The 113481-nt window shown below is 69.2% G+C and carries 110 protein-coding genes and 1 riboswitch (2 of these 111 running past the window's edge); of the genes, 60 read left to right on the top strand and 50 right to left on the bottom strand.

The annotated features are described in order from the left end of the window. Both guaB and AB0H76_RS36575 read left to right on the top strand, forming a co-directional pair. Positions 1-4 carry the final stretch of an IMP dehydrogenase gene (gene guaB, locus AB0H76_RS36580; protein WP_357331862.1) on the top strand. The gene continues 1541 nt to the left of window position 1, outside the view, so the window shows 4 of its 1545 coding nt (coding positions 1542-1545); its start codon lies beyond the left edge, outside the window; its stop codon occupies positions 2-4. 233 nt (positions 5-237) lie between these two features. Further along, on the top strand, positions 238-1434 hold the full coding sequence (locus tag AB0H76_RS36575; RefSeq protein WP_357331860.1) for a GuaB3 family IMP dehydrogenase-related protein: 1197 nt from the start codon (positions 238-240) through the stop codon (positions 1432-1434). Between the two features lie 5 nt (positions 1435-1439). On the opposite strand, the gene AB0H76_RS36570 is transcribed toward AB0H76_RS36575, so the two are convergent. Continuing rightward, positions 1440-2234, bottom strand: coding sequence for an alpha/beta hydrolase (locus AB0H76_RS36570; RefSeq protein WP_357331858.1), 795 nt, complete (start codon positions 2232-2234; stop codon positions 1440-1442). A 142-nt stretch (positions 2235-2376) separates the two neighbouring features. Between AB0H76_RS36570 and guaA the strand changes: the two genes are divergently transcribed. Then, positions 2377-3954 (top strand): glutamine-hydrolyzing GMP synthase, encoded by a 1578-nt coding sequence (gene guaA, locus AB0H76_RS36565; RefSeq protein ID WP_357331856.1) that lies wholly within the window; start codon positions 2377-2379, stop codon positions 3952-3954. 63 nt (positions 3955-4017) lie between these two features. Here guaA and AB0H76_RS36560 read toward each other — a convergent pair whose 3' ends face one another. The 4 genes from AB0H76_RS36560 to AB0H76_RS36545 form a co-directional block, all read right to left on the bottom strand. Next, positions 4018-4224 (bottom strand): hypothetical protein, encoded by a 207-nt coding sequence (locus tag AB0H76_RS36560; protein WP_357331855.1) that lies wholly within the window; start codon positions 4222-4224, stop codon positions 4018-4020. Then, positions 4217-5674, bottom strand: a complete 1458-nt coding sequence (locus AB0H76_RS36555; RefSeq protein WP_357331853.1) for a PspC domain-containing protein — start codon at positions 5672-5674, stop codon at positions 4217-4219. Before AB0H76_RS36555 ends, AB0H76_RS36560 begins: the two co-directional genes overlap by 8 nt. A gap of 266 nt (positions 5675-5940) precedes the next feature. Further along, positions 5941-6582, bottom strand: coding sequence for an MspA family porin (locus tag AB0H76_RS36550; RefSeq protein ID WP_357331851.1), 642 nt, complete (start codon positions 6580-6582; stop codon positions 5941-5943). 215 nt (positions 6583-6797) lie between these two features. Then, positions 6798-7337 (bottom strand): phosphoribosyltransferase family protein, encoded by a 540-nt coding sequence (locus AB0H76_RS36545; protein ID WP_357331850.1) that lies wholly within the window; start codon positions 7335-7337, stop codon positions 6798-6800. 147 nt (positions 7338-7484) lie between these two features. Between AB0H76_RS36545 and AB0H76_RS36540 the strand changes: the two genes are divergently transcribed. Together AB0H76_RS36540 and AB0H76_RS36535 are read left to right on the top strand one after the other, a co-directional pair. Beyond that, entirely contained in the window at positions 7485-8873 is a 1389-nt protein-coding gene (locus AB0H76_RS36540) for a PspC domain-containing protein (protein WP_357331848.1), read from the top strand. A 98-nt stretch (positions 8874-8971) separates the two neighbouring features. Next, entirely contained in the window at positions 8972-9607 is a 636-nt protein-coding gene (locus AB0H76_RS36535) for a response regulator transcription factor (RefSeq protein ID WP_357332216.1), read from the top strand. A 7-nt stretch (positions 9608-9614) separates the two neighbouring features. Here AB0H76_RS36535 and AB0H76_RS36530 read toward each other — a convergent pair whose 3' ends face one another. Beyond that, the gene (locus tag AB0H76_RS36530) at positions 9615-10766 is read right to left on the bottom strand and encodes a serine/threonine-protein kinase (RefSeq protein ID WP_357331846.1); all 1152 of its coding nucleotides are present in this window, start codon (positions 10764-10766) and stop codon (positions 9615-9617) included. A gap of 342 nt (positions 10767-11108) precedes the next feature. Here AB0H76_RS36530 and AB0H76_RS36525 point away from each other — a divergent pair, with 342 nt between their 5' ends. Further along, positions 11109-11861 carry a hypothetical protein gene (locus AB0H76_RS36525; RefSeq protein ID WP_357331844.1) on the top strand — a complete coding sequence of 251 codons (753 nt, stop codon included), beginning with the start codon at positions 11109-11111 and terminating at the stop codon, positions 11859-11861. An 88-nt stretch (positions 11862-11949) separates the two neighbouring features. Further along, the gene (locus AB0H76_RS36520; RefSeq protein WP_357331842.1) at positions 11950-13542 is read left to right on the top strand and encodes a DNA polymerase Y family protein; all 1593 of its coding nucleotides are present in this window, start codon (positions 11950-11952) and stop codon (positions 13540-13542) included. Here the strand turns inward: AB0H76_RS36520 and AB0H76_RS36515 are convergent. After that, positions 13533-14234, bottom strand: coding sequence for a class I SAM-dependent methyltransferase (locus tag AB0H76_RS36515; protein WP_357331840.1), 702 nt, complete (start codon positions 14232-14234; stop codon positions 13533-13535). The two genes, AB0H76_RS36520 and AB0H76_RS36515, sit on opposite strands and share 10 nt — an antisense overlap. A gap of 129 nt (positions 14235-14363) precedes the next feature. On the opposite strand from AB0H76_RS36515, the gene AB0H76_RS36510 reads away from it, so the two are divergent. Further along, positions 14364-15152, top strand: coding sequence for an alpha/beta hydrolase (locus tag AB0H76_RS36510; RefSeq protein ID WP_357331838.1), 789 nt, complete (start codon positions 14364-14366; stop codon positions 15150-15152). A gap of 20 nt (positions 15153-15172) precedes the next feature. Next, positions 15173-16072: a sucrase ferredoxin gene (locus AB0H76_RS36505; protein ID WP_357331836.1), complete on the top strand. Its 900-nt coding sequence runs from the start codon at positions 15173-15175 to the stop codon at positions 16070-16072. A gap of 176 nt (positions 16073-16248) precedes the next feature. Here the strand turns inward: AB0H76_RS36505 and AB0H76_RS36500 are convergent, their stop codons facing one another. Further along, positions 16249-17220, bottom strand: a complete 972-nt coding sequence (locus AB0H76_RS36500) for an SDR family NAD(P)-dependent oxidoreductase (RefSeq protein WP_357331835.1) — start codon at positions 17218-17220, stop codon at positions 16249-16251. Between the two features lie 156 nt (positions 17221-17376). On the opposite strand from AB0H76_RS36500, the gene AB0H76_RS36495 reads away from it, so the two are divergent. The 5 genes from AB0H76_RS36495 to AB0H76_RS36475 all read left to right on the top strand — a co-directional run bounded on the left by AB0H76_RS36495 (position 17377) and on the right by AB0H76_RS36475 (position 24070). Continuing rightward, complete coding sequence (locus AB0H76_RS36495) at positions 17377-17838, top strand: hypothetical protein (RefSeq protein WP_357331833.1); 462 nt, start codon at positions 17377-17379, stop codon at positions 17836-17838. Positions 17839-17893: 55 nt separating this feature from the next. Then, positions 17894-21271 (top strand): error-prone DNA polymerase, encoded by a 3378-nt coding sequence (locus tag AB0H76_RS36490; RefSeq protein WP_357332214.1) that lies wholly within the window; start codon positions 17894-17896, stop codon positions 21269-21271. 76 nt (positions 21272-21347) lie between these two features. After that, positions 21348-22424 carry a M48 family metalloprotease gene (locus tag AB0H76_RS36485; protein ID WP_357331832.1) on the top strand — a complete coding sequence of 359 codons (1077 nt, stop codon included), beginning with the start codon at positions 21348-21350 and terminating at the stop codon, positions 22422-22424. A gap of 70 nt (positions 22425-22494) precedes the next feature. Then, positions 22495-23055: a TIGR03086 family metal-binding protein gene (locus AB0H76_RS36480; protein WP_357331830.1), complete on the top strand. Its 561-nt coding sequence runs from the start codon at positions 22495-22497 to the stop codon at positions 23053-23055. Between the two features lie 31 nt (positions 23056-23086). Beyond that, a complete protein-coding gene (locus tag AB0H76_RS36475; RefSeq protein WP_357331828.1) occupies positions 23087-24070 on the top strand; it encodes a DUF4349 domain-containing protein in 984 nt (327 codons plus the stop codon). Between the two features lie 58 nt (positions 24071-24128). Here AB0H76_RS36475 and AB0H76_RS36470 read toward each other — a convergent pair whose 3' ends face one another. Next, positions 24129-25103, bottom strand: coding sequence for an AraC family transcriptional regulator ligand-binding domain-containing protein (locus AB0H76_RS36470; RefSeq protein WP_357331826.1), 975 nt, complete (start codon positions 25101-25103; stop codon positions 24129-24131). Between the two features lie 171 nt (positions 25104-25274). On the opposite strand from AB0H76_RS36470, the gene AB0H76_RS36465 reads away from it, so the two are divergent. Beyond that, on the top strand, positions 25275-25955 hold the full coding sequence (locus AB0H76_RS36465) for a response regulator transcription factor (RefSeq protein WP_357331824.1): 681 nt from the start codon (positions 25275-25277) through the stop codon (positions 25953-25955). Here the strand turns inward: AB0H76_RS36465 and AB0H76_RS36460 are convergent, their stop codons facing one another. From AB0H76_RS36460 to AB0H76_RS36450, 3 genes are all read right to left on the bottom strand, one after another. Further along, on the bottom strand, positions 25956-27296 hold the full coding sequence (locus AB0H76_RS36460; RefSeq protein ID WP_357331823.1) for a cytochrome P450: 1341 nt from the start codon (positions 27294-27296) through the stop codon (positions 25956-25958). It lies immediately after the preceding gene. Between the two features lie 233 nt (positions 27297-27529). After that, on the bottom strand, positions 27530-28753 hold the full coding sequence (locus AB0H76_RS36455; RefSeq protein ID WP_357331821.1) for an NADP-dependent isocitrate dehydrogenase: 1224 nt from the start codon (positions 28751-28753) through the stop codon (positions 27530-27532). A 287-nt stretch (positions 28754-29040) separates the two neighbouring features. After that, positions 29041-30543 carry an MFS transporter gene (locus tag AB0H76_RS36450; RefSeq protein ID WP_357331819.1) on the bottom strand — a complete coding sequence of 501 codons (1503 nt, stop codon included), beginning with the start codon at positions 30541-30543 and terminating at the stop codon, positions 29041-29043. Between the two features lie 148 nt (positions 30544-30691). Between AB0H76_RS36450 and AB0H76_RS36445 the strand changes: the two genes are divergently transcribed. Together AB0H76_RS36445 and AB0H76_RS36440 are read left to right on the top strand one after the other, a co-directional pair. Further along, entirely contained in the window at positions 30692-31399 is a 708-nt protein-coding gene (locus tag AB0H76_RS36445; RefSeq protein ID WP_357331817.1) for a TetR/AcrR family transcriptional regulator, read from the top strand. Positions 31400-31499: 100 nt separating this feature from the next. Continuing rightward, positions 31500-31610: riboswitch (SAM riboswitch) on the top strand. Positions 31611-31685: 75 nt separating this feature from the next. Beyond that, on the top strand, positions 31686-32822 hold the full coding sequence (locus AB0H76_RS36440) for a homoserine O-acetyltransferase (protein ID WP_357331815.1): 1137 nt from the start codon (positions 31686-31688) through the stop codon (positions 32820-32822). Between the two features lies 1 nt (position 32823). On the opposite strand, the gene AB0H76_RS36435 is transcribed toward AB0H76_RS36440, so the two are convergent. The 3 genes from AB0H76_RS36435 to AB0H76_RS36425 form a co-directional block, all read right to left on the bottom strand. Continuing rightward, complete coding sequence (locus tag AB0H76_RS36435) at positions 32824-33138, bottom strand: hypothetical protein (protein ID WP_357331813.1); 315 nt, start codon at positions 33136-33138, stop codon at positions 32824-32826. Between the two features lie 431 nt (positions 33139-33569). Continuing rightward, complete coding sequence (locus AB0H76_RS36430) at positions 33570-33815, bottom strand: DUF3017 domain-containing protein (RefSeq protein ID WP_357332212.1); 246 nt, start codon at positions 33813-33815, stop codon at positions 33570-33572. Positions 33816-33909: 94 nt separating this feature from the next. Next, entirely contained in the window at positions 33910-34314 is a 405-nt protein-coding gene (locus AB0H76_RS36425) for a RidA family protein (protein ID WP_357331811.1), read from the bottom strand. A gap of 94 nt (positions 34315-34408) precedes the next feature. Between AB0H76_RS36425 and AB0H76_RS36420 the strand changes: the two genes are divergently transcribed. The 4 genes from AB0H76_RS36420 to AB0H76_RS36405 all read left to right on the top strand — a co-directional run bounded on the left by AB0H76_RS36420 (position 34409) and on the right by AB0H76_RS36405 (position 37419). Further along, on the top strand, positions 34409-34954 hold the full coding sequence (locus AB0H76_RS36420; RefSeq protein ID WP_357331809.1) for a carboxymuconolactone decarboxylase family protein: 546 nt from the start codon (positions 34409-34411) through the stop codon (positions 34952-34954). Positions 34955-34984: 30 nt separating this feature from the next. Then, a complete protein-coding gene (locus AB0H76_RS36415; RefSeq protein ID WP_357331807.1) occupies positions 34985-35449 on the top strand; it encodes a tRNA (cytidine(34)-2'-O)-methyltransferase in 465 nt (154 codons plus the stop codon). A 144-nt stretch (positions 35450-35593) separates the two neighbouring features. Further along, entirely contained in the window at positions 35594-36733 is a 1140-nt protein-coding gene (locus AB0H76_RS36410) for an MFS transporter (protein WP_357332210.1), read from the top strand. A 38-nt stretch (positions 36734-36771) separates the two neighbouring features. Continuing rightward, positions 36772-37419: a TetR/AcrR family transcriptional regulator gene (locus tag AB0H76_RS36405; protein WP_357331806.1), complete on the top strand. Its 648-nt coding sequence runs from the start codon at positions 36772-36774 to the stop codon at positions 37417-37419. Between the two features lie 62 nt (positions 37420-37481). Here the strand turns inward: AB0H76_RS36405 and AB0H76_RS36400 are convergent, their stop codons facing one another. Further along, positions 37482-39131: a hypothetical protein gene (locus AB0H76_RS36400; RefSeq protein WP_357331804.1), complete on the bottom strand. Its 1650-nt coding sequence runs from the start codon at positions 39129-39131 to the stop codon at positions 37482-37484. Positions 39132-39505: 374 nt separating this feature from the next. Here AB0H76_RS36400 and AB0H76_RS36395 point away from each other — a divergent pair, with 374 nt between their 5' ends. The 6 genes from AB0H76_RS36395 to AB0H76_RS36370 all read left to right on the top strand — a co-directional run bounded on the left by AB0H76_RS36395 (position 39506) and on the right by AB0H76_RS36370 (position 45253). After that, positions 39506-40711: a lipid-transfer protein gene (locus AB0H76_RS36395; RefSeq protein WP_357331802.1), complete on the top strand. Its 1206-nt coding sequence runs from the start codon at positions 39506-39508 to the stop codon at positions 40709-40711. Positions 40712-40752: 41 nt separating this feature from the next. Next, on the top strand, positions 40753-41196 hold the full coding sequence (locus tag AB0H76_RS36390; RefSeq protein WP_357331800.1) for an SRPBCC family protein: 444 nt from the start codon (positions 40753-40755) through the stop codon (positions 41194-41196). A gap of 11 nt (positions 41197-41207) precedes the next feature. Further along, on the top strand, positions 41208-42080 hold the full coding sequence (locus tag AB0H76_RS36385) for a MaoC/PaaZ C-terminal domain-containing protein (RefSeq protein ID WP_357331799.1): 873 nt from the start codon (positions 41208-41210) through the stop codon (positions 42078-42080). Positions 42081-42139: 59 nt separating this feature from the next. Continuing rightward, complete coding sequence (locus AB0H76_RS36380; RefSeq protein ID WP_357331797.1) at positions 42140-43009, top strand: SDR family oxidoreductase; 870 nt, start codon at positions 42140-42142, stop codon at positions 43007-43009. Positions 43010-43036: 27 nt separating this feature from the next. Then, entirely contained in the window at positions 43037-44299 is a 1263-nt protein-coding gene (locus tag AB0H76_RS36375; protein ID WP_357331795.1) for an acyl-CoA dehydrogenase family protein, read from the top strand. 99 nt (positions 44300-44398) lie between these two features. Beyond that, the gene (locus AB0H76_RS36370) at positions 44399-45253 is read left to right on the top strand and encodes an alpha/beta hydrolase (protein WP_357331793.1); all 855 of its coding nucleotides are present in this window, start codon (positions 44399-44401) and stop codon (positions 45251-45253) included. A 26-nt stretch (positions 45254-45279) separates the two neighbouring features. Here the strand turns inward: AB0H76_RS36370 and AB0H76_RS36365 are convergent, their stop codons facing one another. After that, positions 45280-46131 carry an alpha/beta hydrolase gene (locus AB0H76_RS36365; protein ID WP_357331791.1) on the bottom strand — a complete coding sequence of 284 codons (852 nt, stop codon included), beginning with the start codon at positions 46129-46131 and terminating at the stop codon, positions 45280-45282. A gap of 151 nt (positions 46132-46282) precedes the next feature. Between AB0H76_RS36365 and AB0H76_RS36360 the strand changes: the two genes are divergently transcribed. The 3 genes from AB0H76_RS36360 to AB0H76_RS36350 are packed head-to-tail and all read left to right on the top strand — an operon-like array spanning position 46283 to position 48020. Beyond that, positions 46283-47062 carry an exodeoxyribonuclease III gene (locus tag AB0H76_RS36360; protein ID WP_357331789.1) on the top strand — a complete coding sequence of 260 codons (780 nt, stop codon included), beginning with the start codon at positions 46283-46285 and terminating at the stop codon, positions 47060-47062. Continuing rightward, positions 47059-47526: a ribonuclease domain-containing protein gene (locus tag AB0H76_RS36355; protein WP_357331787.1), complete on the top strand. Its 468-nt coding sequence runs from the start codon at positions 47059-47061 to the stop codon at positions 47524-47526. The genes AB0H76_RS36360 and AB0H76_RS36355 overlap by 4 nt, the downstream gene beginning before the upstream one ends. Next, positions 47526-48020 (top strand): barstar family protein, encoded by a 495-nt coding sequence (locus tag AB0H76_RS36350; protein ID WP_357331785.1) that lies wholly within the window; start codon positions 47526-47528, stop codon positions 48018-48020. The genes AB0H76_RS36355 and AB0H76_RS36350 overlap by 1 nt, the downstream gene beginning before the upstream one ends. A gap of 4 nt (positions 48021-48024) precedes the next feature. On the opposite strand, the gene AB0H76_RS36345 is transcribed toward AB0H76_RS36350, so the two are convergent. Next, complete coding sequence (locus AB0H76_RS36345) at positions 48025-48705, bottom strand: TetR/AcrR family transcriptional regulator (RefSeq protein ID WP_357331783.1); 681 nt, start codon at positions 48703-48705, stop codon at positions 48025-48027. Positions 48706-48835: 130 nt separating this feature from the next. On the opposite strand from AB0H76_RS36345, the gene AB0H76_RS36340 reads away from it, so the two are divergent. The 6 genes from AB0H76_RS36340 to AB0H76_RS36315 all read left to right on the top strand — a co-directional run bounded on the left by AB0H76_RS36340 (position 48836) and on the right by AB0H76_RS36315 (position 53790). Further along, positions 48836-49783, top strand: coding sequence for an oxygenase MpaB family protein (locus tag AB0H76_RS36340; RefSeq protein ID WP_357331781.1), 948 nt, complete (start codon positions 48836-48838; stop codon positions 49781-49783). Between the two features lie 21 nt (positions 49784-49804). Further along, positions 49805-50836, top strand: coding sequence for a tryptophan--tRNA ligase (gene trpS, locus AB0H76_RS36335; protein ID WP_357331779.1), 1032 nt, complete (start codon positions 49805-49807; stop codon positions 50834-50836). A gap of 45 nt (positions 50837-50881) precedes the next feature. After that, positions 50882-51901: an inner membrane protein YhjD gene (gene yhjD / locus AB0H76_RS36330; protein ID WP_357331777.1), complete on the top strand. Its 1020-nt coding sequence runs from the start codon at positions 50882-50884 to the stop codon at positions 51899-51901. Between the two features lie 158 nt (positions 51902-52059). After that, positions 52060-52512 (top strand): YbaB/EbfC family nucleoid-associated protein, encoded by a 453-nt coding sequence (locus AB0H76_RS36325; protein ID WP_357331775.1) that lies wholly within the window; start codon positions 52060-52062, stop codon positions 52510-52512. Next, positions 52502-52843, top strand: coding sequence for a hypothetical protein (locus AB0H76_RS36320; protein WP_357331773.1), 342 nt, complete (start codon positions 52502-52504; stop codon positions 52841-52843). The genes AB0H76_RS36325 and AB0H76_RS36320 overlap by 11 nt, the downstream gene beginning before the upstream one ends. A gap of 5 nt (positions 52844-52848) precedes the next feature. Beyond that, positions 52849-53790, top strand: a complete 942-nt coding sequence (locus AB0H76_RS36315) for a hypothetical protein (RefSeq protein WP_357331771.1) — start codon at positions 52849-52851, stop codon at positions 53788-53790. Here the strand turns inward: AB0H76_RS36315 and AB0H76_RS36310 are convergent. Next, positions 53784-54515, bottom strand: a complete 732-nt coding sequence (locus AB0H76_RS36310; protein ID WP_357331769.1) for a hypothetical protein — start codon at positions 54513-54515, stop codon at positions 53784-53786. The genes AB0H76_RS36315 and AB0H76_RS36310 overlap by 7 nt on opposite strands. A gap of 172 nt (positions 54516-54687) precedes the next feature. Beyond that, the gene (locus AB0H76_RS36305; RefSeq protein WP_357331767.1) at positions 54688-55965 is read right to left on the bottom strand and encodes a D-alanyl-D-alanine carboxypeptidase family protein; all 1278 of its coding nucleotides are present in this window, start codon (positions 55963-55965) and stop codon (positions 54688-54690) included. Positions 55966-56112: 147 nt separating this feature from the next. Here AB0H76_RS36305 and AB0H76_RS36300 point away from each other — a divergent pair, with 147 nt between their 5' ends. Both AB0H76_RS36300 and AB0H76_RS36295 read left to right on the top strand, forming a co-directional pair. Then, entirely contained in the window at positions 56113-57633 is a 1521-nt protein-coding gene (locus AB0H76_RS36300; RefSeq protein WP_357331765.1) for an MFS transporter, read from the top strand. Continuing rightward, positions 57623-58222, top strand: coding sequence for a TetR family transcriptional regulator (locus AB0H76_RS36295; RefSeq protein WP_357331763.1), 600 nt, complete (start codon positions 57623-57625; stop codon positions 58220-58222). The genes AB0H76_RS36300 and AB0H76_RS36295 overlap by 11 nt, the downstream gene beginning before the upstream one ends. A 9-nt stretch (positions 58223-58231) precedes the next feature. Here AB0H76_RS36295 and AB0H76_RS36290 read toward each other — a convergent pair whose 3' ends face one another. Beyond that, positions 58232-59152 (bottom strand): alpha/beta hydrolase, encoded by a 921-nt coding sequence (locus tag AB0H76_RS36290; protein ID WP_357331761.1) that lies wholly within the window; start codon positions 59150-59152, stop codon positions 58232-58234. Between the two features lie 50 nt (positions 59153-59202). Further along, the gene (radC, locus tag AB0H76_RS36285; RefSeq protein WP_357331759.1) at positions 59203-59886 is read right to left on the bottom strand and encodes a DNA repair protein RadC; all 684 of its coding nucleotides are present in this window, start codon (positions 59884-59886) and stop codon (positions 59203-59205) included. Positions 59887-60037: 151 nt separating this feature from the next. Between radC and AB0H76_RS36280 the strand changes: the two genes are divergently transcribed. Continuing rightward, a complete protein-coding gene (locus tag AB0H76_RS36280) occupies positions 60038-61648 on the top strand; it encodes an alpha/beta hydrolase (RefSeq protein ID WP_357331757.1) in 1611 nt (536 codons plus the stop codon). A gap of 5 nt (positions 61649-61653) precedes the next feature. Here AB0H76_RS36280 and AB0H76_RS36275 read toward each other — a convergent pair whose 3' ends face one another. Further along, positions 61654-61860 carry a type II toxin-antitoxin system VapB family antitoxin gene (locus AB0H76_RS36275; RefSeq protein WP_357331755.1) on the bottom strand — a complete coding sequence of 69 codons (207 nt, stop codon included), beginning with the start codon at positions 61858-61860 and terminating at the stop codon, positions 61654-61656. Positions 61861-62150: 290 nt separating this feature from the next. Between AB0H76_RS36275 and AB0H76_RS36270 the strand changes: the two genes are divergently transcribed. Beyond that, positions 62151-63056: a phenylalanine 4-monooxygenase gene (locus AB0H76_RS36270; protein ID WP_357331753.1), complete on the top strand. Its 906-nt coding sequence runs from the start codon at positions 62151-62153 to the stop codon at positions 63054-63056. Positions 63057-63118: 62 nt separating this feature from the next. On the opposite strand, the gene AB0H76_RS36265 is transcribed toward AB0H76_RS36270, so the two are convergent. From AB0H76_RS36265 to sdhC, 4 genes are read right to left on the bottom strand one after another with little or no spacing between them, the layout of a single operon-like run. After that, complete coding sequence (locus tag AB0H76_RS36265) at positions 63119-63886, bottom strand: succinate dehydrogenase iron-sulfur subunit (RefSeq protein WP_357331751.1); 768 nt, start codon at positions 63884-63886, stop codon at positions 63119-63121. Further along, positions 63886-65637 (bottom strand): succinate dehydrogenase flavoprotein subunit, encoded by a 1752-nt coding sequence (sdhA, locus tag AB0H76_RS36260; protein ID WP_357332208.1) that lies wholly within the window; start codon positions 65635-65637, stop codon positions 63886-63888. The genes AB0H76_RS36265 and sdhA overlap by 1 nt, the downstream gene beginning before the upstream one ends. A gap of 30 nt (positions 65638-65667) precedes the next feature. Further along, the gene (locus AB0H76_RS36255) at positions 65668-66099 is read right to left on the bottom strand and encodes a succinate dehydrogenase hydrophobic membrane anchor subunit (protein WP_357331749.1); all 432 of its coding nucleotides are present in this window, start codon (positions 66097-66099) and stop codon (positions 65668-65670) included. A gap of 1 nt (position 66100) precedes the next feature. Continuing rightward, entirely contained in the window at positions 66101-66502 is a 402-nt protein-coding gene (sdhC, locus tag AB0H76_RS36250; RefSeq protein WP_357331747.1) for a succinate dehydrogenase, cytochrome b556 subunit, read from the bottom strand. A gap of 292 nt (positions 66503-66794) precedes the next feature. On the opposite strand from sdhC, the gene AB0H76_RS36245 reads away from it, so the two are divergent. Further along, on the top strand, positions 66795-67196 hold the full coding sequence (locus tag AB0H76_RS36245) for a cytidine deaminase (protein WP_357331745.1): 402 nt from the start codon (positions 66795-66797) through the stop codon (positions 67194-67196). A gap of 4 nt (positions 67197-67200) precedes the next feature. On the opposite strand, the gene AB0H76_RS36240 is transcribed toward AB0H76_RS36245, so the two are convergent. Continuing rightward, a complete protein-coding gene (locus AB0H76_RS36240; RefSeq protein WP_357331743.1) occupies positions 67201-67470 on the bottom strand; it encodes a hypothetical protein in 270 nt (89 codons plus the stop codon). Positions 67471-67570: 100 nt separating this feature from the next. Here AB0H76_RS36240 and AB0H76_RS36235 point away from each other — a divergent pair, with 100 nt between their 5' ends. The 3 genes from AB0H76_RS36235 to AB0H76_RS36225 all read left to right on the top strand — a co-directional run bounded on the left by AB0H76_RS36235 (position 67571) and on the right by AB0H76_RS36225 (position 70812). Beyond that, positions 67571-68860, top strand: coding sequence for a thymidine phosphorylase (locus AB0H76_RS36235; RefSeq protein ID WP_357331741.1), 1290 nt, complete (start codon positions 67571-67573; stop codon positions 68858-68860). An 85-nt stretch (positions 68861-68945) separates the two neighbouring features. Further along, positions 68946-70043 carry an adenosine deaminase gene (locus AB0H76_RS36230; RefSeq protein WP_357331739.1) on the top strand — a complete coding sequence of 366 codons (1098 nt, stop codon included), beginning with the start codon at positions 68946-68948 and terminating at the stop codon, positions 70041-70043. Positions 70044-70152: 109 nt separating this feature from the next. Further along, positions 70153-70812, top strand: coding sequence for a hypothetical protein (locus AB0H76_RS36225; protein WP_357331737.1), 660 nt, complete (start codon positions 70153-70155; stop codon positions 70810-70812). Between the two features lie 46 nt (positions 70813-70858). On the opposite strand, the gene AB0H76_RS36220 is transcribed toward AB0H76_RS36225, so the two are convergent. From AB0H76_RS36220 to AB0H76_RS36200, 5 genes are read right to left on the bottom strand one after another with little or no spacing between them, the layout of a single operon-like run. Further along, positions 70859-72118: a primosomal protein gene (locus AB0H76_RS36220; RefSeq protein WP_357331735.1), complete on the bottom strand. Its 1260-nt coding sequence runs from the start codon at positions 72116-72118 to the stop codon at positions 70859-70861. 26 nt (positions 72119-72144) lie between these two features. Next, the gene (locus AB0H76_RS36215) at positions 72145-72492 is read right to left on the bottom strand and encodes a YbaB/EbfC family nucleoid-associated protein (protein WP_357331733.1); all 348 of its coding nucleotides are present in this window, start codon (positions 72490-72492) and stop codon (positions 72145-72147) included. Between the two features lie 3 nt (positions 72493-72495). After that, complete coding sequence (locus tag AB0H76_RS36210; RefSeq protein ID WP_357331731.1) at positions 72496-72840, bottom strand: hypothetical protein; 345 nt, start codon at positions 72838-72840, stop codon at positions 72496-72498. Beyond that, positions 72837-73973: an NlpC/P60 family protein gene (locus AB0H76_RS36205; protein ID WP_357331729.1), complete on the bottom strand. Its 1137-nt coding sequence runs from the start codon at positions 73971-73973 to the stop codon at positions 72837-72839. Before AB0H76_RS36205 ends, AB0H76_RS36210 begins: the two co-directional genes overlap by 4 nt. A gap of 4 nt (positions 73974-73977) precedes the next feature. Next, complete coding sequence (locus tag AB0H76_RS36200) at positions 73978-74298, bottom strand: hypothetical protein (protein ID WP_357331727.1); 321 nt, start codon at positions 74296-74298, stop codon at positions 73978-73980. Positions 74299-74459: 161 nt separating this feature from the next. Here AB0H76_RS36200 and upp point away from each other — a divergent pair, with 161 nt between their 5' ends. Beyond that, complete coding sequence (gene upp / locus AB0H76_RS36195) at positions 74460-75083, top strand: uracil phosphoribosyltransferase (protein WP_357331725.1); 624 nt, start codon at positions 74460-74462, stop codon at positions 75081-75083. Between the two features lie 3 nt (positions 75084-75086). Here the strand turns inward: upp and AB0H76_RS36190 are convergent, their stop codons facing one another. Both AB0H76_RS36190 and AB0H76_RS36185 read right to left on the bottom strand, forming a co-directional pair. Continuing rightward, on the bottom strand, positions 75087-76580 hold the full coding sequence (locus tag AB0H76_RS36190; RefSeq protein WP_357331723.1) for a phospho-sugar mutase: 1494 nt from the start codon (positions 76578-76580) through the stop codon (positions 75087-75089). Beyond that, positions 76581-77360 (bottom strand): purine-nucleoside phosphorylase, encoded by a 780-nt coding sequence (locus AB0H76_RS36185; protein WP_357331721.1) that lies wholly within the window; start codon positions 77358-77360, stop codon positions 76581-76583. It lies immediately after the preceding gene. Between the two features lie 114 nt (positions 77361-77474). Here AB0H76_RS36185 and AB0H76_RS36180 point away from each other — a divergent pair, with 114 nt between their 5' ends. The 3 genes from AB0H76_RS36180 to AB0H76_RS36170 all read left to right on the top strand — a co-directional run bounded on the left by AB0H76_RS36180 (position 77475) and on the right by AB0H76_RS36170 (position 80772). After that, the gene (locus AB0H76_RS36180) at positions 77475-78179 is read left to right on the top strand and encodes an enoyl-CoA hydratase-related protein (RefSeq protein ID WP_357331719.1); all 705 of its coding nucleotides are present in this window, start codon (positions 77475-77477) and stop codon (positions 78177-78179) included. 69 nt (positions 78180-78248) lie between these two features. Continuing rightward, a complete protein-coding gene (locus AB0H76_RS36175; protein ID WP_357331718.1) occupies positions 78249-79490 on the top strand; it encodes a M20 family metallopeptidase in 1242 nt (413 codons plus the stop codon). After that, positions 79483-80772, top strand: a complete 1290-nt coding sequence (locus AB0H76_RS36170) for a M20 family metallopeptidase (RefSeq protein ID WP_357331716.1) — start codon at positions 79483-79485, stop codon at positions 80770-80772. Before AB0H76_RS36175 ends, AB0H76_RS36170 begins: the two co-directional genes overlap by 8 nt. A 71-nt stretch (positions 80773-80843) precedes the next feature. Here AB0H76_RS36170 and AB0H76_RS36165 read toward each other — a convergent pair whose 3' ends face one another. After that, positions 80844-81320, bottom strand: a complete 477-nt coding sequence (locus AB0H76_RS36165; protein WP_356973981.1) for a gamma-glutamylcyclotransferase — start codon at positions 81318-81320, stop codon at positions 80844-80846. Between the two features lie 173 nt (positions 81321-81493). Between AB0H76_RS36165 and AB0H76_RS36160 the strand changes: the two genes are divergently transcribed. The 4 genes from AB0H76_RS36160 (at position 81494) to AB0H76_RS36145 (ending at position 86738) form a co-directional block, all read left to right on the top strand. Beyond that, positions 81494-82897, top strand: a complete 1404-nt coding sequence (locus AB0H76_RS36160) for an NAD(P)H-quinone dehydrogenase (protein WP_357331714.1) — start codon at positions 81494-81496, stop codon at positions 82895-82897. Positions 82898-83114: 217 nt separating this feature from the next. Continuing rightward, positions 83115-84164 carry a hypothetical protein gene (locus tag AB0H76_RS36155; protein WP_357331713.1) on the top strand — a complete coding sequence of 350 codons (1050 nt, stop codon included), beginning with the start codon at positions 83115-83117 and terminating at the stop codon, positions 84162-84164. 220 nt (positions 84165-84384) lie between these two features. After that, entirely contained in the window at positions 84385-85452 is a 1068-nt protein-coding gene (locus tag AB0H76_RS36150; RefSeq protein ID WP_357331711.1) for a hypothetical protein, read from the top strand. A gap of 92 nt (positions 85453-85544) precedes the next feature. Further along, on the top strand, positions 85545-86738 hold the full coding sequence (locus AB0H76_RS36145; RefSeq protein ID WP_357331710.1) for a PLP-dependent aminotransferase family protein: 1194 nt from the start codon (positions 85545-85547) through the stop codon (positions 86736-86738). Here AB0H76_RS36145 and glpK read toward each other — a convergent pair. Continuing rightward, a complete protein-coding gene (gene glpK, locus AB0H76_RS36140) occupies positions 86720-88219 on the bottom strand; it encodes a glycerol kinase GlpK (protein ID WP_357331708.1) in 1500 nt (499 codons plus the stop codon). The genes AB0H76_RS36145 and glpK overlap by 19 nt on opposite strands. Positions 88220-88338: 119 nt before the next feature. Here glpK and AB0H76_RS36135 point away from each other — a divergent pair, with 119 nt between their 5' ends. From AB0H76_RS36135 to AB0H76_RS36125, 3 genes are read left to right on the top strand one after another with little or no spacing between them, the layout of a single operon-like run. Beyond that, positions 88339-90072 (top strand): glycerol-3-phosphate dehydrogenase/oxidase, encoded by a 1734-nt coding sequence (locus AB0H76_RS36135; RefSeq protein ID WP_357331707.1) that lies wholly within the window; start codon positions 88339-88341, stop codon positions 90070-90072. Between the two features lie 39 nt (positions 90073-90111). Then, a complete protein-coding gene (locus AB0H76_RS36130) occupies positions 90112-90393 on the top strand; it encodes a metalloregulator ArsR/SmtB family transcription factor (RefSeq protein ID WP_357331706.1) in 282 nt (93 codons plus the stop codon). A gap of 1 nt (position 90394) precedes the next feature. After that, the gene (locus tag AB0H76_RS36125) at positions 90395-90775 is read left to right on the top strand and encodes a VOC family protein (protein ID WP_357331705.1); all 381 of its coding nucleotides are present in this window, start codon (positions 90395-90397) and stop codon (positions 90773-90775) included. Here the strand turns inward: AB0H76_RS36125 and AB0H76_RS36120 are convergent. The 5 genes from AB0H76_RS36120 to AB0H76_RS36100 all read right to left on the bottom strand — a co-directional run bounded on the left by AB0H76_RS36120 (position 90756) and on the right by AB0H76_RS36100 (position 98649). Further along, positions 90756-91394: a helix-turn-helix domain-containing protein gene (locus AB0H76_RS36120; RefSeq protein ID WP_357331703.1), complete on the bottom strand. Its 639-nt coding sequence runs from the start codon at positions 91392-91394 to the stop codon at positions 90756-90758. The genes AB0H76_RS36125 and AB0H76_RS36120 overlap by 20 nt on opposite strands. Then, a complete protein-coding gene (gene hpnE, locus AB0H76_RS36115; protein ID WP_357331702.1) occupies positions 91391-92752 on the bottom strand; it encodes a hydroxysqualene dehydroxylase HpnE in 1362 nt (453 codons plus the stop codon). Before hpnE ends, AB0H76_RS36120 begins: the two co-directional genes overlap by 4 nt. A gap of 67 nt (positions 92753-92819) precedes the next feature. Continuing rightward, positions 92820-93002 (bottom strand): hypothetical protein, encoded by a 183-nt coding sequence (locus AB0H76_RS36110; protein WP_357331700.1) that lies wholly within the window; start codon positions 93000-93002, stop codon positions 92820-92822. Between the two features lie 115 nt (positions 93003-93117). Then, the gene (locus AB0H76_RS36105; RefSeq protein ID WP_357331699.1) at positions 93118-93897 is read right to left on the bottom strand and encodes a DNA-formamidopyrimidine glycosylase family protein; all 780 of its coding nucleotides are present in this window, start codon (positions 93895-93897) and stop codon (positions 93118-93120) included. A 24-nt stretch (positions 93898-93921) separates the two neighbouring features. Next, on the bottom strand, positions 93922-98649 hold the full coding sequence (locus AB0H76_RS36100) for an ATP-dependent helicase (RefSeq protein ID WP_357331697.1): 4728 nt from the start codon (positions 98647-98649) through the stop codon (positions 93922-93924). 57 nt (positions 98650-98706) lie between these two features. On the opposite strand from AB0H76_RS36100, the gene AB0H76_RS36095 reads away from it, so the two are divergent. Then, a complete protein-coding gene (locus tag AB0H76_RS36095; RefSeq protein WP_357331696.1) occupies positions 98707-99252 on the top strand; it encodes a histidine phosphatase family protein in 546 nt (181 codons plus the stop codon). Here the strand turns inward: AB0H76_RS36095 and AB0H76_RS36090 are convergent. After that, entirely contained in the window at positions 99240-99857 is a 618-nt protein-coding gene (locus AB0H76_RS36090; RefSeq protein WP_357331694.1) for a TetR/AcrR family transcriptional regulator, read from the bottom strand. The two genes, AB0H76_RS36095 and AB0H76_RS36090, sit on opposite strands and share 13 nt — an antisense overlap. Positions 99858-99924: 67 nt before the next feature. Here AB0H76_RS36090 and AB0H76_RS36085 point away from each other — a divergent pair, with 67 nt between their 5' ends. The 3 genes from AB0H76_RS36085 to AB0H76_RS36075 all read left to right on the top strand — a co-directional run bounded on the left by AB0H76_RS36085 (position 99925) and on the right by AB0H76_RS36075 (position 103788). Further along, positions 99925-100869 carry a patatin-like phospholipase family protein gene (locus AB0H76_RS36085; protein WP_357331693.1) on the top strand — a complete coding sequence of 315 codons (945 nt, stop codon included), beginning with the start codon at positions 99925-99927 and terminating at the stop codon, positions 100867-100869. Then, positions 100866-101708: an SDR family oxidoreductase gene (locus tag AB0H76_RS36080; protein ID WP_357331691.1), complete on the top strand. Its 843-nt coding sequence runs from the start codon at positions 100866-100868 to the stop codon at positions 101706-101708. The genes AB0H76_RS36085 and AB0H76_RS36080 overlap by 4 nt, the downstream gene beginning before the upstream one ends. A 124-nt stretch (positions 101709-101832) precedes the next feature. Continuing rightward, positions 101833-103788: a GMC family oxidoreductase N-terminal domain-containing protein gene (locus tag AB0H76_RS36075; RefSeq protein ID WP_357331689.1), complete on the top strand. Its 1956-nt coding sequence runs from the start codon at positions 101833-101835 to the stop codon at positions 103786-103788. A gap of 36 nt (positions 103789-103824) precedes the next feature. On the opposite strand, the gene AB0H76_RS36070 is transcribed toward AB0H76_RS36075, so the two are convergent. The 7 genes from AB0H76_RS36070 to AB0H76_RS36040 form a co-directional block, all read right to left on the bottom strand. Beyond that, positions 103825-104208 (bottom strand): DUF742 domain-containing protein, encoded by a 384-nt coding sequence (locus tag AB0H76_RS36070; RefSeq protein ID WP_357331687.1) that lies wholly within the window; start codon positions 104206-104208, stop codon positions 103825-103827. Next, positions 104205-106319, bottom strand: a complete 2115-nt coding sequence (locus AB0H76_RS36065; protein WP_357331685.1) for a nitrate- and nitrite sensing domain-containing protein — start codon at positions 106317-106319, stop codon at positions 104205-104207. Before AB0H76_RS36065 ends, AB0H76_RS36070 begins: the two co-directional genes overlap by 4 nt. Before the next feature lie 220 nt (positions 106320-106539). Beyond that, on the bottom strand, positions 106540-106920 hold the full coding sequence (locus AB0H76_RS36060; protein WP_357331683.1) for a DUF742 domain-containing protein: 381 nt from the start codon (positions 106918-106920) through the stop codon (positions 106540-106542). After that, a complete protein-coding gene (locus AB0H76_RS36055) occupies positions 106917-107342 on the bottom strand; it encodes a roadblock/LC7 domain-containing protein (protein WP_357331681.1) in 426 nt (141 codons plus the stop codon). Before AB0H76_RS36055 ends, AB0H76_RS36060 begins: the two co-directional genes overlap by 4 nt. Continuing rightward, the gene (locus AB0H76_RS36050; RefSeq protein WP_357331679.1) at positions 107339-109999 is read right to left on the bottom strand and encodes a nitrate- and nitrite sensing domain-containing protein; all 2661 of its coding nucleotides are present in this window, start codon (positions 109997-109999) and stop codon (positions 107339-107341) included. The genes AB0H76_RS36055 and AB0H76_RS36050 overlap by 4 nt, the downstream gene beginning before the upstream one ends. A 73-nt stretch (positions 110000-110072) precedes the next feature. After that, positions 110073-110585 carry a helix-turn-helix domain-containing protein gene (locus AB0H76_RS36045; protein WP_357331677.1) on the bottom strand — a complete coding sequence of 171 codons (513 nt, stop codon included), beginning with the start codon at positions 110583-110585 and terminating at the stop codon, positions 110073-110075. Beyond that, positions 110582-112831: a molybdopterin-dependent oxidoreductase gene (locus AB0H76_RS36040; RefSeq protein WP_357331675.1), complete on the bottom strand. Its 2250-nt coding sequence runs from the start codon at positions 112829-112831 to the stop codon at positions 110582-110584. The genes AB0H76_RS36045 and AB0H76_RS36040 overlap by 4 nt, the downstream gene beginning before the upstream one ends. 158 nt (positions 112832-112989) lie before the next feature. Here AB0H76_RS36040 and AB0H76_RS36035 point away from each other — a divergent pair, with 158 nt between their 5' ends. Continuing rightward, positions 112990-113481 carry the 5' portion of an NPCBM/NEW2 domain-containing protein gene (locus AB0H76_RS36035; protein ID WP_357331673.1) on the top strand. Its footprint extends 318 nt past the window's final position, so only the first 492 of its 810 coding nucleotides appear in the window; its start codon is at positions 112990-112992; the stop codon falls past the right edge of the window.

Raw genomic sequence — 113481 nt, 5'->3', positions numbered from 1 at the left:
CTAGACGGCTTGACAGTCGCGCGTCCGCGCGCGACTACCCTGTTCGCGGGAGTCGGGGCGCCCAGGTCGTTGATCACGGCCTGGGCGGCTCCGTCCGCGGGAGTGGCCCGAACTCGGGCCGCCCCGCCCGCGACAGCCGACGCACCCAGATGGCGGGCGAGCTCACACGCTTCGTGCCGACGGCACAACGCAGTCGTGCCTGGGCGCGGCAATCACACACAAGCAAGGAGTACAGACGTGCGCGACATGGTCGAGATCGGCATGGGCCGGACCGCCCGGCGTACCTACGAGCTGGACGATGTCGACATCGTGCCCTCGCGGCGGACCCGCTCGTCCAAGCAGGTCTCGCTGGCCTGGCAGCTCGACGCCTACCGGTTCGAGATCCCGTGCCTGGCGCATCCGACCGACGCGCTGGTCTCGCCGAAGTTCGCCATCGAACTCGGCCGCCTCGGCGGCCTGGGCGTCATCAACGGTGAGGGGCTGTGGGCCCGGCACGCCGACGTCGAGGCCAAGATCGATCAGCTGGTCGAGCTGGTTGCCAAGGGCGGTTACGAGCGGGCCATCGCGCTGCTGCAGGAGCTGCACGCCGCGCCGATGCAGCCGGATCTGCTCGCCGCCGCCGTGGCGCAGGTGCGGGCCGCCGGCGTGACCGTCGCGGTGCGGGTCAGCCCGCAGAACGCGCGGGCGCTGACCCCGGCGCTGGTGCAGGCCGGCGTCGACCTGCTGGTCGTGCACGGCACCATCATCTCCGCCGAGCACGTCGGCGGTGTTGTTTCGAGCGACCCGCAAGCAGTCGCAAGCGATGGTGAGCCGCTGAACCTGAAGACCTTCATCTCCGAACTGGATGTGCCGGTGGTCGCGGGCGGGGTGAGCGATCACAAGACCGCGCTGCACCTGATGCGCACCGGCGCTGCCGGCGTCATCGTCGGCTACGGCTCCTACCCGGGCGCCACCACCACCGGCGAGGTGCTCGGCATCGGCGTGCCGATGGCCACCGCGATCGCCGACGCCGCCGCCGCGCGGCGCGACTATCTCGACGAGACCGGCGGCCGCTACGTGCACGTCATCGCCGACGGTGACATCGCCACCTCCGGTCAGCTGGCCAAGGCCATCGCCTGTGGCGCCGACGCCGCGATGCTGGGCGTGCCGCTGGCGATGGCCGCCGAGGCGCCGGGCCGCGGCTGGTACTGGCCCTCCTCGGCCGCGCACCCGTCGGTGCCGCGCGGCTCGATGCTGCACGTGGACGATCCGTGGGATCTGGGTGGCGAGTCCACCGAGCCGGACCGCCCGCCGCTGGAGCGCGTCCTCTACGGCCCGTCCGATGATCCGTTCGGTTCGCTGAATCTGGTCGGTGGCCTGCGTCGTTCGATGGCCAAGGCGGGATACTCCGACCTCAAGGAATTCCAGAAGGTCGGACTGTCCGTTCGCGCCTGAGCGGTTCAGCGCGAATGCACGCGGTGTTCGCGCAGGAATTGCCGGATGGCGTGGTTCACCGGGGCCGGATGGGTCATGGTGACCGCGAGCCGCGCCCCGGTGATCTCCACATAGGTCGAACGGGCGATACCGCGCACCAGGTGCCGGGCCCGTTCGTGCGCGATGCCGCTGGCAGTGGCGTGGATAACCAAAGCGGGACAGGCGATTTCGGTCAGCCGATCGAGGACCGACTCGCGGGCGAGCAGGCAGCCGGCGGCGACCTCGATCCCGCGGCGGTCGCGGGTCAGCCAGCGTTTGGTCCAGATCTCGCGGTACCAGTCGTCGTCGCCGATCAGCCAGTGCGCCAATTGATTCACCGCCTGCTGACGGGAATCGTCGTCGTACCACTGGTCCAGGAACTTCTGGGTGGCCGTGGACTGTTCGGGCGTCGGCCCGTGCGCCTCGGTGCTGATCAGGATGAGCGCGGAAACTCGTTCCGGCGCGATGAGGGCCGCGCGTAGCGCGGTGAACCCGCCCTGCGCGGTGCCGCCGATGACGGCGCGCTCGGCGCCGAGCTGGTCCAGCACCGTGAGGGCGTCGCGGGCGGCGGTCCAGTAGGTGAAGGGCAGTCCTTGATCGGTGGTGCGGCCGTGCCCACGCGCGTCCCAGGACACGATGCGGAATTCCGGTGCCAGCGCGGCCATTTGGGACGCGAACATGGTGCGGTCCATGAAGAACTCGTGGGCGAGCAGCACCACCGGACCGTCACCGCCACTGTCCTCGTAGTGGATGTCGGCGTCTATCGCACGGGCGAATGGCACGAGCAGAGGATAACGTTGAGCGGTCGGGCGTCACCTCGCTTCGCTCGGTAACGCCCGCCCGCGAAGCTGGCGGGTAGAACCGGAGCGTCCGCACCGAGTGCCCGTTGATCACGGCGCGATCCCTGCTCACTAGACTGTCGGGGTGGCAGATTCCCAGAGACCGGTCCTCGTCGTCGACTTCGGTGCACAGTACGCCCAGCTGATCGCTCGTCGAGTCCGCGAATCGAGCGTCTACTCCGAGGTGATCCCGCACACCATGTCGGTGGCCGAGATCGCGGAGAAGCAGCCGCTCGCGGTGATCCTGTCCGGCGGCCCGTCCAGTGTGTACGCCGATGGCGCGCCGCAGCTGGACGCGAAGCTGTTCGAGCTCGACATCCCCGTCTTCGGTATCTGCTACGGCTTCCAGGCCATGGCCCAGGCGCTCGGCGGCACCGTCGCGCACACCGGCACCCGGGAGTACGGCCGGACCGAATTCAAGGTCGAGGGCGGTTTGCTGCACGACGGCCTGCCCGCCACCCAGCCGGTGTGGATGAGCCACGGTGACGCGGTCACCGCGGCCCCGGCCGGTTTCGAGGTCACCGGCACCAGCTCGGGCGCACCCGTGGCCGCGTTCGAGGACCGGGCCCGCCGCCTGGCCGGTGTGCAGTACCACCCGGAGGTGCTGCATTCGCCGCACGGGCAGCAGGTGCTCAGCCGCTTCCTGCACGAGATCGCCGGGATCAAGGCCACCTGGACACCCGCCAATATCGCCGACGCGCTGGTCACACAAGTGCGCGAGCAGATCGGGGACGGGCACGCCATCTGCGGCCTGTCCGGCGGCGTGGACAGCGCCGTCGCCGCCGCGCTGGTGCAGCGCGCCATCGGTGACCGCCTGACCTGTGTGTTCGTCGACCACGGCCTGTTGCGGGCGGGGGAGCGCGAGCAGGTGCAGCAGGATTTCGTCGCCTCCACCGGCGCCAAGCTGGTGACCGTGGACGCGGTCGAGAAGTTCCTCGGTGAGCTGAAGGGCGTCACCGATCCGGAGGAGAAGCGCAAGACCATCGGCCGGGAGTTCATCCGGTCCTTCGAGGAGGCCGTCGCCGGCGTCGTCGCCGAGCAGGGTGCGGCCGCGGGCGGGACGACGCCGAAGGTCGAATTCCTGGTCCAGGGCACGCTGTACCCCGATGTCGTGGAATCCGGTGGCGGCACCGGCACCGCGAACATCAAGTCGCACCACAATGTCGGCGGCCTGCCCGACGACCTCGAATTCGATCTGGTCGAACCGCTGCGGCTGCTGTTCAAGGACGAGGTCCGCGCGGTCGGCCGCGAGCTCGGCCTGCCCGAGGAAATCGTTGCGCGCCAGCCCTTCCCGGGCCCCGGCCTGGGCATCCGCATCATCGGCGAGGTCACCCTCGAGCGGCTCGAACTGCTGCGGCACGCCGATGCCATCGCGCGCGAGGAACTCACCGCGGCCGGCCTGGACAAGTCCATCTGGCAGTGCCCGGTCGTGCTGCTGGCCGACGTCCGCAGCGTCGGGGTGCAGGGCGACGGCCGCACCTACGGTCATCCGATCGTGCTGCGCCCGGTGTCCAGCGAGGACGCCATGACCGCCGACTGGACGCGCCTGCCCTACGACGTGCTGGAACGCATTTCGACCCGGATCACCAACGAGGTGCCGGACGTGAACCGCGTGGTGCTCGACGTGACGAGCAAGCCGCCGGGCACCATCGAGTGGGAGTGATGCTCCCGTAGCCGACACGAAAGGCCCGCCTCCCGGGGCGGGCCTTTCGCTATTCGGGTGGTACTAGCGGCGTTTGCGCGGTGAGATCACCAGCATGACGCCGATCACGATGGCGGTGATCACCATGATCCAGCCGAACGAGATCGCGCCGCCGACCGACATCGTGCCGGGGCCGACCAGGGCCCAGGCGCTGACCGCGAGGGCGAGCAGGCCGACGATCAGCAGGGGCACGGCCGGGCCGCGCTTCTTGGTTACCGGTTGCTCAGCCACGGGACACCTTCGCCTCTCCGATCCGCACATCCACGTTCAGGTGGAGCACCGGTGCGTTCGGGGTGTTCGGGCCGGTGATGCCCGTGGGGCAGGTCGTGACCTCGCCGATGTTGACGGTGCACGCGGTGTCGACGGTCATGTTCTGGGGGAGCAGGACGTTCGCTTCGCCGGTCCCCACTTTCACCTCGACGGTGCGGCTTTCGGTCAGGTTCAGCGAGCGCAGGTCCAAGGTGGCCGTGCCAGCGGTCAGCGCGTATTCGGGCTGTAGTTCGCTCACCGTTCTCGGCGTCCACTCCCGGTCGCCGATGGCGGCGCCGTCGAACGGGCCGACCAGCGAGGCCAGCACGACGAAACCGGCGAGCGGTGCGGTCACCACCAGCAGCCCGGCGCCGCGGCGCAGGAAGGCGCCGGCCACCAGGCCCAGGCCGACCACGGCGAGTGCGACGGCGGCGATGCGCCCGGGAGTCATCCATTCGACGCCGGAGGCGGCGGCCGCACCCGCGCCGGCGGCGGCCAGGATGGCCAGGCCGAGCACGGTCGGCGTCAGCCGGGAGCGGGGCCGCTTCTGCGGTGTCACGGCGATCGGCCGGGCCGGGCCGGGCTCGGGTAGATCCCAGGCGAGCGGGGCGACGCCGAGCGGATCCCAGGACGGCGGCGTGACACCGCCGAAGACGTTGGGGCGCTCCGGATCCGGAGCCCGCGTCGGGAGTTGCTGCTTGATCAACGAGGGGGGAGCGGCTTCGCGCTCCGGCGAAACATCCACCGCCGCTGCCGGTTCGGCGGTCGCGTCGTTCTTGTCCAGCAGCACGGCCGGCTCCGTATCCGTTGCGGGCAGGGGATTTTCGACCGGCGGGTCCGGTACGTAGGCGTCCGGCAGTTTGGTGTACGGCGAGTACACCGGCATGACGTCGGAGTAGTAGTTCCCGGTGGTGGGGAACGCGGTGCCCGGATATCCGGTCGCGGTCAGGCCGCCGGGGGCACCGAAGTCGGTCTCGTGGTCGAGCACGCTGGTGCCGGGCGGCGGGTGCGGCAGCCGCATGTGCAGCATCCACCAGCCCGCCAGCATCAGCGCCAGGCTGATCACCCCGGAGCCGGCCAGGCCCGAACTGAACGGGCCCATCGAACTCACCGCGATGCACAGCGCCACGATCAGCACGATGGTCTTGGTGTGCGACTGTGAGCCCTGGCCGCCGCGACCGAAAAGCCCTTCCGCACGCGATGTTTCGCCGCCCGGCGAGCTCAGCAGCAGCCAGCCCAGCAGGTACAGCACGATCCCGGTGCCGCCGAACATCGTCGACACCACGAACGCGACCCGGACCAGCACCGGGTCGATGTTGTACCGCTGGCCGAACCCGGCCGCGACACCGGCGACCGGACCCTGCCGCGGCAGCCGGACGGGGCGGGTCTGCCACATCTGCCGGAGCTGATCGCCGAAGCTCGATTTCGTCATGCCATCCATGGTGGCCGCGACCATAGCCCCGGCGCATCGGGGTGAACCCTGAATCCTCGCCTGATCTCGGATTGCAACCTTCGGTGAACCGGCGGGACGGGTTGCGGGATCGGTTTTGTACTACTCGATGTAGTGTGACCTACTACACTCTGTAGTCTTCAAGCATGGCTCTATGGCTCATCCCCCTCTCCTCTGTCATCAGCTGCGTCGTCATCGCGGGGCTGTTCTCCATCGGATTCCCGAAGGAGTGACCCGGGCGGGGCCGATCAGAAGACGATCGGATCCCCGTACACCGCGCCGTTGGTCGTCGCCTCGGGTGAGTCCACGTCGATCGTCGTGAACGGGCGGATGGTCAAGGGCCCGCCGCAGCCCTGCACCACCAGGTGGAAATCGCGGCTCATCACGTAACCGGTCCGGCCGGCGGGCAATTGCTTCGCACCGGTCTCGATCCGTTCGATGACACCGGGCGTGATCTCCAGATCCAGGTCCACCGAGGCCGAGATCTCCGGGCCGATACCGGCATCCAGGCTCGGCTCCAGTGCGTCCGGACTGCCCCCGACCCCGAGCGTCACCCCGGCGTCGAAACCTGCCCCGGCATGCACCCCGAAGGTCAGGTCGATCCCGACCATGCAGCTGACGAGGTAACCCGACTTCAACGTGCCCGCACCCGGGCTGTCGATGCGACCGTAGGACGTGTTGTTCAAGAACACTTCCCGCGTGGTCGGCAACCCGTTCTGCGGAGCCACCGGATGCGCCGCCATATCGGTATGACCGACGGTGAACCCGAACCCGGTCGGCGTGGCGTAGTTGTTCTCGTGCGCCGCGTAGACGAACGCCTGTGCCGGCGCGGCCTCGACGGCCCCGATGCCCAGCGCGAGCGCGACGACGGCTGTGGACTTGATGAACATGGTTACCTCCCCTGCCTGTGCTCCCGTATCGGGAGCCGGGCCGAATGCTGTGGCCCGTAAGAAACGTATGAGCCAGGCCGGGAGGGAAGCGCGTGCCGATGTCGTCTACCTGGGCCGCAGTGGCAGGTAGGGGCGGTGTTCGCGAGTAATCCGGACCGGAGGTGGCCGGTGCGCCCGCTGTCCGGTCCGGACTGGGTGCGGCCCGCTCGGCGATCTCAGGTCAGCTCCAGCAGATTCAGCAACTCCACCCCGTGGGCAGCCAGGTTGGCGCGCCCGCTGCGACCCCGGTCCACGACGCAGAGGGTGTGGGTGACGGTGGCGCCCAGCCCGCGGAGGTCGGCGGCGGCCAGCGCGATCTGGCCGCCGGTGTTCACGACGGCCTCGACGACCAGGACGCGCTTGCCGGTGATGTCGGCGCCCTCGGCCAGCCGGCGGGTCCCGTGGACCTTGGCCTTCTTGCGGATGTAGGCGACCGGCAGCCCGGTGCGCAGGGAGAGAGCGGTCACTACGGGCACGCCGCCGAGTTCGAGGCCGCCCAGGACCTCGGTGTCCGAGGGGATGAGCGGAACCATGGCGCGGGCGGCGGCGTCGAGCAGGACGGGGTCGGCCGCGAAGCGGTACTCGTCCAGGAACTGGGTGGCGGTCTCGCCGGACCGCAGCAGGAATTCACCGGTCAGATGGGCTGCCTGACGGATTCGGGCCGCCAGGTCACCGTTGTCGGCGGGGTGCGGGAGAGAAGCGTGGAGATCGCGCATCCTCAGAGGGTAGGGACCGTTTTTTGCGCCTGTGTCACCACGATTCGGCGGTGGACGAGTGCCCGGGCCCGGAGTCGTCTTTCCGCACCCGAAGATCAGGGTGATTCCTGATGCTGGCTGTCGGTGTGACGTGCCAGTATCGAAGGCATGTACCCGTCCATGCCCGCGTTCGACGCTGCCCGCAGCGGTGGTGATCCGCGGGGTAAGCCGACGCTGGTGTTCCATGCCGGGGCGGCGCAGCCGAAGTTGGAGCGGCGCTCGGGCGGGCGGATCGTCGGCGGGGTGGCGGGCGGTATCGCCGATCATCTCGGGCTCGACGCGTTCAAGGTGCGGATGGCGTTCGTGCTGCTGTCCGCGCTGGCCGGTGCGGGCATCGTCGCCTACGGGCTGCTGTGGATCTTCACGCCGGGCGGCGCCGACGAGGCGAAACCCTCCGGCACCGAACGGCGGCGGTCGATCGGGCTGGCGCTGCTCGGGCTCGGGTTGACGATCGCGGTGTCCTGGCTGATGAACGGGACCGTGGCGGCGAAGGTGATCGTGCCGATCGTCGTGGTCGCGGTCGGCGCGGCCCTGGTGTGGCGGGAGTACGACACCGACGGCCCGCGCTCACTACTCGGGCTGCCCGCCCGTTCCTCGGTGGTGACCTGGGCCCGCATCGTCGCGGGCGCCACCATGATCGTGGCCGGGCTCGGCGTGGTGGTGCTGGCCCGGATCGATCTGAGCTCGCTCGGCTCGGCGCTGGTCGCCGTCGCGGTGACACTGGTCGGCGCGGGCCTGCTGACGGTGCCGCTGTGGCTGCGCATGATGCGCGCGCTGAATACCGAACGCGCCGCGCGGATTCGCAACGAGGAGCGCGAGGAGATCGCCTCGCACCTGCACGATTCGGTGTTGCAGACGCTGGCGCTGATCCAGCGCCAAGCCGGTGACCAGCAGGAAGTGACCAGGCTGGCCCGCAGTCAGGAACGCGAACTCCGCAAGTGGCTGTTCGAGGACACGGGCCCGGCGGAGTCCAGCCTGGCGGCCGCCCTGCGCACCATCTCCGGTGAGGTGGAGGACCAGCACGGCGTGAAGGTCACCCCGGTGACCGTCGGCGATGTCTCGATGGACACCGACGAGAGCGGAAACGGCCTGCCCAAGGAACATTTCACGGCACTACTCGGCGCCAGCCGGGAAGCGCTGGTGAACGCGGCCAAGCACGCGGGCGTGCCGGAGATCGACCTGTTCGCCGAGGCCGAACCGCACCAGGTCAGCGTCTTCGTGCGCGACCGCGGCACCGGGTTCGACGTGCACGCGGTGGCGCAGGACCGGCAGGGCGTGGCGAAATCGATTCGCGGGCGGATCGAACGGCGCGGCGGCCAGGTGGAGATCCTGTCCACGCCGGGCCGCGGCACCGAGGTGCGAATCTTCATGCCGCGCACCGACTCCGGCGTGGCCGAAACAGCCGAGGAGCCGAGCGCCGAAGGGGTGCCGGAGTTCTCGCCGATCTCCGCCGACGCCCCGACCGCGCGGATCGCCCGTCCGGTGCCCGGTGAGTAGCGCCGCGACGGCGCGGGTGTGATACCGATGGAAGGCCGGCCGGGCTCGGCCGGGGTAGTCCGGTGGGTTGGTCCCCGGGTGAGGAGAAGTAGGTGACCGTGCGGGTTTTTCTCGTCGATGATCACGCCGTGTTCCGGTCCGGCGTGCGGGCGGAGCTGAGCCGCGAGGTCGATATGGAAGTGGTCGGCGAGGCCGGTGGGGTGGCCGAGGCGATCGCGGGCATCAAGGCGACCACCCCGGATGTGGTGCTGCTCGACGTGCACATGCCCGACGGCGGCGGAGTCGCGGTGCTGCAAGGCATCGAGACCGGCCCGGTGTGCTTGGCGCTCAGCGTGTCCGACGCGGCCGAGGACGTGATCGCGGTGATCCGCGCGGGTGCGCGCGGCTATGTCACCAAGACCATCTCGGGCGCCGAACTGGCCGACGGCGTGCGCCGGGTGGCCGGCGGGGACGCGGTGTTCAGCCCGCGGCTGGCGGGTTTCGTGCTCGACTCGTTCACCGGTAAGTCTCCGGTGCCCGAGCCGCCGCTGGACCCCGAGCTGGATTCGCTGACCCCGCGCGAACTCGAGGTGCTGCGCCTGCTGGCTCGCGGCTACACCTATCGCGAAATCGCCGAGAACCTGTTCATTTCGGTGAAAACCGTGGAGACCCACGCCTCCAACGTGCTGCGCAAGACCCAGCAGTCCAACCGCAACGCGCTCACGCGCTGGGCGCACCGCCGCCGCATCGACTAGCGGCGGCTCACAGCAGCGCGATGATGACCGCGATGATCAGGATCAGGCCGATCAGCAGGCCGACGGCGATGGCCAGCGGCGCGTTGCTGGTCTGCGGCGGCCGCTGCCCGAGGGTGTTGCGCTGGCCGACGGCGCGCTGCGGCTGCGCCTGCGGCGCGCCCGTCTGCTGCTGCGGGCGGTGCGGGCGCGGCAGCGGCGCCGAGTGCGGGCTGCGCAGCCCGGACGCGGAATTGCGGGTGGCCCAGGCCGGGATGGTGCCGTCCTCGGTGCGCACCGGCGCGCCGAGGATGTAGTCCCCGGTGCCGGGGCCGAAAGCGGCGGTGAGGATTTCGTCGCGGGCCTCGGCCATGGTCGGGCGGCGCTGCGGCGCCGGCTCCAGCATGTGCAGCAGCGCGTTGGTGAGCACCCCGCAGCGCTGCGGCGGGATGATCTGTGCCATCGCGGCTCGCTCGACCAGAACGTCGGCGTTGTCGTCCAGGCCGAACGGCGGCTGGCCCTCGATCGCGGTGTACAGCGTCGCGCCGAGGGAGAACACATCGCTGGCCTCGGTCGGCTGGGCGCCGCGCGCCACCTCGGGCGGCAGGTAGGCGGGGGTGCCGGTGATCATGCCCTCGGGCTCGTCGGACAGCTCGCCCGCGCCCCGGGAGATACCGAAGTCGCTGAGCTTGGCCATGCCCACGCCCGGGCCGCGGTCGGCCACCAGGATATTGCCGGGCTTGATGTCGCGGTGCGTGATGCCGACGGCGTGCGCGGCGGCCAGCGCGTCGGCGACCTGCGCGCCCATCTGCGCCACCTCGATCACCGGCAGGGTCTCGAACACCGCCATCGCCTTGGCCACGCTGCGGGAGGGCAGGTGCTCCATCACGAGCCAGGGTTCGCCGGCCTCCAGCACCACGTCGTAGACGGCGATGGCGTGCTCGTGCGACAGCTTCGCCGCGACCCGGCCCTCGTGCATGATCTGGTTGCGGACCTCGGTGGCCTGGCGCTCGTCCAGCCCGGCCGTGGTGAGGACCTGTTTGATGGCGACGTCGCGGTCGAGCAGCCGGTCGCGCGCCAGCCAGACCGCGCCCATGCCGCCGCCGCCGACTTTCGACTGCAGGCGATAGCGGCCGGCGACCAGATAGTCCGGGCCGACGATGGGTCGGGGGCGCTCGATCATGGGTTGCAGGGTATCCGACGCAGCGAGATCCGTACCGGCCGAACCGTGATAAGGCAAAACGTGCCAAGTGATTTCGTACAGAACCGTCCAGTCTGGTGACGTGCGCCGCACCCTTGCGGCCCCGATCTCGCTCGCCGGTTGCTGAGGCTTTTCCGGGCGCGCGGCCCCTGATCTCGGACAACGGCGCTGAGTAACCCGCCCGCGCGGCACGCTTGACGGATCTCGGGGGTGGGTTTCTACTGGAGAGGTGTCGAACGTATATTCGATACGAATCGATAGCTGGATCGGTGCTGGCTGGTCCGCTCGCTTCGCCCAGTCCATCGTGGGAAGTAGGTGGTTGTGATGGGTTCGGACGCGCGCGTGGGGGAGACACAACAACAGAAGCTGGCCGAGCTCCGCAGGAAGATGGCCGCCATACCCGGTCGTGGGGAATCCGCCGTCGAGCGGGCGCCGCACGCCGCCGAATCGCGCCGGCCCGCGCTGCCCGTCCCCGCCGCGCTTGCGGAATTGTTGCCGGATGGCGGCCTGGTGCAGGGTTCGGTGGTGTCCTACGCGGGCGCCCGCTCGCTGCTCGCCGGGTTGCTCGCCGCGGTCACCGAGGGCGGCGGTCATGCCGCCGTGGTGGGCGTGCCCCGATTCGGTCTGCTCGCCGCCGCGGAGATGGGCGCCGACCTGGAGCGGCTCGCCGTGGTCGCCGACCCCGGCCCGGATCCGATGGAAGTTGCCTCTGTGTTGCTGGATGGCTTGGATCTGGTCGTCCTCGGTCTCGACGGCGCATCCGTCGCCCCCGCTCGCGCCCGTGTTCTCGCCGCCCGCGCCCGGAACAAGGGCGCCACCCTCGTGGTCACCGACGGCGCCTGGCCCAACCCGGCCCTGCGCATAGACGCCCGCATCGCCGGTTACGTCGGCCTCGGCACCGGCCACGGCCGCCTGCACTCCCTGACCCTGGAGGTCGAGGTGCGCGGCAAGGCGGGTGCGCCGCGCACCGGCCATCTCGACCTGCGGCCCAGCGCGGGCCGCGTGCGCTGGTTCCCACAGCAAGCCGATTCCGTCGGCGCCGACCTCCCACTTCGTGCGCAGGGCGCGGCCTCGTGACGCCGCACGCAGGCCGCATGGCGGCCATCGCTCCGCCCGGACATCGGTTCCTTGCGCCGCAGGCCGATTCCGCCGGGCCATCGACAGCGTGACGGAGTCCACGCGGGTGGTGGCGGTGTGGTGCCTGGATTGGCCCGCGGTGGCCGCCGCGGCGCTGGCGGAACTGCCGGCGACGCGGCCGGTCGCGGTGCTGCACGGGAATCGGGTGGTCGCGTGTTCGGCGGTGGCGCGGGCCGAAGGGGTGCGGCGCGGGCTGCGGCGGCGCGAGGCGCAGGCGCGGTGCCCGGAACTGTTTCTGGTGCAGGCCGATCCGGATCGGGACGCGCGGCTGTTCGAGCCGGTGGTGGCCGCCGTGGACGAGACGGTGCCCGGCGTCGAGGTGCTGCGGCCGGGGCTGCTGGTGCTCGGGGCGCGCGGCGCCGCACGGTTTTTCGGCTCCGAGGCGGCGGCGGCCGAACGACTGGTCGACGCGGTGGCGGCGGTCGGGGTGGAGGCGCAGATCGGGATCGCCGACGAGTTGTCCACCGCGGTGCTCGCGGCCAAGCGCGCCGCGATCGTGGCGCCCGGTGCGGGCGCGGGCTTCCTGGCGCCGCTGCTCATCGGTGAACTCGCCGTCGAGCCGAGCCTGGCCGCGCCGGAGCGCGGCGAACTGGTCGACCTGTTGCACCGCTTGGGATTACGCCGGATCGGCGATTTCGCGGCGCTGACCCCGGCCGAGGTCGCCTCGCGCTTCGGCAACGACGCGGTGCTGGCGCATCGCAGTGCTCGCGCCGAACCGGAGCGCCCGCCGTCCGCGCGTCGCCCGCCCCCGGAATTGACCGTCGAGATGCGCTGCGATCCGCCGATCGATCGCGTCGACGCCGCCGCGTTCGCCGGTCGCATGCTCGCCGCCCGGTTGCACGCCGTGCTGGCGGCCGCGTCGGTGTCCTGCACGCGGCTGTCGGTGTTCGCCGAAACCGAAGCGGGCGAGCAGTTCTCCCGGACCTGGCGCTGTGCGGAGCCGCTGACCCCCGAGGGCACCGCCGACCGGGTGCGCTGGCAACTCGACGGCTGGCTGAACGCACCCGCCGCGCGGTCCGCCGGGCCCCGGCGCGGCCGCCCGACCGCCCCGATCACCCTGCTGCGCCTGGAACCCGTGGAGATCGCCCGGGCCGGAACCCTGCAACTGGGCCTGTGGGGCGGCGTCGGCGAGGAAACCGAGCGCGCGCGCCGCGCCCTGGTCCGGGTGCAGGGTCTGCTCGGCGGCGAGGCGGTGCGATTCGGCGTGCTCAGCGGCGGCCGCGGTCCGGCCGAGCGCATCACCATGGTCGTGCTCGGTGACGAACCGGTTCCCGCCGCCGACCCGGATCAGCCCTGGCCCGGCAGCCTCCCGCAGCCCGCACCCGCCATGCTGCTGCTGAACCGGCCCGCGGTGCTGCTGCAAGCGGCCGACGGCACCGCGGTCCAGCTCACCGAGCGCGGCCTGTTCACCGCGCCGCCCGCCCGCCTGACCTGGGGCAGCCGCCGCTGGCCGCTGGCGGGCTGGGCCGGGCCCTGGCCAATCGACGACCGCTGGTGGACCCCCGACGCCACCGTGACCGCTCGCGCCCAGGTCCAGCTCGACGGCGCGCCCTCCGACACCAGGGTCCTGCTGCTGATCTACCGCGCCGAAACCTGGCACGCCGAAGGCATCTACGACTGACGCGTCCAGACCAGCGCGACGGAGAACGGCTGCCCGCGCAGCTCGGCCCACTTGGGTTTGGCGGCCAGCCAGGCGTCGTCCACCAGGCCCTCGGTGATCTCGGTGAGCACCCAGCCCGCGTTCAGCGCGGCCGTCATGTGCTCGCTGAGCAGGTGCAGGTGGGTGCTGATCGCCACCGGCTCGCCCGCGTCGGGCGTGTAGTGCGTCGGCATGCCGGTCACCATGATGAATTGCGGGTGGAAGCTGACCATGACGCAGGTGCCGCCGGGTGCGGCCAGACGCCACGCCTCGGCGTAGAACGGGCCCAGATCGGGGAGGTGCTCATCGATCAGCGAGGCGATCACCAGGTCGTAGGCGCCGCTCACGAGCCCGGTGTCGCGCACGTCCGCCTGGGCGAGGGTGGTGTGCGCGCCGCGTTCGCGCGCCCGCTCCAGCATGCCCGCGCTCACGTCGACGCCGTCGATGTCGGTGACGCCGTGCCGGCGCAGCCAATCCCCGGTGCGCCCGGTGCCGCAGCCGAGATCCGCGGCCCGCCGCACCTGCGCCCAGCCGGGGTGTCGCAAGCGGTCCAGCAGTGCCAGATCCATCACGTCCAGCACGGTGCGCTCGTAGGTCGGCGCCCAGCCGTCGTAGCCGGTGGCCACGTCCACGGTCGGATAGTTGCGTCGATCGAAATCCGCGAAAGCAGGCATGCACCGGAGTATTTCGCGAATCCGCGGCGGGCTCCACGGGTTTTTCGCGGGCCGGAGTGGCGACGACGCGCTGTGACGCCGGACAAATCCGCGGCTGCGGGCCGCGCGCGATCAGTATCCTCGAACACCGTGGAGCTGACTCGAACGGCGGTGCTGGCGGGCGTGCGGATCGCGTATCGCGATTCCGCCCCGTCCGGCTCGGCTGCCGCGGCGCCGGTGGTGCTGGTGCACGGAATGGGTGGCGACGGATACACCTGGGACCGGTTCGCGCGGAAACTGCTGCAGGCCGGGCGCCGGGTGATCATCCCCGATCTGCGCGGCCACGGGCGCAGCGCGCATTCCGATTCCTACCTGTTCGAGGAGTTCAGCGCGGACGTGCTGCGCCTGCTCGACCACCTGGACGTGCCCGCGGCGGACCTGGTCGGCCATTCCCTGGGCGGCTACGCGGTCTCGTGCATCGCCCAGGAGCGGCCCGAACTGGTGCGCCGGCTGGTCCTGGAGGAATGCCCGCTACCGCTGCGGTCCGGCGACGAACAGCAGACGCTGACCCGGCGCTTCCCGAGCGTGCCCGAGCTGTGGCATGCCACCAGCAGCCTGGTCCGGCATCCGCGGGCGGTGCTGGCCTTCGATCGCACCATGACGCGGACGGCGCTCGAACAGTTCCGCAAGCCGAATCCGGAGTGGTGGGACCGGCTGCCCGATATCTCCGCGCCCACCCTGGTGCTGCGCGGCGGCCCGGGCGGCATGGTCGACCCGGTGAAGCTGGCCGTCCTGCGAACCGCGATCCCGGAGTGCACCGTGGTCGATTTCACCAGCGGGCACAGCATCCACCGTGATCGGTACCGCGAGTTCGAGCGCACCGTGCTGCCCTTCCTGAGCGAGCCGGTGCGCGACGGCCGGGCCGACCTGCCCGCATGAGCGGGTCCTACAGTGCGGCTGTGAACTTCGAGGGTCTGTCGTGCTCCGCGGCCGCCGCGATCGATGTTCCGCTGCCGGGCACCGCGACCCGGGTGGGTGCCTGGCTCTGTGTCGAACAGCCGGGCGCCTGGGGTCGCGATGTGATCGGCGACCAGGTGCTCGGTCCGGAGATCACTCCCGAACTAGCGACCCGTGTGGCCGCGGCGCGCGTCCGCCCGACGCTGATCCGCCGGCCCGGCCGCAACGAGTTCACCGGGACGCGCACGGTGCTGCTCGCCAACTCCGGTCCCGCGGGTTCCTGGTGCGAGCGCCTCGAGATCACCGATCTGAAGCAACTGCTCGATCTCGATCTGGGGCTGCTGAACGGGCCGCCGCCGGGTATCGGTGCGCCCGTGCGCGATTCGGTGATCCTGGTCTGCGCGCACGGCAAACGCGACCAGTGCTGCGCGCTACTCGGCCGACCGATCGCGGCGAATCTCGCTGCCACCTATGCCGACCAGGTGTGGGAGTGCTCGCACACCGGCGGCCACCGCTTCGCCCCTGCCCTGGTGCTATTGCCATCCGGTCTCACCTACGGCCGCGTCGACACCGAATCCGCTACGGCCGCAGTCGAGGCCGCCCGCCGCAACGAGCTCTCGCTCAGCGGTTTCCGCGGCCGCAGCGGGCACAAGCCGATCGAGCAGGTCGCGGAAATCGCTGTTCGCGAACAGTTTCCGGCCGCACTCGACGAACTCACCGTCCTCGACGAAGGCACGACCGATCCGGCCCTCGCGGGCTCGGCACTGGTCACGCACCGCGACGGCCGCCGCTGGCGCGTCACGGTCCGTTCGGTATCCCTCGCGCCGCGCCGAGCCAGCTGCGGCGCCGGTCCCAAACCGGTGTCCGCCCTCGTCGCGGATCGGATTCACCCGCTCGGCTGATATTCAACAGGTTGGTCTTACCCGGCGAGCCCGTGCTCGCAGCGTCCTACCTGGCGGCGATGACGATTCAGGGCGAGGATCTCGCGCCGCGTATCACGTTCGCGCTGTGGGGATCCGGAGTGGAGCCGGCCTGAAGGTTCCGGGCCCGTCGCCCCCTGCGCGACGGGTCCGGAGTTTCACCAGTGGGTACCGGGTACCCAGCGGGCGGCGCGGCGTAACGCGGTGCCGGTTACGCGCCGGGCCGTGGATTGTGCGCGGGGGGCCGTTTCCGGTTGTGGCACATCGGCTTCGGTGTCCTCGCTGGTGGGCTCGAGCTGTTCGCCCTTGGCGGCGGGGGAGTCCGGCAGCGCGCGGTAGTAGCGGTGCAGGATGCGGTCGCGGATCTTCGGCGTGACCAGCGCGCCGTACTCGGCGAGGGTGCCCAGCGGCACGTCGATGCGCTTGGGGCGCTCGGTGAGGGCGCGCACGATGGTGGCCGCGGCCCACTCGGGCGATTCCGAGGGCCCCTGGGAGCCGCTGGGCGTGATCATCGGGGTGCGCACCAGCGGCATGTGGATGGTGGTGAACGTGACGCCGTCGGCCATGGTCTCGACCGCGGCCACCTCGGTGAACTTGTCCAGCGCGGCCTTGCTGGCCAGGTAGGCGGCGAACCGCGGCGTCGCGACCTGCACGCCGGCGCTGCTGATCTGGACGATGTGGCCGAACTTGCGGTCACGCATCTGCGGCAGCAGCGCCAGGGTCATCCGCAGCGCGCCGAAGTAGTTGACCGCCATGGTGCGCTCGAAATCGTGCATCCGGTCGGTGGAGCGGTGGATGGCGCGGCGGATGGAGCGGCCCGCGTTGTTCACCAGCATGTCGACATGGCCGTGCTCGTCCAGAATGGTTTTGACGGTCTGGTCGACGGAGTCCTCGTCGGTGACGTCGCACTGGTAGCCGTGCGCCGCGCCACCGGCGGCGCGGATCTCCGCGACGACGTCGGCGAGTTCGTCACCGCGGCGCGCGAGCAGGAAGACGGTGGCGCCCTTGGTGGCGACGGCCAGGGCGGCGGCCCGGCCGATGCCGGAGGACGCGCCGGTGATCAGGACGTGCCGGCCGGTCAGGTCGCGGCGGTTCCGCCGCTTCTGTCCGGCTTCGTCAGCGTGGGTCATCGCTGCTCCTTTGCAGGTCGAATTGGCACGAACTTACTCTCAAGTAAGTTTACCTGCCAAGTGGGCCCCGCCACATTCGGACGCCGTCGCAAAACCTTCGCAAACCCGTTCGAATCGCTCTCGTATCTGTCGAACGTATGTGCGATACTTCTGCCCATGGCGGACGATCGGATGGCGGACATCTTTGCCGCGGTGCGGCTCGGCAGCGACAACCGGAAGGCGGCACGGCACGCGCTCGAACAGTTGTGGGACGAGCTCGGTGCGGCTGGAGATCCGTTGCAGCGCTGCGTGATCGCGCATCATCTGGCCGTGCTGCAAGACGACGACCCGCAGGCGCTGATCTGGGATCAGCGCGCCCTGGCCTCGGTCTTCGGTCCGGGCATCCCGCTGGACGAGGGTCTGCGCTGCTTTTTGCCCTCGCTGTATCTCAACCTCGCCGACAGCCACCGCCGCGTCGGCGATTTCGAAACCGCCCGGATGCAGCTGACCATCGCGCGCGGCCACCTCGCGGTCCTGGTCTACGACGCCTACGGCGCGATGATCCGCTCCGGCCTGGACCGGGTGGAAGCCGCGCTGGACGCCGGCTCCACGGCGCGCCTGCCGAACGGGAGCGAGTGACCATGCGGGCGAGGAGGTGAGCAGCTGGGGCAACGGGCCGCCGACCTGGGCGGAGATGGAACGGGTCCTGTCCGGCCGGCCGGGCCGGACGAATCCGGAGGCGATGCATCCCGGCGACGGCGGCGACAGCCCGGCCTGGTCGCGCAAGCGCGGTGAATATCAGGCCGAGCCGGTGGCGCGTCCGGACGGCCCGGTGGTGCCGTACGCGGAGTTGCACGCGCATTCGGCGTACAGCTTCCTGGACGGCGCGAGCCAGCCGGAGGAATTGGTCGAGGAGGCGGTGCGGCTCGGATTGGAGGCGATCGCGCTCACCGACCACGACGGTTTCTACGGCACGGTTCGCTTCTTCGAGGCGGCCAAGGAATGGGGCATGCCGACCGTGTTCGGGTCGGAGCTGTCGCTGGGGACCGGTCTGCCGGGCCCGGACCCCGCGCCGGCCACGTTGCGTCGCAAGGGGATGGCGGCGCAACGTGCGTCGGCGAAAGCCGAAGGCGGACATGCCGATGCGCCGGATTCTGCACCGCGCACCGGCGCGCCGGACCCGGCCGGCCCGCACCTGCTGGTGCTCGCGCGCGGCCAGGAGGGCTACCGCAGGCTCTCCCGGGAGATCGCCGCCGCGCACCTGGCGGCGGGGGAGAAAGGCATCCTCCGCTACGACCTGGACACCCTCACCGCCGCGGCGGGCGGGCACTGGCACATCCTGACCGGCTGTCGCAAAGGCCAAGTGCGCCAAGCCCTGGAGCGCGACCTGCGAGTGGGCGACACGCGGCTGCCGCAGGCCGAGGCGGCCCTGCGGGAACTGATGGAACGGTTCGGCGACGACCGGGTGAGCGTGGAACTGACCCACCACGGCATCCCCACCGACGACGAGCGCAACGCCTACCTGCTCGCTCTCGCCGATCGCTGCGGCCTGCCCGTATTGGCCACCACCGGAGCGCATTTCGCCGCACCGGCGCAGCGCCGCCGGGCCATGGCGCTGGCCGCGATCCGGGCGCGCGCCAGTCTGGACGACATCGCGGGCTGGCTCGCGCCCACCGGCGGCGCGCATCTGCGCTCCGGCGCGGAGATGGCGCAGTTGTTCGCCGCCTGCCCGCAAGCGGTGTCGAACGCCGCCGCGCTGGCCCGGGAATGCGCCTTCGATCTGCGGTTGATCGCGCCGCGGCTGCCGCCCTTCGCGGTGCCCGCCGACCACGACGAGAACTCCTGGCTGCGCGCGCTCGCCCTGCGCGGCGCGGCCGAGCGCTACGGCCCGCCGGAGCGAAACCCGCAGGCGTACCGGCAGATCGAGCACGAGCTCGCGGTGATCACCACGCTCGGTTTCCCGGGCTACTTCCTGGTGGTGCACGACATCGTCACCTTCTGCAAGGACAACGACATCCTGTGCCAGGGCCGCGGCTCGGCCGCCAACTCCGCGGTCTGCTACGCCATCGGCATCACCAATGTCGACCCGGTCGCCAACAAACTGCTGTTCGAGCGCTTCCTCTCGCAGGAGCGCGACGGCCCGCCCGATATCGATGTCGACATCGAATCCGATCGCCGCGAGGAGGCGATCCAGCACGTCTACGCCAAGTACGGCCGCGACTACGCCGCCCAGGTGGCGAACGTGATCACCTATCGCGGCAAGTCCGCGGTGCGCGATGCCGCACGCGCACTGGGCTTTTCGCCGGGCCAGCAGGACGCCTGGAGCAAGCAGGTCAGCCGCTGGAGTGGCGTCGCGGCCGAGACCGGCACCGATATTCCCGCCGAGGTGATCGCGCTGGCGGGCGAGATCGAGGGCCTGCCAAGACATTTGGGTATCCACTCGGGCGGCATGGTGATCTGCGACCGGCCCATCGCCGATGTCTGCCCGGTGGAGTGGGCGCGCATGGCCGGCCGCAGCGTTTTGCAGTGGGACAAGGACGACTGCGCCGCAACGGGACTGGTGAAGTTCGACCTGCTCGGCCTGGGCATGCTCTCCGCGCTGCACTACATGATCGACCTGGTGCGCGAGCACAAAGGCGAGACCGTCGAACTGCATCGGCTCGACCTGACCGAGAAGGCCGTCTACGAGATGCTGTGCCGCGCCGACTCGATCGGCGTCTTCCAGGTGGAGTCCCGGGCCCAGATGGCGACCCTGCCCCGGCTCAAGCCGCGCACCTTCTACGACCTGGTGGTGGAGGTCGCGCTGATCCGCCCCGGGCCGATCCAGGGCGGCTCGGTGCATCCCTACATCCGCCGCCGCAACAAACTCGAGAAGGTCGTCTACGACCATCCGGCCCTGGAGAATTCGCTGGAACGCACCCTGGGCGTGCCGCTGTTCCAGGAGCAGCTCATGCAGATGGCCGTCGACGTGGCCGGTTTCTCCGCCGCCGAAGCCGATCAGCTGCGCCGCGCCATGGGCTCCAAACGATCACCGGAACGCATGGAGCGTCTCAAGGACCGCTTCTACCAGGGCATGCGCGACCTGCACGGCATCACCGGCGAGATCGCCGACCGCATCTACGAGAAGCTCTACGCCTTCGCGAATTTCGGTTTCCCGGAAAGTCATTCGCAGAGCTTCGCCGCCATCGTGTTCTATTCGTCCTGGTTCAAGCTGCACCATCCGGCCGCGTTCTGCGCGGGCCTGCTGCGCGCGCAGCCGATGGGTTTCTACTCGCCGCAGTCGCTGGTCGCCGACGCGCGCCGGCACGGAGTATCGGTGCACGGCCCCGACATCAACGCCAGCCGGGCCGAACCCGGCCTGGAGAACCACGGTCTGGATATCCGGCTCGGACTGGCGGCGGTCCGGCACATCGGCGCGGACCTCGCGGAGCGCATCGTCGAGGCCCGCGCGGCGGGACCGTACACGTCCTTCCTCGATCTGACCGGCCGCGTGGAACTCACTGTCCCGCAAGCGGAATCGCTGGCCACCGCGGGCGCGCTCGGCAGTCTCGGCATTACCCGCCGCGCGGCGCTCTGGGCCGCCGGGGCCGCCGCGGGGGAACGACCGGATCGGCTGCCCGGCACCGGCGCGGCCACCGCGGCCCCCGTGCTGCCCGGCATGAGTGATCTGGAACTCGCCGCCGCCGACGTGTGGGCCACCGGCGTCTCCCCGGACAGCTACCCGACGGAATTCCTGCGCTCGCGGCTCGACGCGCTCGGTGTCATCCCGGCGTCGGGCCTGCTGTCGGTCCCGGATGGGTCCCGGGTGCTGGTCGGCGGCGCCGTCACGCACCGGCAGCGTCCGGCCACCGCCGCGGGCGTCACCTTCCTCAACCTCGAGGACGAGACCGGCATGATCAATATCGTCTGCTCGGTCGGGCTGTGGAACCGGTATCGCCGGCTCGCGCAGTCGGCGTCGGCCCTGCTCATCCGCGGCCGGGTGCAGAACGCGGAGGGCGCGGTCAGCGTGGTCGCCGAACACCTGCGGCTCCTCGATCTCCGGATCACCGCGAAGTCTCGCGACTTCCGCTGAAAAACCAGGTTGCACCGCGGTTTTCGGTGGGTAACCTGGCAGGAATCGCACCTGCTACGTGGGGGAGTACGGCGCTATGTCACACGGGGAAAAGAACTTCGGGTCCAGGCTGTGGGAGCGGGTTCGCTCGGCGTTCCGGCTGGAGCGGCGATCGCAACGGCCGGAGCCGATCCACGAGTTCCTCGAATACACCCCGGATCCACTGCTGTGGCCGGTGGAGACGCGGCGGCGGCGCCTGGAAGCCGCTGCTGTGCTGCTGGTCTCGCTGCCATCCATCGCGCTGAGCACGGTGCTGCTGTGCACGCCGTTCGCGGTGTTCGGGCCCTGGGGCGTGGCGGGGGCCGGGGCGCTGTGGCTGGCCTCGGGCGCGCTCGCCTTCCTGCCGAACGACGACGCCGTGCTGGCCCGGGTGGCCTACGGTTTCCGGCGGCCGCGACCGGAAGAGCAGAAGCTGCTCGCCGAGGCCTGGGCGAATATCACCCGCGCGGCCGGTATCGATGGCTCGAAATATGCCCTGTGGGTGCACGATTCGAGGGAACTCAACGCCTTCGCGGCACCGGGCGGCATCGTCGGCGTCACCAGCTGGGCGCTGGAAACCCTGGACGATCGCCAGCTCGAAGGCCTGCTCGCGCACGAGCTCGGCCATCATCTCGAGGGCAAGAAATACACCGCGATCCTCGCGCGCTGGTACTCGGTGCCGGTCCGGATCATCAGCCGGATGCTGTCCTTCATGACCCAGCGCATGCTGATGGCCGCGGAGTCCGAGGCCGACGACGCGCCGTGGCTGGCCCTGGGCATCGTGCTGTTCGGTGTGCTCGGCAGCAGCGCGCTGGTCCTGCTACCACTGGTCGCGGCGCTCATCCTGCTGATCGGCCCGCTCGCCGCGTTCGGTCTGCTCAGCCTGCTGTTCGTCGCCGAACCCCTGGGCCGGGTATTTCTTTCCCAGCGCGAGGAATTGCGCGCCGACCGGGTCGCCGTCGACCTCGGCTACGGCCGCGATTTCCGCGAGATCCTCGACGAATGGCTCAGCGAACACGACGACTGGGACGGTGCGGCGGCCTATCTGCGCTGGTTCAACACCCACCCACCCTCCGACACCCGCATCGAAGCCGTCGAGGCCCGGATCCACGAACACCGGCACTCACGTGAATGAACTCGCGTCGATGACTTTCGGCGTGCCGCGCGGTCAGTAGTTCTGGAGCCGTACCAACCGAGGAGCGCGAATGATCGATCTGAAGCCGGCCTGCGCCGCGATGAGCGAACTGCTGATCGCGATCACCGACGCGGAGCTGACCTTGCCCACTCCGTGCAGCAAGTACCAGGTCGCGGATCTGGTCGAGCACGTCGATGTGGTGGTGCGCGGCTCCACCTCGCTGGCTCGGAAGCAGAGTGCGCCGAGCGAACCCGCCGCCGATCGGACCGTGCTCGCCGAACGGGTCCGGCTGCTCGGCGCGGCCTGGGACGACCCGGCAGCCTGGGAGGGCACGACGCCGACCGCGAGCCTCGCGCTCACCAACGCCGTCTGGGCGCGCATCGCCTTCACCGAAATCGTGGTGCACGGCTGGGATCTGGCGCGCGCGACCGCCCGGCCCTTCGACCTGCCCGAGTCCACCCTGCGCGCCTGCCTCGACCACGTCGCCGAGTTCGTTCCGCGGGCTCCGCTCCCGGACCTGTGGGAACCCCCGGTCGCGCTGCCCGGCGACGCGCCCCTGTTCGACCGCATCGTGGCGATTACCGGCCGGGACCCTCGGTGGACCGCCGACTCGGCCGGAAAAGGCGAGTGACCCGCGCCACCGCAGCCGCTACGCTGCCGATATGCGAAAGCTTGCGGTTCTGTGCATCGGCCTGCTGGGCCTGACGCTGCTGGTGGGCTGCGGCTCCGACAATGCCGCGGACACCGGTTCCGCGGGTAAGTCGTTCGCGACCGCCGCGCCCGCGCCCGCCGTTTCACCGCCCGGGTTCCGGGAGCAGTCCCCCGGTGACAGCAAGCAGCCGAGCGGGGAGGCGTTGTCGCGCAAGGAGGTTGTCACCGGCAACGTCGAGATCGTCGCCGGGGATCCGATCGCGGCGGCGGGCAAGGTCGTCGCTCAGGTGACGGCCGCGGGTGGCCGGATCGATTCGCGCACCGAGCAACCCGGTACCGAGGACGACGACGATCAGCCCAGCGCCGCGTTGACGGTGCGGGTACCCGCCGACAAGATCGACGCGTTCATCGACGGGCTCGGCACCATCGGCCGGGTCACCGAGATCAGCACCAACCGCGACGACGTCACCATGCAGTGGGAAGATCTGGACGCCCGGATCAAGGCTTTGCAGGCCTCGGTGGATCGCCTGCGCGCCCTCATCACCGGCGCGAACAACACCGCCGATCTGATCGCCGCCGAACAGGCCCTGTCCAGCCGCCAGGGCGAACTCGACAGCCTCACCGCGCAGAAGCGGCACCTCGACGATCAGGTCGCGCTGTCCACACTCACCATCTCCCTGACCACCGACGCGAAGCACTCCGACGGCGGTCCCGACAACTTCTGGGACGGCATCGTCGCGGGCTGGAATTCCCTGGTCGACTGGCTGCAGGACGCGGTCGTCTTCACCGGCCGGGCCATTCCGTGGCTGGGCTTCCTGGCGCTGCTCGGCGCTGTCGTCTGGGGTGTGGTGAAACTGATCCAGCGGCCGCGCCGCACCGCCACGCCTACCCCGGCCGTACCCGCGGTCATCGGGCCCGCGGTAACCCCCGCGGCGACAGGAGATTCGAGTGCCGACGCCGGTGATCAGGGCGACCATAAAGCCGAACAGCCGTAAGGGCCCGCTCGTCGAAACCGCTAGAAGCGTTTCGAGATCACCCGCGGACCGCGCCGGATCAGGGCAGCAGGCGCCGTAGTGCCCGGCGCAGCGCCCGGCTGTCCGAGTAACCCAGGCGCCGCGCCAGTTCGGTGGTACTGACCGCGGGCGCGGACCGCTGCAATTCGATCCGACGAGCCTTGTCGAGTTCCGCGGTCCACGTCGTTCCCTCTTCCGCGAGTCGCCGCTGTAAGCTCCTGCGGCTGGTCAACATTCGCCGGGCTACCAGATCGACTGTCGCGCCACCTGCGGGGAGCAGCGCGACCAACTGCCGGTGCACCTCTTCGGTCCACGTCGTCGCCCGGGGTGCGGGCGCCGCCAAACCCTCCGCGTAGTGCGACATCACGGCGGCCAGCATGGGATCCGCGGTGCGCAGCGGCAGCGACAGATCGGCGGCCCGGAAAGTGAGGCGATCGCTGGGCGCACCGAAATCGACGTTCACGGTCCCGAAAAGCTCGGCGAAATGCCGATGGGTCTTCGGTGCGCGCTGGCGAAACATGATACGCGACGGGCAGATTCGCTGACCGGTGATATGGCGGGCCCGCACGGTATTGGCAGCCGCGGCGTATTGCATCGCCAACTCGCGGCCGCGGCCGTGTCCGTCGAGGAGCTCGATATCGATGCTCACTTCGTCGTCGTCCGCGTCCTCCTCGACGAGGGCGAACGCGAAGTTGCTCGTGATAGTGCTCAGAAATGGCCGGCTGCGCGCCAAGCCCGCACCCCAGGTCGGCGCGGTCGCGATGAGATAGTCGTGCACACCCATCTGGCCCGGGACATAGGTGTCGGCGATCCGAAGCGCCATGCCCGGGTCGTCGAACTCGTACTCGATCAGCTCCCAGAGGCGCAGATGCACCCGCCCCGACACCGTCGTGGTCGGGCTGGCCAGCGCCCATCCGGGGAGGCCGGCTTCCGCCGCGAGCCGCCCCCGCGCCTGATCGGTCAAGCCGGCGCCGTCGAGGATGGCCTTGGGCAGGAGAGCGATATCGGTAGTCATCGCGCTCCTCTGCGGCATCATGGCGGGGCGATTGGCACGTGCTGGCAGCATACCGGCGCGATCTGTCCTCGCCAGAATCGTTGCGGTAACTGATCATCGGATGATCCGAGCTCATTCCGGCGAAGTCCGTGCTGTCCGAAACGAGGTTTGGCTGTGTATTCCGATCGGAGCATGACGGTCCGGCCGACCGCCCGGCTGGTCGTGGTATCGGGCGATGACCGCGTCGGCAACGCGCTGATCGGCGCGCTCGGCGAGCACGGGTGGCCCGCGCACCGCAAGCGACGCGGCGCGGATCTGCTGACTTCCCATCGTGATTTCGATGTCGCCATCCTCGATCTCGGCGTCCCGGAGAACGAGGGAATCCTGCTGCTGCGCAGGCTGCGACAGGTCAGTGCGATACCGGTCATGGTCTTACTCGCCCGCGACAGCGAGCGCCTCGCGGTGCGCTGCCTGCGCGGTGGTGCCGACGACTGCATGGTCCGGCCGCCGCGCCGCGGCGAGCTGCTGGCTCGATTGGAAAAGCTGTCGCGACGCGTCGCCGACGGCACGCCCACGAGTGCTGTGCTGGTGGCAGGCGACGTCCGGATCGATCTGGCTGTCCGCCGCGTCGAAGTCGCGGGCGTGGCAGTCCCGTTGACCCGCACCGAGTTCGAGCTACTTCGTATCCTGCTGGAGCGGCCGGACGTCACGATCAGCCGCCAGCAACTCATGGATCGCCTGTGGGGCGATGCGTTCGTCGCCGTGTCGAAATCGCTCTACGTGCACATCTGCGGGCTGCGCGCCAAACTCGACCGGCCCGGTTTGATCAGCACGGTGCGCGGCTACGGCTACAGATGGAACACGCCCGCATGATCAACCGCGCCGCTTCCGCGCCGCCATGGACAGGTTGCGCGGGGTATAGGTGCTGGCCGCCACTTTTTCGAACCGCGCCCCGGGCTGGACCCGGAGCTGCCACTGCCCCGCGATCGTCGCCAGCGCCAACGTGGCCTCGACCACCGCGAAGACGTCACCGATACATTTGCGTGGCCCATTGCTGAACTGCAACACCGCGTTTCGCGGAATCATGGCGACCCGCTCGGGCGACCAGCGGTCCGGGTCGAAGCGGGCCGGTTCCTCGAAGAGTGCCGGATCCCGCTGCACCGCATAGGGACTGATCAGAATCGAGCCGCCTGCCGGAATGGGGTAGCCACCCACCTCGACGTCGACAGTGGCGCGGCGCGTGATCAGCCAAGCCGGGGGACTGTGCCGCAGGGTCTCGCTGACGATCTGCGCCGTGTAGGGAAGCCGCCGGACATCGGCGTATTCCGCGGGACGGCCGTCGAGCACGTCGTCGAGCTCCGCGTGCAACCGCGCTTCCACCTCCGGATGCTCGGTCAACAGGTGGAACGCCCAGGACAGCGTGGCCGCCGTCGTTTCCGACCCGGCGACCAGGATCGCGGTGATCTGATCGTGGACTTCGGTGTCGGAGAGCGTGGCCCCGGTCTCGGGATCCGTCGCGCGCAGCAGCGCGCCCAGCAGGTCGTCGTGCTCGACCTCGTGCCTCTTGTAGTCGGCGATCACCGCGTCGATCATCGGGTGCAAGGTGGCGAGAATCCGCGCGTACTCACGATTTCGCGGCAGCGGCAGGGCGTTCAGCCTGGGCAGCGGGTTGATCATTCGCCGATAGAGCAGTTCGAGGAGACGAGGCAGGCTCTGCTTCATCGCGGTCACCAGACCGTCGCCCAGCTCCGAGGACATCATCGTCTTGGCGGCCACCGACAACGCCAGCGTGGTCATCTCGACACGGATGTCGAATGCGTCGCCGTCGCTCCAGCCACCGGTCTGGGCGACGATCTCGGATCGCATCGTGCGCGCGTATTCGGCGATCCGGTCGCGCCGGAAGGCCGGCTGCATCAGCAACCGCTGCCGCCGATGTGTCGCGCCTTCCGAGCTCACGAGGCCGTAGCCGAAAAGATCTCGGGCGCCCTCGATCTGGGTGCCTTTCGAGAACTCGCGGGCCTTGGCGACCAGCACTTCGCGAATCAGCTCGGGCGAGTTCAGGACGTAGGCGTCCTGGGATCCGAGCCGGATCCGCACGATCTCGCCGTACTCGCGCATCGACTCGAAGAAGCCGAGCGGATCATCGTGCAGGCGCAGCGCGTGCCCGAGCAGCGGGATACTTCCGGGGGCCGCGGTAATCGTGGAGGTAGGCACGGTGCTCCGATGCTCGAGGTCGAATCACTCGATGATGGACCGCCGAAATCCCTCCGCGACAGCGCATTCGGTGGATCTTTAACGTCTGCTAAAACTTGCCCCGCCGGAAAACAGTCCGGGCACCCGTTCACCGGCAGCGGTGGGCGGGTGCCCGATTCCGTTCGACCCGGCGCTGGGTGCGTTCCCAGCGCCGGGGTTGCCGGGCGAGCGTCTCAGCTCGGCCCGGCGGTAGTTCACTGACGCAGTGCGCGAGCCAGGTTGACGTCCAGCGCGCCGAGGAACTCCTCGGTGCTCAGGTAGCCCTGGTCCCCGCCGACGAGCGCCGCGAGGTCCTTGGTCATCTGGCCGCCTTCGACGGTCTTGATGACGACGTCCTCGAGCGCCTGCGCGAAACCGATCACCTCGGGGGTGTTGTCCAGCTTGCCGCGGTGCTCGAGCCCACGCGTCCAGGCGAAGATCGACGCGATCGGGTTGGTCGAGGTCGGCTTGCCCTGCTGGTGCTGCCGGTAGTGCCGGGTGACGGTGCCGTGTGCGGCCTCCGCCTCGCAGGTCTTGCCGTCCGGGGTGAGCAGCACCGAGGTCATCAGGCCGAGCGAGCCGAAGCCCTGGGCCACGGTGTCGGACTGCACGTCGCCGTCGTAGTTCTTGCAGGCCCAGACGTAGCCGCCCTCCCACTTCATGGAGGAGGCGACCATGTCGTCGATGAGGCGGTGCTCGTAGGTGAGCCCGGCCGCGTCGAACTGGGTCTTGAACTCGGCGTCGAAGATCTCCTGGAAGGTGTCCTTGAACATGCCGTCGTAGGCCTTCAGGATGGTGTTCTTCGTGGAGAGGTACACCGGGTAGTTCTGCTGCAGGCCGTAGTTGAACGAGGCCCGCGCGAAGTCGACGATCGACTGCTTGAAGTTGTACATGCCCATGACGACGCCGCCGTCCTCGGGCATCTTCACGACCTCGTGCACGATCGGCTCGCTGCCGTCCTCCGGGGTGAAGGTCAGCGTGACAGTGCCGGCCTGGTGCACCTTGAAGTCGGTGGCGCGGTACTGGTCGCCGAAAGCGTGCCGGCCGATGATGATCGGCTTCGTCCAGCCGGGTACCAGCCGGGGCACGTTGGAAATGATGATCGGGGCCCGGAAAATGGTGCCGCCGAGGATGTTGCGGATGGTGCCGTTGGGCGACCGCCACATCTTCTTCAGCCCGAATTCCTCGACGCGCGCCTCATCGGGGGTGATGGTCGCGCACTTCACACCGACGCCGTGCTGCTTGATGGCGTTGGCGGCGTCGATGGTGACCTGGTCGTCTGTCTTGTCCCGGTACTCGATGCCGAGGTCGTAGTACTCGAGGTTCACGTCGAGATACGGATGGATCAGCTTGTCCTTGATGAACTGCCAGATGATCCGGGTCATCTCGTCGCCGTCGAGTTCTACGACGGTGCCTTCAACCTTGATCTTTTTGGACATAGTTCTGCGTGTCCTCCTAAGGATGGTGCCCTCATTGCACGGCCAGGCGAACACGCTTGTGAGCGGGCGCCAGCTGTTCCAACAGACAACGTATATGCCCCGCGTGGTCGGCGGGTCATGTGGTCAAACAAGACAAGCGTACTGCTGCTAACGACCTCACTGTGCGCCAGTACCCCTGAGTGAGAATGGTGACGAAAGTTACTCATTAGTACTTTTGTCCATTATTTGAGAATGGCAAGGTCCGCGTATCGCGAGTCGCTCGCGATACGCGGACCGTATTGCCGGAATCAGACGTGGGCCGGAATCTTGACGCCGTCCTCGGCGCCCTCGATCAGGTTCTCCGGCTTGTCCCGGATCATGAACGCGATGATCGGGATGGCGACCGCGAAGAAGCCCGCGCCGACGTAGAAGGCGACGTCGTAGGAGTGGATCGAGGCCTTGGCGACCAGGTTGTCGATGCCCGGGTTGGCCGCCACGTAGTCCTTGGCCGCCTGTACCGAGATGGTGGTGAGCAGGGCGGTGCCGACCGCGCCGCCGACCTGCTGGGCCGCGTTCAGCAGCGCGCTGGCCACGCCGGAGTCCGCTTCGTCCACCTGGTGCAGCGCGACGGCCTGCATGCCGACGAACAGCGGGCCCATGCCGAGCGCGATCAGGAACTGCGCGGGCAGCACGCTGGTGGCGAAGCTGTCGCCGTAGCTGAGCTGTGCCAGTAGCAGCAGGCCGAGCACGCCCAGCGCGGCGCCGACGATCATCAGCGGGCGCGGACCGAACTTCGGCAGCAGGGCACTGGTGGCGCCCGCGGAGATGGCGATACCGGCGGGGAACGCCAGGAACGCGACACCGGCCTTCAGCGGCGTGTACCCGAGCACGTTCTGCAGGTAGAAGCTCAGGAACAGGAACATCGCGAACATGGCGATCGGGATGAGCAGCGCCGCCAGCAACGCGCCGCCGCGGTTGATCTCACCGGGGATGCGCAACGGCAGCAGCGGGTTGGCGGTCCGCGCTTCGATGAAGACGAACGCCGCGAGCAGGGCCACGCCGGCGATCAGCAGGCCCAGGGTGCTGGCATCGGTCCAGCCGTGCTCGGCGGCGCGGCTGAAGCCGTAGACGATGCCGATCAGGCCGAGGGTGACGGTGATCGCGCCGGGCACGTCGTAGCCGCCGGTGCGGGGCAGCGGCACGTCCTTGAGCACGAAGACGAAGGCGCCGACCAGGGCCAGGATCGCGATCGGGGTGTTGACCAGCAGGGTCCAGCGCCACGAGGCGTATTCGGTGAGCGCGCCACCGGCGATCAGGCCGATCGCCGCGCCGCCCGCCGAGATGCCGGCGAACACCGCGAACGCGCGGGCACGCTCCTTGGTCTCGGTGAAGGTCACCGACAGCAGCGACAGCGCCGCCGGGGCCAGCAGCGCGGCGAACGCGCCCTGTAGCCCGCGACCGGCGAACAGCTGCGCGCCGGTCTGCGCCAGGCCGGCCAGCGCGGAGGCGGCGGCGAAGCCGACCAGGCCGATCATGAAGATCTTGCGGCGGCCGAGGTAGTCGGCGAGGCGCCCGCCGAGCAGCAGCAGGCCGCCGAAGATCAGGGTGTAGGCGGTCAGCACCCACTGGGTGTTGCCGTCGCTGATGTGCAGATCACGTTGTGCGAAGGGCAGGGCGATGGTGACGATGGTGGCGTCGAGCACCACCATCAGCTGGGCCAGGGCGATCACGCCCAGTGCCCACCACCGGGCCGAGCTGCCTTGCTTCTCGGGGACGTCGGAGACGTCCACCGTCGGCGCGGATTGGGTCACGGGATTCTCCCTTGTCTGGGCCTGGCTTTTCAGAAGTACGCGGACGATCCTGGCATCGTGCGACTTTTGGCGTCAAGGGAAAAATGTCGCAGTGCGACATTTGACTCATTCCGACAGGACGTGGAATGAACTGAGTTAGCATGGCGGCATGCTCGACTCATCGACCGGCAACGCCGCCGCCGATCCCGAACCGGTGCGGGGCGGTGGCAGGGCAGTGCCCACCGGTCTGCGGGAGCGCAAGAAGCAGCAGACCCGGACCCGGATCATCGAAGTAGCGCTGGAGTTGTGCGACGCGCACGGCTTCGAGGCGACCACCGTCGAGCAGATCGCCGACGCGGCGGACGTCTCGCCGCGCACCGTGAACCGGTACTTCGAGATCAAAGAGGACATCATCCTCGGCCCGGTCGAGGATTTCGGGCAGGCGGTCGCCGCCCGGCTGCGCGCGCAGCCGACGATCGGCAACCCGCTACAGGCCCTCTGCGACGCCTTCCTGGACATGGTCGAGGCCGGTGCGCGCGCGGACGCGACCGAGCCCATCTCGCTGCGCCGATTCCAGAAGATGCAGCGGATCGCGGCCAGCAGCCCGGCGGTCAGCACCCGGGCGATGGAATTCCACGACCGCAAGTCCGAACCGCTCGGGCAGGCGCTGGCCGAGCGCCTGGATATCGAACCCGGCTCGCTCACCGTGCGCCTGGCCGTCGCTACCTGGCAGATGATGTGCCACATCGCCTTCGCCGAGGACCAAGAACTGATCCTGTCCGGGGAGCCGGAAGCGGCGGCGTGCGCCACCCGTAAGACCGTGCTCGGCGCCTTCGCGGAACTGCGCCGGCTCTGTTGCGTCCCGACCGTCGAGTAGGCCGCTCACCGGCGCGTTTTCGGCGATTCGAACGATTCGGGCAGTGATCTCCTCGACGTGATTTCAATCGTTGACCGCCCGCCAGCTACCATGTTCGTTAGGTCATGAGTGCCAGCGCGAAGCCCCGGCTCGCTGGTCGGCAACCCTCCAGCAGCGGTGGGGTGCTCCGGGTGATGACCCGGCTTTCGAAAGACGAGAGCAAGCGCGCTGTTCAGGAGGTCCCCCAGATGTGTGCAAAAGTTAACCGCCACATTGCCGCGTATGCCGGCGCGAACGGCTCGACGGCGTGACCGTGGAGACCGAACCGAGCGCCCGCTGCCTGCTACCCACACCGGACGGCCGGCTGGGCACGATCCCGATCGGGGACGTCCGCCTGGAGAACGGCGCGGTGGTCCCCGATGTGCATCTCGCGGTGCAGCGCTGGGGTGAGCTATCGCCCACGCTGGACAACGTGGTGCTGGTCGAGCACGCCCTGACCGGTGATTCGCACGTGATCGGCGCTCCCGATTCGCTGCACCGGCTACCGGGCTGGTGGGACGGCATGGTCGGCCCCGGCGCGCCGATCGACACCGACGAGTGGTGTGTCATCGCCACCAACGTGCTCGGCGGCTGCAAGGGCAGCACCGGCCCGTCCTCGCCCGCCCCGGACGGAAAGCCCTGGGGCGCGCGGTTTCCCGAGATCTCCATCCGCGATCAGGTGACCGCGGAGATCGCCCTGATGGAGCTGCTCGGCGTCGACCGCCTGGCCGCCGTCGTCGGCGGTTCGATGGGCGGCATGCGGGTGCTGGAATGGATGATCACCGCCCCCGACCGGGTCGCCGCGGCGCTCGTGCTCGCGGTCGGCGCCCGCGCCACCGCCGATCAGATCGGCACCCAGACCACTCAGATCGCCGCCATCACCGCCGACCCGGATTGGCAGGGCGGGAATTATCACGGCACCGGCCGCGCGCCGATGACCGGCATGGGCCTGGCGCGGCGCATCGCGCATCTGACCTATCGCACCGAAGGCGAACTGGACCACCGCTTCGAGAACAGCGCCCAGGGCGCCGAGGATCCGTGGCGCGGCGGCCGGTACGCGGTGCAGAGCTACCTGGGGCACCAGGCCGAAAAGCTGTGCGGCCGTTTCGATCCCGCCACCTATGTGCTGCTCACCGAGGCGATGAACCGGCACGATGTCGGCCGCGGGCGCGGCGGCATCGCGGCCGCGCTGGCCGCCACGCCGGTCCCGTGCGTGGTCGGCGGCGTCGACTCCGATCGGCTCTACCCGCTGCGCACCCAGCAGGAGCTGGCCGACGGTCTGCCCGGCTGCGCGCGGCTCGAGGTCGTGCACTCCCGCGACGGGCACGACGGGTTCCTCACCGAGGCGGCCGCGGTGTCCAAGCTGCTGATCGAGACCATGCGGCTGGCACGGGACCACCGCTAGCTCAGGTGGTTTCGAGTTCGCTCCACGGTCCGGCGGCCCAGCCGTCCATTTCGTGCGAGGCCGTGCTGGTCCACCGGTGGGTCGCCGCGCCGTTGGTGAAGTAGCCGTCGTAGGAATCGCTGCGCGTGGCGATCAGGTAGTAGCCCGCGAAATCCGTTTGGGGGACAGGGAGATACGCGCACACCAGGCCGGCCGCCATGGCCAGGTCCCGGGCGCTGGCCGTGCCGACCGGAACGGCGCCGTTGCCCTGGACGTAGGCGGCGACGGTCCACAGCGGAAAAAGCCCGCAGTCGATGCCATCGAAGTTGCCTGGCATGCCGTCTCCCTACGCTGGGTCGGTGCTTGGACCGGCCGCCGAGGTCCTGGACGGCACCCTTTCAGGCTATTGCTCGACCATACGCCGCATGGTCGCCGCAGCGATGCCTCTCAACTGACCTTCGGAGGTCATTTCACTGCCGCGCGGCGCGCCGCCGGGCTGCGGTTGATATTGGTCCCGGCGAATCGGGTGGTCCCGGGCTCGGGACCCGCAGGCTGTGCCCGAGTTCGGTGCGCGGGTGCCGCATTCCCGGCGGCAGCGTGGGATGCGCTGTGCGCGTGACGAATCCGCTGGCTCGTGGTTCGCGCGGGGTTTGCGTGCACCGCTTCCACGGGATGCCGTCGTGCCTGCCGCCGCAGCGGGCACGGGCCCGGCACGCGGTCCAGCGCTGGACCGGGGGGAAATTCAGCGGAGTAGACGCGGTGGCCGCGCTACTGCACGCCGAGGCTGCTGATGGTGGCGGCGATGAACAGGATGGCCGAGCCCAGCAGCGTCAGCGCGGCGACGTCGAAGGGCTTGCTGCGCACCGCGAGCAAGCCGACCCGCGCCGTCGGCAGGGCCAGGCGTAGCGCGGCCGCCAGCAGGGTGGCGCCACCGAAGAAGAACGCGCCGCGGCGCCAGCGATCCCCGGCCACGAACACCACGGCCACCGCGACGACCACGGCCACCAGCACCATCGGCAGGTGCACGCGCAGGAATTGCCCGCCCGTGCCGCTGGGGTGCCGTTCAGCGGAGTCGATGTCGCTCACGCCCCGATTCTTGCAGACCGCTCTAGTCGAGGACCGCGACGCCTTCGATCTCGATGAGATGTTCCGGGGTGAACAGCGCGGCCACGCCGACCAGGGTGACGGTGGTTTCCGGGAATTGGTAGTGCTCGCGGGCCGCGGCGCCCGCCGCGCCGAGCGCTTCGAATTTCGAGGGGTCCCAGTCCACTACGTAGAAGCGGACACTCACCAGGTCCTCCGCTTTTCCGCCCGCCGCCTCGAGCGCACGCCCGAGGTTGATCAGCGCCTGGGTGGTCTGGGCGGCGAGACCGCCGGGCACCACCTGACCGGATTCGTCGACGCCGATCTGCCCCGACAGATGCACGATGCGGCTGCCGGTGGCGACCGTCGCGTGGGCGAAACCCGGTGCGGGCGGGCCGGATCCGGCCGGATTGTGCGCTGTGCTTGCCATGATCGAAAGCCTATCGGGTCACAGGTGCTACTACCGTCTGTAGTTCGGGCGTACGGTGAGGAAACCGAAACCGAGTACATGGGGGTACAGGTAGATGCGCGCACTCACGCGAATCCGGCACTACGCCAGCGCGTTCCGGCAGGCCAAGCGGAACCGGTCCGATCTGCCCGGCTGGTTGCTGCGGCGGCCGCTGATCGGCATCGCGGTCGCGGTGTACGAGACCATGCTGATCTTCAGCAACCGGCTGGACCCGAAGCTCAAGGAACTCGCGGAGCTGAAGGTGGCGGGTCTGATCAACTGCGAGTTCTGCCTCGACATCGGCTCCGCGCTGGGGCGCTCGGCGGGGCTGACCGAGCAGCAGATCGCCGACCTGCCGCGCTACCGGACCAGTACCGCCTACAGCGAGCTGGAGCGCCTCGTCCTCACCTTCGCCGAAGCCATGACCGCCACCCCGGCCATCGGTCTGGACGAACCGCGCGCGGCGCTGCGCGCACACCTGTCCAAGGCCCAGCTCGCCGAGCTGGCCGCCGCCATCGCCTGGGAGAACCAGCGCGCCCGGATCAACCAGGGCTTGGGCGTGCGTCCCACCGGGATGGGTGAGGGCGGGGTCTGCGCGCTGCCGGAGCGGCCCGCGCAGTAGAACCGGATCCGGCCCTGGTTGACTGGCCGGGTGTTCCGAGTGATGTTTCATGAGCCCGCGATTCCGGGGAACACCGGCAACGCGATCCGCATGGTCGCGGGAACCGGGTGCGAACTGCATCTGATCGAACCGCTCGGATTCGATCTGTCCGAGGCCAAGCTGCGCCGGGCCGGGCTGGATTACCACGATCTGGCCTCGGTGACGGTGCATCCGAGCCTGGCGGCGGCGTGGGCGGCGCTGCGGCCCGAGCGGGTTTTCGCGTTCACCACCCAGGCCGCCACGCACTACACCGATGTCGAGTACCGCATCGGTGACGTGCTGCTGTTCGGCACCGAACCCACCGGCCTGCCTGCCGAGGTGCTCGACGATCCGCTGCTCACCGCGCAGTTGCGCATCCCGATGCTGCCGGGCCGGCGTTCGATGAATCTCTCGAACGCCGCCGCCGTTGCGGTCTACGAGGCGTGGCGGCAGATCGGCTTTCCGGAGGGCGTCTAGTCCCGCTCGGGGCAACACGTGGGCAAGCTCACCGGGCAGCCGGGGAGCGAATCCGGCGGCCGAGTAGTTGACCCCTGTGTGACTACGCCGACCGCAGCCACCGCTCCGCCCGAGGCCGAGCGGACGACCTGGCACGTTCCCGCCATGCTGGCGCTCGCGCTGGGCGGATTCGGGATCGGCACCACCGAGTTCGTGTCCATGGGTTTGCTGCCCAATATCGCCGAGGCCATGGATGTGTCCGAGCCCACGGCCGGGCACGCGGTCTCCGCGTACGCGCTCGGCGTCGTGGTCGGCGCGCCGTTGATCGCGGCCCTGTGCGCGCGGATGCCACGCAAACGCCTGCTCGTGCTGCTCATGGTGGCCTTCACCCTCGGAAATGCCGCGACGGTCTTCGCCCCGACCTTCCAGACTCTGCTCGCCGCCCGGTTCGTCTCCGGGCTGCCGCACGGCGCGTACTTCGGTGTCGCCTCGCTGGCCGCGGCGAGCCTGGCGCCGGTGGGGCAGCGCGCCAAGGCGGTCGCCGCGGTTATGCTCGGGTTGAGCGCCGCCAACGTTGTCGGCGTTCCCGGCGCTACCTGGCTCGGCCAGCATCTGGGCTGGCGCGACGCGTATCTGGTGGTTGCCGTGATCGGTGTGGCCACCATCGCCGCGATCATGGCCGCCGTCCCGGAACTCACCGGATTCAAGACCACCAGCCCGCTCACCGAGCTGGGCGCGCTGCGCCGCCCACAGGTGCTGCTGACCCTGGCGGTCGGCGCGATCGGCTTCGGCGGCATGTTCGCCGTGTACACCTACATCACCACCACGCTCACCGACGTGGCCGGTCTGCGCGCCGCGCTGGTCCCGATCGTGCTGATGCTGTTCGGCCTGGGCATGATCGCGGGCAACATCATCGGCGGCGTGCTGGCCGACCGGGGCGTGGATCGCGCGATCTTCCTCGCGATGGTCGCGATGGCGGTGGTCCTGGCCGGTTTCGTGGCCGCCGCGCACAACCCGATCACGGCGGGGATCGGCGCGTTCCTGGTCGGCGCCACCGGCGCCGCCCTGGCGCCCGGCCTGCAAACCCGGCTGATGGACGTCGCGGCCGACGCGCAAACCCTGGCCGCTGCGCTCAATCACGCGGCGCTCAATATCGCCAACGCCGCGGGTGCCTGGCTGGGCGGCCTGGTCATCGCCGCCGGGTTCGGCTACACCGCGCCCGCGCTGGTCGGCGCCGGCCTGGCCGTGGCGGGCGTGCTGTTGTTCACCGTGACGGTGTGGACCGCCCGGCGCTCGACGTCCTGAGAACATACAGATCTGTATGTAAGTGTTAGAATGCGCGGATGACCAGGATATTGGGCGGTGCGAAACAGCCGCGCCGGACGCAGGAGCAGCGTAGCAGCGAGATGCGCACGCGCCTGCTCGATGCCACCATCGACTGCCTGGTCGAATTCGGGTATGCGGGCACCACGACGCCACGCGTCGCCGAGCGCGCGGGTGTCACCCGCGGCGCTCAGGTACATCACTTCGGATCCAAGAACGACCTGGTCGTCGCGGCCATCAGTCATCTCGCGCAGCGCCGCACCGAGGCCGCCATGCAGGAGATCGGCCGGATCAAGGCCGGGCCGGATCCCATCGCCACCGTGCTGGACTTCCTCTGGGAGCTGCACCAGGGCCCGCTGTTCATCGCGGCGATGGAACTGTGGGTGGCCGGGCGCACCGACAAGGTGCTGGCCGCCGCGGCCGGCAAGGTCGAGCCGTTCGTCAACAATGCCGTGCTGATGGCGCTGGCCCAGTACGTGCCCGACGAGGTGACCCGCCGGGATGCCCGGGATTTCGTCTACACCGCGATGGACGCGCTGCGCGGCATCCTGGTCTCCAGCTTCATCGACTCCGATCCCGAACGCGCGCACCGGCGTTGGCAGCGCGCCTCGGTGCATCTGCGCGAAGCCGCGAAGGTCTCGCTGCCGGGCATCCGGCTCGCCGACTGAGGACACGGTAAAGGTCGCGGCGGGCGAATCGTGTTCGCCGGCCGCGACCTTCGTCGTCGCGTCTACTGCTGGCGGGGCAGCAGGTGGATGCCGTGCTTGTCCGTGGACAGTGCCAGCGAGCTGATGTACTGGATCTCGCCCGCCGGCCCCGGCGCCGCCGAGGCGATCATGTCCGGGCGCTCGAACTCCAGGCCGGTCGCCACGCAGGTCAGAGTTTCGCCGGACGGGTTGCCGTGCTCGTCGAACATCGGCAGCTCGATGCCGTCGTCGGTGCGGCGCAGGTAGTACTTGCCCTTGGTCAGGATCGCGGTCGCCGGTGTCGCGAGGAACGCGACCAGCACCGCGACGATGGGGGAGTACGGCTTCAGCAGCTCACCGAAGAGGCCGAAGAACGTCATGATCGACAGCACCGCCGACAGCCCGAAGCCGACCAGGCCGACGGGATTGAAGTCGTAGAGCATCCCGCGCCGGAACTCGGGCACCTTCGGCGAGATCTTCAGGACGTACTTGTTGATCGCGATATCGGTGGCGACGGTGACGATCCAGGCGATGCCGCAGTTGGCGTAGAAGCCCAGGATGCTGTTCAGGAAGTCGAACATGTTGGCTTCCATCAGGATCAGCGCGATCGCCAGGTTCACGCCCAGGAAGACCAGCCGGCCCGGGTAGGTCTTGGTGACCCGGGTGTAGGAGTTGGTCCAGGCCAGCGAGCCGGAGTAGGCGTTGGTCACGTTGATCTTGATCTGGCTGATCACCACCAGCACCACCGCCAGCGTCATGGCCAGCCAGCCCGGCACCATATCGCGGTAGATCTCCAGGAACTGGTGCACCGGCTGGTTCGCGATGCCTTGGGCGGCAGGCAGATTCGCGATCAGGTAGACCGCGAGGAACAGGCCGACGACCTGCTTGATCGCGCCGAAGAGCACCCAGCCGGGGCCCGCCAGCAGCATCCAGGTCCACCACCGGCGCCGGTTCTCCGGGGTGCGCGGCGGCATGAAGCGCAGGTAGTCGATCTGCTCGGCGATCTGCGCGATCAGCGACAGGCAGACACCGGCCGCCAGGAGCGTGCCCGAAACGCTCACGCCCGCACCGTCTTTACCGCCGTAGGCGAAGAACGAGCCGACCGAATCGGGGTGGCGCACCACCAGGAACACGAACGGCAGCACCATCAGCAGCAACCACAGCGGGGTGGTCCACACCTGGAGCTTGGCCAGCGTGTTCATGCCGTAGATGACCAGCGGGAAGATCAGCACGGTGGACAGGAGATAGCCCAGCCAGAGCGGAATTCCGAGCCCGAGTTCCAGGCCCTGGGCCATGATCGAGCCTTCGAGCGCGAAGAAGATGAAGGTGAACGACGCGAACACGATATTGGTGATCACCGAGCCGTGATAACCGAATCCGCTACCGCGCGTGATCAGGTCGAGATCGATGTTGTAGCGGGCCGCGTAATAGGCCAGCGGAAATCCGGTCAGCATTACGACAATCGCGAAGACCGCGATGCCGAGCAGCGCGTTACCGGTGCCGTGCGCGATGCCGATATTCGCGCCGATGGCGAAATCGGCCAGGTAGGCGATGCCGCCCAGGGCCGAGATCCCGACTACGGCCGGGCTCCACTTCCGGTAACTGCGGGGCGCGAAACGCAGTGTGTAGTCCTCCAGCGTCTCGTTCGCCGGATTTCCCTCTGAGTTCGTCGAGCGGGTGTCGACATCGACCACGTTCTTCTCCTCATCCCCTCACCAAACACGAAGCAACCCTGTGAACTTCGCGTGCCGATGTGGACGGGGAATTTCCGAACCATTACGCCGCTGTTAATCGATACCGGTCGTGAGTGAGGTCACATTCGCTCGGTTTGCGGCTTTCGATCGGTCGTGTTGCGGCCGCGCGTCGGGCGGTTTGAAGATCGACATACACGTCCTGCTGTATGTGCAATTTGCAGCTACAACCTGGCAATAAGGCTGGATATGCCGGTCGATAGACCGAACTGCTTGTGCAGTTACGTGCACGTCTGTATGTTTGTGGCAGATCGGTCCGCAGGGATCGGCCACCATCGTCCGCCGCGGGGTCGGACGAGCGAGATCTGAGGAGTTCGATGACGAACAAGGTCTACGTCGTCGGCGTCGGCATGACGAAGTTCGAGAAGCCGGGCCGCCGCAAGAACGACGACGGCACCGACTGGGACTACCCGGACATGGCGCGGGAGTCGGGCACCAAGGCACTCGCCGACGCCGGGATCGACTACCGCGAGGTCGAGCAGGCCTACGTCGGCTACGTCTACGGCGAATCCACCTCCGGTCAGCGCGCGGTCTACGAACTGGGTCTGACCGGCATTCCGGTGGTCAACGTCAACAACAACTGTTCCACCGGCTCGACCGCCCTTTACCTTGCGGCGCAGGCGATCCGGGGCGGGCTCGCCGAATGCACGCTGGCCCTCGGCTTCGAGAAAATGCAGCCCGGCTCGCTCGGCTCCACCTGGGACGACCGCGAACAGCCGATGGCCAAGCACATCATGGCGCTCGCCGAGATCTCCGAGGTGCTGTTCCCGGTCGCCCCGTGGATGTTCGGCGCGGCCGGCCGCGAGCACATGAAGGAATACGGCACCACCGCCGAGCATTTCGCCAAGATCGGCTACAAGAACCACAAGCACTCGGTGAACAACCCGTACTCCCAGTTCCAGGACGCGTACTCGCTCGAGGACATCCTGAACTCGCGGATGATCTACGACCCGCTCACCAAGCTGCAGTGCTCGCCGACCTCCGACGGCTCCGGCGCGGTCATCCTGGCCAGCGAGGACTTCGTCACCAAGCACGATCTCGCGGCGCAGGCGGTGGAGATCGTCGGCCAGACCATGACCACCGACTTCGCCTCCACCTTCGACGGCACCGCCAAGAACCTGATCGGCTTCGACATGAACGTCCAGGCCGCCCGCAAGGTGTACGACCAGGCCGGTCTCGGAGCCGAGGACTTCCAGGTCATCGAGCTGCACGACTGCTTCTCCGCCAACGAACTGCTGCTCTACGAGGCCCTTGGCCTGTGCGGCGAGGGCGAGGCCGGGAAGCTCATCGACGCGAACCAGACCACCTACGGCGGCAAGTGGGTCGTGAACCCCTCCGGCGGGCTGATCTCCAAGGGCCATCCCCTGGGTGCCACCGGCCTGGCGCAGTGCTCCGAGCTCACCTGGCAGCTGCGCGGCACCGCCGACAAGCGTCAGGTGGACAACGTCACCGCCGCCCTGCAGCACAACATCGGCCTCGGCGGGGCGGCGGTCGTCACCGCCTACCAGCGCGCCGACCGCTGAACCTTCCCGCACCACAGCACAACTCGACGAGGAGTCATCTCATGGGACACATCGAAGCCACCAAGGACGTCAACGCCACCCCCGAGGCCCTGTGGGCGGTCGTCGCCGACCCGCAGACCTGGGACAAGTGGTTCTCCATCCACGAGCGTTTCATCGACGAGCCGCCGGCCACGCTGACCGTGGGCGCCAAGCTGGTCGCCAAGATCGTCATGCTGGGCATGGCCAACAAGCTGGAGTGGACCGTGGTGGCGGTGGAGTCGCCGAACACGCTGACCCTGGGCGGCGTCGGCATGGCCGGTGTGAAGACCGAGTTCACCTTCGCCATCGAGCCCAAGGCCGAGGGCGGCTCCACCGTGAAGGTCTCCGGTGATTTCGAGGGCGCGCTGATCAAGGGCGCGCTCGGCAAGGCGGTCGAGAAGGACGGTCTCAAGCAGCTCGACAAGTCGCTCGAGCAGCTGGACGCGCTCGCCGCCACGGTCGCCTGAGCGTCGCGGCGATGACCGAATCGACCGCGCGGCTGGTGGAGTTCGACGACTCCGGCCTGGAAACCTGGTGTGACGACGAGACCTTCGCGGTGACCGCGGAGCGGATCGCCGAATACGCCGCCGCCACCAACGATCCCATCGAGGCCCACCTGGCCGGCAAGATCGCCTCGCCGGTCTTCGCCATCGTGCCGGTGTTCGAGGCGATGATGATGCCGGTGATCGACGTCGCGCCGATGGACATCTTCGGCCGGGTCGTGCACGGGGAGCAGGACTTCCACTTCCACCGCGCGATCCAGCCGGGGGACGAGCTGGTCTCGCGGGCCAAGGCCGTCGGCTACACCAGCCGGTCCAACGGCACCACCATCACCATCCTGATCGAATGCCGCACGGACGCCGGGGAACTGGTCAACGAGCAGTACCTGACCGCCTTCTTCCGCGGCGTCGACGCGGGCAAGTCGGTCGGCCAGGCCGCGCCCGCGCACAAGTTCGACGAGGCCCTGCGCGCGCAGGAGCCGGTGGCGGTGGTGCCGCAGCACGTCGATCTGGACCAGACCTACCGCTACGCACCGGCTTCCGGTGATCCGGTGCCGCTGCACCTGGACGAGCAGGTGGCGCTGGACGCCGGGCTGCCCGGCATCATCGCGCACGGGCTGTGCACCCAGGCGTTCGCGTCCTGGGCGGTGCTCACCGAGGTCGCGGGGTCGGATGTCCACCGGCTCAGGCGGTTTGCCGTGCGCTTCGCCAAGATGGTGTTCCCCGGCGACGACCTGGAGACCCGCATCTGGAAGGTCGGCTCGGCGAACGGCGTCACCACCTACGCCTTCGAAACCGTGCGTGGCGAGGACGTGGTCCTGAGCGACGGTCTCGCCGAAATCACCGACTGACCACCACCTCCCGTCATCCCGGCGAGCGCCGGGATCCACAGCAAGAGGAGCCGCACACCATGGGTGCACTCGAAGGAAAAGTCGCCGTCATCACCGGCGCCGGCCGTGGCATCGGCCGGGAACACGCGCTGCTGTTCGCCCAGGAGGGCGCGGCCATCGTCGTCAACGACCTCGGCGGCAGCAATGCCGGTGAGGGCACCGACGTCGGCCCGGCCCAGGAGGTCGCGAACGAGATCATCGCGGCGGGCGGCAAAGCCGTGGCCAACACCGAGAACATCGCCGGCTGGGACGGCGCGAAGAAGCTGGTCGATCAGGCGGTTTCGGAATTCGGCCGCTTGGACATCGTGATCAACAACGCGGGCATCCTGCGCGATGCGTTCATCGCGGGCCTGGACGAGTCGCAGTGGGACTCCGTGGTCGCCGTGCACCTGAAGGGCCACGCCGCGGTGCTGCATCACGCCGCCGCGTACTGGAAGGCGGAGAGCAAGGCGGGCAACCAGCCGAACGCCGCGGTGGTCAACACCGCGTCCGCGTCGGGTGTCACCGTGCCCAACGCGGGCCAGGCCAACTACGGCGCGGCCAAGGCCGGCATCGCCGCACTGACCCTGGTCGCGGCCGATGAGCTGGAGCGCTACGGCGTCCGGGTCAACGCGATCGCCCCGATCGCGCGCACCCGCCTCACCCTGGCCACGCCGGGCATGGGCGCCATCCTCGGCGCCGAGGTGGAAGAGGGCGAATTCGATGCCTTCAGTCCGGCCAACATCTCCCCGGTGGTCGCATACTTGGCTTCGGACAAGTGCTCGATCACCGGCAAGGTGTTCGCCGTGCAGGGTGGTGCGATCTCCGAACTGGCGGGCTGGCACGACGTGAAGACGATCGAGACCGAAGGCCCGTGGCTGATCGACGACATCGCCGCCCGCCTCCCCTGAACCACCGAAACTCGTAGGAGAACAACGATGTTCGAATGGTCCGAGACCGATGTGATGATCCGCGACGCGGTGCGGGCGTTCATCGACAAGGAAATTCGTCCCCACCTCGACGCTCTCGACAGCGGCGAGATGCTGCCGTACCCGATCCTGCAGAAACTGTTCAGCGAGTTCGGGATCGACGCCATGGGCGGCGAGGCGATCGACAAGCTGCTGGCCAGGCAGCGCAAGATCGAGGCGGCCATCGCCGCGGGCGAGCCGAAGCCGGAGAAGAAGGAGAAGTCCGGCGGCGGCAGCCCGTTCGCGGACCAGCAATCGCTGATGGCGGTCGTGGTCGCCGAATTGTCCGGCGTCTGCATGGGTTTGGTCACCGCCGTGGGCGTATCCATCGGTCTCGGCGCCACCACCATCCTCTCGCGCGGCACCCTCGCGCAGAAGGAGCGGTGGGTCAAGGACATCCTTACCTTGCGGAAGGTCGCGGCCTGGGCGATCACCGAACCCGATTCGGGCTCGGACGCGTTCGGCGGCATGAAGACCTACGTCCGGCGCGACGGCGAGGACTACATCCTCAACGGGCAGAAGACCTTCATCACCAACGGCCCGTTCGCCGACGTGATGGTGGTCTACGCCAAGCTCGACGAGGGTGACGGCGCGGACAAGCGTGAGCGCAAGGTCTTGACCTTCGTCCTGGACAAGGGCATGGAGGGGCTCACCCAGGGCAAGCCGTTCCGGAAGATGGGCCTGCACTCCTCGCCGACCGGTGAGTTGTTCTTCGACAACGTGCGAGTGAGCAAGGACCGCCTGCTCGGCGAGACCGAGGAGCACAAGGGCGGCGACGGACGCGAAAGCGCCCGTTCGAGTTTCACCACCGAGCGGATCGGCGTCGGGTTCATGGCGCTGGGCATCATCAACGAATGCCACCGGCTCTGCCTGGATTACGCCAAGAACCGCAAGCTCTGGGGCCAGGAGATCGCGCGCTTCCAGCTGGTCCAGCTCAAGCTGGCGAAGATGGAGATCGCCCGGATCAACGTGCAGAACATGGTGTTCAACGTGCTCGAGCAGGGCCGGGCGGGCAAGTCGCCGAGCCTGGCCGAGGCCTCGGCGATCAAGCTGTACGCCTCCGAGGCGGCCACCGAGGTCGCCATGGAGGCCGTGCAGCTGTTCGGCGGCAACGGCTACATGACCGAGTACCGGGTCGAGCAACTGGCCCGCGACGCCAAGTCGCTGATGATCTACGCGGGCAGTAACGAGATCCAGGTCACCCACATCGCCAAGGGTCTATTGGCGCAGTGAATCTCGCGCCCGGGTGCCCTGCGCACCCGGGCGGTTTCACCGAAAGTGTTTCAGCGCACCGGTATCCGGTGCGACCCGTCGCAAAGGGGCGACCGGACGATGATTACCGAAACCACCGCGCGCTACAACGACGTCGGCACTCGCGTGCTGTCGGTCGCGGGCACCGGCACACCGATTCTGTTGTTGCACGGCTACTCCGACAGCGCCGACACCTGGCGCGCGGTACTGACCCGGCTGGAGGCCGGGGGCCGCAGGGCCGTCGCGGTCGATCTGCCCGGCTTCGGCCTGGCCGATCCGCGCGCGCCGGGCCCGGTGACGCGGCAGTTCGAGGACTTCGCCGCGGCGGTCCTGTCCGACCTGGGACCCGCTGTGCTGGTGGGCAATTCACTCGGTGCGGCGACCGCGGTGCGCGTGGGCGCGCGCCGCCCCGAACTCGTCGAAGCCGTAGTGGCGCTGGACGAACCGCTGCTGGCTCGGCATCTGCTCGCGCGGGTGGCGCGCTGGAGCGACTACAGCTGGCTGTTCCGTGGGATCGGAGCGCTCCCCGTGCCGGCCGCGACAGTGCGTCGAGCTATCGGCTGGGCGGTCCGATACGGCATCTACGGCCCCGGTCACCGCACCGATCCCGAATTTCTCGCCTCCGCCCTGCGGACCTATCCGGATATTCGTGCGGTAGCGGCCCACGGCCGGGACGCAGTTCGCTACGCGCGCGAAAATTCGTCCGGGCATGGCGATCTCGTTCCCGGGTGTCCCACGCTGATCGCGCACGGCGCGCTCGATCGCATCATCCCGGTCGCGGCGAGCGCGGCCCTGCACGCCGCGATTCCGGGGAGCGAATTCGTCGTGCTGCCCGGTGCGGGACACTGCCCGCAACTGGACGTGCCCGACGAGGTGACCCGCCTGATCCTGGACTTCCTCGCCAGGACCGCGGCGGGCCGCAGCGAAACCGGCTGAGCCGGCCGGCGTCACCGTGCGCTGAGCTAGATGGCGCGGAGGTGGCCCCGGCTGGCGTAGACGTGCTCGGCGATCAGGGTGGCGATCCGGTCGGGAGCCTCCAGCATCGGGACGTGCCCGACGCGGTGCATCAGGATCCGGTCGGCGCTGTCGGGGAGTTCCTTCAGGTAGCGGCGGGCGTAGACCCGGTTGGGGATGATGTGGTCGGACTCGGCCAGCAGCAGGCGGACCGGGGTGGGCAGGTCGGACAGGTCCGAGAGGGCCGGTGCGCGGAAGGTGCCCATGATCAGAGGGAGCATCGCCTGGCAATGCAGGGCCGCCTCGATGACCGCGGTCATGTCCGTGCGGGACACGGCGCCGGAATTCTTGACCAGGAGCAGTTTGGTCAGGCGGTGCGTCACCGGATTGTGTTTGACGAATCCGCCGACCCGCTTACCGATTTCGATGATCGGCACCATCGCCAGGAATTTCAGCCCGACCCGGAATTGGGTGAGCGAGGGCGCATTCCAGCCGCCCGCGGGCGCGATCAGGGTGAGGGTGCGGGCCCGGCCGCGGCGCGCCAATTCGATGCCGACCCAGCCGCCCAGCGAATTGCCGGCGATATGGCAGGTGCGCCAGCCCATTTCGTCGAGCTGATCCTCGATGCGATCGGCCAGGGTGTAGATATCGGTGGACCAGCCGTCGCCGGGCGCGCCGCCCCAGTGCCCCGCGAAGGCCGGCGCGAACACCTCGCATTGCGCGGCCAGGCGGTTCGCGGTCTGGGTCCAGCAGTGCGGGGAGAGCATGAAGCCGTGCAGCAGCAGGAGCGGATCGCCGGAACCGACGTGCAGCGCCTTGATAGGGACCGGCGGCTCGGATTTCTTCGCGGGCTTTTTCACGGCGGGAGCGGGCCGGGCCGGCTCGGGGCGCGTGGATTGTCCGATGCGCGAAACTTTTTTGCTGTTTCGCGGCGTGGGCTGGTTGGAATCCGACATCATCGTCGTCCGCCCTTTCGGGAGTTGCGTCTGACCAGCATTGTACGGTCGTCGGGTGCCGTACATCATCTCTAGCGTGAACGTGAATGGTGTCCGCGCGGCCACGGGCAAGGGCATGCTCGAATGGCTGGCGGTCACCGAGGCCGACATCGTGTGCGTGCAGGAGACGCGCGCCACCGACGAACAGACCCGAGCCGCGCTGGCGCCCGCGCTGGCGAACGGCTGGTTTCTCGCACACGCGGAGCCGGAATCCAAGGGCCGGGCCGGGGTCGGCATCCTGTCGCGGCGCGAGCCGAAGCAGGTGCGGATCGGTTTCGGCAGCGCCGAGTTCGGCGCGTCCGGGCGCTATCTCGAAGCCGACTTCGACGACGCCACCGTGGCCAGCGTGTACGTCCACTCGGGGGAGGAGAACACCCCGCGCCAGGACGAGAAGTACCGGTTCCTGGCCGAATTCGGCGCCTACCTGAAGACGCGCACCGGCGCGTACGTGGTCAGCGGCGACTGGAACATCGCGCCCACCGAACTGGACCTGAAGAACTGGAAGGGCAACCTGAAGTCCGCCGGGTTCCTGCCCGAGGAACGCGCCTGGATCGCGGAACTGCTCGCCGCGGGCTACACCGACGTGGTGCGGCAGTTGCACCCCGGCGTCAGCGGCCCCTACAGCTGGTGGTCCTACCGCGGGCGCGCTTTCGACAACGATTCCGGCTGGCGCATCGATTACCACCTGGCGCTCGGCAGCCTGGCCGAGCGGGCCAAGCAGGCCGTCGTGGAACGCGCTCCCGCCTATGACCAGCGCTGGTCCGACCATGCGCCGGTGACGGTGCAGTACCGGTGAGACTCACGCCGGTCCGGGCCGTCGCCGCGTTCGTCGCGGTGGTGGTCGTCGCGTTGCTGGCGGTGCTCGCGGTGCGCGGGGGTGACAGCGATACCAGCACCTCCAGCGGCACTGTCACCGCCACCAGCTCCCGCACCGGCGCGGCTCCGAGCGCCGGGGCGGTATCGGCGACGCCGGTGCCCGGCGTCCCGGACCGCGCCTACGCCACCCTGCGGGAGATCGACGCGGGCCGCTGGCCGGGGTCGGCCAACGCCGCCGGCACCCAGGGCGGCGAGCAGTGGGGGAACCGCGAACGCCGGCTGCCGCGGACCGATGCGGCCGGGCGCGCCATCAGTTACCAGGAATGGGATGTGAATCCCAAGCAGCGCAACCGATCCCGTGACGCCGAGCGCATCGTCACCGGCTCCGACGGCTCGGCCTGGTACACCGGCGACCACTACAAGACCTTCACGAGGATGCGCTGATGACCACACCGGTCCCGCTGTCGCGATTCCTGAGTCTCGCCGCCCAGGCGCCGAATACCGCCGTTCCCGTGCTGGGCGCCCTGGACGTCGACCCGGCCGAGCTGAGCGGCCTGCGCTACGACGCACCGCCCGGCTTCCTGGTCCGGGAGCTGCGGGGCGCCAAGATGCGCACCACCGCGGGCGTTTTCGACGAGTTCGCCGCCGCGTTCCAGTTCCCGTACTACTTCGGCGAGAACAAGGACGCGTTCGACGAATGCCTGCGCGATCTCGGCGAATTCCTCGGCGACGCGGCGGGATACGTGGCGGTGGTGCGGGATTCGGGTGAACTGCTGGCCGAGCAGCCGCGCGAGCGGGGCTGGTTCACCGAGGCGATCGCCGACTCGGCCGGCTACTGGGCGCGGCGCGGGATCAGTTTCCGGGTGGTGCTGCAGGGCCGGGCACCGGAGGCGCCCGCCGCCGTCGCGGCCCGGGTGGTGCCGCTGACCCTGGGCTGACGGCTCAGGCCAGGCGGCGGGCCAGGTCCTCACCGAGCAGCACGAACACGTCGGTGGTGTGCTCGATCAACTCGTCCCGGGAGATCGGCAGTTCGCCCTGCAACCACGCGGTGAGCGTCTGCACCAGGCCGCCGACCAGATAGGTGGCCCGGAATTCGATGACCGGATCCGGTTGCCGGTCGGTCATGCCGTAGAAGTCGATGCCCTGCGCGGCCACGATGCGCGCGAACAGCCGGATGGATTCGGTCGTGCGGGCCCGCAATTCGGGGGTCGCCTGGCCCGCGACCAGTGCCACCCGGGCCTTGCGCGGATCGTCGGTGAACAGGCGGATGCCCGCGCTGATCGCGGAGCGCGCCATGCCCCGGGTGTCGGGCGGCGCGGTGCGCAGACCGTCCGCGATCGCGATCGCGAGTTCCTCGGTGATCCGGTCGATCAGGCCGGTGAGGACCGCGTCACGGCTGTCGAAGTTCTCGTAGTAGTAGCGCTCGTTCAGCCCGGCCTGCGCGCACAGCCCGGACACGGTGAGTTTGCCCAGGCCCTCGGTGCCGATGAGTTCGAGGGCGGCGTCGAGCAGGGCCCGGCGGCGCTGGGCGCGCCGCTCGTCCGCGGAGACGCCACCGTAGGCCCGCTTGGGGGCCGCGGACGCCGAAGCCGGCGGTGTGGGTGAACGCTGCGCTGGTGCCACACCTCGATTGTGGCAGTCCCGGCGTGTGCGCGGGGGTGGGGTGCGGTCACGAATCTGGCATGGACTCTTGCCAGAAGTTGGTTTCGGGGCGATCCTGGTGACATCGGGTCTCGATGAGGAGACTCCTCCGATGAGGGAGGCAGCCGTGGCCGCTCCTGGATATTTCGCCGACCATTCGATGATCCGGCGGGTCATGCGCAAGCGAGCGGTGGGCCTCACCTACGGCCAGCGCGCGCTGGTCCTCGGTGCGGTTCACCCCGTGCTCTACGTCGGGACCGCGGAGAATTCCGCGCACCGGATGACCCCGTACACCCGGCTGGCCCTCACCGGAAAACTGTTCGAAGCCGTCTTCCTCGGCAGCAAGCAGGAGGCCGATCGGGCGCTGGAGTTCACCCGGAAGAAGCACGTGCCGGTCAGCGGCGCGCTGCCCGAGGACGCGGGCGCGCATCACCCCGCGGGCACCGCCTACTCCGCGAGCAACCCGTACCTGATGTTCATGACCATGGCGTTCGCCTTCGACTCCGCCGAGGTCATGCACGACCTGCTGGTCCGCAAGCTCACCGCCGGCGAGCGGGAAGGGCTGTACCAGGACTTCGTGCGCTGGGCCGAACTGTTCGGCATGCCCGCCGACGCCGCGCCCGCCGACTACCCGGCGTTCCGGACCTATCTCGACACCTACCTGGCCTCGGACGAGCTGTTCCTCACCGACGAAGCCCGCCTGGTCGGCTCCTATCTGGCCGGATCCCGGGTGCCCTACCCGCAACGCACCCCGATGCATCAGGTGACCTCCGCGTTCTACCTGCTGGTGCAGGGCAGCCTGCCGGCCCGGGTGCGCGCGCTCTACGGCATGCGGTGGGGGCTGGTCGAGGAAACGGCCTACCGCGGGCTCGCCCAGGGCATACGGACCGCGCACGTGGAGTTGCCGCTGGTCCCGCCGCTGCTGCGGGACAGTCTGGCCGGTCCGAGCGCGCCGCTCTACCGGCTCGTCGCCGAGCGCGAACGCAAGCTGGCCCGCGCCGGATTGCCGAGTATGCCCGGAGTGCACCCCGAGAGCCGGGCGGCGCGAAATTCCGCTTGAGCGGCATGAAAAGATCGGAGTATGTCCAGTCCTGCACAGGTCCCGGCCGCTGAACGCAAACAGCGCGTGCTCTCCGGGATTCAGCCCACCAGCGAGTCCTTCCACCTCGGTAACTACCTTGGCGCGCTGCAATACTGGGTGACCCTGCAGGACGAGTACGACGCGCTCTACTTCATCCCCGACCTGCACGCCATCACCGTCGCCCAGGACCCCAAGGTGCTGCGCGCGCGGACCAAGGCGGCCGCCGCCCAACTGCTCGCGATCGGCATCGACCCGAAGAAATCGACGCTGTTCGTGCAGAGCCAGGTGCCCGAGCACGCCGAGCTGAGCTGGGTGCTGTCCTGCATCACCGGCTTCGGCGAGGCCGGCCGGATGACCCAGTTCAAGGACAAGTCGGCCAAGCAGGGCGCCGAGAACGCGACCGTCGGGCTGTTCACCTACCCGGTGCTGATGGCCGCCGACATCCTGCTCTACCGCCCGCACCAGGTGCCCGTCGGCGAGGATCAGCGCCAGCACCTGGAGCTCACCCGGACCCTCGCGCAGCGCTTCAACACCCGCTTCAAGAAGACCTTCGTCGTGCCCGAGGCGCACATCGTCAAGGGCACCGCGAAGATCTACGACCTGCAGGACCCGACCTCGAAGATGAGCAAGTCGGCCAGCACCGACGCGGGCCTGATCAATCTGCTCGACGATCCGAAGGTGACGGCCAAGAAGATCAAGTCCGCGGTCACCGACACCGAGCGGGAGATCCGCTACGACCAGCAGGCCAAGCCGGGTGTCAGCAATCTGCTGGTGATCCAGAGTTCGCTGACCGGGACCCCGATCGCCACGCTGGAACAGGATTACGCGGGCAAGGGCTACGGCGACCTGAAATCCGACGTCGCCGACGCGCTGGTGGAATTTGTTACGCCGTTGCGCGCGAAGGTGGAAGAGTACTTGGCGGATCAGGGCGAACTCGACCGCATCCTCGCCGCCGGTGCCGAGCGGGCGCGCGAGATCGCCGGCAACACTCTCGCACAGGTTTACGACCGGGTCGGCTTCCTGACGCGCTAGCCCGCGCCGGCACCTGATGCGCGCGACAGGCTCGGAGGCGGACAGGTGCAGCTCGACAAGATCAAAGCCGACATCGAACGACGCATCCAGGCCCGCCCGTGGCTGGACCACCTGGTCCGCGCGGGCGGGCGCTACAACCGGCAGCGCGGCGACTACTACGCCGCCGGGATCACCTATTTCACTGTGCTGTCGCTGTTTCCGCTGCTGATGGTGGCGTTCGCGATCGCGGGTTTCGTGCTGATCCGGCATCCGGACACGCTCACCGACATCCAGCAGAAGATCGTCGAGGAGATCCCGGGTGAACTCGGCGATCAGATCAACGAGCTGATCGACCAGGCCATCTCCTCGCGCGGCACGGTCGGCGTGCTGGGTCTGCTCGGTGCGCTGTGGGCGGGGCTCGGCTGGATGGCCAACCTGCGCGCCGCGCTCACCGAGCAGTGGGAACAGCCGCTCCAGGAAGCGGATTGGCTGCGCACCAAACTGTCCGACCTGGGCTGCCTGCTCGGCCTGGCCGCGGCGTTCGCGGTCTCCCTCGGCCTGTCCGGCCTGGCCTCCAGCACCCTGGGCGCGCGCCTGCTGATCGCGCTCGGCCTGTCCCACGTGCCCGGCGCGCGGTTCTTCCTCGTCGTGCTCTCGGCCGTGCTCGCGCTGTGCGCCACCTGGGCCGTCCTGGCCTGGATCATCGCCCGCCTGCCGCGCGAACCCGTCTCCCTGGCCAGCGCCGCCAAGGCCGCCCTGATGGCCGCCGTCGCCTTCGAACTCTTCAAATACGTGGCGTCCCTCTACCTGCAGACCGTCCTGCGCACCCCCGCCGGCGCCACCTTCGGCTCCATCATCGGCCTGATGGTCTTCAGCTACGTCACCTACCGCATCATCCTGTTCGCCACCGCCTGGGCCGCCGAAGCCATGGAATCCGCCCCAACCCCCACCCCCGCCCCACCTCCCGCCGTCATCCGCCCCCGCGTCAGCACCCCCACCCTCCCCAAAGGCGCAGGCCTGGCCCTCTTCAGCGCCGGCGCCGTCGTCACCTACCTGCTCTCCGCCCTGCGCCGCCCGCGGCGCTGAAGGTGTGATCCAGCCGCCCGAGATCGATGGAACCCGGATCGGACTTGTAGCGTCCAAGTACTTGACGAGACATTTCGATCCGAGGGTTCGGTGTGAATTCATTTGAGCAGGACCGCCTGCGATCGCGCACGGATGCACTGCAGGGGCAGGTCGACACGATGCTTGCCACCTACGAACAGCAGTTGCGAGATATCGCGAACGCGCGTGCCGCGCTAGCGGCCAGCACCGCGCAGGGCTGGTCCGACGACAACATGGTTCGGGTGACCACGAACTCGGCCGGTGTGCCGGTCGAGGTCTGGGTCGACCCGGGTGCCTTCAAGCGCTCGACTCCCGAGAAGCTCGCGGACTCCTTTCTGCAGGCCGCGCAGTTCGCTGCCCGCTCCGCACGGTCGGAGATGGATGCTCTGCTGGCTCCTGTCACGGCCGCCGCGGCGGAGTTCACGCCGCAGGAGCAGCTGTACGAGGAGCTGCCGTTCATCGGTGCTCCGGTCGGGGACATCCTGCCCAGTCCGCCCGAGCCGCCGGTTTCCGCGCCCCCGTCGGCACCGGTCGACGAGGACGAGGACGAAGGGCCGCATTGGAAGGGACTGGGGGCGAAAAATGGCTGGTAACAGTAACTTCGGGATCGATCCCGAAAAGGTGAAGGCGCAGGCGCCCAAGCTCGCGGAGCTGGCCACTGACCTCTCGAGCGGGCTTTCGGACCTGAAATCCGGCCTGGACAGCTTCGGGGAGGTTTGGGGGAACGACGAATTCGGTGCGAGTTTCGCGACGAATTACACGAGCAAGGCCACCGAGGCGCTCGAGCTGATCCAGGGTGCCGTGACAATGTTCCAGTTCCTCGAGAAGGGCGTCGACACGACGGGCAAGACCTTCGAGAACCTGGACGAGCAATTCAAGTCCGCGCTGACGAAGATCACGGGCCAGATCCAGGACAAGGACTGAGTGGCGTGGGTCTGGAAATACCTGATGAGCTGAAACCCGTTGCCGCACTGGTGGTCTACCAGTGGCCGGAGGCCGACGAAACCGGGCTGCGTGGCGCGGCCGACAAGTGGGACCAGATGGCCTCGCTGCTGGAGCAGATCAACAGTTACGGCGACGATGTCATCAAGGTCGTGCTCGCCAACACCGAAGGTGAGACTCACGACGCGATCGAGCAGTTCTGGAACAAGGCGGGTGGCGAGGACGGAGCGCTCGCCGACCTTGCCGAATTCTGTAAGGAATTGGCCTTTGTCCTGCGGATAATGGCGTTCCTGGTGCTCGCGGTCAAGATCTTCATCATCTCGATGCTGATCTACCTGGTCGTGCAATTGGCGATCGCGGCCGCAGCGGCGATTCCGTCCGGGGGCACGAGTGTCGCCGCCGGTGCCGCCGTGCAGGTTTCGGTGCGGTTGGTGATCACCCAGGCGCTGAAGAAGCTCGTCCAGGACATTCTGGTCCGGACCATCGTCAAATGGGTCGCCAAACAGATGGCGCTCGGCGCGGTGCTCGGTGTCTCGAAGGAACTCGTCTTCCAGACCGCCGAGATCCGCCTGGGCGTCCGCGACGGCTACGACCTGACCGATGTCGCATCCAAAGGTGTGCACAACGCGATTCAGCAGCCGATCCAGAAGGTGGTCAGCGCGCTGGGCGGCAACACGTTCATCGCGAAGCGGATCGGCACCAAGGTGGGCGACACGGTGGCCGACACGGTGTGGGGCGAGGAGTCCGGACTCGTCGGGCGCGCCAAGGAGACCGGCGTCAGCTACGTCGAGAAGGAAATCCGCGAGGAGATCGTGGAGGCACTGACCCAACCCTCTGCTACGGCACCGCAAAACGAGGAGTCGAAGCCGAACAACGCGAAACCGTCGACCGCGGACCAGGGCTCCAGTCTGGATCTTCCGACTCAGTAGGGGCGCGGCGGCCGCTGCGGGGGATATGGCTGCGGCGGGCGGTTGTTGGCTGCTGGGGGCGGGTACTGACGCGGATACTGCTGGGGCGGTTGGTTATTCGGCTGCGAAGGATATTGCGGCTGGTATCCGCCGGGCGGGTTGGCGTGCGGGGGCTGCTGTGGGTACGGCTGACCCAGGTGCGGGGGTTGCTGTCCGGGTAGCGGCCGAGTGTCGGCGGGGCTGATGAGCGGCTTGTGAGTTCCGTTGGCGCGCAGGGCTTTCACGTCACGTCGCCGGACCACGGAAAGGTGATCGGACTCGTCTTCGGCGCCGCCGGCATCCAGTAGCAGGGCGAGGCCGCGCAGGAAGAACGCGGAGGTGAGGTTGCCGAGGGGAACCCAGCCGCCGTTGTCGCGGCGGATTACGACCAGCCCGACCAGGATCTTGCCGAGGCTGGCGTGTAGGACGCGCTGCACGAGGACTCGGTTGGTGAACGCGGTGACCAGGTAGGCGAGGGGGAGCGCGGGCAGCAGCAGAAGCCCGTCCTGCCCGCTGCTCTGCATCAGGTGCAGTACCGCGAAGACTGCGCCGACGTTCAAGGCCACGTCGAGTATCCAGCTGAACAGGGTGCGCAGCTCGCGCGGCGATGGGTAACGCGGGTCCGGGTCGTCGCCGTGGAACCGGGGTCTGGGCTCGGGCTCTCGCACTCGCTGGGCCCACTCCCCGAGGCGTTGCTTGAAACTCACGCCGCCCAGCATCGCACAGCGGAAAGCACTTGTAATTCGGGGAAATTCGATGGAACCGGGCGGGGTCGGGCGGCGTCCAAGTAGGTGACGCCGGGGCTCTGAGGTTGGTCGGAGGGCCGGCGTGGGGGCGGTCGGTGCCCGGGTCAGGGTGGGCACCGACCGCGTTGTGGCGTCAGCGGCGGCGGCTGGTCCGGCGGTGGACGTAGAGGACAAGGGCCAAGATCGCGAGCAGGCCGGCGGCGAGCAGCGCGGTGCGGATGCCGCCGTTGCCGGATTCGGCGGCGGGGGCGGCGTCGTCCTTCGGGGGCGGGGAGGCGAGCGGGGCGGTGGGGCCGGGGGAGTCGCCGTTGCGGCTGGGCAGGGCGCCGACCTGGGCGTCGCGGGGCAGGGCGAAGCCGTAGTCGAGCAGGCGGGCGGCCTGCTGCCACGGCCGGATCGGCAGCACCTCGCCCTGGAGCAGGACGATGCTCAGGCGGCGGCCGTTGCGTTCGGCGGCGGCGGCGAAGGTGTGGCGGGAGTCGTCGGTGAAGCCGGTCTTGCCGCCGAGGGCCCCGTCATAGTTGTAGAGCAGGTGGTTGTCGTTGGCGATGACGAAGCCCGGATGGTCTTTGTCCTCCGGGATTTTCGGGTCCCTGGGGTAGCCGGGGAAGTCGACCTGCTCGGTGTGGATGAGCTCGGCGAACAGCGGGATGGTCATGGCTTCCCGGAAGGCCGCCGACAGGTCGTAGGCCGAGGTGCTCATGCCGGGGCCGTCCAGACCGGAGGGGGTGGCGGCCCGGGTGTCCAGCAGGTACAGCGATTTCGCGAGCTCGTTCATCTTCGCCACGGCGGCGTCGTCACCGCCGAGCTGCGTCGCGAGGGCGTGCGCGGCGTCGTTGCCGGACGCCATGATCAGGGCCTGCATCAGCTGGCGGTTGCTGTAGCGGCCGCCGGGCCCGATGCCGACGCGGGTGCCGTCGACATCGGCGTCGGCCTGCGTGCCGGTGACCACGGTGTCCAGGTCGAGGTTGCGCAGCGCGACGATGGCGAGCAGCAGTTTGATGGTGCTGGCCGGCCGGTAGCGGCCGTGCGGATCCTTGGCGGCGAGGACCTCACCGCTGTCGACGTCGGCCACCAGCCACGCGGTCGACGAGATGTCCTGCGGGACAGCGGGAGCGCCCTTCGGCAGCACCAGTCCGCATTCGCCGAGCCGGGAGCCGCCGACGGCGGGCGTCGGAACCGCGAGCGGCTTGGGCGTCGTCGAGCCCGGCGCGGGCACCTCCGAGGAATCGACCGGCGCCGGCGGCGTCGTCTTCTGCGGGCAGCCGTCGGTGTTCGGGGTGGTGAACGGTGTCGTCGTCACTGAACTGGGCGACGCGGGTTGCGCGGCCGCGCCGCCGGTCACAGCCGTCGCGGCCAGCACGGCGCCGGCGCACAGCGCGGCGAGGAGTGAGGTGCCCTGGATCTTCATCGGTAGCGAGCCTAACGGTCCGGGACCGGCCGGGCCCGCGCTGCGCGGTGGCTTCCGGCGCGCCCCAGGCACATCCGGAGATATTGACAGCAACTACAAAATGAGGGTTACTATCAAAATAATGTAACTGTCATTTTTGGAGGGGTCATGGAAACCGCAACGACCCGGCGTTGGCTGGCCTTGGGCGCACTGGCGTTCGCCATGCTCGTCATCGGCCTGGACATCACCGTGCTGACCATCGCGCTACCCACCCTCGCGCTCGACCTGAACGCGAATACCGCTGCGCTGCAATGGTTCAGCACCGCTTACACGCTGGCGCTGGCCGCCGTCATGTTGCCCGCGGGCGCGCTCGGCGACCGCTACGGGCGCAAGAAGATCCTGGTCGGCGCGATGCTGCTGTTCGGCGCGGCCTCGCTCGCGTGCGCCTTCGCGACGACCTCGGGGCAGCTGATCGCCGCCCGCGTGGTGCTCGGCATCGCGGCGGCGGCGATGACGCCGCTGTCGCTGGCGGTGCTGCCGGTGCTGTTCCCGGACAAGGCCGAACGCGCTCGCGCGATGACGATCTGGGTGACCGCCACCGGTCTCGGCCTGCCGCTGGGCCCGGTGCTGGGCGGCTGGCTGATCGACAACTTCTGGTGGGGCTCGGTGTTCCTGATCAATGTGCCGATCGCCCTGCTCGGTGCGGTCGCGGTGGCGCTGCTGGTGCCCGAATCGGGCAATCCGGAACCGCGTCGCCTCGACATTGCCGGTGTGCTGCTGTCGATGGCCGGAATGTCCGCGCTCACTTACGGTTTCATCCGGCTGGGTGAAGCGGGCCTGGACAACGGCGGCGGCTGGCTGATGGCCGCAGTCGGCGTCGGACTGCTGGCGGTGTTCCTGATCTGGCAGCGGCGCAGCCGGTTCGCGCTGATCGACCTGGCGCTGTTCGCCAGTCCGGGCTTCCGCTGGGGCGCGGTGTTCACCGTGCTCATCACGTTCGCGATGTTCGGCATGTTCTTCACGGTGCCGCAGTACTTCCAGGCCGTCCTCGGGGTCGACGCGCTCGGCAGCGGCCTGCGCCTGCTCCCGATGATCGGCGGCCTGGTGCTCGGAGCCCGGATCAGCGCGCAGCTGCTGCCGAAAGCCGGTGCCCGCGTGGTGCTTACGCTGGGTCTGCTGGTGATCGCCCTCGGGCTCGGCCAGGGCGCGTTCACCGGCGCCGACAGCCCCTACTGGTTCACCGGCTGCTGGATCGCCCTGGTCGGCGCGGGTATGGGCCTGGCGATGCCGGTCGGCATCGCGGTGGCCGTGGACGACCTCGATGTCGACCGCGCGGGTGTCGGCTCGGCGCTGTTGCAGGCGCTGCGGCAGGCCGCGGGCACCATCGGCGTCGCGCTGCTCGGCACCGTGCTGGTCACTCGGTATCGCGGCGAGCTGGGCGCGCTGGACCGCGCGCCGTTCGACGACGGCGTGAGCAGCGGTGTGGCGGCCGCCGGATCCGATACCGCGGCGCTGGCCCACGTGCAGTCGGCGTTCGTCAGCGGCATGAGCCTGATGCTGTGGGTGTGCGCGGCGATCTGCGTGCTCGCGGTGCCGCTGGCCTACCGGGTCCTGCCGCGCCGGGCGGTTCAGCCCTTCGATGCGACCCGCGCTGCCGCGGATGCGTCAGAATCGACTCATGTCGGTTGAGTTACCAGGTGAAACCCCCGCGGTCCCGGGTCTGCGCGAGCGAAAGAAGGAGCGCACTCGCCGAACTATCCGTACCGAGGCCTTCCGCCTGTTCCGCGAGCAGGGCTACGGCGAGACCACCATCGAGCAGATCGCCGCGGCTGCGGAGGTTTCACCCAGTACCTTCTTCCGCTACTTTCCTAGCAAGGAACAGCTGGTGGTCGCCGACGACCTCGACCCGCCGATGATCGAGGAATACCGTGCCCAGCCACCGGAGCTCAGCCCGTTCCTGGCGCTGCGCAACGCGATCAACGCGGTCTACGCCACCCTGACCCCGGCGGAAGTAGCGTTCGAGCAGGAACGCCAGGCGTTGCTGTACCACGTTCCCGAACTCCGCGCCGCCATCGGCGTGGAGCTGGAACGTGGCATCGACATGATCGCGGGCCTGCTCGCCGAACGCACCGGCCGCTCGCCCGGCGACTTCGAAATCCGGGCCGCCGCCGGTGCCCTGACCGGCGCCGGGCTCGCCATCGCCATGACCACACCGGTCAACAACGACAATGTGGCGCGCGCCCTGGAATTCCTGGACGCCGGCATGCCCCTGGGGTGAGTGCCCCTCTCAGTCGGCGGCCGCGGCGATGACGTCGCGGATCGCCTGGACGATCTCCTCGGGCGCGTCCAGCTGGGCGGTGCTGTGCTTGGCGCCGGGCAGCTCGCGGTATTCGCCGTGCGTGACCTCGGCCGCCATCGCGGTATAGAGGCGGTTCTTGCTCGCGTTCAGCTCCCGCTCGGACTGCTTCGAAAAGCCCACGCGCTGACCGGGATCGGCGGCCAGCGCGCCCAGGGCGATCAGCGGAACGTCGGGCAGGGGGCCGCCGGACTGCAGTTCCGTGCGCAGGGCGGGCAGGCTGCGGCGTTCCTTGGCCCCGTTGACCATCCATTCGGGCGTGACGTGCCCCGCGACCAGGGGCGCGCGGACCTCGGGCGGCCAGGCGGCGAACATCTTCTTGTAGAACGGTTTCGACAGGACACGCAGCAGGGCCGTCTGGACGCGGCCGGGCAGCGCGGTGGGTGTGCGGTCCAGATGCAAGGTCTCGGGCATGTACTCGTCCCAATCCTCGGCGAAGGATTCCACGGCGACCAGCCCCGCCGGCTCGCCGGGGAAGAGCTGGGCGAAACGGCGAGCGTAGGCGCCGCCGAGGCCGTGCGCGACCAGCAGGTACGGGCCGGGGACCGCGGCGATGCGCAGCAGCGCGTGCAGTTCGGTGGCGACCTCGGTGGCCGTGCGGGGCAGGGCGACCGGATCGCTCCAGCCGGTGCCGCCGCGGTCGTAGAGCACCGCGGTGGTGAATTCGGCGACGCGGCGCTGCACCTCGAGGTAATCCAGCCCGACCGCGCCCGCCGCGGGCAGGAAGACCACCGCCGGGCCGCCGCTGCCGGAGCGGTGCAGGAACAGCCGCCGGTCCGCGAGGTCGTAGCGCTGCCCGATCGGCGGTATGCCCAGCCTGCCGAGCTCACGCGAGCCCGTCTGCTCCTTCATGACCACCTCCTGTAGGCATCTCTACGCAGAAGTCTAGGTACCGCGCCCGCTCAGTCGGCGACCCGCAGCAGTGGCAACGCGCAACTCCACTGCTCGCCCGCGAGCACCACGTGGTCGAGGAAGCGCAGCCCGACGGTGTGGGCGGCGTCGATGAGCAGCGCGGTGGCCCGGCGGTCGTCGAGGCTGGGGGACGGGTCGCCGGAGGGATGGTTGTGCACCAGGGCGAAGGCGCGCCCGTCGTGCCGCAGCACCGTGTTCAGGATCTCCCGGACCGGAATCGTCACCTGATCGATGGCGCCCTCGGCGACGAAGACCTGGCGGCGCAAGCGGTTCTGCGCGTCACAGACGAGCACCAGCAGCCGCTCCACCCGGGCGCCCGCGAACAGCGGGCGGGCCGCGCCCACCACATCGGCCGCGCTCTCCAGCCGGACCGCGGTGTCGACGCTGTGCCGGGCCCGCGCGCCGAGATGGAAGGCGGCGATGATGGTGGCGGCCTTGGCGGTGCCGATGCCGGTGCGGCGGGCCAGCTCCTCGGGCCGGGCCTCGGCCAGCCCGGCGACGCCGCCGTGCTCGGCGAGCAACTCGGCCGCCAGCTCCAGCACGCTCGCCCCGCGCCGGCCCTGACCGAGCAGCAACGCCAGCAACTCGCTGTCGCTCAGCGCGTGCGGGCCGAGCTCGAGCAACCGCTCCCGCGGCCGTTGCCGGAAAGGCAGATTCGCAATCGGGACCGACATCTCAAACCCCCTCGCGTGTTGGAGAACTCGAATCATGCCAGGCCCCACCGACAGCTCCGGGCGGGATCAGGGGCGCCCCGCGCGGGCCTCTCCGATTGCGGTCCGCCCGCGGTCCGGCAGACTGTGCACAGCCGGACCTGAGGGATTGCGAATGTTCATACGCCGCAAGGCAACCGCGGAATCGATCCGATTCCGCCCGCGGATCGTTGTCGCCGCCGCCGCGCTGCTCGCCGCGGCCTGCACCAGCGCACCCGTCGCCGCGCCGCCCGCGCCGACTCTGGATCGCTTCTACCAGCAGCAGCTCACCTGGGGTCCCTGCACGGACTACGAGGGCGGCGCGGACCTGGTCAAGGCGTCGATGGACTGCGCCCGCGTGGTGGTGCCCATCGATTACGCGGACCCCGACGGCGACACCGCGCGCATCGCCCTGTCCCGGCTGCGCGCTCGCGGCACCAAGGTCGCTTCGCTGCTCACCAACCCCGGCGGGCCGGGTGTTCCCGGCCTGGAAATGCCGCTGGCCCTCGCCGATACGCCGCTGGCCCAGCACTTCGACATGATCGGCATGGACGTGCGCGGTCTCGGCGCGTCGATGCCGCGCCTGAGCTGCCGCGGCAACGAACAACTCGCGATCGAGCGGCAACTGCTCGGCTTCAGCAACGCCTGGGGCGAGATCGACCAGATCGAAGAGGAGAACGAGGACTACGCCGGCTCGTGTGTGCAGCAGTCCGGGATCGACCTGCTCGCCCACGTCGGCACCGTCGACGTGGCCCGCGATATCGATGTCGTGCGCGCCGCGCTCGGCGACGACAAGCTGACCTACTTCGGCGTCTCCTACGGCACCCGCCTCGGCTCGACCTATGCCGAGCTGTTCCCGGCCCGCGTGCGCGCGATGGTGCTCGACGGCGCCATCGACCCGGCGCGCAATATCGACGACCCGGTGATCGACGGCGCCGCGTTCCAGCAGGCCTTCGACGGCTACGCCGCGGACTGCGCGAAGACGCCGACCTGCCCGCTGGGCACCGATCCGAACCGCACCACCGAGGCGTTCCGCAAGCTGGTGCAGCCGCTGCTCGATCGGCCCGCGTCCGCGGATGCCGGAAAGCTGAGCTACAACGATGTGCTGAGCCTGGTCATCAGCGGGCTGTACCACCCGCGGTTCTGGCCGCAGGTGACCGAGGTGCTCGCGGCCGTCGCGAGCGGCGGCACGTTCACCCCCGAGGACGCGTTCCAGCCGGGCGGCGACAACGGCGACTACGTGCACAAGGCCGTGCTCTGCCTGGAGGACCGCCGGGTCACCGACCGCGCGACCGCCACCGAGCTGGAACGCAGATACCGGGCCGCCGGGCCGATTTTCGACACCGGCGATCTCCCGGACCAGATCCCGTTGGACACCTGCGCGTTCTGGCCGGTGCCGCCCAGCACGCAACCGCACCAGTTCCACGCGCCGGGCCTGCCGAAGACGGTCGTGGTCGTCACCACCGGCGATCCCGCCACGGAGTATCAGGGCGGCGTGAATCTAGCGAAGGCGATGGGCGCGTCGCTGATCACCTACGAGGGGTTCCAGCACGGCGCGACCTTCGACGGCGTCTCGTGTGTCGACGATCCGGTGGTGAAGTATCTGACCGACCTCGTCGCACCACCCGACACCCGGTGCGCGAAACCCGCCGAGAGTGCCGCCCCGACGCCGACCGCTACCGCGCAGCCGACGCCGTCGGCCACCCCCTCGGCCACACCGACGACCACCCGGCCGCCGACGGGATAGCCCCGTCAGGCCTCGACCGCGGCCGCCGTGTCCAGCGCCGGTAGCGGGCACAGTACCGCCGACGCGATGCGCTCCAGATGATGAAGTTGCCGCTCGTGCACCACGATTCGGCGCAGCGCCTCGTTGATGGTGGCCTCGGTCGCGTCGGTGCCCATGATGGCGGCCGCCGCGGCCAGCAGCTTCTGGTCGAGATCGATCCGTACGGAGCGCATGCCGTCCTCCTTCGTTGTGGCCTCGCCACAGGACTTTCGCCATCTTGCGTCATGCGCCCGCTCATATGCGGCAAATCGGTCGGTGAAGGTTGCGAAGATGCGCTGACCCGCCGCGCCCGAGCCCTGCGGCCGCGCCGCGTCACGCGGTTCGGCGCGCTGGCAAACGGGCCGCGCGGGCGCGGATCTGTACCCGCCGGTAACTCCGCTCGACAGGTCGCTCAACTAGGCATTTTGCCCAGCTGGACGGGCTTTCGTTGTCGCGGCGGCCGGGCGGTGCTTGCATCGAGGTTATGTTCACCGAAGCTCAGCTGTATTCGCCCGTAACCCGCAGCGGCGACGGCGATGTGACGGTGCACCTCAGCGACGAGCATCCCGGTGTCGGCGATCCCGACTACCGCGCCCGTCGCAACGCCATCGCCGCGCTGGCGCTCGAGTACGCACCCGGAAAGCCGCTGCCCCGCATCGCCTACACCGAGGAAGAACAACAGGTGTGGCGGACGGTCTCCTACGAGCTCGCGCGCAAGCACGAGACCTTTGCCTGCCAGGAGGTGCTGGACGCCGCGGCGCGGCTGGACCTGCCCGGCGATCACATCCCGCAACTCGACGAAGTGTCGGCGAAGTTGTTCCCGCTCAGTGGGTTTCGCTATGTCCCCGCCGCCGGCCTGGTGCCGCTGCGCGAATTCTTCGGCTCCTTCGCCGACCGAATCTTCCACTCCACCCAGTACATCCGCCACCACTCCGCCCCGCTCTACACCCCCGAACCGGACGCCATCCACGAGATCATCGGCCACGCCAACCAGATCGCCAGCCCGCGCTTCGCCGCCATCTACCAAACGGTCGGCGAGGCCGTCGCCCGCCTGAGCACCGACCGGGCCCTGAAGTTCCTCGCCGACGTCTTCTGGTTCTCCATGGAATTCGGCGTCGTTCGCGAACACGGCGAAGTCCGCTGCTACGGCGCCGGCCTGCTCTCCTCCTACGGCGAGATCAGCGAACTCCCCGACGTCGAACTCCGCCCCCTCGACGTCGTCGAAATGGCCACCGCCACCTACGACATCACCCACTACCAGCCGGTCCTGTACTGCGCGGAATCGATCGCCGAAATCGAAGACGTGATCGGCGCGTTCTTCGCCACCATGGACGACGACACCCCGCTCCGAGCCGCTCGCGCCCGCCAGCAGGTGGCCGGCGCGCCATAGTCCGCCGACGACGAAGGCCGCCCGCGTCTTTCGATGCGGGCGGCCTTCGCGTGGGGCCGGATCTAGCGCGTGAAGAGCAGGGCGCGCTTGACTTCCTGGATGGCCTTGGTGACCTCGATGCCGCGGGGGCAGGCGTCGGTGCAGTTGAAGGTGGTGCGGCAGCGCCACACGCCTTCGACATCGTTGAGGATGTCCAGGCGCTCGCGGGCGCCTTCGTCACGGCTGTCGAAGATGAAGCGGTGTGCGTTCACGATCGCGGCCGGGCCGAAGTAGCTGCCGTCGCTCCAGTACACGGGGCAGGAGGTGGTGCAGCAGGCGCACAGGATGCACTTGGTGGTGTCGTCGAACCGGGCGCGGTCGGCCTGGCTCTGGATGCGCTCGCGGGTGGGCTCGTTACCCGAGGTCATCAGGTACGGCTTCACCGCGCGGAACGCGTCGAAGAACGGCTCCATGTTGACCACGAGGTCCTTCTCCACGGGCAGGCCGCGGATCGGCTCGACGGAGATGGTCAGCGGCTTGCCGTTCTTGGGCAGCATGTCCTTCATCAGCACCTTGCAGGCCAGCCGGTTCACACCGTTGATCCGCATGGCGTCCGAACCGCACACACCGTGCGCGCAGGACCGCCGGAAGGTGAGCGTGCCGTCCAGGTAGGACTTGATGTAGATGAGCACGTTCAGGAAGCGGTCGGTCGAGAGGACCGGCACCTGGAAGGACTCCCAGTGCGCGCCCTGGCCGTCCTCCGGGTTGAACCGGGCCACCTTGATGGTGACCATGACCGAGCCCTCGGGAACCGGAGCCGCCTTCTGCGGGGTTTCAGCGACAGCAGTCATCAGTACTTACGCTCCATCGGCTCGTAACGGGTCTGCACCACCGGCTTGTAATCGAGCCGGATATCGGAGATCAGATCCGGACCGGTCTTGTAGGCCATGGTGTGGCGCATGTAGTTGGTGTCGTCGCGGTCCGGGTAGTCCTCGCGGGCGTGGCCGCCGCGCGATTCCTTGCGGTTGAGCGCGCCGACCACGGTGACCTCGGCCAGCTCCAGCAGGAAGCCCAGCTCCACGGCCTCGAGCAGGTCGCTGTTGTAGCGCTTGCCCTTGTCCTGCACGGTGATCCGCGTGTAGCGATCCTTGAGGTCGTGGATGTCGGTGAGAACCTGCTTGAGGGTGTCCTCGGTGCGGAACACGCCCGCGTTGGCATCCATGGTCGCCTGCAGTTCGCTGCGGATATCCGCCACGCGCTCGTTGCCGTGATCGGACAGGATCAGCGCCAGCCAGTCCTGCACCATCTGCGCCGGGTTCTCCGGCATGTCGGCGAACTCGCTGCGCAGCGCGTACTCGGCGGCGGCGATACCCGCGCGCCGGCCGAACACATTGATGTCGAGCAGCGAGTTGGTGCCGAGCCGATTCGAGCCGTGCACCGAGACGCAGGCGCATTCGCCGGCGGCGTACAGGCCGGGCACCACATCGGTGTTGTTGCGCAGCACCTCGCCGCGAATGCGGGTCGGGATGCCACCCATCACGTAGTGACAGGTCGGCATGACCGGCACCAGCTCGTGCACCGGGTCCACACCCAGGTAGGTGCGGGCGAACTCGGTGATATCGGGCAGCTTCTCCTCGAGCACGTCCGCGCCGAGGTGGGTCACGTCGATGTAGACGTAGTCCTTGTTCGGCCCGGCGCCACGGCCCTCGGCCACCTCGAGCACCATCGAGCGGGCGACGATGTCGCGCGGCGCGAGGTCCTTGATGGTGGGGGCGTAGCGCTCCATGAAGCGCTCGCCGGAGGCGTTGCGCAGGATGCCGCCCTCGCCGCGGACCGCCTCGGAGATCAGGATGCCCAGGCCCGCGAGGCCCGTCGGGTGGAACTGGTGGAACTCCATGTCCTCCAGCGGCAGACCCTTGCGGAACACGATCGCCATGCCGTCACCGGTCAGCGTGTGCGCGTTCGAGGTGGTCTTGTACATGCGACCCGAACCGCCGGTGGCGAACACGATCGACTTCGCGTGGAAGACGTGGATATCGCCGGTGGCCAGCTCGTAGGCGACCACACCGGTGGCGACGGAGCCGCGATCGGTGTCGGCCATGACCAGGTCGAGCACGTAGAACTCGTTGTAGAACTCCACGTCGTGCTTGACGCAGTTCTGGTAGAGGGTCTGCAGGATCATGTGACCGGTGCGGTCGGCGGCGTAACAGGCGCGGCGGACCGGCGCCTTGCCGTGATCGCGGGTGTGGCCGCCGAAGCGCCGCTGGTCGATCTTGCCCTCGGGCGTCCGGTTGAACGGCAGGCCCATCTTCTCCAGGTCCATCACCGCGTCGATGGCCTCCTTGGCCATGATCTCCGCGGCGTCCTGGTCGACCAGGTAGTCACCACCCTTGACGGTGTCGAAGGTGTGCCATTCCCAGTTGTCTTCTTCGACGTTCGCCAGGGCGGCGCACATGCCGCCCTGTGCCGCGCCGGTGTGGCTGCGGGTCGGGTACAGCTTGGTCAGCACGGCAGTGCGCGCCCGGGGCCCGGCCTCGATCGCCGCGCGCATGCCGGCGCCACCGGCACCGACGATCACGACGTCGTAGCGATGCTCCTGAATCCGCGATTCACTCACGAGGGGTGCCTGTTCCTAACTGATGTTGGGGTCGAAGGTGAAGATGACGTAGGTGCCGACGCCCATGATCAGAATCATGGAGACGGCCAGCGCTGCCTTCAGCCAGAAGCGGGTGGAGTCCTTGCGCGAGTAATCGTCGATGACGGTGCGCAGGCCGTTGCCGCCGTGCAGCTGGGCCAGCCACAGCATGGTCAGATCCCAGATCTGCCAGAACGGGGAGGACCAGCGGCCCGCCACGAAGGCGAAGTTCAGGCGCTTCACGCCGCCGTCGAGCAGCAGCATGATCGTCATGTGGCCGAGCACGAGCACGATCAGCAGCAGGCCGGAGAAGCGCATGAACAGCCACGCGTACTTCTCGAAGTTGTTGTTGGAGCGCGCGCGCGGCGAGCGCGGCAGGTCCAGGCTCGCGGGGCGATCATAGGACTTCCCGATGACAGGTGCGCTCATGTCAGTGCTCCGTGAAGAGGTAGAAGAACATGCGGCCGATAGCGGGAATGGCCAGCAGGGCGACCAGCGTGAGGATGACCCAGAGCATCACCGTCTGGTACTTCGGGCCCTTGGCCCAGAAGTCGACCAGGATGACCCGGACGCCGTTGAGCGCGTGGAACAGCACGCAGATGACCAGACCCATCTCCATCAGGGCGACGAGCGGGTTTTTGTAGGTCTCGATGGCCTGGTCGTAGGTGTCGGGGCTGACCCGGACCAGGGCGGTGTCCAAGACGTGTACGAAGAGGAAGAAGAAGATGGTGACACCGGTGATCCGGTGCAGCGCCCAGGACCACATACCCGGGTCGCCTCGATACAGCGTGAACTTCCGCTTCGGCGGGGCCGGAGCTTCTATCGTGGTCATAGAGTGCGGTGCCTCCAACGTCGTTGATGGACCCGGTTACAGGTCCTGTTTCCGACTGCGGGAGGGGCTAATTGCCCAGGTGGCTGCGCTTTGTTCCTGAAGCGCTGGCCCGCCGCCGGGAACCTGAACCGATCTGTTGTGGACTCTAATCCCCTACTTATGCCGGAACTAATTCGGCGTGCCGTGCGTTGCGCTACATTTGAGCGAGTTAGGTTTACCTCATTCACGCTGTTTCGGGGTGCGCCGGAGCCTCGTCGCGGGCTCCTCCGGCCCGATGAACGGAAGGTGCCGCATGGCGGAAATCGACTGGAATGTACTGCGTAGCAATGCAATCCAAGTCATGCGCAATGCCTATGCACCGTACTCGCGGTTTCCGGTCGGCGCTGCGGCTCTCAGCTCGGATGGCCGAATTGTGAGCGGCTGCAATGTGGAAAATGTCTCATATGGATTGGGCCTCTGCGCCGAATGTGTACTCATCGGTAACCTCCATTCGGGTGGTGGGGGCCGCCTGATCGCCGTCTCCGTCACCGATTCCCGGGGCGAGAAACTGATGCCCTGCGGCCGCTGCCGCCAGCTGCTCTACGAGCACGGCGGGCCGGAGCTGCTGATCGATCACAAGGACGGGCCGCAGCCGCTGCGGGCACTGCTGCCCGACGCCTTCGGGCCGGACGACCTGGACGCCGGGCAGCTCTAGACGCTCAGCAGTCGGCTTCGAGAGCCGCCTCGACCTCTTCCTTGGTCGCCAGGCGAATCGCCGGCATGGGGGCCGGGCGGATACCCAGGTGTTCGGCGATGAGCCGCAGGGTTTCCCCCGATCCGTTCATGTGATCGGTGGCGCGGTCCGCCCAGATCTCCAGACCGGTCACCCGCTGCCGCAGGTCGAGCAGCGACTCCCCGTGCGCGTTCTTGATATCGACGACGCGGGTTTCGAGTCTTTCGAACCGGCGGTCGATGTTGCTCGTTGTCATGCCAGAACCCCCAAACCTTCGAACCGTTGATGCGCAGAGGCTATCGGAGCCCCCCGACAAGAACCAGGGCTCCAGCCCGCCTCATGTCAGACTGGCGAATGTGACGGCACTGGACGCGGTTTCGATCATTACCACCAAGCGGGACGGCGGCGAGCTGTCGGACGCGCAGATCGATTGGGTGGTGGACGGGTTCACCCGCGGCGCGGTCGCGGACGAGCAGATGAGCGCGCTGGCGATGGCGATCCTGCTGCGCGGCATGACGCGGCGCGAGACGGCGCGCTGGACCGCCGCGATGATCGACTCCGGCAGCCGGATGGACTTCACCGATCTGGCCCGGCCCACGGTGGACAAGCATTCGACCGGGGGAGTGGGGGACAAGATCACTTTGCCGCTCGCCCCGCTGGTGGCCGCCTGCGGCGCGGCCGTACCGCAGCTGTCCGGGCGCGGCCTCGGCCACACCGGCGGCACCCTGGACAAGCTGGAGTCGATCCCGGGCTGGCAGGCCGACGTCCCGGTGGCCCGGATGCGCGAGATCCTGGCGGACCCGGAGATCGGCGCGGTGGTGTGCGCGGCGGGCGCGGACCTGGCTCCGGCCGACAAGCGCCTCTACGCGCTGCGCGATGTCACCGGGACCGTCGAGTCCATCCCGCTGATCGCCAGCTCGATCATGAGCAAGAAGATCGCCGAGGGCACCGCGGCGCTGGTGCTCGACGTCAAGGTGGGGGCGGGCGCCTTCATGAAGTCCCTCGACGACGCCCGCGAATTGGCCACGGCGATGGTCGAATTGGGCACCGATTCCGGGGTGCGGACGGTGGCGCTGCTGACCGCGATGGACACCCCGCTGGGCCGCACCGCGGGCAACGCCCTCGAGGTCGCCGAATCGGTGGCGGTGCTCGCCGGCGGCGGCCCCGCCGACATCGTCGAACTCACTCTCGCGCTGGCCCGGGAGATGGTGGCGCTGGCCGGGCTCGACGTGGACCCCGCGGAGGTGCTCGCCGACGGCCGCGCGATGGACCACTGGCGGGCCATGGTGCGCGCGCAGGGCGGCGACCCGGACGCGCCGCTGCCGACCGCGCGGCACACCGAAACCGTGCGGGCCCCGCGGGACGGCGTGCTCACCCGGCTGGACGCGATGGGCGTCGGCCTGGCCGCCTGGCGGCTCGGTGCGGGCCGGGCCCGCCAGGGCGATCCGGTGCAGTTCGGCGCGGGCGTCGAGATGCACGCCAAGCCAGGGGATTCCGTCACGGCGGGGCAGCCGTTGCTCACCCTGCACACCGACACCCCGGCGGCGTTCCCGGGCGCGCTCGCGGCCGTCACGGACGCGTTCGACATCGGGGCCGCCGACGCGAAGCCCGCGACTCCGGTGCTCCTGGATCGGATCGCCCGCTGAGGAGAGCACAATCACATGGCCCGATGATGTGACGACGTCCACGAACCGGGGTGCCGGGACGGGATTCTGGGGCTAGCGTGTGTGCATGACAGGACCGATGCCTTTGACCCTTGCCTCGATCCGCCAAGCTCCCAAGGCGCTGCTGCACGACCACCTCGACGGTGGTCTGCGGCCCGCGACCGTGCTGGAGCTCGCCGCCGATTGCGGTTACGACCAACTACCCGCCAATGATGCCGTCACCCTGGGCAATTGGTTCCGGGATGCCGCCGACAGCGGTTCCCTGGAGTTGTATCTGGAAACCTTCGCCCACACCGTGGCCGTCATGCAGACACCCGAGGGCCTGCGCCGCGTCGCCAGTGAATGCGCGCAGGATCTCGCCGCGGACGGCGTGGTCTACGCCGAGGTGCGCTTCGCCCCGGAGCAGCACCTGGAGGCGGGCCTGACCCTGGACCAGGTGGTCGAGCACACCCTCGCCGGTTTCCGGGAGGGTGAGCGGCTCGCGGCCGCCGCGGGCCACCCGATCGTGGTGATCTGCCTGCTCACCGCCATGCGGCACGCGGCACGCTCGCGCGAGATCGCCGAACTCACCGTGCGCTGGCGCGACCGCGGCGTCGGCGGCTTCGACATCGCCGGTGCCGAAGCCGGTTATCCGCCGAGTCGCCACCTCGACGCCTTCGAGTACATGCGGGCCAACAGCGCGCACTTCACGATTCACGCCGGCGAGGCGTTCGGCCTGCCCTCGATCCACGAGGCGCTGGCGTTCTGCGGGTGCGACCGGCTCGGCCACGGGGTCCGGATCACCGACGACATCCAGGTGCCCGGCGCGATCGCGGACGCCGAACTGGGCTTGGTCGCGAACTACGTGCGCGACCAGCGCATCCCGCTGGAGCTGTGCCCGTCGTCCAACGTGCAGACCGGCGCGGTGCCCTCGCTGGACAAGCACCCGTTCGACCTGCTGGCCCGGCTCCGGTTCCGCGTCACCGTCAACACCGATAACCGCCTGATGAGCGACACCAGCATGAGCCAGGAGATGCTGAAACTGGTGCAGACTTTCGACTACGGCTGGTCGGATCTGGAGCGCTTCACCATCAACGCGATGAAGTCGGCGTTCATCCCGTTCCCGGAGCGCCTGCGCATCATCGACGACATCATCAAGCCCGGGTACGCCGTGCTGCTGGGCTGATCCCGCCCGCCGCGCCGCGCCGCGCCGCGTGAAACGTTCGCGCGGTGCGGCGGCGATCTGGAGGGAGCCCCGCCGGACTCGCCCGGCGGGCCCGATAGCGTGGGTGAACATGACGGTGTTTCAGATTGCGCGGCGCTTCAACGGGCCGCCCGGCTCCGGCAACGGCGGATATGTGGGCGGCCTGCTGGCCCAGCGCCACCCGGCGCCGGTGGTGACGGTCATGCTGCGGAACAAGCCGCCGCTGGAGACCGAGTTGCGGGTGCGGGACGGAAACCTCTTCGACGGTGCGACGCTGATCGCCGAGTCCCGGGCCGGTGCGTTCGAACGCGATGTGCCGCAACCGGTTCCGTACCAGCGCGCGGAGGCGGCGGCGGGCTCGTATCAGAGCAACGAGATGTTCGCGTCCTGCTTCGTCTGCGGCAGCGGCCGCGCGGACGGGCTACGGATCGAAGCCGGCGCCATCGGCGCCGGGCTGGTCGCCGCGCCGTGGTCACCGGATGACAGCCTGCCGATCGGCACCGAACTGCTGTGGGCCGCCATGGACTGTCCCGGCGGCTGGTCCCTGGACGGCATGTTCGAGCGTCCCGCTCTGCTCGGCTCGATGACCGCGGCCGTGTACGACCTGCCCGCGGTCGGCGAGAAATGCGTGGTCGTCGGGCAGAACCACGGTGATCAGGGCCGCAAGTCGTTCGCCGCCACCGCCGTCTACGGCTCTGACGAACGCCTGCTCGGCCGCGCCGAACAGATCTGGATCCGGCTCTCCGTATAGGAAAAGACCCCGGCCGCCGAGGCAGCCGGGGTCTTTCGCCGTAGAACTACTTCTGCTGCTCGAGCCGCGACTCGAAGTTGCGCTCCAACTCGCGCCAGGCCTTGGACTCCGCGTCGTAGGGCGGGTTCGGGGCCATCCGGGACGGATCCGGGTTGAGCAGGTAGGACACGTACCAGCCCAGCGGCGTCGACACCGCCAGCGCCTGCTCGACCGCGTCGTCCTCGGCGTAATCGGAGGCGTCGGTGAACAACTCCACCGCCAGCTCGAGCTGCTCGAAATCGACCGCGTCCGGACCTTCGCCCAGATCATCGGCCAGACCCGGCAGCACGTAGACGTTCTCGTCGGTCACCTCGACCTCGAGCGAACCGTCCACCGCCGCGGTCTGCACGTCGGTGTAGGTGCTGACCCGGGACAGGTCGTGCTCGTGCTCGTCGGCGAGGTACCGAGCCAGCGCGCGCTCGGAACCGAACACCGAGATGGTGCCGTCCTTGCCGAGGAAGATCGGTTCGTCGTCGAGGTAGCAGCGCAGCGTGAAGTAGGTGCCCTCGGCGGTGACGATCTTGACCGGGTCGATGCCGACGTCGTTCCAGAACGAATCCTCGTCCTCTTCGTCGTCGTCCTCGTCATCCTTGGTCAGGTCGACGGTCTCGAACTCTTCTTCCTCGTCGCTGTCGGCCACATCGTCGGCGTCGACGACGTTCTCCTCGGCGGCCAGCAGTTCGGCCTCGGCGACCGCCACGGCGGCCTTGTCGACCTCGGGGGTGGAGACCACCGAGTCGACGGCGTCCAGGACGTTGTCCCAGTCCTTGACGATGGCCGCGCCGATCTGGTCCCAGATCTCCTCGCCCTCACGGTCGGCGAAGTAGCTCGCGCCTGCGGCCAGCGCGCCCAGCGACGGGTGCGAACCGAAGAACTTGGTGACCACCTCGAGCTCGCACACCTCGCCGATGTTGCGCACCATCGACAGGGTGTCCTCGAGCTCGGCGACGGTGTCCACATCGGGATCACCGGCTGCCAGCTCCGGCACCGCCACCAGATCGTAGGAGTGGGCGTCCTCGGGCTCCAGCTCCGCCGCCGACAGACCTGCGACAACCTTCCACGCGGGATGGTCGACGAGGTCGTTGTCGGCGTCGGTCCGGATGAACGCGGCCAGCTCCGCGACGGACTCGAAACCGTAGAGCGAGTCCTCGTGTCCGAGGAACGCCTCCCACTCGTCGTCACCGTCGCGCCAGCGCGGTGCCCACAGTGTGACGAGATCGCCGTCGGTCAGGCCGAGCTCGATCGGGACGATGTCTCCAGAAGCCATGAGCGGAAGCCTAACGACTCGCCGCGTCAGGCACTATCCGGCCTGCCCCCAACGGCGCCCGAAGCGTCCGTTCCGGCCGGTTCGAACGACTCGTTCAGCGCGGCAATGACGTTCGAGCGCTGCCCGCCCGCGTCCTCGGCGGCCTGGCGGCACGCCCAGACGATGAGCTGGGAGACGTCGGCGGGCGCCATCGAGGTGACCGCCTCCGAGAGCCGCAGCCCCACCATCGCGCCGTCGCTGTCCACCTCGACGCTGACCGCGCCGTCCTCGGTGGTGAAGCTGCCGCGCACCTGCTTGAGGCCGTACAGCGCGGCCTCGAGGGCTTCCAGCTTCGCGGTCGCGTTAGCGACCAGCGCGTCCATTTCTGCACTCATCAGTTAGACCGGCCTCATCCAGCTCGTCTGTCCAGTGTCGGCGTCATCGATGCGGTCCAGCTCGTCGACCGCTTGCTGCCGGGTCGGCAGGCCCAGCTTGTCCAGCACCTCGCCGGAGATGCCCGACTCGGCCAGGACCTCGCGGCGGCGGGCCCGGGCGGCGATGGCGGAGCGCTTGGTCAGGCGCAGGATCTCGTCGGCGAGCGCCTGTGCGCCGTAGCGGTATTCGGTGCGCTCGAACTTGATCTCGACCGGCATGCCCTGGTCGGTGGCGCGCACCGCGATGGTGCCGGACCGGTTCTGGCTGGCCGCCACGGTGACGTTCGGAATCTGCTGCGGTTGACTCATTCGGTAGGCCTGTAGAAGCCGTAGAACTCCATACCTATGTTCTCCGTTCGGATGGAACTGACCGAGACCGGGTCGCCGGCCTCGACGAGTTGGCCGTTGCCGATGACCATGGCGACGTGGCCGTCCCATACGGCCAGGTCGCCGGGCTGCAGATCGCCGGGTGAGACCTGCTGGTGGCCGATGTGCTGCTCCTGGGCCAGGCGCGGCAGTTCGACGCCGGCCTCGCTGTAGGCCCACTTGGTCAGGCCGGAGCAGTCGATACCGCTGTTCGGGTCGTTGCCGCCCCAGACGTAGGGCGTGCCGACGGCCGTCAGCGCCGAGGTGACCGCCTTGGCGGCCTTCTCGTTCGGCGCCTCCACCACGCTGCCGTCCGGCAGGGTGATCTTCACGCCGCCGTTCTCGGTCTTCTCGGTCTTGACCTCGCCGGTGTTCTGCTTGGCGGTCGAGGTGTTCGAGGCGCTGGGTGTCGAGGTCGCGGTCTTTGTCGTCGAGCCCTTGGTGGCGCTGGTCAGCAAGGAGGTGCCCGTGCTCAGCGCGCTGCTGGCCAGGCCGCCGGTGCCGCTGGTCAGACTGTCCAGCGCGGATTTGGCCGTGCTGAGCAGGTTGGTGTTGGTGGACGCGGGCGCGGTGGAGGGCGCGGGCGTCAGCTCGTTCATGCTCGCGGTGGAGGTCTTCAGTTCACCCTGGGTCTTGTTGACCACCGAGATGCCCTGATTGAGATGATCGATCGCGGTGCTCACCAGCGCCGTCAGGCCGACCGGGGTGGTGAGGGTCGGCAGCAGGCTGGTCGCGTTGCTGACGAAGGATTGGACGACGGTGTCGAGCTCCTTCTGGCCCGTTTCCACCTGTGCGGCAGCCTGATTCACCACCGTGGCCATCTCGGTCAGCGAATCCGAGGTCTGCGCGGAGGAGGCCTGCACCCGCAGCGCCTTGGCGGTGGCCGAATCGGCGGTGGCGCCGTCGAAGGCGGTGTTGAGCTGGTTGATGCTGCTCTTGCCCAGTGTGTGCAGCTGCTCGAGAGCGGAGGACGCCGAGGTCAGCGCGTCGGAGGCGCCGCCGGAGGGCACTACACCCGAGCCGAAGCTGGACAGCAGGCTGAGCAGCGGCTGGGCCAGCAGATTGATGTCGATCACCGGTTCATCCGTCCAGATCGGCGGACTTGAACGCCGCCGCGGTGCTCAGATCCTGTTCGGTGATCGCGCCGGCGGCCGCCCCCGTGGCAACGCCCATGCTGGAGAGCACCGCCGAGAGCTGCGCGATGGTGGCGACCTGCCCGGCGTGCGCCGCGGAATACGCGGCCATGAAATCCCCGCCGATCAACCCCATGATCGGACCGAGGAGAGCGGGCGTGCCACCCGCGGCGCTCGCGGCGGCGGCGGTCATCTCGGTGGCCATCACCTCGGCGTTCGCGCTGTAAGCGGCGATGCCCTCGGCGTCGGCCGAAAAATTACGTGCCATTTTGTGCTTCCCCCATCCGTTTCTTCCCAGGCAGAGTACGTCATCCACTTAGTTCGACGCGCGGCCTTGTGATTCGGTTCCAGCCCGTCGAAAAAAAATTCCCGATGACCCCACCCGATGAACGCTCGCGTCGAGCTCGGCTACGACCTTATCGTTTCCGCATGCGTACGCACAGCGTGGATCACCCACTTGCCGCCGCCTTACTGACCACTCTGCGCGACGCGCGGACGCCCAACGCGGCCTTCCGCGCGGCGCTGCGCGATCTCACCCGGGTCCTGGTCTACGAGGCCCTGCGCGAGGCCCCGGTGACCAGGTTCGAGATCGCCACGCCGGTCGCGTTCACCGAGGGTGTGCGGCTGGCGCAGCCGCCGCTGCTGGTGCCGGTGCTGCGGGCCGGGCTCGGCATGATCGACACCGCCGTCGAGATGATCCCGGACGTCCGAGTCGGATTCGTCGGCATCGCGCGCGACGAGGACACCCACCAGCCGGTCCCGTACATGCAGTCGCTGCCCGAGGATCTGGCCGGTCTGCCGGTCTACGTACTCGATCCGATGCTGGCCACCGGCGGTTCCATGCGCCACACCCTGGAACTGCTCGCGGCTCGCGGCGCCACCGACATCACCGCGATCTGTGTGGTCGCCGCCCCGGAAGGCATTGCCACGCTTGAGGATTCGGGTCTTCCGGTGCGGCTGGTGACGGCCGTGATCGACGCCGGGCTGAACGAGAACGCCTACATCGTCCCGGGTCTGGGTGACGCGGGCGACCGCCAGTTCGGGCCGCGTTGATCGCTACAACCGGCGGCAGAACTCCGCGATCTCGGCAAGCCGTTGCGCGGCAGTGTCTTTCGCCGCAGGGAGGGCGGCGCGGTCGGGGACCGGCTCGACGACCTCGGCGTAGCACTTGAGTTTCGGCTCGGTGCCCGACGGCCGGATCACCAGGCGCAGGCTCGCGCCCTCGAACACCAGTGCGTCGGTGCGCATCCGGCCGCGCAGCTGCGCCAGGTCGGTGTATTTCACCGGCTCGCCCGCGATCTCGCCGGGCGGGCCGGTGCGCAGCCGGTCCACCACCGCGGCGGCGGCCGCCGCGTCGGCCAGCCGCAGCGAGACCTGCGCGCCCGCGTGCAGGCCGAATTCCAGGGCGTAGTCGTCGAGTTCGTCGAGCAGTGTGCGGCCCCGCGCCTTCAGGCGCGCCACCAGGTCGGCGGTGACGACGGCGGCGGAGATGCCGTCCTTGTCGCGCACCGCGGCCGGGTCGACGCAGTGCCCGATGGCCTCCTCGTAGGCGTAGACCAGGCCGTTGCCCGCGCGGGCCAGCCATTTGAAGCCGGTGAGGGTCTCGGCGTAGCGGGCGCGCCGCGCGGGGGCCAGCTTCGACAGCAGCCGCGAGGACACGATCGTGGTGGCGACCAAGGCGTCCGGCGCCGCAGTGCCCAGCACGCAATCCGCGAGCAGCACACCGGTTTCGTCGCCGCGCAGCATCCGCCAGCCCGTAGTGCTCCGGACGCCGACGGCACACCGGTCGGCATCCGGATCGAGCGCGATCGCGACGTCGGCGCCCACCTGCTCGGCCAGCGCCAGCAGCAGGTCGGTGGCGCCGGGCTCCTCCGGGTTGGGGAACGCGACGGTGGGGAAGTCCGGATCCGGCTCGAACTGCTCGGGCACCACGTGCACATCGGTGAAACCAGCTGCCGCCAAAGCCTTTACGGCTATCGCACCGCCGACGCCGTGCAGCGCGGTCAGGGCGATCCGGACCTCGGCGCGCGTGCCGGGGCCGCCGATCAGTTCCCGCAGCCGGCCCACCCGGTCCAGGTAGCGCCGCACCAGATCGTCGTCGGCCGGGATGACGGGCTGCCGCTCGATGGGCCCGGTGACCGCCTCGATGCAGCGTTCGATCTCGGCGTCGGCGGGCGCGATCAGCTGGGAGCCGCCGTCCAGGTACACCTTGTAGCCGTTGTCCGCGGGGGGATTGTGCGAGGCCGTGATCTGGACGCCGGCCACCGCGCCCAGCTCACGCACCGCGTAGGCGACCACCGGCGTCGGCACCGGCTCGGGCAGCAGCAGCACCGGGAAACCCGCCGCGGCAAAGATTTCCGCGGTCGCGGTGGCGAATTCGGCGGAGCCGTGCCGGGCGTCGCGGCCCACCACCACGGTGCCGCCGCCCAGGCAGCGCCCGCGCAGCCAGACGCACAGGCCCGCGGTGGCCCGCGACACCGTCGCCACGTTCATGCCGTCGGGGCCGTCCCGCAGCGGCCCGCGCAGACCGGCCGTGCCGAACCGCAGCATCTACAGCCGCTCCAGCACGCCGCGCAGCAGTTTGCCCAGGCGCGGTGCGGCGGCCTGGCCCTCGGCCAGCACCTCGGCATGCGACAGATGCGCGCCGGAGATGCCCGCGGCCAGGTTGGTGACGAGGGAGATGCCGAGCAGGCGCACACCGAGCGCGCGGGCGGCGATGGCCTCGAGCACCGTCGACATGCCGACCAGATCGGCGCCCATGGTGCGCAGCATGCGGATCTCGGCCGGGGTCTCGTACTGCGGGCCGGTCAGCCCGGCGTACACGCCGTCGGTCAGGCTCGGATCGACTTCGCGTGCCAGCGCGCGCAATTCGGGATCCCACGCGTCGACCAGGTCGACGAAGGTGGCGCCGGCCAGCGGCGTGCGGCCGGTGAGATTGAGGTGATCGCTGATCAGCACCGGCTCGCCGACGGCCAGCCCGGCCCGGATCCCGCCCGCGGCATTGGTGAGCAGCACGATCTCCGCGCCCGCCGCGACCGCGGCCGCCACCGGGTGCACCACCTCGCCCGGCTGGTAGCCCTCGTACAGGTGCTGGCGGCCCATCAGCAGCAGCACGTTCTTCTCGTTCACGGGGACCGAATGCACCATCCCGACATGGCCCTGCGCACTGGGGGTTCCGAAGCCGGGCAGTTCCGGCATGGGCACCGACGTGGCGGGCGCGCCGATCTCCGCGGCCGCCTCCTGCCACCCCGATCCCAGCACCACCGCGACCCGGTGCTGGTCGACTCCAGTTCGTTCGGCGATAGCCTGAGCGGCCGTTTCGGCAAGCATGAAGTTCACGATAGTCGGGTTGCATCGCCGATGCCCGGTCGGTCGGCTCCCCACTTCCCGGAAACTTGCTACCCGTGAGTAGGAACGCGGCGGCGGCCGGGATACGCTGCCTGCATGCCGTACCTGGAACGAGAAGGTGATGTGTTCGTCCTGTACCTCGGGATCGAGGGGCAGACCGACAACGAGAACCGCTTCCACCCGGACTGGATCGATCAGGTGCACGGCCTGCTCGACGAGGTCGAGGCGTCGGAAGGCCCGGCCGCGCTGGTCACGACCGCGACCGGCAAGTTCTTCAGCAACGGCCTGGACACCGACTGGCTGTTCGGCAATCTGGACCGGATGCACTGGTACCTGGACCGGGTGCACTCGCTCTACACCCGGCTGCTGACCTTCCCGCTGCCGACCGTCGCCGCGCTCAACGGCCACGCCTTCGGCGCCGGCGCGATGCTGGCCACCTCCAACGACTTCCGCGTGATGCGCGCCGACCGCGGCTTCTGGTGCCTGCCCGAGGTGAACCTCGGCATGCCCTTCACCGTCGGCATGAACGCGCTGCTGACCGAACGCCTGGACAACCAGGTCTGCGTGCTGGCCATGACCACCGGCCACCGTTTCGCCGCCGACCAGGCCATCGCCGCGGGCATCGTGGACGAGAAAGCCGATGCGGAGGTGTTGCTGAGCACCGCTGTCGCGCGCGCCGCGGCACTGGCCGGCAACCGCAAGCCGAACCTGCCGATCATCAAGCGGGCGCTGCACGCCAAGGCCCTGGCCGGCCTCGAGGTCGCGACCAGCCCGGAGAACCTGGCGTTCGCCGCCGGATAACTCCCCGTCGGCGCGGGCCGGGGGACGCAGCCCGCGCCCGATTTGCACACCAGTGCGACACTGTGTTCCATGCCACCACCGCGCAGCGGTCATCCCGAGCCGCCCGGCAAGCTCCGTGCCGGGCGCCCCGCGGTGGACGGCACCCGCTCCGATGTAGCGGTGCGGGCCGCCGCGGCGCGGCTGATCGATCTCTCGCACAGCATCCATGCCGAGCCGGAATTGGCCTTCGAGGAATTCCGTAGCGTCGCCAAGACCGTCGAGCCGCTGGCCGAACGCGGTTTCCGGATCGAGACCGGCATCGCCGAACTGCCCACCGCCTTCCGCGCCAGCTTCGGCAGCGGCGAGCTGACCGTCGCGCTCTGCGCCGAATACGACGCGCTGCCCGGCCTCGGCCACGCCTGCGGGCACAACATCATCGCCGCCAGCGCGGTCGGCGCGGCCCTCGGTCTGGCCGAACTCGCCGACGAGCTCGGCCTCACCGTCCAGGTATTGGGCACGCCGGCCGAGGAGAGCGGCGGCGGCAAGGTGCTGATGCTCGAGCGCGGCGCCTTCGACGACGTCGCGATGGCGATGATGGTGCACCCCGGGCCGACCGACATCGTCGGCGCGCATTCCCTGGCGCTGGCCGATCTCGAGATCGTGTTCCACGGGCAGGAAGCCCATGCCAGCGCCGCGCCGGAACGCGGGCGCAACGCCGGGGACGCGGTGACCGTCGCGCAGGTTGCGATTGGTTTGCTACGTCAACATATCCGGCCGGGTCAGCAACTCCACGGTATAGTCGGTAACGGTGGCGTAGCCCCGAACATCGTGCCCGGACGTGCGGAACTGCTGTATTACCTACGCGCAGTCGACTCCGCATCCCTCGACGAACTGATGCAACGCGCGTCGGCTTGCTTCGAGGCGGGTGCCCTCGCGACCGGCTGCACCCACGAAATCCGGACGCTCGCACCGACATATACCGAGCTGACGCCCGATCCGGCACTACTGTGTGCCTATCGCGAGCAGATCGCCGACCTGGGCCGGGTGCCGATCGCACCGGAACTCGAGGCGCAGCGACCGCTCGGCAGCACGGATATGGGCAACGTCACCAACGTCATCCCGGGCATCCACCCGGTTATCGGCATCGACGCCGAAGGGGCGGTGACCCACCAGCCCGGTTTCGCGGCGGCGAGCATCAATGCCTCGGCTGATCGCGCCGTCGTCGACGGCGCGCTGGCGCTGGCGCGTACCGCTGTGGCGATCGCTCGCGATGACGTACATAGGGACAGGTTGTTGCAACGGCTCAACGACAGGAGGACATTCGGTGAGTAGTACCGGCGGTTCGAGCCCGGTGACGGGAACCGCGGCGGCCCACGAGGCAATGGTGGCCGGTGTGGACGCCGCGGAAGCGTTGCTACGCACGAAGGGGCCACGCGCCGTCCTCGACACCGCGGCCGCAGGCCGCCTGGCCATCGAGGCCTGGCTGGCCGAGCACGCGGTCGATCTGGTCCAGTGGCGCAGGCACATTCACGCCAACCCGGAACTGTCCCGGACCGAGTTCGGCACCACCGAGTTCATCTCCTCCTGGCTCACCAAGGCCGGGCTCAGCCCGCAGAAGATGCCCGGCGGCACCGGCCTGATCTGCGATATCGGCCCGTCCGATGGTCCGCGCATCGGCCTGCGCGCCGATATGGACGCGCTGCCGCTGCAGGAGTTCACCGGGCTGTCCTTCGCCTCCACCGTTCCCGGTGTGTCGCACGCCTGCGGGCACGACGCGCACACCACGATCCTGCTCGGCACCGCGCTCGCGCTGGCGGAGATGAATCTGCCGGTCGGCGTGCGCTTCGTGTTCCAGCCCGCCGAGGAGGTCATGCCGGGCGGCGCGATCGACATGGTCGCGGCCGGCGCGATGGAGGGCGTGGACCGCATCTTCGCGCTGCACTGCGATCCGCGCCTGGAAGTGGGCCGGGTCGGGGTCCGGGTCGGCGCGATCACCTCCGCCGCCGACACCGTCGAACTGGTGCTGGATTCGCCCGGCGGGCACACCTCGCGCCCGCATCTGACCAGCGATCTCGTCTACGCGATCGGCACCGTCATCACCGGCCTGCCGGGCCTGCTGAGCCGCCGCATCGATCCGCGCACCAGCACCGTGATGGTGTGGGGCGCGGTCTCGGCGGGCAAGGCGCCCAACGCGATTCCGCAGACCGGCATGCTCACCGGTACGGTCCGCACCGGCGACCACGCGACCTGGTCCCTGCTGGAGCCGATGGTGCACGAGATCGTCGACGGCCTGCTCGCCCCGACGGGCGTGCGGTACCAGCTGAACTACCGCCGCGGCGTGCCGCCGGTGGTCAACGACGAGCAGTCCACCCGGATGTTCGAGTCCGCGATCCGCGCCATGGGCCCGGACGCGCTGGCCGACACCCTGCAGTCCGGCGGCGGCGAGGACTTCTCCTGGTACCTGGAGGAGGTGCCGGGCGCGATGGCGCGCCTGGGCGTCTGGTCCGGTCGCGGGGAGCAGCTGGACCTGCACCAGCCCACCTTCGACATCGACGAGCGCGCGCTCTCGGTCGGAGTGCGGGTGCTCAGCAACATCATCCTGCAGGCGGGCTGAGATTCCGCTCACACGGCGAAGGCCACCTCCCGGATTCCGGTAGGTGGCCTTCGGTGGTTTCAGGGGACCTATCAGCCGAAGGTGCCCGGCCCGACATTCTTGCTGTTGCGCGTGCGCAGCGCGTGCACGTAATCCTCGGGCGCACCGGCTTTTTCGGCCGCGTCGGCGATCACTCCGAGATAGCGGGCAGACGGCAGGCCGCCCTCGTAGGCGTCCAGCACGTACAGCCAGGCCAGCACGGTCTCGGCGTTGTTGTTCGGATTGCGGGTGACCCGCAGCCGGATCTTCTTGTGGATCCCGAAATCGGATCCCTCCCAGCGGTCGAGGCTCTGCTCGTCCTCCGGGGACACGTCGTAGAGCACGACGAACACCCGGGATCCCGGGTCCTCGACGACTGTGGCAAGCGGCCCTTCCCAGCCGATATCGTCGCCGGCGAACGTGAGTCGCCAGCCCTCCAACCAGCCCGTTCCGGACATGGGGGAGTGCGGACAGCGCTCGAGCATCTGGGACGAGTCCATGTTCGACCCGTAAGCGGCGTAGATCGGCACGTAGCAAAGGGTAGCCAATAATGGACCCTTACCGCCTATATCCGGCCCAGACTGTGTTTTTTCCGGCGGGGGGCGCGGCGTGTTGGGTCATTCGTAGTTGCCAGGCGCTCGCCGGATAACGTTGTACTGGTCAGCGCCGGAGATCCCGGTCGACAGCTCGAGCGGAGGTACCCATGACCCGCATTGCCATCATCGGTGGCGGCCCGGCCGGCTACGAGGCGGCGCTGGTCGCCTCCCAGCACGGTGCCTCGGTGACGTTGATCGACAGCGACGGCATCGGTGGCGCGTGCGTGCTGTGGGACTGTGTGCCCTCCAAGACCTTCATCGCCTCCACCGGCGTGCGCACCTCGCTGCGCCGGGCCAAGGACCTGGGCATCACGGTGGACCCCGAGCAGGCCACCGTGGACATGCCCGAGGTGAACGCCCGGGTGAAGGCGCTGGCGCTGGCGCAGTCCGCCGACATCCGCTCGAAGTTGCAGGCCGCCGGGGTGTCGGTGCTGCAGGGCACCGGCGAGATCCTGGACGCGGGCGGCCCGCTGGCCGCGCACCGGGTGCTGGCCAAGCTCGCCACCGGCACCGAGCAGATCATCGAGGCCGAGGTGGTGCTCCTCGCCACCGGCGCCAGCCCGCGCGTGCTGCCCGGCGCGGAGCCCGACGGTGAGCGCATCCTGAACTGGCGTCAGCTCTACGATCTGCAGGAGCTGCCGGAAACCCTGGTGGTGGTCGGTTCCGGTGTCACCGGCGCCGAATTCGTCTCGGCCTACACCGAGATGGGTGTGCAGGTGAAGCTGGTCTCCAGCCGGGACCGGGTGCTGCCGGGCGAGGACGCCGACGCGGCCCTGGTGCTGGAGGAGGCGCTGGCCGAGCGCGGCGTCGAACTGGTCAAGCACGCGCGCGCCGACGCGGTGGAGCGCACCGCCGACGGCATCGTGGTGAAGCTGTCCGACGGCCGCACGGTCACCGGCACGCACGCGCTGATGACGGTCGGCTCCACCCCCAACACCGACGGGCTCGGGCTGGAGCGCGTCGGCATCGAACTGGACCGCGGCGGTTACCTTCGGGTGGACCGGGTTTCGCGCACCACGGTGCCCGGCATCTACGCCGCGGGCGACTGCACCGGCCTGCTGCCGCTGGCCTCGGTGGCCGCCATGCAGGGCCGCATCGCGATGTATCACGCGCTCGGTGAGGGCGTGCAGCCGATCCGCTTGAAAACCGTTGCCTCCGCGGTGTTCACCCGCCCCGAGATCGCCACCGTCGGCGTCAGCCAGACGGCCATCGACAACGGCGAGGTGCCCGCGCGCACGGTGATGCTGCCGCTGAACACCAATCCGCGCGCCAAGATGTCCGGGCTGCGGCGCGGTTTCGTCAAGATCTTCTGCCGGCCGGCGACCGGTGTGGTCATCGGCGGCGTGGTGGTCGCGCCCATCGCCTCGGAGCTGATCCTGCCGATCGCCCTTGCCGTGCAGAACAATCTGACGGTGAACGACCTGGCCCAGACGTTCTCGGTGTACCCCTCGCTGACCGGCTCGGTGACCGAGGCGGCCCGCCAGCTCATGCGGCACGACGACCTGGATTAACATTCCCTTGAGGTGACGCGCGGCACTTTCCCCAGTGTGGTTGGCGGCGCGCGGTTTTCACCGCGTTGCCTATACCACGATCTTATGGTTGACTCCCCGCAGAGATGCGATCGGCGGGCGGTCGCGTAGTTGCTGTTGCGGGGGAGCAAGTCCTTTCACCACAGGAACCGCGTTCGACCCACGGGTCGTCGGGGATCGTGTGCGAAAGGGATCGACAGTGAAACACCGTAAGCCGAATCGAGCGCAGCGGGCGGTGGCGGGGACCACGATGCCGCTGGCAGCTGCGGCTGCCGTGGCCACGCTGCTCGCGGCGCCGGCGGGGGCGGTTCCGAACGAACCGACCACGCCCACCACTCCTGCACCCGCACCGGCGCAGCCGGGCACCACCGAGCAGACGCCGGAGACAGCTCCGGAGCCGGGCGCGCCGACCGACCAGCAGCAGCCGAGCAAGCCCACGCCGAGCCAGCCGGGCATCACCACGCCGGATCCCGATGAGATCAAGCCGGATCCGAAGAAGGATCCGCGCCTGGCCACCCCGACCCAGCCGGGCGTCACCACCCCGCGCGTCGCGCCGCTGCCGGTTCCCGGCCAGCAGGCCGAGGACAAGCCGGCCGTCGCCGTCGATCCGGCCGATCCGAACGCGCCCAAGCCGGCCGACCCGGGCACCGCCACGCCGGCCAATCCGGCGCAGCCGGGCACCACCCAGCCCCAGCCCCGGCCGCAGTCGAACATCCCGGCGCAGCAGCCGGATTCGCCGGAGAACCTGGTGCAGGAGCCGCCGCGCTGGCAGGCCCCGCGCCTGCAGTCCGCGCCCGCGGCGCCGGTCGTCGAGATGACGGGCCCGCGTACCGAGGTCGGCGCCAACGTTGACGGCGGCGCGCTGCTGCCCGGCTTCGTGGCCAACACCCACCACTTCAACAACCAGGCCGGCTACGTCGGCACCATCGGCTACCGCACCCCGACCGGTGCCGGTGAAGCCGGTGTCTCGGTGGAGTACCTGGACCCGAACACCATCAAGATCACCAGCTACACCGGTGGCGAGGGCCTGGCCGACAACAAGAACTCCTTCGTCCTGGATACCACCCAGGCCAATGCCGCCAAGGCCGCGGTCGAGCAGTGGGTCGCGGCCCAGCCGGGCGGCGCCGCTGCCCTGGAAGCCGCCGCGCGCGTTACACTGCCGTCGATTATCCCGGCGGGCGATGTGGTGCCGCAGACGGTCAACGTCGGTGGAATCACCACCCAGTGGGGTGGTTCGGTCCAGTACTGAGCCGAGCTGTTTCAACGGGTGGGGCGGTCGTTCGCGACCGCCCCACACGTGTGTCCTGGGGAAAGGATTGGTTGTGGGCTCCGAGGGTGATAGGGACAAGGATTCCGACCAGCCCCGGTCGGACTTCGGGCCTCCGGTAGGTGGCCGGGAGCCGGCCGAGCCGGCAGGGCAGGCGAGCCCTGACGACTTCGGGCCGCCGGTAGGTGATTTCGGCCCACCGGTGGGCGACTTCGGCGCGCCCACCCACGACTTCGGCGCTCCGGTAGGTGATTTCGGCCCGCCCGTCGAGGAGTTCGGCGGCCCGCCGATGGATCGCACCGGCCCGAGCTGGAGTGTGCAGCCGACCGCCGATCAACCCGACCTGGGCTGGCGGCCGGCCGGAGAGGGTGTTCCCGCACCCTCCACGCCCACCTACCGGTCTCCGGAGACGCCCGCGCGTCCGCAGCCACAGGCGCCGCCGTCGCAGCCCCGGGTGCCGCAGCAGCCGCCACCCGCGGACTTCGGTCCCGAGGTCGGCGCGGAGCCGTCCTCGGCGGCCACCACCCGCTACCAGACCCCCGCGACGCCCGCGGCGGTCCCGCCGCCGCCGAGCGCCGAGCGCGAACAGTGGTGGACCACACCCGCCGCCGACTACAACCTCGACGACGACGAACCGGCGACCTCGTCCCGCGGCGCCGCGTCGAGCATGTCCTGGGCCGACGACCCGATCGCACAGCGCCTGGCGCCGGGCGCGCCGGTGGCCAAGCCGCCCGCGCCGAGCCGCCGGGGCCGCTGGATCACCCTCGGCGTCGCCGGCATCCTCGCGGTGGTCATCGGCCTGGTCGCGACCATCATCGCGCTGAACCGCAACCCCGGCGGCGACGAAGACGGCAAGGTGACCGCCGCGCCGCCCCCGCCCAGCGCCACGGCCGCCCTGAGCTGTCCGTCCAGCGCCGACGGCAAGGTGACCGTCGGCAACGGCGCCGGCAACACCAGCAGCGGCCCGGGCGCCATTCTCGGCTTCCAGTACGCCTTCTACGTCGAACGCAGCGGTGAGAAGGTGCGCAACTACGTCGCGCCGGACGCGGAGAACATCTCCTCCGCCGACATCATCCAGAAGGCGATCAGCGAACAGATTCCGCTCGGCACCACGCACTGCCTGCGCATCACCGAGGTGCACCCGGACGCGTTCGACGTCGATCTGACCGAGCACCGCCCAGACGGCACGACCACGGTCTACCGCCAGACCGTCATCACGGCGAACCGGGACGGCAAGACGCTCTGGTTCGCGATCAAGGAGCGCCCCTGATTTTCTCAAATACTGAGAAAGTCATTTCACATATTGGTTGGACTGTGCGACTCTGGTGACGCTGCTGAAGGCGTCATCAGAGAGGTTCGCGCATGTCACCGACCATTCCACCGCTGGCGGGCAAGCTCGGCGCTTTGCAGAGCTCGGTAATTCGCGACCTCCTCAAGCTCACCGCGCGCGCCGAGGTGATCAGCCTGGCCGGTGGCCTGCCGGACGCGGAGCTGATGCCCCGCGAGCGCATCGCCGCCGCGGCCGCGGCCGCCCTGGCCGGCCCGGGCTGTCTGCAGTACACCGAGTCACCGGGCTGGGCCCCGCTGCGAGATGTCCTGGCCGCGCGCGAATCGGTGCGCCTGGGCCGCACCGTGCGCGCCGAGGAAGTCTTCGTGACCCACGGCTCGCAGCAGGCGCTCTCGCTGCTGGCCGAGGTGCTGCTCGATCCCGGCGCCCTGGTCGTCGTGGAGGACCCGGCGTATATCGGTGCGCTGCAGGTCTTCCGGGCCGCGGGCGCCCGAATCGTCGCCCTGCCCATGGATGCCGAGGGCATGCGGGTCGACCTGCTGGCCGAACTGCTCGCCGCCGGCGAGCGGCCCGCGGTCGTGCACACCGTGAGCAACTTCCACAATCCGGGCGGCGTCACCATGAGCCCCGTGCGCCGGCGCGCCCTGGCCGAACTGGCCGACGCGCACGGCTTCTGGGTCATCGAGGACGACCCCTACGGCGAACTCTGGTTCGATCGCCCGTCCCCGGATCCGGTCGCGACCTACTCGCGCAACGTGATCCGGCTGTCCAGCTCCTCGAAGATCATCGCGCCCACCCTGCGGGTCGGCTGGATGGTCGCCCCGCCCAGTGTCTTTCGCGGCGTCGAGTTGTTGAAGCAGGGTGCGGACCTGTGCGGTTCGGCGCTCACCCAGCAGATCGCCGCCGACCTGCTCGCCGACGAAACCTGGCTGGCCGCACACATCGACACCGTCCGCGACGCCTACGGCACCCGCGCCAAGGCTCTGGTGCACGCGCTGCGCGAGCGCTTCGGCGACCGGCTGGTCAGCACCGACGCGGCCGGCGGCATGTTCGTCTGGGCCGACTTCGCCGACGGCACCGACACCAAAGCCCTACTGCCGCGGGCGCTGGACGCCGGTGTCGCCTATGTTCCCGGCTCCGCCTTCGCGGCGACCACCGGTCACGAGAGCGCGCTGCGGCTCTGCTTCACCACCTCCGACCCGGCCACCCTGGCCGCGGCGGTGGACCGGCTGGCCCGGGCCGTCGAAGCTCAGTCGGCCCAGTCGTAGGTGCGCTCGACCGCCTTGTTCCATTCCTTCAGGCGCTCGTCGCGGTCCTCCTCGGACATCGACGGTTCCCAGGTCTTGTCGGCGGCCCAGTTCGCGCGGATCTCGTCGGTGTCGGCCCAGAATTCGACGGCCAGGCCCGCGGCGTAGGCGGCGCCCAGAGCGGTGGTCTCCTTGACCACCGGGCGGACCACCGGGACGTCGAGGATGTCGGACTGGAACTGCATCAGCAGGTCGTTGTCGGTCATGCCGCCGTCCACCTTGAGGGTGGTCAATTCCAGGTCCAGATGCTCGGATTCGGCGTCGGCGCGCATCGCGTCGACCACCTCGCGGGTCTGGAACGCGGTGGATTCCAGGATGGCGCGGGCCAGGTGGGCCTTGTTGACGAAGCGGGTCAGCCCGGCGATGACGCCGCGCGCGTCCGGCCGCCAGCGCGGGGCGAACAGGCCGGAGAAGGCCGGGACGAAGTAGGCGCCGCCGTTGTCCTCGACGCTGCGGGCCAGGGGTTCGATCTCCTCGGCGGAGGCGATGATGCCGAGATTGTCGCGGAACCACTGGACCAGCGAGCCGGTGACCGCGATCGAACCTTCCAGCGCGTACACGGCGTCGTCCGCGCCGAGCCGGTAGCAGACGGTGGTGAGCAGGCCGTGCTTGCTCACCACCGGGGTGGTGCCGGTGTTCAGGAGCATGAAATTGCCGGTGCCGTAGGTGTTCTTGGCTTCGCCGGGCAGCAGGCAGGCCTGGCCGAAGGTGGCGGCCTGCTGGTCACCGAGAATGCCGGCCACCGGAATGCCTTGCAGCGCACCGGTTTCGATCTCGCCATAGACTTCCGAGGAGCTACGGATCTCGGGCAGCATGGATTCGGGAATGCCGAATTCCGCGCAGATCTCCGAATCCCATTGCAGGGTGCGCAGATCCATCAGCATGGTGCGCGAGGCATTGGTGACGTCGGTGATGTGCTGGCCGGTGAGGTGCCAGAGCACCCAGGAGTCCATGGTGCCGAAGCACAGCTCGCCCGCCTCGGCGCGCTCCTTGGCGCCCTCGACGTTGTCCAGGATCCAGCGCAGTTTCGGCCCGGCGAAGTAGGTGGACAGCGGCAGGCCGGTGCGCTCCTGATAGCGGGTGGGGCCCACGTCGCCGCCGAGCTGGGTGACCAGCTTGCCGGTGCGCGTGTCCTGCCAGACGATCGCGTTGTAGATCGGTTTGCCGGAGGCGCGCTCCCACACCACGGTGGTTTCGCGCTGATTGGTCACGCCCACCGCGGCGATGTCCTCGGCGGACAGTTTGTGCTCTTTCAGCACCTCGCCGATGACGTGATCGGTGTTGCGCCAGACCTCCTCGGGGTCGTGTTCGACCCAGCCGGGGCGCGGAAATATCTGCTCGTGCTCCTTCTGTGCCACCCCGACGACCCGGCCTTGCCGGTCGAAGATGATGCACCTGCACGAAGTCGTGCCCTGATCGATGGCGGCCACATAGCGACGCATTGGTGCAGGTTACTAAACGTTCCGGAGTCCGCGCGTCAAGATCGTGACGACACGGGTTCCTCGCTTAGCCTGTAGCCGGAGCTCGATCTTGTGCCGATACCCAGAACGAGGAGTCGAGCATGACCAAGAAACCGGAAACCCAGTTCCTCGGACCGCAGCAGCGTCGCGACGCGTGGGAGCGGTTCGGCAAGGAACACTTCGACGTCGTCGTGGTGGGCGGTGGTGTGGTCGGCTCGGGCATCGCGCTGGACGCGGCGACCCGCGGCCTGCGGGTCGCGCTGGTCGAGGCCCGCGATCTGGCGTCGGGGACCTCGAGCCGGTCCTCGAAGATGTTCCACGGCGGCCTGCGCTACCTGGAGCAGATGGAGTTCGGGCTGGTGCGCGAGGCGCTCAAGGAGCGTGAGCTGGCGCTGTCCTCGCTGGCGCCGCACCTGGTCAAGCCGCTGAAGTTCCTCTACCCGCTGAGCCACCGGATCTGGGAGCGGCCCTACGTGGCCGCCGGCCTGATGCTCTACGACCGGATGGGCGGCGCGAAGTCGGTTCCGGGCCAGCATCACCTATCCCGTTCGGCCGCGCTGCGGCTGGCCCCGGGCCTGCGCCGGGACGCGCTCATCGGCGGGCTCACCTACTACGACACCGTGGTCGACGACGCCCGCCACACCATGACCGTGGCCCGCACCGCCGCGCACTACGGTGCGGTCATCCGGACGTCCACCCAGGTGGTGGGCTTCCTGCACGAGGCCGATCGCGTGGTCGGCGTCAAGATCCGCGATAGCGACGACGCCACCACCGGCGAGATCCACGCGCACGTGGTGATCAACGCGACCGGCGTCTGGACCGACGAACTGCAGGCGCTCGCGCACGCTCGCGGCCACTTCCATGTTCGCGCGTCCAAGGGCGTGCACATCGTGGTGCCGCGCGATCGGATCATCAGCGACGCCGCGATCATCCTGCGCACGCCCACCTCGGTGCTGTTCGTCATCCCGTGGGACGCGCACTGGATCATCGGCACCACCGACACCGACTGGAATCTCGACCTCGCGCACCCCGCGGCGACGAAGGCCGATATCGACTACCTGCTCGATCACGTGAATCAGGTGCTGGTCACCCCGCTCACCCACGAGGACATCGACGGCGTCTACGCCGGGCTGCGCCCGCTGCTGGCGGGGGAGAACGATTCCACCTCCAAGCTGTCGCGCGAGCACGCGGTCGCGCGGATCGCGCCGGGCCTGGTCGCCATCGCGGGCGGCAAGTACACCACCTACCGGGTGATGGCCTACGACGCGGTGGACGAAGCGGCGCAGGACATTCCGGAGCAGGTCTCGCCCTCGATCACCGAGAAGGTGCCGCTGCTCGGCGCGGACGGGTACTACGCGCTGGTCAACCAGACGGTGCAGCTGGGCGAGGAGTACGGCCTGCACCCGTACCGGATCAAGCATCTGCTGAATCGCTACGGCTCGCTGATCGACGAGGTCATCGCGCTGGCCGACGGTTATCCCGAACTGCTGCAGCCGATTACGGACGCGCCGTCGTACCTGCGAGTGGAGGCGGTCTACGCGGCCGCGGCCGAGGGTGCGCTGCACCTGGACGACATCCTGGCCCGCCGCACCCGCATCTCGATCGAGTACCCGCATCGCGGCCGGGATTGCGCCGAGGAGGTGGCCCAGCTGGTGGCGCCGATGCTCGGCTGGGACGACGCCGATATCGAGCGGGAAATTCGCACCTACCTGGCGCGTGTCGACGCCGAGATCGAATCCCAGACCCAGCCCGACGACGGCGCGGCGGACGCGCTGCGGATCGCGGCGCCCGAGCCGCGCCCGGAGATCCTGGAGCCCGTGCCCTCGGACGGCTGAGCATTGACATGCAAGTAAATACTTGCCTATTGTGAAGCCGTGGGTGACGTATTCAAGGCGCTGGCCGACCCGACCCGGCGGGCGATTCTCGATGAATTGGCCGACCGGGACGGGCAGACCTTGTTCGAGCTGTGTACTCGCCTAACCATGAAACACGGCCTGAGCTCCTCGCGTCAGGCCATCTCGCAGCACCTCGACCTGCTCGCGGCCGCGGGTCTGGTGCGCACCACTCGCGAGGGTCGCTCCAAATTTCTCTATCTCGAGACGGCGCCGTTGCGCGGGCTCGCCGACCGCTGGCTCGGGACCAACGACAAGGATTGATATGCGCATCGCGGTTACCAGCGTCTTCGTCGACGATCAGGACAAAGCGCTGAAGTTCTACACCGAGAAGCTCGGCTTCCAGAAGAAGCACGACGTTCCCGTCGGGGAATTCAAGTGGCTGACGGTGGTGTCACCGGAGGCGCCGGACGGCATCGAGTTGCTGCTCGAACCCGACGAGAACCCGATCGCCAAGACCTACAAGACCGGGCTGCGCGAGGAAGGGATTCCTTGCATCCAGTTCGGTGTCGACGATGTGCGGGCCGAATTCGAGCGCCTGCGCGGGCTCGGCGTGCGGTTCACGCAGGAGCCGCTGGAAATGGGTGAGGTGACCACGGCGGTGCTCGACGACACCTGCGGCAACCTCATTCAGATCGCGGGCTGAGGCCGGCGGTCTCCACCGCGGTGGCCCAGCCGGTCAGCGAGCGGACATAGGACAGGAACAGCTCGTCGGGGTAGCGCTCGGGTTCGGCCAGGTGCAGCCGGGCCAGTTCCTCGATGGCGCACAGCATGATTCGCTCGGTGACGCCGTCCGGGTCGACGGTGACCCCGGCGAAACGGGACAGGTGCCGGGCGCCGATCTGGCGGGCGTAATTGCGGCCCAGTTCCAGGCGCTCGCGCAGGCCCGGCGGGCCGCCGTCGGGCGGGCTGAGCATGATCTGCCAGCTGGTCGGCGCGGCGTGCAGATAGGTGAGCATGCCGCGGGCGAGCGCGTCGACGCCGTCGATATCCAGGTCGACGCTGCTGACCCCGGCCAGCGCGATGCCCATCTCGCGGTCCAGCAGCGCGGTCAGCAGGCCGGACAGATCGGTGAACTGCTGATAGATCAGCGCCCGGGCGACATCGGATTCGCGCGCCACCCGTTCGATGGTGACCGCGGCGAACCCTTCCGCGGCGGCCATATCGCGTGCCACATCCAATAATTGGGCGCGCCGCTCGGCTGCCGGCATGCGCCGCTTACCGGACTTCTTGGCGGGCGCTGCCGTGGCGCGCTGCGTGGTCACGGCACAGACGGTAGCTCGAGCAGCAGCTCTACCGCCCGCGCTGCGCTCTGCACGGCGCTTTCCATCGTCGCGGACCAGTCGGTGGCGGTCCAATCACCGGCGAGCACCAGCGTCGGAACCGACGTGCGCTGGTCCGGCCGCAGTCCGTGCGTGCCCACCACCTGGGAAAAGGTGGCCTTCGGCATCGGAACCACCTGCGCCTGCACGATCTTCGCCTCGGCCGCGGCCGGGTAGTAGCGGCGCAGCAGCGCCATCTGTTCGGCGACGACCTCATCGTGACTCTTGTGGATCTGGTCGTAGGCGCCGCTGGTGGTCAGGCAGTACAGCCACGCCTTGTCGGTGCTGCGGCCGGTCATCCGCTGCCGGTCGAAGACCTCGTCGATCACGCCGGTGCCGCCGATCAGCGCCTCGAATTCGGACTCGGTGCCCAGCGGGCGATCCAGGTAGAGGTTGGTGCTCACGATCGGCGTGCAGCCGAGTTTCTGTGCGGCGGCGTAGATTTCGGCGTGCTCGGGCAGGTCGTCGAGCAGGCCGCCGACATTGGAGTTGGGCACCGCGCACACCACCGCGTCGGCGGGCAACGTGGTCCCGTCCGCCAGCGCGACCCCGGTAACGCGGCCGTCGGTGAGATGGATCCGCCGGGCCACCGCGCGATAGCGAACCTCGACGCCGTGCCGGGCGAAGACCTGCTTCGCGCCGGTGATGTAGAGCGTGTCCAGGTCGGTGGTGGGATAGCCGATGGTCACCGGCCTGCGGTGCTTCATGCCCAGCCGGATGCCGGTGGCGAGCACGTCGGCGAGCACCTTCGCCGACTCCTGCTGCACGGGCTCGGCGGCGACCCCGAGGGCGAGCCAATCCCACAGGGCCTCACGGGCTTTGGCGGGCATGCCGATCTCGTCGAACCACTGCTCGGAGGTGAGGTCGGCCAGGTGGGCGGGCTGGTGCAGGCACTGCCAGCCCAGGCGGGTGGTGGCCAGGGCGGCGCGCAGCCGATCCAGCACCGAGGAGTCGGGGTGCGCGCCGGTGAAGGTGCGCCAGGCGCTCGCTCCGGTGGTGCGCATGATGACCTTGCGGCCGTCCGGCCAGCGCAGGGTGGCCTGGTGCGGGAACGCGACGTACTCGCGGGTGCCTACGCTGTCCAGGTAGCGGAACAGGTGGTCGTAACCGGAGGCGATGACGTGCTGGCCGTTGTCGGGGAGGTCGTCGACGGCCTCGGCCTTCATCGCGTGCGTTCGCCCGCCCAGCCGCCCCCGGCGCTCCAGCAGCGTGACCTGCTTGCCGGCCTCGGCGAGCCAGACCGCGGACGCGAGCCCGGCCAGTCCGCCGCCGATGACCACGTATCGCCTCGGATCGCCCATGGCGCCACTCCCTCGTTGTAACTGACGAGTTGTAAGTTAAGTGGATCGCGCTGGGGCGTCAAGAGTTTCACATGCGGGAGCGGAACTCACCCTCGGTGATCGCGGGCCGGGGCACCTGCGAGCTACCGGGCGTGGGTGCGGTGTGCACCAGCAGATAGATGAAGACCACCGTGGCCACGATCGCGAGCACGGCGACGATCAGCTGTGCGGCGATCGCGAGGAGCCGGCTCACTGCCGAATACCGCACCATGTCGTCCTGCTCCTGCGCTGTCGAATTTCCTCGGGCACAGATGCTGTCGGGTCCCGAGGTCTCCGTGTTAGCAATACAGGGGCAAATTACATCGCGCGCGGTGGAAAATGCTGGATTACCCGGTCGGCTCGGGCTGGCAGCGCGGACAGAAGTAGATACCGCGTTCCCGCTGGGTGATGCGGTCGCCGGGATCGGAGTCGCCGAGCATGCGCACGACGAGGGTGGCGCCGCAGCGCGGGCAGGGCCGGCGCTGTTTGCCGTAGACCAGCATCCGCCGGGGCGGCTCGTGCGCCGACTTGCTCAGAATCCGCTGCGCCTCGTTGACGAGGGCGACCAGATCGGGAACCGCGGCGACGGGCGTGGCCGGGTGCACCTTGCGCAGGAAACAGACCTCGCTGCGGAAGATATTGCCGATGCCCGCGAGATTGCGCTGATCCAGCAGCGCCACCCCGATCGGCTGATCCGGATGTGACGACAGCCGCCGGACCGCCTCGGTGACATCCCAGTTCGGCCCGAGCAGATCCGGGCCCAGATGATCGATGACGGTGTGCTCCTCGGCGCGGGGCAGCACCTCCACCTTGCCCAGTGTGAAACCGACGGCCTCGGTGTCGTCGGTGGTGAGCACGACGCGGGCCTGCACCCGGGGGCGGGTCCAGCGCTCGCCGATGCAGTAGGTGCGCCAGATCCCCTCCATCTTCAGGTGGGTGTGGATGCTGGCCCGCGGGGTGCGGATGAACAGGTGTTTGCCGTAGCTGCCGACCTCCTCGATCAGCTCACCGGCCAGATCCACCGTGGCATATCGGGGGACCCGGAAGTCGCTGCGCACCAGGGTCTTTCCGGCCAGTGCCAGCCGCAGCCGGTGCGCGGCCAGGAAGATGGTGTCGCCTTCAGGCATGGCACGACCGTACTACCGGGGTGCTCACGGCTGACTCCGCAGCCGCAGGCCGCGCGGGGTGGCGGAGAAGCCCGCCTCGGTGAGGAAGCCGGCGAAGGTGTTGCCGTGCACCGTCTCGCCGTCGACCTTGTCGATGACCAGGGAGTCGACCTTGCGGGTGCGGACCAGACCGGCCAGCGCGGTGGCCGCCGCCTGCCGGGCGTCCGGATCCTCGGTGAACGTGAGCAGGGTCTTGCCGCCGCGTTCCAGATACAGGACCAGGTCGCCCTCGATCAACACCACCAGCGCGCCCGCCTTGCGGCCCGGCCGGTGCCCGCTCTCGCCGTCACCCTTGGGCCAGGCCAGCGCCGCGCCGTACGGGTTGGCCGGGTCGCAGGCGGCCAGTGCCAGGGCCTGGGGCGCACGCTGCCTGCCGTCGGCGGGACGGATGCGGTCGGTGTCGAAGGAGCGCAGCCGGTCGACCACGTCGGTGGTGGAGAACTGCGCACCGCCGAGCGAGTCGATGAAATAGCCGCGGCGGCAGCGCCCGCGATCCTCGAACTCGGTCAGGACGCGATACATCAGCGCGAAACCGCCGGGCACGCCCTCGTTCTGCACCGAGCCGCGGGTCAGCACGCCGTAGCGCTCCAGCAGCATGTCGGCCGTGGTGTGCGCGCGCACGGTGTTGTCCGAGACCCGCTCCGGCAGCAGGGACCAGCGCCCGGCGACCGCGGGCGGACCGGACCGGGTCGGCATGCTCTGCCGTGGCAGGTACGCCCGGCCCCGGGGAGCGCGGCGCGGCGTGCGATGCGCCGTGGTGGTGCGGGTCGTGCCGGATAGCAGGGCGCGGACCGGGGCGAAGGTATCGCCCGCGACGACACCGGCCCACACCAGCTCCCACAGTGTCGCGGCGACCTTGGTGTCGTCGAGCAAACCCGTGGCATCGGACAGCTGGCGGAAGAAGTACGCGCCGCCGCCTGGCAACACCGGGGGTAGACGGAGAGCTTCCGCCGAGCGCTCACCTGTGTCCGCTGACTTCGCTACCGGCTCGTCGAGCGCAACCGGCTCCCGGCCGGTGCGCTCCGGAGCTTCGGGAATCGGCGCCCATGCGGGCATCGACGCGCCCAGGGCGTTGAGCAGCCGCAGGTGGGTTTCGGTGAGCTCGATGTCATCCGGTGGCGTGAGTGTGAAGGGCGCCTGCTCGGCCAGATGGAGCGCGATCCAGCCGTCCTTGGAGGTGATGGAGCCGTGCCCGGACCAGATCACCTCACCGGTGGCCATCAGTTCGTCCAGCATCGCGGGGGAGTAGTCCCGCACCCGGGCGGGTAAGACGAGCGACTCCCAGGCCGACGCCGGAATCGGTACGCCGGCAAGCTGTTCCACCACGGTGGCGACACCGTCGACGCCACGCAACTCGCCGCTGCCGACGTGCTGCCAGGACGGCAGGAACCGTCCGTACGCGGTGGTCGCGACCGGCTCGACCTCGTGCCGCGCGGCGGCCAGTGAGCGCCGCCGCAGCCGCCGCAGCACCTGGGTGTCGCACCACTCCGAACCACTGGCGGCAGGCGTGAATTCGCCTTCCACCACGCGCTTCTCGCCGACCAGCCGGTGCAGCGCGGTGGCCGCGACGGCCGTGCCGAGCCCGAAGCGCTGGGCGACGGCCTCGGTGCTGAACGGGGCGTGCGTGCGCGCGTAGCGCCCCACCAGGTCGCCGAGTGGATCCGGGACCGGCTCGATGAAGGCGGCCGGTGTGCCGATCGGCAGCGGCACGCCCAGGGCGTCACGCAGCCGGGCGGCATCCTCGACCGCCACCCACCAGGTGCGACCGGCGAACGAAACCGCCAGCGCCCGCTTGGCTTTCAGCAATGCCGCGAACCACTCGTGATGCGCCCCGGCCGTCGCCGGGTCGATGCCCGTTGCCTGGTCGCCGGGCGCGCCATCCTCTTCGCCGGAAATTTCGCGGGCATCGAGAACACAGCGCGCCCCGACCTCCGCCGGTGTCAGCGGACCCAGCAGCCGGAGTAGATCCGCCAACCCCTCGGCATCCCGCGCCCGGCGTTCCGGGGTGAGCCGCTGGAGTTCCCGCTCGATCTCCTCGATGATGTCGGCGTCCAGCAGTTCCCGGAGCTCCACGCGGCCGAGGAGCTCGGCGAGCAGGCTGGAATCCAGGGACAGCGCGGCGGCGCGGCGTTCGGCCAGGGGGCTGTCGCCGTCGTACATGAACTGGCCGATGTAGTCGAACAGCAGCGCGTTGGCGAACGGCGACGGGGTGGCGGTCTCGACCTCGACCAGGCGCAGCTGGCGGCGGGCCACCCGGCCGAGCAGGTCACGCAGGGCGGGCAGATCGTAGACATCGCGCAGGCATTCGCGCACCGTCTCCAGCAGGATCGGGAAGTCGGGGAACTTGCGCGCCACATCCAGCAGCTGGGCCGAGCGCTGGCGCTGCTGCCACAGCGGAGCGCGCTTGCCCGGATCGCGGCGCGGCAGCAGCAGGGCGCGGGCCGCGCATTCCCGGAAGCGGGAGGCGAACAGCGAGGAGCCGCCGACCTGCTCGGTGACGATGTCGTCGATCTCGTCCGGCTCGAAGACGAACAGCTCGGCGCCGGGCGGGTCGTCGGTGGTGTCGGGTAGCCGCACCACGATGCCGTCGTCGGAGGCGTTGGGCGTGGCGTCCACCCCGAACCGCTCCTGCAGGCGCGCGCCGATCGCCAGTGCCCACGGCGCGTGCACGGGCAGCCCGTACGGCGAGTGCAGCACCAGCCGCCAGTCGCCGAGTTCGTCGCGGAAGCGCTCCACCACCAGGGTCTTGTCGGTGGGCAGATTGCCGGTCGCGGTGCGCTGTTCGTCCAGCAGCGCAAAGAGGTTCGCGGTCGCGTTGTCGTTCAGCCCGGCGGTGCGCACCAGTTCTTCGGCAGCCCCGCTGTCCCCCGATTTACCCGCCTTGCGGACGAATTCGCCCAGGGCCGCACCGAGTTCGGCCGGCCGGCCCAGACCGTCGCCGTGCCAGAACGGCAGCCGCCCCGGCTGGCCGAAGGCCGGTGTCACCAGCACGCGGTCGAAGGTGATCTCCTCGATCCGCCAGCTGGTGGCGCCGAGGGCGAAGACATCGCCGACCCGGGACTCGTAGACCATCTCCTCGTCGAGTTCGCCGACGCGGGAGTTCTTCTCACCCACCATGTACACCGCGAACATGCCGCGGTCGGGAATCGCGCCGCCGGAGGTGACCGCGAGCCGCTGCGCGCCGGGGCGACCGGTGAGCGTGCCCGCGTCCCGATCCCAGACCAATCGCGGCCGGAGCTCGGCGAATTCGTCGGACGGGTAACGCCCGGCCAGCAGATCCAGCACCGATTCGTAGGCCGAGCGGGGCAGCGCGGCGTAACTGCCGGTGCCGCGCACCGTGTCGAACCAGGTGTCGACATCGATCGGTTCCAGCGCGCAGGCGGCGACCGTCTGCTGCGCCAGGATGTCGAGCGGATGGGCCGGGATCTGCAAGGACTCGATCTGCCCGGTGAGCATGCGCTGGGCGGCGACGGCACAGTGGATGACATCGGTGCGGTGCTTGGGGAACAGCACGCCGCGCGAGATCTCCCCGACCTGGTGCCCGGCCCGGCCCACCCGCTGCAACCCGCTGGCCACCGACGGCGGCGCCTCGACCTGTACGACCAGATCCACCGCACCCATATCGATGCCGAGCTCGAGACTGGAGGTGGCGACCACGCAGCGCAGCCGCCCGCTCTTGAGATCGTCCTCGATGATCGCGCGCTGTTCCTTGCTCACCGAGCCGTGATGGGCGCGCGCCAGCAGCGGGCCCGCGCCGTGATTCACCTCGGTGGTCGGCCCGATCAGCGCGGGTGCGGGTTGCTGGGTGTCCACCGGTTCGCCGAGCCGCTCGGCGTAGGTCTCGTTCAGGCGGGCGGTCAGCCGTTCGGCCAGGCGGCGGGAGTTGGCGAACACGATCGAGGATTGATGCTCGAGCACCAGATCCACGATCGAGGCGTCGACATGCGGCCAGATCGACCCGGGCTGGTCGGAATCGCCGAGATCGGTCATGTCGGGTACGGGCACGCGCACCGAGAGATCGAAGGTCTTGGGCGCGGGCGGGTTCACGATGGTGATCGGCGCGTTGCCGACCAGGAACCGCCCGACCTCGGCCGGCGGCCGCACGGTCGCGGACAGCCCGACGCGCTGCGCGGGCCGCTCGGTCAACTGATCGAGCCGGGCCAGCGACAAGGCCAGATGCGCCCCGCGCTTGCCGCCCGCGATGGCGTGCACCTCGTCCACGATCACGGTGCCGACCGTGCGCAGCGTCTCGCGCGCCGCCGAGGTGAGCATGAGGAACAGCGACTCGGGGGTGGTGATCAGAATGTCGGGCGGGGTGCGCTGCATGGAACGCCGATCGGCGGGACTGGTGTCGCCGGAGCGCACCCCGACGGTGATCGCCGGCGGATCCAGCCCGAGCCGTTTCGCGGTCTGCGTGACCCCGACCAGCGGCGCCCGCAAATTTCGCTCCACGTCGACCGCGAGCGCTTTGAGGGGCGAAACGTAGAGCACCGAGGTGCCCTTGACCGGCTCCGAGCGCGCGGCCAGCTGATCGATCGCCCACAGAAAGGCCGACAGCGTCTTGCCCGAGCCGGTCGGCGCCACCACCAGCGTGTGTTCCCCCGCGGCGATGGCCTGCCACGCGCCGAGCTGGGCGGAGGTCGGCGCCGGGAAGGCGCCGTCGAACCACGTCTGCGTCGCCGCGGAGAACTTGGCGGTGGATAACGGGGCCATGTACCTCAGTTTGCACCCGGCCACCGACAGGTTACCGATGGCCGTACGCTTCCAGGCGTGCAAAAGGTGCTCAGACTCGACCTGGTCAGCCATGGCATGACCGAGGCGATGCGAAAGGCACGTTTTCCAGTCGATGAATCGCTGACCGAGGCCGGCCGCCGCGCCATCGCCGCCGTGACGCGATTGACGGCGGCGCGCGTGCTCACCGGACCGGAACGACGGGCGGTGGAAACCGCCGCGCTGATGGGCCTACCCGGGGAGGAGGACGACCGGCTACGCGATCTGGACGCCGGCGCCTGGCGCGGCGGCGAACTCATGTCGGTCCCGCAGGACGAGCTCTACGCCTGGCTCACCGATCCGAACTTCAAGGGCCACGGCGGCGAATCGGTCTGCGATGTGATCCAGCGCACCCGGTTCTGGATGGCCGAGATCGCCTCGGAGGGCATGTCCACCGTCGCGGTCACCCATCCGGCGGTGGTGCGCGCGGCCCTGCTCGTCACCCTGGACGCGCCGCCGAAATCGTTCTGGCGCATCGATATCCCGCCGGGCCACGTCACCCGCCTGCACTATCGCGGCGAGTGGACCCTGCACTACGCCGGCTGATCGGCCTGGGCCGGGGCGCCGAGGCTGACCAGCAGCCGCACGGCGTCGGTGATGAGCCGGGCCGAGATGGTGGGATCGATGGCGCGCTGGATACCGAGGCCGAGCCCGAGGCTCAGTACCGAGGTGGCCGCGTCCTCGGCCGGCATCGGCAGCTCGAGGCGCAGCGAATCGGCCAGGGTCTGGAGTTGCGCGGCAATGGCGCCGCGCACCGCACCGAGGCTGGAGACCAGTTCGGCCTGCAGTTCCGGATCATCGCGGGCGACGGTCGCGAACTCGAATTCGAGCATGGTCCAGCCGACGTCGCCGAGTGTGCGCTCGGCCCACTCCTGCAGCTTGACCAGTCGGTTCTCCAAGGTCTCGGCGGTGGAGATCAGGGCGGTCACCTCGCCGAACTTGGTTTCGTGGATCAGATCGAGGACTTCCAGGCACAGCTGTTTCTTGGTGCGGAAGTTGGAATACACCGCGCCCTTGGAATAGCCGGCCGCCTCGGCGACCCGCTCCAGGCTGGTGCGTGCGTAACCCTCGGTCAGGAACAGATCACGAGCCGTCGCGACCAGGTCGGCGCGGGTGCGTGCCTGGCTCTCGGTGCGGGTCAGTCGGGCCATGGGGTGATTCTACGTACTCCGAGATTCCAGATACCGTAGGTATTTGAATTCTGTTAGTGTCTGAGTCATGGGTACTGACAACGGGCCACAGCGACGTGGCCTGGCCATCGGCTGCGGCGGCACCATCGGGGCCGCCTGGATCGTCGCGGCGCTGGCCGCGGTGCGGGACGTATTGGACTGGGATCCGCGCGCGGCCGACGTCCTGATCGGCACCTCGGCGGGCGCGGAGTACGTGACCATGCTGGGCAGCGGCATCGCCGTCGACGAACTCGTCGCCATGCAGGAGGGCCGCGGCGCGAATCCGATTCTGGCCGAGCACATGCGCTCCGGTCCCGGCAAACTTCCGCCGCTGCCGAAGCCGCGCCTCGGCGCGCCGCTGCTGCCCCTGCGCGCACCGGCGGGTCAGCGGCTGCTCACCGCGGGCAGCGGTCTGCTGCCGGTCGGCGGCGGCGACGCGAGCTGGTTGCAGCGCTTGGCCGAGCGGCTCAATCCCGGCCGCACCTGGGTGCCGCATCCGGCGACCTGGCTGGTGAGCATGGATTACGCCACCGGGCAACGGGTTCCGTTCGGTGCGCCGGCCGCGCCCGAGGCCACGCTCGGTGCGGCGCTGCGCGCCTCGTGGGCGGTGCCGGGCTGGCTGCCGCCGGTGCCGATCGCCGGGCGGCGCTTCATCGACGGCGGCGCCGGATCGACCGCGTCCGTGGATCTTCTTGCGGGACAGGGGCTGGACGAGCTGGTGGTCCTCGCCCCGATGGCCTCGGCCGACCGGGTGCCCGCCACCAGCCCCGGCCACTTCCTGGAACGACAGCTGCGAAATCGTATGAGCGCCAAGCTGGCCGGTGAGATCGCCGAGCTGCGAGCCGCCGGCACCAAGGTGCTGCTGCTCGGCGCCACCCCCGCGGACCTCGCGGTCATGGGCCCCAACTTCATGGACGGCAGCCGCCGTCTGGACACCTTCCAGCACAGCCTGCGCAGCACCCGCTCCGCCCTCGAACAAGGAGAATTCGCATGAGGATCCTCGGCCACGCCTACCCCGCGATCGACCTGAAGCACGCCCGTGTGCTGATCACCGGCGGCGGCCGCGGCATCGGGCAGTCGACCGCGCGGTTGTTCGCCGACCGGGGCGCCGATGTCGTCATCGCCGATGTGGACACCGCCGCCGGTCAGGCCGCCGCGGCCGAAATCGGCGCCCGGGCCTACGAACTCGACGTGCGCGCCCGCGACCAGTGGGACAAGGTGGTGGCCGATCTCGGCGGCGTCGACATCCTGGTCAACAACGCGGGTGTGATGCCCGCCGGTCCCTTCCTGGAGGAGTCGGACTCGGTCGGGCACGCCACCATGGACATCAATGTGTGGGGCCTGATCCACGGCATGCGCGCGGTGGTGCCCGGCATGATCGAGCGCGGCCACGGCCACGTCGTGAATGTGGCCTCGCTGGCGGGCAAGATCCCGCTGCCCGGCCTGGCCGTCTACAACGCGAGCAAGTTCGCGGCCGTGGGTCTTTCCGCCGCAACGCGTTTGGAGTTCGCCGAGCACGGCGTCAGCGTCAGCGCGGTGCTGCCCTCGGCGGTGCGTACCCGCCTGTCCTCGGGCATGGCGCTCGGGAAGGGCCTGCCCACTGTGGATCCCGAAGATGTCGCGGCGGCGATCGTGGCCACCTGCGAGACCCGCAAAGCCGAAGTGGCCGTGCCGAATTACCTGGCTCCGATCGATGTGGCCCTGGCGGCCGCGCCGGAGCGGGCGGTGCGGCTGGTGCGCCGGCTCTTCGACGGCAATCGGGCGCTGCACCCGGCCGATGTCGAGACCCGCGCCAAGTATGAGGAGCAGGTGCGGTCCATCACCGAGAAGTGAGGCCATAATCTTTGAAATCTGTCGGCTGGCAGGATCCAACCAGCCCGAGTAGGGTCCCTGAACGGCGGCACTATGTGAGCCGCCATTCTGGTTCTTGTGCGACGCACTCGGTTTGGGAGAGACCATGGAACTTACGGCACGCCAGCGGGCGGCGCTGGAGCTGATCTGCGAGACCTTCGCTCCAGGCGACGGGCAGGGCCTGCCCTCCGCGGGCGAGCTCGGCGTGCCGGATGTAGTTCTGCAACTGCTCGACAGTAACCCACGACCGGAAGAGGGCAAGCAGCTCACAACCTTACTGGGCCTGTGGGATTCGCCGCTGCTGAGCCTGCTGATGGGCGGGGGGCTGCGGCGCTTCTCGGCGCGGACCCAAGCCGAGCGTGAGCAGTTCCTGTTGCGGCTCAGCGATTCCGGCATGGCGCCCAAGCGTGCCATCTTCCAGGCGCTCAAGCAGGCCTCGCTGCTCGGCTACTACGCCACGCCGGGCCCGCAGGGCCGGAATCCGCTGTGGCAGGCCATGGATTACCCCGGCCCGCCCGGAAAGCTGGAGACCGCCGCGAAACCCGCGCTCACGCCGCTGCGCTTCACCGAGAACACCGAACTCGACTGCGACGTGGTCATCGTCGGCTCGGGCGCGGGCGGCGGCACCGCGGCCGCGGTGCTGGCCGAGGCCGGACTGAATGTCGTTGTCCTGGAACGCGGCGAATACTACGACGACGCCGACTTCGGCGCCGGCGAGCTCGACGCGCTGGCCAATCTCTACGCCGCGGGTCCGGCCGCCACGGCCGAGGGCCAGCTCGGCCTGGTCGCGGGCAGCTGCCTGGGCGGCGGCACCGTCGTCAACTGGAGCACCTCGCTGCCCACCCCCGACTCGGTGCGCGCGGAGTGGGCGGCCTTGGGCGCCAAGCAGTTCGCCGAGGACGAGTACGGCGCGGCCCTGGATGTCGTGCAGCAGCGGCTGGGTGTCACCTCCGACAAGTCGCCGCTGTCCGGGCGCGACGGCGTGCTCGAACGCGGCCTGCAGAAGCTGGGCTGGGATCTGGGCACGTTGCCGCGCAATGTCTCCGATGCCTGCGAAGCCGCCGTCGAATGTGGGCGCTGCGGCTACGGCTGCCGATTGGGTGCGAAGCAGTCGGTCACCAAGACCTGGCTCGCCGACGCCGAGGCCGAGAGCGCGCGCCTGGTGGTCGGCGCCGACGTGCGCCGCATCGCGGTCACCAACGGCAAAGCCGAAGCCGTGCACGCGATCACCGCCTCGGGCGCCGAGCTGACCGTGCGCGCCCGCGCCGTGGTGGTGTCCGCGGGCGCCATCCAGACTCCCGCGCTGCTGCGCCGATCGGGCTTGCGCAACAAAAACATCGGCAATTACCTGCGCCTGCATCCGGCCTCGGTGGTGTTCGGCAGCTTCGACGAGGAGATCCGCCCGTGGGAGGGTGGCCTGCAGGCCCGAATCTCCCGCGAGCACAGCGATCTGGACAACGCGGGCTACGGCGTCATCTACGAAACCGGCCCGCTGCATCCGGGTCTGCTCCAGGGCTTCATGAACTGGCGTGGCGCCGCCGAGCATCGCGACACCATGCTGAAGCTGCGCAACAGCATGGCCGTCGGCGTCATCACCCGCGATCGGGACCACGGCAGCGTCACCGTCGACAAGAACGGTGAGGCGATCGTGAAGTACACGATGTCGGCCCGCGACGCCGCCCACATGCACGCCGGAATCAGCGGCGCCGCGGAGATTCTCGAGGCGGCCGGGGCGAGCAAGATCTTCAGCGGGCACCAGGCGGGCGTCTCCTACGAGCCCGGTGTGCGCGGCTCGCACGCGGAGTTCGCGGCTGCCGCGAAGGCCGCGGGTTACGGTCCCGGCCAGTGCAATATGGGCGCGCTGCACATCATGGGCTCGGCGCGCATGGGCGGCTCGGCGGACCTGTCGGCCACCGATCCCGACGGCGCCACCTGGGAGGTGCCCAACATCGTGGTCGCGGACGCGTCCAGCTTCCCGACCGCCTCCGGGGTGAACCCGATGGTGTCCATCGAGGCGATCGCGTACATGAACGCGAAACGCCTTGCGGCTCGCCTGAGTTGACGCGCGGGGGCTGGAGCGGCCACCGCTGTTCCAGCCCTACAGCGACTGAATGCCCTTCAGCAGCGCCCGCAGCATGGTGATGTCGCTGGTGCCGACACCGCCGCTGTCGGGTGTCGCCACCGGCGCCCGGAAATCCAGCACGCCGTCGCCTATCAGATCGCCCACGAGGATCTTCGTGGTCGTGATCGGCAGATGCAGATGCGCGGCGATTTCGGCTACCGACTGCGGAGTCCGGGCCAGGTGCTGGATCGCCGAGTATTCGGGTTCGTGGCGGCGCAGCCTGCCCATGGGCGAGGTGACAACCAGCGTGAGCATGTTGACGTCGGTGCGGGTACTGCCGGACCGGCCGCGGGTGAGCGCGAAAAGCCGGACGACGGGCCCGGCGTCGTCGTCGTACCAGGATTCGCGCGGATCGTTCATGAGGTCCCAGGATAGGTGTCGGTAGTGCGTTGCCGCCGTGGCAAACCGGGACGCTGGGTCAGCGCCGCCGACGAATCGGGTGCGGCGGTGATCCCGGCGGGCTGGGCGTAGGACCCGGCGGCGGGGTAGCTACCCAGCCCCTGGTAGCCCTGTGGGGGAGCGGCGGAGACCTCGGGCGCGGTGAGCTCGGCCGGAATCAGCACGACGGCCTTGATGCCACCGTAGTCCGAATCCGACAGCCGCACCGTGATGCCGTGCCGGACCGCCAGTTTGGCGACCACGAACAGGCCGAGCCGGGCGTCGCCGGACAGGGCCGCGACGCTGAAGTCCGGCGGATCGGCCAGTACCGCGTTGCGCTCGGCGAGTTCCTCGGCCGACATGCCGAGGCCCTGATCGGAGATCTCCAAGGCCGCGCCGCGGCCGACCAGATTGCCGGTGATCTCGACCCGGGACTCCGGCGGCGAGTACGCGGTGGCGTTGTCGGCGAGCTCGGCGAGCAGGTGGATGACGTCGGCCACCGCGGCACCGGTCACCTGGGTGTCGGGCAGGCGCCCGATGTGGATGCGGGTGTAGTCCTGGCTCTCGGCGACCGCGCCGCGGATCACGTCGATCAGCGGCACGGGGTTGCGCCAGCGCCGGCCGGGCTGTTCGCCGCCGAGGATGATCAGGTTCTCGGCGTTGCGGCGGGCACGGGTGGCCAGGTGGTCGAGTTCGAAGAGCAGGTCCAGGCGCTCGGGGGTCTCCTCCTCGCGTTCGGCCTTGTCGAGCAGGCCGAGCTGGCGGTGCACCACGACCTGGCTGCGATGCGCGATATTGAGGAAGACGGCGTTGACGCCGGCCCGGGTCTGGGATTCGGCGACCGCGGCCGCGACGGCGGCGCCGTGCGCGCGGTTGAAAGCGTCGGCGACCTGGCCGATTTCGTCGGTGCCGTAATCGAGCTTGGCGATCTCGTCGTCCGCGACCGATTTGCCGCTGCTGAGCTGGCGGATGGTTTCCGGCAGTCGCTCGTCGGCCAGCTCCAGGGTGTCGCGGCGCAGCCGCTTCATCCGGCCGATGAACCGGTTGGCCAGCAGCGAGGCCGCGAGGAACGCGAGCAGCGCGAGCGAGAAGATGCCCGCGCCACCGAGAATCGAGTTCTTGGAGATGCGGTTACCCGCGTTCGTCGCGGTGACGTGCGCGTCCGCGCTCTGGTCCTCCCAGAGCTGCAGCAGGTCCGTGCGCACCTTGCCCGCGACGCCCTGCCATTCGGTGACGCCCATGGGCAGCTCGATGTCGCTGGCCTTGCGGTTGTCCGGGGCGGGGATGGGCCCGCGCTGCAGCAGCGCGTCCTCCATCGCGATCACGCCCTGCCATTCCGGGCCGCTGGTGATCCGCTTCCACTGTTCGAGCCGGACACCGGTCAGCACCGAGCCGACGTAGGCGATCTCGCCGCGGCCGTCGCCGATGTAGCCGCTCAGCTCCGAGAGCGTCTCCGGTGAGAGCTGTTCGGTGAGCACCGAGACCGAGCCCAGGCTGCTGGTCCGCGAGACCGCCTCGGCGGCGCGCAGGGCGTGCACGGCCTTGTACAGCTCCACCGCGACCCGGGCATCCGGCGCGACCTCGGCCGCCAGCAGCGAGGCGAGCGTGATGACCTGGATGATCTGGCTGAACACCGCGAAGACCTGCGGCGCGGGCAGGGCCCGGGCATCGATGCCCGCGCGCAGCCCGGGCAGTTGCTTGTACAGCTCGTTGTAGCCGTCGATGTCGGTGGCCAGGTCCGGTCGCAGCTCGGAGACCGCTTCGCCCTGGGCGGCGACGGCCGCCAGCGACAGGTCCGATTGCTTGCGCGAGGCCGGCAGGTTGGGTGCGGCGGAGTTGTCGCCCGCCAGGTGCAGCAGCGAGATCCGGCGTTCCTCCTGGAAGGCCTCCACCATCATGATCGCCGGAGCGGTTGTGCCGCTGGCCAATTCGGCGAACCGGTTGGCTTTGCGGCCGTCCTTGACCAGGTACGTGGCGCCGCCGATGCCGGTGGCGAGCAGCGCGAGGCTCGGAATGAGCACGATCGCGAGCAGCCGGGTGCGGACGCCGAACGTGCGCGAGGAACCAATGCGGGGGAATTTGCTACGGATCACCGATGTACTTGCCTACTTCTGGGCACGCAGGCCCCCTCGCTAGTGAGTCGTGAACACCTAATCACTGAATATGCACTCATGCAACAGTTTCCGGGCTCACGTAACCTGGATGTTCGCCCAAGAACGGGCAGTTCACCGGCGAATTCGCCGATCTTGTAGCACCTTTCGATGACATTCAAGCCATCGAAACCTTAGGGGAATGTTAAGTAACTTCGTAGCGCTACAGGGCTCGAATTCCCGCCAATAGCGCCCGCAGCATGCCGATATCGCCGGTGCCGACGCCGCTCTCGGCGGTCGCGACCGGCGCCCGGAAGTCCAGGACCCCGTCGCCGATCAGGTCGCCCACCAAGATCTTGGTGGTGGTGATGGGCAGGCGCAATTGCGCGGCGAGTTCGGCCACCGACTGCGGCTGCCGGGCCAGGCGCACGATCGCCGCGTATTCCGGCTCGTGCCGGCGCAGTACGCCGAAGTCGGACGTGACCACCAGCGTGAGCATGTCGATATCGGTACGGCGGGTTTCGGATCGGCCGCGGGTGACCGCGAACAACCGGACGACAGGTCCGGCTTCATCGTCGTACCAGGACTCACGCGGGTTGTTCATGGCTGCACAGAACTCACTTGATCTAGGGACTGCGGGCGCGGGTCGACCGACAGGTGGCTGCCCACCCGCTGCACGGTCTGGTTCATCTCGTAGGCCACCATGCCCAGATTGGCGGTCTCCGAGGTCAGCACCGCCAGGCAGGCGTTGGCGCCGGCCGCGGTGATGAACAGCACGGCCCGGTCCAGCTCCACCACGGTCTGGCAGACACCACCGGCGTTGAAATGGGTTCCGGCGCTGCGTGCTACGCCGTGCAGCGTGGAGGCCATGGCGCAGAACCGCTCGGCGTCGGAGCGCTCCATCTGGCTGCTCTTGCCGAGCAGCAGCCCGTCGGTGGACAGCACGACGGCATCCCGGATATCGGGCAACCGCTGCAAGAGGTCGTCGAGTAACCAGTCGAGATTGCGTGACACGGAAATCGTCACCACCGCCCTTCGTGGACATCGGGATTGCTGGGGGTCTGGTCGGTCTCGACCCGGTTCATGCGCCCCTGCCGGGTGCCCTTCTCGATGGCGGACATCAGGTTTCGCGCTTCGTCGGCCGAGCGCTGGCGCGGCGTCGGCGCGGGGTCGGGCAGGGTTTCGACCGGCTTGGCGTCGGGACCGGTGGTGCGACGCCGCCGGGGCAGGTCCGGCTTCTGGTGGCGCCCCGTGGTTTCCGCCGGATTCTCGACGGCGGGCAGATCGAGGCCGGTGGTTTCGGCATTGGCCGGACGGCCGGAACTCGTCGGCTGCCCGTAGCTTTCGGTGCGCCGCGGGCTTTCGGCCGGACGGGCGCTCTCGGCCGGCCGTGCGCTGTGCGACTGCCCGAAACTCGTGGGCTGGCTGAAACTCGGTGCCGGGTCCTCGCCGAAGCCGGCCGACGAGCCGGAATTCGGGGTGCGGTGCCGGCTTTCGGGCTGCTCGAAGGAGCTGCCCTGTCCGTAGACCTCGGAGCGGGCGAGCCCGCTGGTCCGGACCGGGATCTCGCCGCCGCCGATCACGCCGCCGGTGGCGAAGCCGTCGAAGCTGCCCGCGGCCGTGCCGACAGCGGCCACCTGGCCGGTGAGCGCGTATTCGGCGCCGCCGGTCAGGGCCGGACGGCTCGCGCTCGGACCGGGCTCGAGCTCGCTGGTGGTCAGCGCCACCGGGATCAGCACGATCGCCTTCACGCCGCCGTAATCGGACTCCGCGAGCCGCACCGAAATGCCGTGGCGCACGGCCAGTTTGGCGACCACGAACAGGCCGAGCCGGGCATCGCTGGACAGTGCCGCGACGCTGAAGTCCGGCGGATTGGCCAGCAGGGTGTTGCGTTCGCCGAACTCCTCGACGGACATGCCGAGCCCCTGATCGGAGATCTCGACCGCGACGCCCTTGCCGACCAGGTTGCCGGTGATCTCGACCTTGGCTTCCGGCGGCGAGTACGCGGTGGCGTTGTCGGCCAGCTCGGCGAGCAGGTGGATCATGTCGGCTACGGCGCCGCCGGCGATCTGCGTGGTGGGCGGCAGCTGGCCGATCTGAATTCGGGTGTAGTCCAGGCTTTCCGCGACCGCGCCGCGGATCACATCGACCAGCGGGATCGGGTTGCGCCACTTGCGGCCCGGCTGCTCGCCGCCGAGGATGATCAGGTTCTCGGCGTTGCGGCGGGCACGGGTGGCCAGGTGGTCGAGCTGGAACAGCAGGTCCAGGCGTTCCGGATTCTCTTCCTCGCGCTCGGCCTTGTCGAGCAGCACCAGCTGGCGGTGCACCACGACCTGGCTGCGATGCGCGATATTGAGGAACACCGCGTTCACGCCGGCGCGGGTCTTGGATTCGGCCACCGCGGCGGACACGGCGGAGCGGTGCGCGCGGTTGAACGCGTCGGCGACCTGGCCGATCTCGTCGGCGCCGTACTCCAGCCGGGCGACCTCGCCGACCTCTTCGACGTCCTTGCCGCTGCTGAGCTGGCGGATGGTCTCGGGTAGTCGCTCGTCGGCGAGCTCGAGGGTGTCGCGGCGTAGTCGCTTCATCCGGCCGATGAACCGGTTGGCCAGCAGCAGCGCCGCGACGAACGCGATCAGGGTGACGGCCAGGACGGCCGCGCCGCCCAGCAGCGACCGCTTGGCCAGCCGATCGCCCAGGGCCTGCGCGTCGACGTTGGCGTCGGTCGCCTGGTCCACCCACACCTTGAGCAGTCCGACGCGCACCTGGCCCGCGACCTGCTGCCACTCGGCGACATCCATCGGCAGGGCGGCGGGTTCGGTCTTGGTGCTGCGGCTGCGCGAGGTTGTCTCGGTCTCCGCGGTCACCGGACCGCGTTGCACCAGCGCGTCTTCCATCGCCGCGTTGCGCAGCCAGTCCGGGCCGGTGATGATCGCCTTGAGCTGCTCCTGCCGGGAACCGGTCAGCACCGAGCTCAGGTAGGCGACCTCACCGCGGGCGTCACCGATGTAGCGCGCCAGCTCCGGGATCTGCGCGGCGGGCAGCTGATCGGTGAGAATCGCGGTCGAGCCGAGGCTGGTGGTGCGCGCGATGGCTTCCGCGGCGCGCAGCGCGTGCGTCGACTTGTACAGCTCCACCGCGACTTTCGCGTCGGGGGCGACATCGGCGGCGATCAGCATCGCCATCGAGAGCGTGTCGATGATCTTGTTGTAGGCGCCGAAGGCGACCGGCGACGGCACGGCCCGCAGGTCGATGCCGCCGCGCAACTGCGGCAGCTTCTGGAACAGCTGGTGGTAGCCGTCGAGGTCGTCCTTGGTGTCGGGGCGCAGCTTGCGCGCGTCGTCCGCGATGGCCTGCACCGCCACCAGCGCCGCGTCGGACTGCTTGCGCGCCGCGGGCAGGTTGGCCATGGCCATCGGGTCGCCGGCCAGATGCAGCATCGAGATTCGCCGCTCCTCCTGGAAGGCCTGCACCATCAGCACCGACGGACCACCGGTCGAGTTGGCCAGCTGTGCCCACTCGTTCGCCTTCTGGCCACTGCGCACCAGGTAGACGGCGCCGCCGATACCGGTGGCCAGCAGGGCGATACTCGGAATGAGCACAATGGCCAGCAGCCGGGTGCGGACACCGACGGTCCGGCTCAGGTGCGCCGGGGATATGCGGGGGAATCTACTACCGATCACCGAATGTCTTGCCTACTCCCGGGCATGCGTTGCCCCATCACCAGTGGTTCAAGCAAACTAAATCACTGAAAGATCACGGCTGCAACATGGCCGGGTCGTCGAATCGGCCGGTGGCGAGCGCGCTTTCGCGGTGCCGGTCCGGAAAGCCGGGGCCGAGCCGAGCCGAGATCTCGGCATGCCGCAGGGGCTCGCGGCAGTGCGCGCAGACCACCTCGGCATGCGTGTCGTGATCACAGGTTTCGTGGTGCAGCAGTACCGGGGGACCGTCCGGGGCCAGCCAGCGATCGCCCCAGCGCATCATCGCGGCGATCACCGGAAAGAAGTCGCGGCCCTGCTCGGTGAGCTGGTACTCGTAGCGCGGCGGCCGGTCCTGGTACTGGACCCGGGCCATCAGGCCCTCCTCGGTGAGGCGGGTCAGGCGCTGGGTCAGCACATTCCGGCTGAGCCCGAGGACCCGCTCGAACTCGTCGAAACGGCGTGCGCCGTAGAAGGCCTCGCGCAGCACCAGGGGCGTCCACCAGTCGCCGATGAGGTCCACCGTGCGGGCCACGGTGCACGGCCAGCCGGCGAAAGTCGTGCGTTTCATGCGTTCACGGTATCCAGCCGTGCTGGGACGTACTTGTGCCACGGCGTGCCGGCCCACTCGTCGCGGGAGTCGAATTCGGTCAGCTCGTTGGGCGCGACGCCGGTGGTGACGGTGGTGCCGTCGGCATCGGTGACCGAGAGGCCGAAACCGTTGGGCAGCGACAGATGACCCGGGCGCATCCGATCGGTGGGTTCCACGGGGACCTCGGTGCTGCCGCGCCGGGTGGTGACGCGGACCAGATCGCCGGGGTGCAAGCCGAGGCGCTCGGCATCGGTGCTGCTCATGCGCAGCGTGCCGGCGCCGTCTCGCTTGCGCCAGGCCGGATCCCGCACGATGGTGTTGGCGGTGAACGCGCGGCGTTCACCCGCCGAGAGGACGAACGGCCACTCGCCGGGCTCGTCCGCCGGCTCCGGGAGGGTCGCCACGACCTCGAGCAGGTCGCCCAGGTGCAGCTGGATCTTGTTGTCGCGCAACCGGCTCCAGGTCACCTCGTAGTCGTCCTCGGTGATCACTATGCCGTGCTTACCGGCCAGGATGGCGTCGAACAGGCGCTCACCGGCCGCCAATCCCGTTCCGTACCCGGCGCGTTCGACGCTCTCGGGGAACTTGCGGACCAGGTTGTAGGCCGCCGCCCACAGCAGCGCGGCGGCCGCGGCGCCCTCGGGCAGGGTCGGGCCCAGCGTCCGATACAGCAGCACCGGCGCGAGTTTCGACTTGCGCGGATCGGCGAGGATGCCGAGGAAGGTCATGGCGAAGGCTTCCCGGCCCTGGGCCAGCGCGGCCCGCAGCGGCGCGTAGTCGTCCTCGCTCAGCACACCGGCCGCCTCGACCAGGCGGGCATGGATCTCCGGCTCGGGAAGCACACCCGCCGGTGCGGGCAGGACCGGGTGCCGCAGATGGAAGATATTGCGCGGGAAGTCGAAATTGAAGAAGGTCGCCTCGTACTTCTCGAACTGGGTGGCCGCCGGCAGCACGTAGTCGGCCAGCCGCGCGGTCTCGGTCATCGCCACGTCGACGACCACCACCAGTTCCAGGGCTTGCAGCGCCGCGCGCATCCGCGCCGAATCCGCCAGCGAGTGCACGGGATTGCTGCTCTCGACGAACATCGCGCGATAGCGGGCGGGGTGTTCGGTGAGGATTTCCTCGGTGATCACAGTGCACGGGACCAGGCCGCTGATGATCGGCGCGCCCGCGACCGGACTCCGGGGGCCTTCGCCCGCCGGGTGCCCGCGATCGTGGCCGAGCGCCGCCATGCCGGTGAACGCGTACTGGGTACCGGGTTTGCCGAGGTTCCCCGTGAGCAGCCAGACCAGCTTCTCGACGTAGCTGACCACGGTCGAGTACCGATTCATCTGCACGCCCAGGTCTTCCAGCGCCGCCACCGATGCCGCGGCGCCCAGCCGGTGCGTCGCCGCCGTGACCAGTTCCAGGTCGACATCGGCGATGCCGCAGTACTTCTCGATCGGCACCGCGCGCAGTACCGTGAGCACCTCCTCGACGCCCATGGCGTGCTCGGCCAGCCAGTGCTCGTCGATCAAGTTGTCGCGCACCAGGATCGCGGCCATCGCCGACAGCAGGTAGACATCGGTGCCGGGCCGCAGTTGCAGGTGGAAGTCGGCGAGTTCCGCGGTCTCGGTACGCACCGGATCCAGCACGATCATCGACCGGCCCGGATCCTTGGCGATCTCCTTCAGCACCGTGCGCGCCCGCGGAAACCCGTGCGACTGATAGGGATTCTTGCCGATGAAGAACGCCACCTCGGCGTGCTCGACATCGGCCCGCATCGGATGCCCCGCCATCCGCGCGCCCACCCAGAAGTCGCCGGTCTTCTCCTGCGCCAGCGCACTGGACCGGTACTTCATCCCGAACGCCGCCATGGTGGCCGGCGCGTAGGCCCCACCGAGGTGATTCCCTTGCCCGCCACCGCCGTAATAGAAGATCGACTCCCCGCCGTACCGCAGCCCGATCTCTTGCATCCGCGCGGCGATCTCGGAAATCGCGGTCTCCCAATCGATTTCCTCGAATTCCCCATCCGCCCGCCGCCGCAGCGGCGCCGTCACCCGCCCCGTGCGCCCGTTCTGATAGTGATCGAGCCGCAGCGCCTTGTTGCACGTATACCCCGCCGAAGCCGGATGCAGCTTGTCCCCCCGAATCTTCTCGAAGGACCGCCCATCCGCCCCCAGCAGCACCTGAATGCCGCAATTGCACTCGCACAGGATGCACGCCGTCGGCTGCCACTCCGTCATGCGACGAGCGTAGGCGAGTAAGTTCACTAGCGCTACTAACTCGCGGAAACTGGCCGGATGTCGACCAAGCACTCCGTACGGCCTCGGACAACTCCGATCGGTCTCGGGAGGCTGGTTTCGGTGCCGGAATGACACAGCGGGGTCCATAATCCTGAGCGGTGGCGGACCCGCTCGCTCGGTACGCACTGATCGAATTCGTATCGGCCTACAGACGGATGGGCGTCGCAGTGAGCATGAATCCGGATCGGAAGCCGGGGAAGCGAGAATATCGGGCGCGCGCGGACCACGGTAAGGGACTGCAGTTCGGCGAAGATGGTACGCAGATCAACCATTTTCACGAGCCGAACAAGGCGCCGGCCGTGCTGATCGCAGTGTTGTTTTTGCTGGTCGCCGGTGGTGCGGCCGTCGTGCTCCTGGCCGATCGCGGCACTGATGGCACGGCCGCCTCGAAAGGTGATCTTTCCCAACCGGTTCCGGTGGGTTCGCCGATCGCTCCGACGACGCCCGCGGTCACGACGGCGAAAAGCACTACGCCTGCCGCCATCTGGTACGACTTGACGAAATATCGGGCCGTGATCTGGAACAACGGCTTCGACCCCGTGGACCCGGTGCGAATCGGGGCGGCCTCGTATCCGGCCGGAATCGTCGGT

Origin of the sequence: Nocardia sp. NPDC050712 (assembly GCF_040654295.1) — a bacterium.
Lineage (GTDB): Bacteria > Actinomycetota > Actinomycetes > Mycobacteriales > Mycobacteriaceae > Nocardia.
This window is presented reverse-complemented; position numbering and strand designations above follow the sequence as displayed.

Coding starts and splice junctions, on each gene's coding strand:
- AB0H76_RS36485 (WP_357331832.1), top strand. CDS start 21,348: ATGTCACACGGGGAAAAGAACTTCGGGTCCAGGCTGTGGGAGCGGGTT.
- AB0H76_RS36075 (WP_357331689.1), top strand. CDS start 101,833: ATGGAACTTACGGCACGCCAGCGGGCGGCGCTGGAGCTGATCTGCGAG.
- AB0H76_RS36425 (WP_357331811.1), bottom strand. CDS start 34,314: ATGGCAAGCACAGCGCACAATCCGGCCGGATCCGGCCCGCCCGCACCG.
- AB0H76_RS36500 (WP_357331835.1), bottom strand. CDS start 17,220: ATGACCCACGCTGACGAAGCCGGACAGAAGCGGCGGAACCGCCGCGAC.
- AB0H76_RS36175 (WP_357331718.1), top strand. CDS start 78,249: ATGCCACCACCGCGCAGCGGTCATCCCGAGCCGCCCGGCAAGCTCCGT.
- AB0H76_RS36290 (WP_357331761.1), bottom strand. CDS start 59,152: ATGAAGGAGCAGACGGGCTCGCGTGAGCTCGGCAGGCTGGGCATACCG.
- AB0H76_RS36085 (WP_357331693.1), top strand. CDS start 99,925: ATGGGTACTGACAACGGGCCACAGCGACGTGGCCTGGCCATCGGCTGC.
- AB0H76_RS36525 (WP_357331844.1), top strand. CDS start 11,109: ATGGGTTCGGACGCGCGCGTGGGGGAGACACAACAACAGAAGCTGGCC.
- AB0H76_RS36265 (WP_357331751.1), bottom strand. CDS start 63,886: ATGACTGCTGTCGCTGAAACCCCGCAGAAGGCGGCTCCGGTTCCCGAG.
- AB0H76_RS36305 (WP_357331767.1), bottom strand. CDS start 55,965: ATGAAGATCCAGGGCACCTCACTCCTCGCCGCGCTGTGCGCCGGCGCC.
- AB0H76_RS36110 (WP_357331700.1), bottom strand. CDS start 93,002: ATGGTGCGGTATTCGGCAGTGAGCCGGCTCCTCGCGATCGCCGCACAG.
- AB0H76_RS36280 (WP_357331757.1), top strand. CDS start 60,038: ATGTTCATACGCCGCAAGGCAACCGCGGAATCGATCCGATTCCGCCCG.
- AB0H76_RS36420 (WP_357331809.1), top strand. CDS start 34,409: ATGCGCGCACTCACGCGAATCCGGCACTACGCCAGCGCGTTCCGGCAG.
- AB0H76_RS36320 (WP_357331773.1), top strand. CDS start 52,502: ATGGCTGGTAACAGTAACTTCGGGATCGATCCCGAAAAGGTGAAGGCG.
- AB0H76_RS36455 (WP_357331821.1), bottom strand. CDS start 28,753: ATGTCCAAAAAGATCAAGGTTGAAGGCACCGTCGTAGAACTCGACGGC.
- AB0H76_RS36530 (WP_357331846.1), bottom strand. CDS start 10,766: ATGATCGAGCGCCCCCGACCCATCGTCGGCCCGGACTATCTGGTCGCC.
- AB0H76_RS36515 (WP_357331840.1), bottom strand. CDS start 14,234: ATGCCTGCTTTCGCGGATTTCGATCGACGCAACTATCCGACCGTGGAC.
- AB0H76_RS36275 (WP_357331755.1), bottom strand. CDS start 61,860: ATGCGCTCCGTACGGATCGATCTCGACCAGAAGCTGCTGGCCGCGGCG.
- AB0H76_RS36215 (WP_357331733.1), bottom strand. CDS start 72,492: ATGAGTGCAGAAATGGACGCGCTGGTCGCTAACGCGACCGCGAAGCTG.
- AB0H76_RS36370 (WP_357331793.1), top strand. CDS start 44,399: ATGATTACCGAAACCACCGCGCGCTACAACGACGTCGGCACTCGCGTG.
- AB0H76_RS36135 (WP_357331707.1), top strand. CDS start 88,339: ATGACCAAGAAACCGGAAACCCAGTTCCTCGGACCGCAGCAGCGTCGC.
- AB0H76_RS36145 (WP_357331710.1), top strand. CDS start 85,545: ATGTCACCGACCATTCCACCGCTGGCGGGCAAGCTCGGCGCTTTGCAG.
- radC (WP_357331759.1), bottom strand. CDS start 59,886: ATGTCGGTCCCGATTGCGAATCTGCCTTTCCGGCAACGGCCGCGGGAG.
- AB0H76_RS36475 (WP_357331828.1), top strand. CDS start 23,087: ATGCGAAAGCTTGCGGTTCTGTGCATCGGCCTGCTGGGCCTGACGCTG.
- AB0H76_RS36125 (WP_357331705.1), top strand. CDS start 90,395: ATGCGCATCGCGGTTACCAGCGTCTTCGTCGACGATCAGGACAAAGCG.
- AB0H76_RS36230 (WP_357331739.1), top strand. CDS start 68,946: ATGACAGGACCGATGCCTTTGACCCTTGCCTCGATCCGCCAAGCTCCC.
- AB0H76_RS36300 (WP_357331765.1), top strand. CDS start 56,113: ATGGAAACCGCAACGACCCGGCGTTGGCTGGCCTTGGGCGCACTGGCG.
- AB0H76_RS36555 (WP_357331853.1), bottom strand. CDS start 5,674: ATGACGAAATCGAGCTTCGGCGATCAGCTCCGGCAGATGTGGCAGACC.
- AB0H76_RS36375 (WP_357331795.1), top strand. CDS start 43,037: ATGTTCGAATGGTCCGAGACCGATGTGATGATCCGCGACGCGGTGCGG.
- AB0H76_RS36550 (WP_357331851.1), bottom strand. CDS start 6,582: ATGTTCATCAAGTCCACAGCCGTCGTCGCGCTCGCGCTGGGCATCGGG.
- AB0H76_RS36045 (WP_357331677.1), bottom strand. CDS start 110,585: ATGAAACGCACGACTTTCGCCGGCTGGCCGTGCACCGTGGCCCGCACG.
- AB0H76_RS36470 (WP_357331826.1), bottom strand. CDS start 25,103: ATGACTACCGATATCGCTCTCCTGCCCAAGGCCATCCTCGACGGCGCC.
- AB0H76_RS36090 (WP_357331694.1), bottom strand. CDS start 99,857: ATGGCCCGACTGACCCGCACCGAGAGCCAGGCACGCACCCGCGCCGAC.
- trpS (WP_357331779.1), top strand. CDS start 49,805: ATGTCCAGTCCTGCACAGGTCCCGGCCGCTGAACGCAAACAGCGCGTG.
- AB0H76_RS36405 (WP_357331806.1), top strand. CDS start 36,772: ATGACCAGGATATTGGGCGGTGCGAAACAGCCGCGCCGGACGCAGGAG.
- AB0H76_RS36060 (WP_357331683.1), bottom strand. CDS start 106,920: ATGAACAACCCGCGTGAGTCCTGGTACGACGATGAAGCCGGACCTGTC.
- AB0H76_RS36390 (WP_357331800.1), top strand. CDS start 40,753: ATGGGACACATCGAAGCCACCAAGGACGTCAACGCCACCCCCGAGGCC.
- AB0H76_RS36190 (WP_357331723.1), bottom strand. CDS start 76,580: ATGCTGCGGTTCGGCACGGCCGGTCTGCGCGGGCCGCTGCGGGACGGC.
- AB0H76_RS36430 (WP_357332212.1), bottom strand. CDS start 33,815: ATGGTGCTGGTGGCCGTGGTCGTCGCGGTGGCCGTGGTGTTCGTGGCC.
- AB0H76_RS36255 (WP_357331749.1), bottom strand. CDS start 66,099: ATGAGCGCACCTGTCATCGGGAAGTCCTATGATCGCCCCGCGAGCCTG.
- AB0H76_RS36295 (WP_357331763.1), top strand. CDS start 57,623: ATGTCGGTTGAGTTACCAGGTGAAACCCCCGCGGTCCCGGGTCTGCGC.
- AB0H76_RS36070 (WP_357331687.1), bottom strand. CDS start 104,208: ATGAACGATCCGCGCGAATCCTGGTACGACGACGACGCCGGGCCCGTC.
- AB0H76_RS36240 (WP_357331743.1), bottom strand. CDS start 67,470: ATGACAACGAGCAACATCGACCGCCGGTTCGAAAGACTCGAAACCCGC.
- AB0H76_RS36225 (WP_357331737.1), top strand. CDS start 70,153: ATGACGGTGTTTCAGATTGCGCGGCGCTTCAACGGGCCGCCCGGCTCC.
- AB0H76_RS36185 (WP_357331721.1), bottom strand. CDS start 77,360: ATGCTTGCCGAAACGGCCGCTCAGGCTATCGCCGAACGAACTGGAGTC.
- AB0H76_RS36180 (WP_357331719.1), top strand. CDS start 77,475: ATGCCGTACCTGGAACGAGAAGGTGATGTGTTCGTCCTGTACCTCGGG.
- AB0H76_RS36270 (WP_357331753.1), top strand. CDS start 62,151: ATGTTCACCGAAGCTCAGCTGTATTCGCCCGTAACCCGCAGCGGCGAC.
- AB0H76_RS36100 (WP_357331697.1), bottom strand. CDS start 98,649: ATGGCCCCGTTATCCACCGCCAAGTTCTCCGCGGCGACGCAGACGTGG.
- AB0H76_RS36325 (WP_357331775.1), top strand. CDS start 52,060: ATGCTTGCCACCTACGAACAGCAGTTGCGAGATATCGCGAACGCGCGT.
- AB0H76_RS36200 (WP_357331727.1), bottom strand. CDS start 74,298: ATGGCACGTAATTTTTCGGCCGACGCCGAGGGCATCGCCGCTTACAGC.
- AB0H76_RS36105 (WP_357331699.1), bottom strand. CDS start 93,897: ATGCCTGAAGGCGACACCATCTTCCTGGCCGCGCACCGGCTGCGGCTG.
- hpnE (WP_357331702.1), bottom strand. CDS start 92,752: ATGGGCGATCCGAGGCGATACGTGGTCATCGGCGGCGGACTGGCCGGG.
- AB0H76_RS36080 (WP_357331691.1), top strand. CDS start 100,866: ATGAGGATCCTCGGCCACGCCTACCCCGCGATCGACCTGAAGCACGCC.
- AB0H76_RS36160 (WP_357331714.1), top strand. CDS start 81,494: ATGACCCGCATTGCCATCATCGGTGGCGGCCCGGCCGGCTACGAGGCG.
- AB0H76_RS36545 (WP_357331850.1), bottom strand. CDS start 7,337: ATGCGCGATCTCCACGCTTCTCTCCCGCACCCCGCCGACAACGGTGAC.
- AB0H76_RS36210 (WP_357331731.1), bottom strand. CDS start 72,840: ATGAGTCAACCGCAGCAGATTCCGAACGTCACCGTGGCGGCCAGCCAG.
- AB0H76_RS36495 (WP_357331833.1), top strand. CDS start 17,377: ATGGCGGACGATCGGATGGCGGACATCTTTGCCGCGGTGCGGCTCGGC.
- AB0H76_RS36220 (WP_357331735.1), bottom strand. CDS start 72,118: ATGGCTTCTGGAGACATCGTCCCGATCGAGCTCGGCCTGACCGACGGC.
- AB0H76_RS36350 (WP_357331785.1), top strand. CDS start 47,526: ATGACCACACCGGTCCCGCTGTCGCGATTCCTGAGTCTCGCCGCCCAG.
- AB0H76_RS36245 (WP_357331745.1), top strand. CDS start 66,795: ATGGCGGAAATCGACTGGAATGTACTGCGTAGCAATGCAATCCAAGTC.
- AB0H76_RS36480 (WP_357331830.1), top strand. CDS start 22,495: ATGATCGATCTGAAGCCGGCCTGCGCCGCGATGAGCGAACTGCTGATC.
- AB0H76_RS36465 (WP_357331824.1), top strand. CDS start 25,275: ATGACGGTCCGGCCGACCGCCCGGCTGGTCGTGGTATCGGGCGATGAC.
- AB0H76_RS36040 (WP_357331675.1), bottom strand. CDS start 112,831: ATGACGGAGTGGCAGCCGACGGCGTGCATCCTGTGCGAGTGCAATTGC.
- AB0H76_RS36540 (WP_357331848.1), top strand. CDS start 7,485: ATGTACCCGTCCATGCCCGCGTTCGACGCTGCCCGCAGCGGTGGTGAT.
- sdhC (WP_357331747.1), bottom strand. CDS start 66,502: ATGACCACGATAGAAGCTCCGGCCCCGCCGAAGCGGAAGTTCACGCTG.
- AB0H76_RS36385 (WP_357331799.1), top strand. CDS start 41,208: ATGACCGAATCGACCGCGCGGCTGGTGGAGTTCGACGACTCCGGCCTG.
- AB0H76_RS36435 (WP_357331813.1), bottom strand. CDS start 33,138: ATGCCAGGCAACTTCGATGGCATCGACTGCGGGCTTTTTCCGCTGTGG.
- AB0H76_RS36410 (WP_357332210.1), top strand. CDS start 35,594: ATGCTGGCGCTCGCGCTGGGCGGATTCGGGATCGGCACCACCGAGTTC.
- AB0H76_RS36340 (WP_357331781.1), top strand. CDS start 48,836: ATGAGGGAGGCAGCCGTGGCCGCTCCTGGATATTTCGCCGACCATTCG.
- AB0H76_RS36380 (WP_357331797.1), top strand. CDS start 42,140: ATGGGTGCACTCGAAGGAAAAGTCGCCGTCATCACCGGCGCCGGCCGT.
- AB0H76_RS36445 (WP_357331817.1), top strand. CDS start 30,692: ATGCTCGACTCATCGACCGGCAACGCCGCCGCCGATCCCGAACCGGTG.
- AB0H76_RS36490 (WP_357332214.1), top strand. CDS start 17,894: ATGGAACGGGTCCTGTCCGGCCGGCCGGGCCGGACGAATCCGGAGGCG.
- upp (WP_357331725.1), top strand. CDS start 74,460: ATGCGTACGCACAGCGTGGATCACCCACTTGCCGCCGCCTTACTGACC.
- glpK (WP_357331708.1), bottom strand. CDS start 88,219: ATGCGTCGCTATGTGGCCGCCATCGATCAGGGCACGACTTCGTGCAGG.
- AB0H76_RS36395 (WP_357331802.1), top strand. CDS start 39,506: ATGACGAACAAGGTCTACGTCGTCGGCGTCGGCATGACGAAGTTCGAG.